This window comes from Halorubrum ezzemoulense, assembly GCF_004126515.1.
Lineage (GTDB): Archaea > Halobacteriota > Halobacteria > Halobacteriales > Haloferacaceae > Halorubrum > Halorubrum ezzemoulense.
This window is the reverse complement of the sequence record NZ_CP034940.1, coordinates 1,846,340-1,958,734: the sequence shown is the minus strand read 5'-3', so window position 1 is coordinate 1,958,734 and position 112,395 is coordinate 1,846,340. Positions and strand designations below refer to the sequence as shown.

At 67.6% G+C, this 112,395-nt stretch carries 109 protein-coding genes, 4 tRNA genes and 3 pseudogenes (1 of these 116 running past the window's edge); 55 read left to right on the top strand and 61 right to left on the bottom strand.

Annotation, left to right across the window (positions count from 1 at the left end):
• Nucleotides 1–183: 183 nt before the first annotated feature.
• Nucleotides 184–1,425, top strand: coding sequence for a chemotaxis protein CheC (locus EO776_RS09755; protein WP_094520668.1), 1,242 nt, complete (start codon nt 184–186; stop codon nt 1,423–1,425).
• 442 nt (nt 1,426–1,867) lie between these two features.
• Here EO776_RS09755 and EO776_RS19900 read toward each other — a convergent pair whose 3' ends face one another.
• Nucleotides 1,868–2,020 carry a DUF7837 family putative zinc-binding protein gene (locus EO776_RS19900; RefSeq protein WP_176450708.1) on the bottom strand — a complete coding sequence of 51 codons (153 nt, stop codon included), beginning with the start codon at nt 2,018–2,020 and terminating at the stop codon, nt 1,868–1,870.
• A gap of 511 nt (nt 2,021–2,531) precedes the next feature.
• Between EO776_RS19900 and EO776_RS09750 the strand changes: the two genes are divergently transcribed.
• The 3 genes from EO776_RS09750 to EO776_RS09740 are packed head-to-tail and all read left to right on the top strand — an operon-like array spanning nt 2,532 to nt 4,921.
• Entirely contained in the window at nt 2,532–2,828 is a 297-nt protein-coding gene (locus tag EO776_RS09750) for a hypothetical protein (RefSeq protein ID WP_129452406.1), read from the top strand.
• Between the two features lie 27 nt (nt 2,829–2,855).
• Entirely contained in the window at nt 2,856–3,446 is a 591-nt protein-coding gene (locus EO776_RS09745) for a TetR/AcrR family transcriptional regulator (protein ID WP_086216523.1), read from the top strand.
• Nucleotides 3,443–4,921, top strand: a complete 1,479-nt coding sequence (locus EO776_RS09740; RefSeq protein WP_094520667.1) for an MATE family efflux transporter — start codon at nt 3,443–3,445, stop codon at nt 4,919–4,921. Before EO776_RS09745 ends, EO776_RS09740 begins: the two co-directional genes overlap by 4 nt.
• Before the next feature lie 186 nt (nt 4,922–5,107).
• On the opposite strand, the gene EO776_RS09735 is transcribed toward EO776_RS09740, so the two are convergent.
• On the bottom strand, nt 5,108–5,965 hold the full coding sequence (locus EO776_RS09735; RefSeq protein WP_094520666.1) for a metallophosphoesterase: 858 nt from the start codon (nt 5,963–5,965) through the stop codon (nt 5,108–5,110).
• A gap of 141 nt (nt 5,966–6,106) precedes the next feature.
• Here EO776_RS09735 and EO776_RS09730 point away from each other — a divergent pair, with 141 nt between their 5' ends.
• The 5 genes from EO776_RS09730 to EO776_RS09710 all read left to right on the top strand — a co-directional run bounded on the left by EO776_RS09730 (nt 6,107) and on the right by EO776_RS09710 (nt 11,150).
• Nucleotides 6,107–7,423, top strand: a complete 1,317-nt coding sequence (locus EO776_RS09730; RefSeq protein WP_099288615.1) for a protein kinase domain-containing protein — start codon at nt 6,107–6,109, stop codon at nt 7,421–7,423.
• Nucleotides 7,424–7,429: 6 nt separating this feature from the next.
• Nucleotides 7,430–8,248 (top strand): hypothetical protein, encoded by an 819-nt coding sequence (locus EO776_RS09725; RefSeq protein ID WP_094494678.1) that lies wholly within the window; start codon nt 7,430–7,432, stop codon nt 8,246–8,248.
• Between the two features lie 116 nt (nt 8,249–8,364).
• Nucleotides 8,365–10,041: a hypothetical protein gene (locus tag EO776_RS09720; protein ID WP_094519733.1), complete on the top strand. Its 1,677-nt coding sequence runs from the start codon at nt 8,365–8,367 to the stop codon at nt 10,039–10,041.
• Between the two features lie 143 nt (nt 10,042–10,184).
• On the top strand, nt 10,185–10,631 hold the full coding sequence (locus tag EO776_RS09715; protein ID WP_049931060.1) for an FKBP-type peptidyl-prolyl cis-trans isomerase: 447 nt from the start codon (nt 10,185–10,187) through the stop codon (nt 10,629–10,631).
• A gap of 93 nt (nt 10,632–10,724) precedes the next feature.
• A complete protein-coding gene (locus EO776_RS09710) occupies nt 10,725–11,150 on the top strand; it encodes a universal stress protein (RefSeq protein ID WP_049931046.1) in 426 nt (141 codons plus the stop codon).
• Nucleotides 11,151–11,207: 57 nt separating this feature from the next.
• Here the strand turns inward: EO776_RS09710 and EO776_RS09705 are convergent, their stop codons facing one another.
• The 3 genes and pseudogenes from EO776_RS09705 to EO776_RS09695 form a co-directional block, all read right to left on the bottom strand.
• The gene (locus tag EO776_RS09705) at nt 11,208–13,868 is read right to left on the bottom strand and encodes a PAS domain S-box protein (RefSeq protein WP_094519734.1); all 2,661 of its coding nucleotides are present in this window, start codon (nt 13,866–13,868) and stop codon (nt 11,208–11,210) included.
• 701 nt (nt 13,869–14,569) lie between these two features.
• Nucleotides 14,570–15,619, bottom strand: a complete 1,050-nt coding sequence (locus EO776_RS09700) for an ABC transporter permease (RefSeq protein ID WP_100050378.1) — start codon at nt 15,617–15,619, stop codon at nt 14,570–14,572.
• A pseudogene (locus EO776_RS09695) lies at nt 15,616–16,245 on the bottom strand (ABC transporter permease); the annotation flags it as partial. The gene EO776_RS09700 and the pseudogene EO776_RS09695, both read right to left, overlap by 4 nt.
• Nucleotides 16,246–16,305: 60 nt before the next feature.
• Here EO776_RS09695 and EO776_RS09690 point away from each other — a divergent pair.
• Nucleotides 16,306–17,217, top strand: a complete 912-nt coding sequence (locus tag EO776_RS09690) for an SDR family NAD(P)-dependent oxidoreductase (RefSeq protein ID WP_094494682.1) — start codon at nt 16,306–16,308, stop codon at nt 17,215–17,217.
• Between the two features lie 275 nt (nt 17,218–17,492).
• Here EO776_RS09690 and EO776_RS09685 read toward each other — a convergent pair.
• Nucleotides 17,493–17,567 (bottom strand) — tRNA-Val (locus tag EO776_RS09685).
• An 83-nt stretch (nt 17,568–17,650) separates the two neighbouring features.
• Between EO776_RS09685 and EO776_RS09680 the strand changes: the two genes are divergently transcribed.
• Nucleotides 17,651–18,178 (top strand): hypothetical protein, encoded by a 528-nt coding sequence (locus EO776_RS09680; protein WP_089308729.1) that lies wholly within the window; start codon nt 17,651–17,653, stop codon nt 18,176–18,178.
• Between the two features lie 12 nt (nt 18,179–18,190).
• Here EO776_RS09680 and EO776_RS09675 read toward each other — a convergent pair whose 3' ends face one another.
• Both EO776_RS09675 and EO776_RS09670 read right to left on the bottom strand, forming a co-directional pair.
• Nucleotides 18,191–18,469 carry a DUF7553 family protein gene (locus EO776_RS09675; RefSeq protein WP_049932917.1) on the bottom strand — a complete coding sequence of 93 codons (279 nt, stop codon included), beginning with the start codon at nt 18,467–18,469 and terminating at the stop codon, nt 18,191–18,193.
• A gap of 73 nt (nt 18,470–18,542) precedes the next feature.
• Nucleotides 18,543–19,499, bottom strand: a complete 957-nt coding sequence (locus EO776_RS09670) for an alpha/beta fold hydrolase (RefSeq protein WP_094494683.1) — start codon at nt 19,497–19,499, stop codon at nt 18,543–18,545.
• A gap of 193 nt (nt 19,500–19,692) precedes the next feature.
• On the opposite strand from EO776_RS09670, the gene EO776_RS09665 reads away from it, so the two are divergent.
• Together EO776_RS09665 and EO776_RS09660 are read left to right on the top strand one after the other, a co-directional pair.
• On the top strand, nt 19,693–21,291 hold the full coding sequence (locus tag EO776_RS09665) for a sulfatase-like hydrolase/transferase (protein WP_094521403.1): 1,599 nt from the start codon (nt 19,693–19,695) through the stop codon (nt 21,289–21,291).
• A complete protein-coding gene (locus tag EO776_RS09660) occupies nt 21,291–21,713 on the top strand; it encodes a GtrA family protein (RefSeq protein ID WP_089308733.1) in 423 nt (140 codons plus the stop codon). Before EO776_RS09665 ends, EO776_RS09660 begins: the two co-directional genes overlap by 1 nt.
• Nucleotides 21,714–21,738: 25 nt before the next feature.
• On the opposite strand, the gene EO776_RS09655 is transcribed toward EO776_RS09660, so the two are convergent.
• The 6 genes from EO776_RS09655 to trmY form a co-directional block, all read right to left on the bottom strand.
• Nucleotides 21,739–22,440, bottom strand: a complete 702-nt coding sequence (locus tag EO776_RS09655) for a TVP38/TMEM64 family protein (RefSeq protein ID WP_049932921.1) — start codon at nt 22,438–22,440, stop codon at nt 21,739–21,741.
• Between the two features lie 52 nt (nt 22,441–22,492).
• Nucleotides 22,493–23,266: a DUF429 domain-containing protein gene (locus tag EO776_RS09650; protein WP_094521404.1), complete on the bottom strand. Its 774-nt coding sequence runs from the start codon at nt 23,264–23,266 to the stop codon at nt 22,493–22,495.
• Between the two features lie 105 nt (nt 23,267–23,371).
• Nucleotides 23,372–24,820 (bottom strand): sensor histidine kinase, encoded by a 1,449-nt coding sequence (locus EO776_RS09645; protein ID WP_089308735.1) that lies wholly within the window; start codon nt 24,818–24,820, stop codon nt 23,372–23,374.
• A 278-nt stretch (nt 24,821–25,098) separates the two neighbouring features.
• Nucleotides 25,099–25,171, bottom strand: a tRNA-Pro gene (locus tag EO776_RS09640).
• A gap of 395 nt (nt 25,172–25,566) precedes the next feature.
• A complete protein-coding gene (locus EO776_RS09635) occupies nt 25,567–26,001 on the bottom strand; it encodes a CHY zinc finger protein (protein ID WP_086215989.1) in 435 nt (144 codons plus the stop codon).
• An 11-nt stretch (nt 26,002–26,012) separates the two neighbouring features.
• Nucleotides 26,013–26,627, bottom strand: coding sequence for a tRNA (pseudouridine(54)-N(1))-methyltransferase TrmY (gene trmY / locus EO776_RS09630; RefSeq protein WP_094494685.1), 615 nt, complete (start codon nt 26,625–26,627; stop codon nt 26,013–26,015).
• 50 nt (nt 26,628–26,677) lie between these two features.
• On the opposite strand from trmY, the gene EO776_RS18975 reads away from it, so the two are divergent.
• The gene (locus EO776_RS18975) at nt 26,678–26,818 is read left to right on the top strand and encodes a hypothetical protein (protein WP_176455142.1); all 141 of its coding nucleotides are present in this window, start codon (nt 26,678–26,680) and stop codon (nt 26,816–26,818) included.
• 19 nt (nt 26,819–26,837) lie between these two features.
• On the opposite strand, the gene pyrF is transcribed toward EO776_RS18975, so the two are convergent.
• Nucleotides 26,838–27,668 (bottom strand): orotidine-5'-phosphate decarboxylase, encoded by an 831-nt coding sequence (gene pyrF, locus EO776_RS09625; protein WP_094521405.1) that lies wholly within the window; start codon nt 27,666–27,668, stop codon nt 26,838–26,840.
• Nucleotides 27,669–27,742: 74 nt separating this feature from the next.
• Nucleotides 27,743–29,047: a carboxylate--amine ligase gene (locus tag EO776_RS09620; protein ID WP_094521406.1), complete on the bottom strand. Its 1,305-nt coding sequence runs from the start codon at nt 29,045–29,047 to the stop codon at nt 27,743–27,745.
• Between the two features lie 157 nt (nt 29,048–29,204).
• Here EO776_RS09620 and EO776_RS09615 point away from each other — a divergent pair, with 157 nt between their 5' ends.
• Complete coding sequence (locus tag EO776_RS09615) at nt 29,205–29,732, top strand: DUF5813 family protein (RefSeq protein ID WP_049932928.1); 528 nt, start codon at nt 29,205–29,207, stop codon at nt 29,730–29,732.
• 39 nt (nt 29,733–29,771) lie between these two features.
• Nucleotides 29,772–30,095: a hypothetical protein gene (locus tag EO776_RS09610; protein WP_049932929.1), complete on the top strand. Its 324-nt coding sequence runs from the start codon at nt 29,772–29,774 to the stop codon at nt 30,093–30,095.
• Nucleotides 30,096–30,116: 21 nt separating this feature from the next.
• On the opposite strand, the gene tmk is transcribed toward EO776_RS09610, so the two are convergent.
• The gene (tmk, locus tag EO776_RS09605) at nt 30,117–30,710 is read right to left on the bottom strand and encodes a dTMP kinase (RefSeq protein ID WP_094521407.1); all 594 of its coding nucleotides are present in this window, start codon (nt 30,708–30,710) and stop codon (nt 30,117–30,119) included.
• Nucleotides 30,711–30,889: 179 nt separating this feature from the next.
• On the opposite strand from tmk, the gene EO776_RS09600 reads away from it, so the two are divergent.
• From EO776_RS09600 to EO776_RS09570, 7 genes are all read left to right on the top strand, one after another.
• A complete protein-coding gene (locus EO776_RS09600; protein ID WP_049932931.1) occupies nt 30,890–32,254 on the top strand; it encodes a hemolysin family protein in 1,365 nt (454 codons plus the stop codon).
• Between the two features lie 108 nt (nt 32,255–32,362).
• The gene (locus EO776_RS09595) at nt 32,363–33,220 is read left to right on the top strand and encodes a universal stress protein (RefSeq protein WP_094521408.1); all 858 of its coding nucleotides are present in this window, start codon (nt 32,363–32,365) and stop codon (nt 33,218–33,220) included.
• Nucleotides 33,221–33,320: 100 nt separating this feature from the next.
• Nucleotides 33,321–34,217 carry a complex I NDUFA9 subunit family protein gene (locus EO776_RS09590; RefSeq protein ID WP_049932933.1) on the top strand — a complete coding sequence of 299 codons (897 nt, stop codon included), beginning with the start codon at nt 33,321–33,323 and terminating at the stop codon, nt 34,215–34,217.
• A 109-nt stretch (nt 34,218–34,326) separates the two neighbouring features.
• A complete protein-coding gene (locus EO776_RS09585; RefSeq protein WP_176450647.1) occupies nt 34,327–35,505 on the top strand; it encodes a tubulin/FtsZ family protein in 1,179 nt (392 codons plus the stop codon).
• 18 nt (nt 35,506–35,523) lie between these two features.
• Nucleotides 35,524–36,171: a 2-phospho-L-lactate guanylyltransferase gene (cofC, locus tag EO776_RS09580; protein ID WP_094521409.1), complete on the top strand. Its 648-nt coding sequence runs from the start codon at nt 35,524–35,526 to the stop codon at nt 36,169–36,171.
• A 113-nt stretch (nt 36,172–36,284) separates the two neighbouring features.
• Complete coding sequence (cofG, locus tag EO776_RS09575; protein ID WP_049932936.1) at nt 36,285–37,448, top strand: 7,8-didemethyl-8-hydroxy-5-deazariboflavin synthase subunit CofG; 1,164 nt, start codon at nt 36,285–36,287, stop codon at nt 37,446–37,448.
• A 127-nt stretch (nt 37,449–37,575) separates the two neighbouring features.
• The gene (locus EO776_RS09570) at nt 37,576–38,433 is read left to right on the top strand and encodes a mechanosensitive ion channel family protein (RefSeq protein ID WP_049932937.1); all 858 of its coding nucleotides are present in this window, start codon (nt 37,576–37,578) and stop codon (nt 38,431–38,433) included.
• A gap of 21 nt (nt 38,434–38,454) precedes the next feature.
• Here EO776_RS09570 and EO776_RS09565 read toward each other — a convergent pair whose 3' ends face one another.
• The gene (locus EO776_RS09565) at nt 38,455–39,906 is read right to left on the bottom strand and encodes an MATE family efflux transporter (RefSeq protein WP_049932938.1); all 1,452 of its coding nucleotides are present in this window, start codon (nt 39,904–39,906) and stop codon (nt 38,455–38,457) included.
• Between the two features lie 101 nt (nt 39,907–40,007).
• Here EO776_RS09565 and thiE point away from each other — a divergent pair, with 101 nt between their 5' ends.
• Nucleotides 40,008–40,640: a thiamine phosphate synthase gene (gene thiE / locus EO776_RS09560; protein WP_129452405.1), complete on the top strand. Its 633-nt coding sequence runs from the start codon at nt 40,008–40,010 to the stop codon at nt 40,638–40,640.
• A 10-nt stretch (nt 40,641–40,650) separates the two neighbouring features.
• Here the strand turns inward: thiE and EO776_RS09555 are convergent, their stop codons facing one another.
• Both EO776_RS09555 and EO776_RS09550 read right to left on the bottom strand, forming a co-directional pair.
• Nucleotides 40,651–41,502 carry an SDR family oxidoreductase gene (locus EO776_RS09555; protein WP_049932940.1) on the bottom strand — a complete coding sequence of 284 codons (852 nt, stop codon included), beginning with the start codon at nt 41,500–41,502 and terminating at the stop codon, nt 40,651–40,653.
• A gap of 117 nt (nt 41,503–41,619) precedes the next feature.
• On the bottom strand, nt 41,620–43,518 hold the full coding sequence (locus tag EO776_RS09550; protein WP_129452404.1) for a S9 family peptidase: 1,899 nt from the start codon (nt 43,516–43,518) through the stop codon (nt 41,620–41,622).
• A gap of 113 nt (nt 43,519–43,631) precedes the next feature.
• Here EO776_RS09550 and EO776_RS09545 point away from each other — a divergent pair, with 113 nt between their 5' ends.
• The 4 genes from EO776_RS09545 to EO776_RS09530 all read left to right on the top strand — a co-directional run bounded on the left by EO776_RS09545 (nt 43,632) and on the right by EO776_RS09530 (nt 47,455).
• Nucleotides 43,632–45,254: a cryptochrome/deoxyribodipyrimidine photo-lyase family protein gene (locus EO776_RS09545; RefSeq protein ID WP_100050308.1), complete on the top strand. Its 1,623-nt coding sequence runs from the start codon at nt 43,632–43,634 to the stop codon at nt 45,252–45,254.
• 59 nt (nt 45,255–45,313) lie between these two features.
• A complete protein-coding gene (locus EO776_RS09540; RefSeq protein WP_049932943.1) occupies nt 45,314–45,547 on the top strand; it encodes a YgaP-like transmembrane domain in 234 nt (77 codons plus the stop codon).
• 181 nt (nt 45,548–45,728) lie between these two features.
• Nucleotides 45,729–46,961 (top strand): FAD-dependent oxidoreductase, encoded by a 1,233-nt coding sequence (locus EO776_RS09535; protein ID WP_100050307.1) that lies wholly within the window; start codon nt 45,729–45,731, stop codon nt 46,959–46,961.
• 83 nt (nt 46,962–47,044) lie between these two features.
• Nucleotides 47,045–47,455 carry a MaoC family dehydratase gene (locus EO776_RS09530; protein ID WP_089308749.1) on the top strand — a complete coding sequence of 137 codons (411 nt, stop codon included), beginning with the start codon at nt 47,045–47,047 and terminating at the stop codon, nt 47,453–47,455.
• Nucleotides 47,456–47,768: 313 nt separating this feature from the next.
• Here EO776_RS09530 and EO776_RS09525 read toward each other — a convergent pair whose 3' ends face one another.
• The 10 genes from EO776_RS09525 to EO776_RS09480 form a co-directional block, all read right to left on the bottom strand.
• Nucleotides 47,769–48,821: a 3-oxoacyl-ACP synthase gene (locus EO776_RS09525; protein ID WP_094494694.1), complete on the bottom strand. Its 1,053-nt coding sequence runs from the start codon at nt 48,819–48,821 to the stop codon at nt 47,769–47,771.
• 151 nt (nt 48,822–48,972) lie between these two features.
• Nucleotides 48,973–50,157, bottom strand: coding sequence for a branched-chain amino acid ABC transporter permease (locus EO776_RS09520; protein WP_080508617.1), 1,185 nt, complete (start codon nt 50,155–50,157; stop codon nt 48,973–48,975).
• 199 nt (nt 50,158–50,356) lie between these two features.
• Nucleotides 50,357–51,409, bottom strand: a complete 1,053-nt coding sequence (locus EO776_RS09515; RefSeq protein WP_100050306.1) for a branched-chain amino acid ABC transporter permease — start codon at nt 51,407–51,409, stop codon at nt 50,357–50,359.
• Nucleotides 51,406–52,104: an ABC transporter ATP-binding protein gene (locus tag EO776_RS09510; protein WP_049932949.1), complete on the bottom strand. Its 699-nt coding sequence runs from the start codon at nt 52,102–52,104 to the stop codon at nt 51,406–51,408. Before EO776_RS09510 ends, EO776_RS09515 begins: the two co-directional genes overlap by 4 nt.
• Nucleotides 52,101–53,012, bottom strand: a complete 912-nt coding sequence (locus EO776_RS09505) for an ABC transporter ATP-binding protein (protein ID WP_049932950.1) — start codon at nt 53,010–53,012, stop codon at nt 52,101–52,103. Before EO776_RS09505 ends, EO776_RS09510 begins: the two co-directional genes overlap by 4 nt.
• Nucleotides 53,012–54,364, bottom strand: a complete 1,353-nt coding sequence (locus tag EO776_RS09500; RefSeq protein ID WP_129452403.1) for an ABC transporter substrate-binding protein — start codon at nt 54,362–54,364, stop codon at nt 53,012–53,014. Before EO776_RS09500 ends, EO776_RS09505 begins: the two co-directional genes overlap by 1 nt.
• Nucleotides 54,365–54,531: 167 nt before the next feature.
• Nucleotides 54,532–55,233 (bottom strand): helix-turn-helix domain-containing protein, encoded by a 702-nt coding sequence (locus tag EO776_RS09495; protein ID WP_129452402.1) that lies wholly within the window; start codon nt 55,231–55,233, stop codon nt 54,532–54,534.
• A gap of 441 nt (nt 55,234–55,674) precedes the next feature.
• On the bottom strand, nt 55,675–56,649 hold the full coding sequence (locus tag EO776_RS09490) for a hypothetical protein (RefSeq protein ID WP_099288621.1): 975 nt from the start codon (nt 56,647–56,649) through the stop codon (nt 55,675–55,677).
• A 105-nt stretch (nt 56,650–56,754) separates the two neighbouring features.
• Entirely contained in the window at nt 56,755–58,359 is a 1,605-nt protein-coding gene (locus EO776_RS09485; protein ID WP_100050304.1) for a class I adenylate-forming enzyme family protein, read from the bottom strand.
• A 1-nt stretch (nt 58,360) separates the two neighbouring features.
• Nucleotides 58,361–59,167 carry an alpha/beta fold hydrolase gene (locus EO776_RS09480; protein WP_049932954.1) on the bottom strand — a complete coding sequence of 269 codons (807 nt, stop codon included), beginning with the start codon at nt 59,165–59,167 and terminating at the stop codon, nt 58,361–58,363.
• Nucleotides 59,168–59,286: 119 nt separating this feature from the next.
• On the opposite strand from EO776_RS09480, the pseudogene EO776_RS19345 reads away from it, so the two are divergent.
• The 3 genes and pseudogenes from EO776_RS19345 (at nt 59,287) to EO776_RS09465 (ending at nt 62,486) form a co-directional block, all read left to right on the top strand.
• Nucleotides 59,287–60,596 (top strand): annotated as a pseudogene (locus tag EO776_RS19345) (phosphoribosylamine--glycine ligase).
• Nucleotides 60,597–60,679: 83 nt separating this feature from the next.
• On the top strand, nt 60,680–61,234 hold the full coding sequence (locus tag EO776_RS09470; RefSeq protein ID WP_049933122.1) for a helix-turn-helix domain-containing protein: 555 nt from the start codon (nt 60,680–60,682) through the stop codon (nt 61,232–61,234).
• A 19-nt stretch (nt 61,235–61,253) separates the two neighbouring features.
• Nucleotides 61,254–62,486 (top strand): HD domain-containing protein, encoded by a 1,233-nt coding sequence (locus tag EO776_RS09465; protein WP_100050303.1) that lies wholly within the window; start codon nt 61,254–61,256, stop codon nt 62,484–62,486.
• Nucleotides 62,487–62,590: 104 nt separating this feature from the next.
• Here EO776_RS09465 and EO776_RS09460 read toward each other — a convergent pair whose 3' ends face one another.
• The gene (locus EO776_RS09460; protein ID WP_049933119.1) at nt 62,591–62,995 is read right to left on the bottom strand and encodes a universal stress protein; all 405 of its coding nucleotides are present in this window, start codon (nt 62,993–62,995) and stop codon (nt 62,591–62,593) included.
• Between the two features lie 137 nt (nt 62,996–63,132).
• Here EO776_RS09460 and EO776_RS09455 point away from each other — a divergent pair, with 137 nt between their 5' ends.
• The 5 genes from EO776_RS09455 (at nt 63,133) to EO776_RS09435 (ending at nt 67,650) form a co-directional block, all read left to right on the top strand.
• Nucleotides 63,133–64,419 carry an HD domain-containing protein gene (locus EO776_RS09455; protein ID WP_100050302.1) on the top strand — a complete coding sequence of 429 codons (1,287 nt, stop codon included), beginning with the start codon at nt 63,133–63,135 and terminating at the stop codon, nt 64,417–64,419.
• 31 nt (nt 64,420–64,450) lie between these two features.
• Nucleotides 64,451–65,230 carry a class I SAM-dependent methyltransferase gene (locus EO776_RS09450; RefSeq protein WP_049933116.1) on the top strand — a complete coding sequence of 260 codons (780 nt, stop codon included), beginning with the start codon at nt 64,451–64,453 and terminating at the stop codon, nt 65,228–65,230.
• 74 nt (nt 65,231–65,304) lie between these two features.
• Nucleotides 65,305–66,369 carry an amidohydrolase family protein gene (locus EO776_RS09445; protein WP_100050301.1) on the top strand — a complete coding sequence of 355 codons (1,065 nt, stop codon included), beginning with the start codon at nt 65,305–65,307 and terminating at the stop codon, nt 66,367–66,369.
• A gap of 104 nt (nt 66,370–66,473) precedes the next feature.
• Nucleotides 66,474–66,929 carry a hypothetical protein gene (locus tag EO776_RS09440; RefSeq protein WP_100050300.1) on the top strand — a complete coding sequence of 152 codons (456 nt, stop codon included), beginning with the start codon at nt 66,474–66,476 and terminating at the stop codon, nt 66,927–66,929.
• Nucleotides 66,930–67,008: 79 nt separating this feature from the next.
• Nucleotides 67,009–67,650, top strand: a complete 642-nt coding sequence (locus tag EO776_RS09435) for a thymidine kinase (protein ID WP_049933112.1) — start codon at nt 67,009–67,011, stop codon at nt 67,648–67,650.
• Between the two features lie 46 nt (nt 67,651–67,696).
• Here the strand turns inward: EO776_RS09435 and EO776_RS09430 are convergent, their stop codons facing one another.
• The 4 genes from EO776_RS09430 to EO776_RS09415 all read right to left on the bottom strand — a co-directional run bounded on the left by EO776_RS09430 (nt 67,697) and on the right by EO776_RS09415 (nt 70,593).
• Nucleotides 67,697–68,878, bottom strand: coding sequence for a PAS domain-containing response regulator (locus EO776_RS09430; RefSeq protein WP_100050299.1), 1,182 nt, complete (start codon nt 68,876–68,878; stop codon nt 67,697–67,699).
• Between the two features lie 72 nt (nt 68,879–68,950).
• Complete coding sequence (locus EO776_RS09425; protein WP_094495383.1) at nt 68,951–69,259, bottom strand: hypothetical protein; 309 nt, start codon at nt 69,257–69,259, stop codon at nt 68,951–68,953.
• Nucleotides 69,260–69,325: 66 nt separating this feature from the next.
• Nucleotides 69,326–69,925 carry a transcriptional regulator FilR1 domain-containing protein gene (locus EO776_RS09420; protein WP_100050309.1) on the bottom strand — a complete coding sequence of 200 codons (600 nt, stop codon included), beginning with the start codon at nt 69,923–69,925 and terminating at the stop codon, nt 69,326–69,328.
• Complete coding sequence (locus EO776_RS09415; protein WP_049933107.1) at nt 69,922–70,593, bottom strand: class I SAM-dependent methyltransferase; 672 nt, start codon at nt 70,591–70,593, stop codon at nt 69,922–69,924. The genes EO776_RS09420 and EO776_RS09415 overlap by 4 nt, the downstream gene beginning before the upstream one ends.
• A 59-nt stretch (nt 70,594–70,652) precedes the next feature.
• Here EO776_RS09415 and EO776_RS09410 point away from each other — a divergent pair, with 59 nt between their 5' ends.
• The gene (locus EO776_RS09410; protein WP_100050298.1) at nt 70,653–71,165 is read left to right on the top strand and encodes a CinA family protein; all 513 of its coding nucleotides are present in this window, start codon (nt 70,653–70,655) and stop codon (nt 71,163–71,165) included.
• Nucleotides 71,166–71,280: 115 nt separating this feature from the next.
• Here the strand turns inward: EO776_RS09410 and EO776_RS09405 are convergent, their stop codons facing one another.
• The 7 genes from EO776_RS09405 to EO776_RS09375 form a co-directional block, all read right to left on the bottom strand.
• Entirely contained in the window at nt 71,281–71,484 is a 204-nt protein-coding gene (locus EO776_RS09405) for a hypothetical protein (protein WP_086216023.1), read from the bottom strand.
• Nucleotides 71,485–71,593: 109 nt separating this feature from the next.
• The gene (locus EO776_RS09400; protein WP_049933103.1) at nt 71,594–71,983 is read right to left on the bottom strand and encodes a hypothetical protein; all 390 of its coding nucleotides are present in this window, start codon (nt 71,981–71,983) and stop codon (nt 71,594–71,596) included.
• Between the two features lie 31 nt (nt 71,984–72,014).
• A complete protein-coding gene (locus EO776_RS09395; protein ID WP_100050297.1) occupies nt 72,015–74,171 on the bottom strand; it encodes a pentapeptide repeat-containing protein in 2,157 nt (718 codons plus the stop codon).
• A gap of 72 nt (nt 74,172–74,243) precedes the next feature.
• The gene (locus EO776_RS09390; RefSeq protein WP_100050296.1) at nt 74,244–75,011 is read right to left on the bottom strand and encodes a metallophosphoesterase family protein; all 768 of its coding nucleotides are present in this window, start codon (nt 75,009–75,011) and stop codon (nt 74,244–74,246) included.
• Between the two features lie 141 nt (nt 75,012–75,152).
• A tRNA-Thr gene (locus EO776_RS09385) sits at nt 75,153–75,226 on the bottom strand.
• A 61-nt stretch (nt 75,227–75,287) separates the two neighbouring features.
• A complete protein-coding gene (locus EO776_RS09380) occupies nt 75,288–75,830 on the bottom strand; it encodes a GNAT family N-acetyltransferase (protein WP_129452401.1) in 543 nt (180 codons plus the stop codon).
• Between the two features lie 86 nt (nt 75,831–75,916).
• On the bottom strand, nt 75,917–76,639 hold the full coding sequence (locus EO776_RS09375) for a CBS domain-containing protein (protein WP_094582504.1): 723 nt from the start codon (nt 76,637–76,639) through the stop codon (nt 75,917–75,919).
• Between the two features lie 177 nt (nt 76,640–76,816).
• On the opposite strand from EO776_RS09375, the gene udk reads away from it, so the two are divergent.
• Nucleotides 76,817–77,515: a uridine kinase gene (udk, locus tag EO776_RS09370; protein WP_086216020.1), complete on the top strand. Its 699-nt coding sequence runs from the start codon at nt 76,817–76,819 to the stop codon at nt 77,513–77,515.
• A 421-nt stretch (nt 77,516–77,936) separates the two neighbouring features.
• Here udk and EO776_RS09365 read toward each other — a convergent pair whose 3' ends face one another.
• The gene (locus tag EO776_RS09365; RefSeq protein ID WP_094519716.1) at nt 77,937–79,319 is read right to left on the bottom strand and encodes a DEAD/DEAH box helicase family protein; all 1,383 of its coding nucleotides are present in this window, start codon (nt 79,317–79,319) and stop codon (nt 77,937–77,939) included.
• Nucleotides 79,320–79,368: 49 nt separating this feature from the next.
• Between EO776_RS09365 and EO776_RS09360 the strand changes: the two genes are divergently transcribed.
• Nucleotides 79,369–80,331, top strand: coding sequence for an alpha/beta hydrolase (locus EO776_RS09360; RefSeq protein ID WP_094519717.1), 963 nt, complete (start codon nt 79,369–79,371; stop codon nt 80,329–80,331).
• 106 nt (nt 80,332–80,437) lie between these two features.
• On the top strand, nt 80,438–80,893 hold the full coding sequence (locus EO776_RS09355; RefSeq protein WP_094495392.1) for a cupin domain-containing protein: 456 nt from the start codon (nt 80,438–80,440) through the stop codon (nt 80,891–80,893).
• 57 nt (nt 80,894–80,950) lie between these two features.
• Here the strand turns inward: EO776_RS09355 and EO776_RS09350 are convergent, their stop codons facing one another.
• Entirely contained in the window at nt 80,951–81,400 is a 450-nt protein-coding gene (locus EO776_RS09350; RefSeq protein WP_086216017.1) for a universal stress protein, read from the bottom strand.
• 81 nt (nt 81,401–81,481) lie between these two features.
• Here EO776_RS09350 and EO776_RS09345 point away from each other — a divergent pair, with 81 nt between their 5' ends.
• Nucleotides 81,482–83,080: an amidohydrolase gene (locus EO776_RS09345; RefSeq protein WP_094519718.1), complete on the top strand. Its 1,599-nt coding sequence runs from the start codon at nt 81,482–81,484 to the stop codon at nt 83,078–83,080.
• A 97-nt stretch (nt 83,081–83,177) separates the two neighbouring features.
• Complete coding sequence (locus tag EO776_RS09340; protein WP_049932517.1) at nt 83,178–83,429, top strand: hypothetical protein; 252 nt, start codon at nt 83,178–83,180, stop codon at nt 83,427–83,429.
• Nucleotides 83,430–83,447: 18 nt separating this feature from the next.
• Here EO776_RS09340 and speB read toward each other — a convergent pair whose 3' ends face one another.
• The 5 genes from speB to EO776_RS09320 all read right to left on the bottom strand — a co-directional run bounded on the left by speB (nt 83,448) and on the right by EO776_RS09320 (nt 86,518).
• Entirely contained in the window at nt 83,448–84,278 is an 831-nt protein-coding gene (gene speB, locus EO776_RS09335) for an agmatinase (protein ID WP_094519719.1), read from the bottom strand.
• Nucleotides 84,279–84,284: 6 nt separating this feature from the next.
• Nucleotides 84,285–84,662 (bottom strand): translation initiation factor IF-5A, encoded by a 378-nt coding sequence (locus EO776_RS09330; protein ID WP_049932521.1) that lies wholly within the window; start codon nt 84,660–84,662, stop codon nt 84,285–84,287.
• A 48-nt stretch (nt 84,663–84,710) separates the two neighbouring features.
• A complete protein-coding gene (locus tag EO776_RS18960; protein WP_158228657.1) occupies nt 84,711–84,878 on the bottom strand; it encodes a hypothetical protein in 168 nt (55 codons plus the stop codon).
• 186 nt (nt 84,879–85,064) lie between these two features.
• Entirely contained in the window at nt 85,065–85,349 is a 285-nt protein-coding gene (locus EO776_RS09325) for a hypothetical protein (protein ID WP_049932525.1), read from the bottom strand.
• Entirely contained in the window at nt 85,349–86,518 is a 1,170-nt protein-coding gene (locus EO776_RS09320) for an aminotransferase class I/II-fold pyridoxal phosphate-dependent enzyme (protein WP_094519721.1), read from the bottom strand. Before EO776_RS09320 ends, EO776_RS09325 begins: the two co-directional genes overlap by 1 nt.
• A 138-nt stretch (nt 86,519–86,656) precedes the next feature.
• On the opposite strand from EO776_RS09320, the gene EO776_RS09315 reads away from it, so the two are divergent.
• Complete coding sequence (locus EO776_RS09315) at nt 86,657–87,676, top strand: AI-2E family transporter (RefSeq protein ID WP_094495396.1); 1,020 nt, start codon at nt 86,657–86,659, stop codon at nt 87,674–87,676.
• 87 nt (nt 87,677–87,763) lie between these two features.
• A complete protein-coding gene (locus EO776_RS09310; RefSeq protein ID WP_086219765.1) occupies nt 87,764–89,398 on the top strand; it encodes a succinic semialdehyde dehydrogenase in 1,635 nt (544 codons plus the stop codon).
• A 50-nt stretch (nt 89,399–89,448) separates the two neighbouring features.
• Here EO776_RS09310 and EO776_RS09305 read toward each other — a convergent pair whose 3' ends face one another.
• The gene (locus EO776_RS09305) at nt 89,449–89,979 is read right to left on the bottom strand and encodes an FAD-dependent oxidoreductase (protein ID WP_394346130.1); all 531 of its coding nucleotides are present in this window, start codon (nt 89,977–89,979) and stop codon (nt 89,449–89,451) included.
• On the opposite strand from EO776_RS09305, the gene EO776_RS09300 reads away from it, so the two are divergent.
• On the top strand, nt 89,971–91,227 hold the full coding sequence (locus tag EO776_RS09300; protein WP_129452399.1) for a tyrosine-type recombinase/integrase: 1,257 nt from the start codon (nt 89,971–89,973) through the stop codon (nt 91,225–91,227). The two genes, EO776_RS09305 and EO776_RS09300, sit on opposite strands and share 9 nt — an antisense overlap.
• On the opposite strand, the gene EO776_RS09295 is transcribed toward EO776_RS09300, so the two are convergent.
• The 7 genes and pseudogenes from EO776_RS09295 to EO776_RS09265 all read right to left on the bottom strand — a co-directional run bounded on the left by EO776_RS09295 (nt 91,221) and on the right by EO776_RS09265 (nt 98,962).
• Nucleotides 91,221–91,427, bottom strand: a complete 207-nt coding sequence (locus EO776_RS09295; protein WP_129452398.1) for a hypothetical protein — start codon at nt 91,425–91,427, stop codon at nt 91,221–91,223. The two genes, EO776_RS09300 and EO776_RS09295, sit on opposite strands and share 7 nt — an antisense overlap.
• 699 nt (nt 91,428–92,126) lie before the next feature.
• Nucleotides 92,127–92,993 carry a DUF4352 domain-containing protein gene (locus EO776_RS09290; protein ID WP_186279029.1) on the bottom strand — a complete coding sequence of 289 codons (867 nt, stop codon included), beginning with the start codon at nt 92,991–92,993 and terminating at the stop codon, nt 92,127–92,129.
• A gap of 237 nt (nt 92,994–93,230) precedes the next feature.
• Nucleotides 93,231–93,413, bottom strand: a complete 183-nt coding sequence (locus tag EO776_RS09285; RefSeq protein ID WP_129452397.1) for a hypothetical protein — start codon at nt 93,411–93,413, stop codon at nt 93,231–93,233.
• 116 nt (nt 93,414–93,529) lie between these two features.
• A complete protein-coding gene (locus tag EO776_RS09280; RefSeq protein WP_129452396.1) occupies nt 93,530–95,080 on the bottom strand; it encodes a hypothetical protein in 1,551 nt (516 codons plus the stop codon).
• Nucleotides 95,081–95,809: 729 nt separating this feature from the next.
• Entirely contained in the window at nt 95,810–96,706 is an 897-nt protein-coding gene (locus EO776_RS09275) for a hypothetical protein (protein WP_129452395.1), read from the bottom strand.
• A 1,147-nt stretch (nt 96,707–97,853) separates the two neighbouring features.
• Nucleotides 97,854–97,976: pseudogene (locus EO776_RS09270) on the bottom strand (FAD-dependent oxidoreductase); the annotation flags it as partial.
• Between the two features lie 95 nt (nt 97,977–98,071).
• A complete protein-coding gene (locus EO776_RS09265) occupies nt 98,072–98,962 on the bottom strand; it encodes a hypothetical protein (RefSeq protein ID WP_094519722.1) in 891 nt (296 codons plus the stop codon).
• Between the two features lie 153 nt (nt 98,963–99,115).
• Here EO776_RS09265 and EO776_RS09260 point away from each other — a divergent pair.
• The 4 genes from EO776_RS09260 (at nt 99,116) to EO776_RS09245 (ending at nt 103,083) form a co-directional block, all read left to right on the top strand.
• A tRNA-Tyr gene (locus EO776_RS09260) sits at nt 99,116–99,189 on the top strand.
• 138 nt (nt 99,190–99,327) lie between these two features.
• The gene (locus EO776_RS09255; RefSeq protein ID WP_089308771.1) at nt 99,328–99,993 is read left to right on the top strand and encodes a thermonuclease family protein; all 666 of its coding nucleotides are present in this window, start codon (nt 99,328–99,330) and stop codon (nt 99,991–99,993) included.
• A 33-nt stretch (nt 99,994–100,026) separates the two neighbouring features.
• On the top strand, nt 100,027–100,782 hold the full coding sequence (locus EO776_RS09250) for a hypothetical protein (RefSeq protein ID WP_049932537.1): 756 nt from the start codon (nt 100,027–100,029) through the stop codon (nt 100,780–100,782).
• Between the two features lie 402 nt (nt 100,783–101,184).
• Nucleotides 101,185–103,083, top strand: a complete 1,899-nt coding sequence (locus EO776_RS09245; protein WP_049932539.1) for a DEAD/DEAH box helicase — start codon at nt 101,185–101,187, stop codon at nt 103,081–103,083.
• Between the two features lie 51 nt (nt 103,084–103,134).
• Here the strand turns inward: EO776_RS09245 and EO776_RS09240 are convergent, their stop codons facing one another.
• On the bottom strand, nt 103,135–103,689 hold the full coding sequence (locus EO776_RS09240; RefSeq protein ID WP_049932541.1) for an adenylate kinase: 555 nt from the start codon (nt 103,687–103,689) through the stop codon (nt 103,135–103,137).
• A complete protein-coding gene (locus EO776_RS09235; RefSeq protein ID WP_049932543.1) occupies nt 103,689–103,973 on the bottom strand; it encodes a DUF5789 family protein in 285 nt (94 codons plus the stop codon). The genes EO776_RS09240 and EO776_RS09235 overlap by 1 nt, the downstream gene beginning before the upstream one ends.
• Nucleotides 103,974–104,179: 206 nt before the next feature.
• On the opposite strand from EO776_RS09235, the gene EO776_RS09230 reads away from it, so the two are divergent.
• The 5 genes from EO776_RS09230 (at nt 104,180) to EO776_RS09210 (ending at nt 109,261) form a co-directional block, all read left to right on the top strand.
• Complete coding sequence (locus EO776_RS09230) at nt 104,180–105,934, top strand: thiamine pyrophosphate-binding protein (protein WP_094579982.1); 1,755 nt, start codon at nt 104,180–104,182, stop codon at nt 105,932–105,934.
• A 72-nt stretch (nt 105,935–106,006) separates the two neighbouring features.
• On the top strand, nt 106,007–106,519 hold the full coding sequence (locus EO776_RS09225) for a hypothetical protein (protein WP_089308773.1): 513 nt from the start codon (nt 106,007–106,009) through the stop codon (nt 106,517–106,519).
• A 103-nt stretch (nt 106,520–106,622) separates the two neighbouring features.
• On the top strand, nt 106,623–107,687 hold the full coding sequence (locus EO776_RS09220; RefSeq protein WP_094520484.1) for a Gfo/Idh/MocA family protein: 1,065 nt from the start codon (nt 106,623–106,625) through the stop codon (nt 107,685–107,687).
• Between the two features lie 78 nt (nt 107,688–107,765).
• Nucleotides 107,766–108,968: a DUF418 domain-containing protein gene (locus EO776_RS09215; protein WP_089308775.1), complete on the top strand. Its 1,203-nt coding sequence runs from the start codon at nt 107,766–107,768 to the stop codon at nt 108,966–108,968.
• Between the two features lie 65 nt (nt 108,969–109,033).
• The gene (locus EO776_RS09210; protein WP_049932552.1) at nt 109,034–109,261 is read left to right on the top strand and encodes a DUF7385 family protein; all 228 of its coding nucleotides are present in this window, start codon (nt 109,034–109,036) and stop codon (nt 109,259–109,261) included.
• Nucleotides 109,262–109,276: 15 nt separating this feature from the next.
• On the opposite strand, the gene EO776_RS09205 is transcribed toward EO776_RS09210, so the two are convergent.
• Together EO776_RS09205 and EO776_RS09200 are read right to left on the bottom strand one after the other, a co-directional pair.
• Nucleotides 109,277–110,944 carry an MATE family efflux transporter gene (locus EO776_RS09205; RefSeq protein WP_089308776.1) on the bottom strand — a complete coding sequence of 556 codons (1,668 nt, stop codon included), beginning with the start codon at nt 110,942–110,944 and terminating at the stop codon, nt 109,277–109,279.
• A gap of 44 nt (nt 110,945–110,988) precedes the next feature.
• Nucleotides 110,989–112,047 carry a mechanosensitive ion channel family protein gene (locus EO776_RS09200; RefSeq protein ID WP_094520485.1) on the bottom strand — a complete coding sequence of 353 codons (1,059 nt, stop codon included), beginning with the start codon at nt 112,045–112,047 and terminating at the stop codon, nt 110,989–110,991.
• A gap of 309 nt (nt 112,048–112,356) precedes the next feature.
• Here EO776_RS09200 and EO776_RS19770 point away from each other — a divergent pair, with 309 nt between their 5' ends.
• Nucleotides 112,357–112,395, top strand: the 5' portion of a protein-coding gene (locus tag EO776_RS19770) for a hypothetical protein (protein ID WP_246041419.1). The gene runs 111 nt beyond the window's last position; the window shows 39 of its 150 coding nt (coding positions 1–39); its start codon is at nt 112,357–112,359; the stop codon falls past the right edge of the window.

Sequence of the window (112,395 nt, the reverse complement as noted above, 5' to 3'; positions counted from 1 at the left end):
TCACTCCGAACGAACTGCCGAGGGTGGCCGCTTCGCGTTCATCGATGCTGCGGTTGCCGATGCTGCCTTCACTCGGCGCCCGTATAACGCGTCACCGTTCGAGGAGCTCTCAGGGTTCGCTTCCGCGGTGCGGAACGCCGGGGTAAGTGTTAAAATGCTGCCTTGTCAATTAACATACCATATATGAAGATTGAGGTTAACGCCCTCGGAGAGTTTAATCGCCTCGCTCATGACGGGTCGAAACAGGCCGCGAACTCACTCGGACAGTTGACCGGTGTCCGGCCGACGGTCGAAGCGACGAGCATCGATCTCCTCCGGCGTCGAGATATCATCGCTGACCTTCACAATCAGGATCTCATCGGTATTTCGAGCGAATTCTCCGGGGGTATCGCTGGGACAGCACTGCTCGTCTTCAACGAGGCGGGCGCGAGGACGCTCGCGAAGAGCCTTCCCGGTGACTGCGCCGAGGCGATCGGTCTCGAATCGCGGCTCACGGAACTCGGAAACATCATGCTTAGCGGGTTCATCGACGGGTGGGCGGACTATCTGAACCAGGCTATCGATCAGCGCCCACCGACGTACCTGACGGGAGGCGGGACGGACATCATCCCGGACGCGACGCCGATCGATCAGGCGTCGAATCAGGTGCTGACGGTGAACACTACGTTCGAAACGTCGAGCGCAGTCGTCGAAACGACGACGTACGTATTCCTCGAGGAGGCGTCGTTCAGGCATATTCTCGATACCCGGCTCACCAGCGAGTCGACGCCGATACCGCTGGACAAGCTCCAGGTGTTCAGCCGAATGGCCGCGAAGGGCGGCGACACCGCAGGCGACAGCATAACGATGATGACCGGGATCGACACGTCGGTTACGGTCAGCCGCATGAGCTTCCTTCAGGTCGAACAGATCGGACCGCGACTCGGTGACGAGCAGCAGGTGGGCGTCGTTGCGAAGCTAACCGGCCTCCCCACCGGCTACGTCCTTGTCCTGTTCGACGAGCCCTCCGCCGAAACAATCGCAGAGGCGATGGGTACCGGAGCGGTCACCGACGGATTCGACGGAATTCACGAGAGCGCGATCGAAGAGATCAGCAATATCATGATCAGCGGATTCGTCGACGGGTGGGCGAACGTGCTCGGCACGTCGAACCAGCATACCCCTCCGGAGTTCGTCCACGACTTCGCGTCGGCTATCGTCGATCCGATAATGCTGGATCTCGCGACGACGCAGGAGTACGTGTTCGGGTTCGACACCCTCATTAAAACGGCTGGGGACGCCGTGAGTTGCAAAATACTCGCCCTCCCACGGGCCGAGGAGCTCAAGGAGGCGCTCGACGAACTCTCGGTCGGCGAACTGTCCGCTGACGTCGAGGCAGAAATGGAGGCCGACCCCGAGTCCCTGTTCCAAGAGCACGTCGAGTAGCGCTTTGGGTGCGGTGATGTCGTCCGAAGTCATCGCGTCGCCCAGCGGCTAACGGTCGACCCGGAAGTCACGAATCCGCCGGTGCGCTGGAACGGAGGGCGACTGGAACCACCGGCTTGAACAGGCCCGCTCATCCCGTGCGCCGGCGACTCTTCTCGTCGTTGGCGAGATTCGTCTCCGTCACGGCGAGGTCCCGCGGCGTCGATCGTCGCACGGTGAGGTCATCTCTGCCGGTCGTCTCGCCGGCGTCGAGACTGTATTGTGCGAATTGTACATAAGCTAACGGGACCAGTTATGAACGACGTGCCGATTTTTATCGTTCACGCACACACGGGCGAGGGGGCCACTCCATTTCTCTGAGACGCGTCTGTGAGGTCGCGATCTGAGACCAAGCCGTCTCCGAGACCGGAACTCCCCGACTACGTCGAGGGAGCGGACCGGCCTACCGTGGTTTCACGACCGCATCGCAGTCCGGACACTCCGCGAAGACACCCGTATTCCCGTCCCCGTGGTCGTACTCAATGATCTTCCACGCCGCGGGGATCTCGCGGTCGCAGCTCGGGCACTGTCCGAGCGGCGCCGAGCTGTCGGTCATTAGGGGGGAAAGGGAGCGTGGGACTCTCTTTCCGTCCACCAGTTCGCGGTTAGCTGGATTAAACATTCGGCAGAAATGTGTCGTAGACACACAAGCACTCGTTCGGTTCTCGCTTCGATCTATTGCCCGACAACTCCGAGGGCCCACGCGACCGTCGGCCGAGACTTCACCGGTGGGTCCCCGCTGAACAGTGAGTCACTTCGCCGTTAGGGGCGTTCGCCGGGTGCGTAGTCCGTCCGCTCTCGACACATACCTCCCGACGACCGGGCGGCCCGTCTCACGCCGGTCCAGAGACGACCGGCGGGACTCACCGATCGGGGCCGAGACTGAGTCGTATCCCGGCGAGGCCGGCAAAGAGGAGCGCCCGTCCCACCGGCCCCAGCGGGGTGGTCGGGGGCCTCGGCCCGGAGAGGCTCAGGTCCCCACCGGCGCGACGCCGACGAGACTCAGTGCGACCCCCACCCCCATCAGCTCCGGATTCATGTCGAGCGAACGATTGCGGCGACACGACGTGAAGTTTGACACGGTTTCTGTCACGCCGCCGGTGAGTAGCCTGGGTGACGCGCGGAACGCGATCGACGGGAAACGCGTACGACGCGGTCCGGTCTGTCGAGCGCCGTCGGAGTTCAACGGCGACAGCGTACCGGACGCGCTTCTAGCCGCTCCGCCGGTCGGCGCCGGGTCCTGGATCACACCGAAGGTCGGCCTCGGCGATGTGATACCGCACACGACACCGATCCACTCGACTCTCGCAGTCGCAGCGACCGACTCCTCGGCTCCGCCGTCGCATCAGAAGGCCCTTAACTAATCAGTTAGTAAGCTGAGACAGAACGAAATGGGATCGGAGACAAAATCCGAGATCATCGACGCGACGAATTCGGTGCTGTGTGAGCACGGGTACGCCGGCCTCACGGTACAGAAAATCGCCGACGAGGCGTCGATGACCACCGCCGCGATCCACTACCACTTCGACACGAAAGCGGAGTTGCTGAACGCGTTCCTCGACGACCTGATCGAGCGGTTCAAGACGAAACTCACGTTCGAGGCGACCGACCCGCGCGACCGGCTCACAGCGTTCCTCGACCACGCCTTCACACCGTCGGATCCCGCCGCCGACGGCTTCCCCGTGGCGATGATGGAGCTGAAAGCCCAAGCACCCTTCCAGGAACTGTACCGGGAACGGTTCCTCGAACTCGACGACATCGTGTGCGAGGTCGTCAGGGAGATCGTCGCCGACGGTGTCGACGGCGGACACTTCGCCGAGACTGACCCGGACGAAGTCGCCAGGCTCGTCACGACGACGATCAACGGCGCACACGCCCGACACGTGGCGCTCGGTGAGCCGCTTGACGACACGCGTCGGATGCTCGAAAACACGCTGGAACTCCACCTCGGCTGGCAGCCCCGATCGGAGGTGGTCGCGTGAGCTTCTTCAAAGGCCAAGAGGAGCTCAACCTGACGGAGGGCGGCATCGTCAAACCGCTGTTTTTCCTCTCGCTTCCCATCGTCATTACGAACCTGATGCAGACCGCCTACAACCTGGCGGACACGTTCTGGCTCGGCCAGTACTCGACGGAGGCGCTGGCGGCCATCTCCTTCGCGTTCCCGATGGTGTTCCTGCTCATCTCGCTCGGGATGGGGCTCTCGGTCGCCGGGAGCGTCCTCGTCGCCCAGCACACTGGCGCCGAGGAGACGGAAAAAGCCGAGTATGCGGCCTCGCAGACGGTCTCGTTCGCGTTCATCGCCTCGGTCATCTTCGGAGCGATCGGGTATCCGTTCGTCGAGGAGTTCCTCGCGTTCCTCGGCGCCTCGCCCGAAGTCCTCCCCGGCGCGACGGCGTACATGCAGGTGGTCGCGCTGGGCTTGCCGTTCATGTTCGGATTCTTCGTGTTCATCTCGCTGATGCGCGGCGCGGGCGACACGATCACGCCGATGCTCGTCATGTTCGGGACGGTCGTCATCAACGTGATCCTCGACCCGTTCCTGATCAACGGTTGGGCGGTTGGCCCGATCGCGTTCCCGGAACTCGGGATTCAGGGCGCCGCTATCGCCACAATCTTCTCGCGGGCGCTGGCGATGCTCGTCGGCCTCTACATCATGCTGTCGGGAACGCGGGGGATTCAGATCAACGTCGCCGATATGAAGCCCGACCTCCAGTATCTCCGGAAGATCCTCCGAATCGGCGTCCCGGCGTCGATCGAGGGGACCGGTCGGGCGCTCTCGATCAACGCCCTGCTGATTGTCGTGGGGCTGTTCTCGACCTCGGTCGTCGCCGCGTTCGGTATCGGAACGCGGGTGTTCTCCGTCATCTTTCTCCCCGCGATCGCCGTCGCGCGCGGCGTCGAGACGATGACCGGGCAGAACGTCGGGGCCGGCAAGTACGACCGCGCACAGGAGGCCAACTACGTGGCCGCGAAGGGACTGTTCGGGATCCTCGGCGTCGTCGGCGTCGCCATCTTCTTCGTCCCGACACCAATCGTCTCGGTGTTCACCGACGACCCGGCCGTGCTCGATGTCGGTGCGCAGTTCCTCCGGTACGTCGCGCTCTCGTTCGGGTTCATCGGGATCCAGCGGGCGTTCACGGGCGGCTTCCGCGGCGCCGGGAAGACCCTGATCGCCGCCGCCATCTCTATCACGGCGCTCGCCGTCATCCGGCTGCCCGTTTCCTACGTGGCCTCGCAGGGCATACTCCCGACCGACCTGTGGTTCCTCGGCCAGCCCGACGTCCGGGGCATCTGGATCGCGTTCTTCGCCTCGAACGTCGCCGGGGCGGTCATCGCGTGGCTGTGGTTCCGACGCGGGACGTGGCGTGCGGGCGACGTTCGCGGGACGCCGGACCCCGGCGGCTCCGAACCGGGACCTGAACCGGACGACGCTGAGGCCACCATCGGGGACGACTGATCACTTCAGCCGTATCCGAAACGCACCGTCGACGCTTTCGGCCCCGTGGACGGTCTCGGGGCCGCGCGTCGCGGCGCTCGCCCCGTACACCGGTAGAACTGGGCAGTCGCCGCAGCGGGCGTTGTCACGCACAGACGCAGCGGGTCCACCTGCGCCGATCGCTCGCTACAGCGCGGCGCGCGCCGGTCAGACCGATGAGACGGAGACGGACCCGTCGGGTTTTCGGCGGACGACCTCCAGCGAATCAGCGCTCTCGATCAGGACGCCCTCGCCCCCTGCCGAGCGGTGGTTCATCCGGATGATGTTCCCGCAGACCACGTTGCCGTTCCGAACGGGGTCAACTCGCTTCGTGTGGCCGACGATCTGTGGTGGGGCCGACGGGTCCAGGTGCGTGAAGTCCAGCCAGCAGAGCCCGGCATCGGGGCCGCGGCCGCCGTCGCTGCCGAGGGCGAACACGCGGCCGTGTCGTCGTTCGAGCCGCTTCTGTACCGTTCTGTCGTCGCCGTCGACGGCCAACAGCTCGCTCGCGGCGTTCCGGACTACGTCGTTTACCCTCGTCACGTCGAACGGCTCGTTCTGTCCGGCGTGACTGTAGCGATACTGATATCCCTCGAAGGCGGCCGTGACAGTTCCCTCGCTGGCTCGCCGGAGAAACTCGCGCCGGTCCGCCGCGTCGAGGCCGGTGGAATACGCACCCGGCCACCGGACGAACGACGGGAGCAGAATAGCCAACTCGTGATTCCCTAACTGGTATCGGACCCGCCCGGGCGGGGCTTCCTCTTGGAGTCGCCAGACCATCTCGAGACACTCCTCGTTCGCCGGCCCCCGGTCGATCACGTCGCCGTTGACCACGAGTACGTAATCGTTGTCCGCCCAGTGGAGCCGGTCAGACTCATCGGCCCGTACGAGGTCCGGATACTGCCCGGAGTCACCGACGGCGAGCAGCGCGCTTCGAGTGTCCGTGAGGTAGCCGTGGATATCACTGACGTGTACGATCAACGGGTCGCCGGAGGTTCGTTCGACAGTAGCGGGCGGAACACTCATCTCGGTACACCTTGGTCTTCGACCCCCGAAGTCGTTTGGTGGAGATCGAGCGGACCGTGGGTGATGTAGCGTGATTTATTAGCGTGACTCTCTCAGGTTGAGCAGACCACGTGACGACGTGCTGTTGGGTAGAGTATCATCATGGACCGAACGGACTTGACGCCGGACCCGAACGAGCTGCTCGAGGCGGCGCTCACAGATCCCGAATCGTTCGACGCCGCGCGGACCGCGCGGGTCGTGGCGCAGCTCGAGCACGACGACGAGGAAGTTCAACGAGCCGCGTCGTGGGCACTTCGATTCGTGTCCGCGGAGACGCCCGAACTCGTCAACGCCTGTGCCGGACGGTTCCGACGAGCGCTTCGCGATCCAGCGGCCCGGTCGGTCGCGCTTCGAACTCTCGCGGTGCTCGATGACCACAACCAGGAGGCGGTCGCCGAGATCATCGACGGGGCGGTCGAAGCCGGGTTGATTGACGAGTCACTTGCCATCCGGACTGTCGCCGGCTATCAACCCCCCGAGTTCGAATCCGGCGGGTCAGTGATCGCGGACGAAGGGGACGAAGCGATCTCACCGACCGAACCCGCCGTCGCGGCGGGCCGGGAGGAGTCGACCGGCTCCGCGGACGGCGAGGACGCGTCGCCGACGCCCGGACATCCCCCAAACGAGCCCCCTGCGAAGCCACCCCGACTCGACCGATCGCTGACCGAACACAGGTCAAGAGAGGCTGCTGAAGCAGCCGGCGATTCAGACGCCGAGCGCATCCAATTCGCGACGAGCGGGCGCGAATTCACAGCGACGTGCCGCCGGGGTGTGATCGCCAGCGGTATGCATGACGACGCCTTTCGGGACGCGATCGAGCGGTGGCGTCGGATCGACGATCATGACGCTGTCGCACGCGTCGTCGACGCTGGAACGCGCCCCGTACCGTGGCTCGTCTCTGAGCGGGGCGCACTGGGGCTCCTCACCGAGAGAGAGACGCCGGTCTCACCGGCTGAAGCCAGGTGGATTCTGTTACAGATCGCCGACGCGGTTCAGTACGCACACGCTGCGGGCGTGCTTCACGGTGCGATGTGGCCGGGCGTGATTACTGCGGTCAACGCCGTCGAAGACCCTGACGCGTGGGCCTTTCCGCGGGTCAGCGACTGGGGACTGCGGGAAGTGTTCGGGCCGGAGACTACGTTCTCCGAGATACCCGACTCGTACGCGGCACCGGAACACGTCGCTCCCGACCGATTCGGCGGGGTCGACACTGCGACCGACATCTACGGGCTCGGTATGATCGGGCACGAGCTACTGACGGGCGCCGCGCCGACCCGCGACGACGGGACCGTTCACACGCGAGACGTCGTGACCGGTATCCCCGAAGGACTGTCCACAGTCCTGCTGAAGTCGCTGAGAACAGCAAAGATGGAGCGATACGCCTCTGTGGCAGCGTTCAAACGAGACTTGTTATCGTGACCAGCAATGCGTGACCGCGTCGTCGAACGTGGCGGGAACGAACTGATGACGGCGACTCTCGGGTCGAGCGCGTTAGAGCCGGGACCAGCGGTCGTTAGTACCTCGTCACCGGTACTCGGGGTCGGCGTCACTCGGTTCGTCGCCCTCGTCCTCGTGCTGGCCGCGTGCCTCGGAACGGCGCGGTACGCGCTGGTAACAGCGCGACACGAACCGCATGACACGCTCGTGTGGCGGTACGTCGCGTTGTCGACGGCCGTCGGAGGGGTGTTCTCGGCGCTGTTGCTGGCCGAGACGACTCGCCCGGCAGTTGGAACGGTTCTCGTCGCGTTCAGACTCCTTTCACAGTTGTTCTTTGCCGTCTTCCTCGCCTTGTCACTCCGAGAACTGTACTACGCTCAGCCCGCGACATCGACCGAGGGAACCCGGATCTCGCTGTCGACGGCCCGACGGATCGAGACTGGATTCATGCTGCTCGCCTTAATCCAGTTCCCGCTCGTTGTCTGGCTCGGGCCGACGGTGGTCGCGGAGGTGATCGTCGCGACCGCGGCCGGTGCGTTCACCGTTTACGGGGTCTCGTTCGGACAGGCGATTCGGGCGCGTCGGCTGACGCACGGGACCGTCCTCGATGCCACCGTCACCTACGTGATCGCCGTGCTGATCTGTGTGGGGACGGTGAGCGTTATACAGGGCGCCACCGTCACCTCGCTCCCGGCGCCGGCAATCCGAGGGGCCGTCAACGTGCTCTTGGTGATGATAGGGACCTTCCTGATTAGTCTCATTATCAGGCTCAAGCGGAGCGCCGACGCAGCCAGCGCTAGTGCCTGACGACCGGAAACTGCTCGGCAGCACGGAGCGGGACGCGCGGGGAAAACGACAGCAGGTGACGCCACGCTCGAAGGCGAGCGTTTACGTCGGAAGACGCCAAGGGTAAGTCAACACATATGGTAGCCAGCGACACACGGTCTGTCGACGAGCTAGAGCGACGCGTCGAGGCGATCGCCGCGACGGAACCGGCCGAGAGGAGCCCGGACGATCACGCGCGATTGACCGACGCCCTCGTCGCGCTCGCCGACGCCTACGGCGAACGCGGAGCGTTCGACGCTGAGGCCGAGACGATCGCGCGGCTGGACCGGCTCCGCGGCCACGGCGGAGCCAACGACACGGCGGTCCACCTCGCGAACGCCCTCGCGAACGCGACGAGCGTGCGTGACCGTGACGACCTCTACGAGACCGCGATCGACCCCGGCCGCATCGAGGCGTACCGAGACCGAATCCAAACGCTGTACGACCGCCGCCCCGAGCCGGCGATCGCGGCGCCGCTGGCTCGGGCGACCGCCGAGACGATCCACGCGAACGGGAAGGGGGATCGCCGCGATCGGATCGAACCCCTGGTTGACCGTCTCGAAACGCTGTACGACGCGCATCCCGAGCCGGACGTCGCGGCCGCGCTGTTGCGGGCGTACGCTCACGCGGAACTGTACCTCGGCGAGGAACCCGAGAGCGAGGAGACCGCTGACGTGCCGCTGGGCCGCAACGCCGGTGCCGACACGGGCGACGACCATCCCGATTCGGCGGTCGAAGGTGACCGCGTCGCCCGCGCGGAGGAGCTGTTTCGAACTCACCCGGACGGCGACGTCGCCGCCGGCCTGGCCGGCGTCCTCGCCGGCCGAACAAACGCCGACGCCAAGCGGACGGACGTCGAAGCGATCGAGGACCGGATCGGTCGGATCGAAGCGCTCGCCGACCGGTACCCGGCCCGGGAGGAGTCGATCACCCGCTGGCTCCCGGTCGCGACGGCGAACGCCGCGCGCGCCGGCTTCGAGGCGGCCGACATCAGTCGGGTCGAACACTGGGCGAGCGAGACGGCCGCGCACCACGAGCGACTCTCGACGCCGTCGAGTGCGACGTGGGCGGCGGTGGCGGCGTTCTTCTCCGCGCGGGCGTCGTTCTTCGACGGCGACATCGACGCGGGCGAGACGAAGCTCGAACGCCTCGAAGCGCTCGAAGACCGGTACGAGAACCCGGTGTTCGCACACTGGCTCGGCCGGGCAATGTTCGACGCCGCCCGGAGTTACGTCGAGAACGACCGATCCGAGCGCGCCCGCGAGATGGTCGATGAGCTGTCCGAGTTCGCGGTGGGCCACCAGGACCGTGAAGAGATCGAGGCTGGGCTGGAGGCGCTCCGCTCGCACGCGCCGCACCTGTTCGACGAGCCCGACGACTCGGGTGGCGAGGCCACGGACTCGGTCGAAGTGACCGCCGGGCCGGTCGCCACGGACGACGGCCCGGACGAAACGCCGAGCGAGACGCGGCCGGACGGCGTCTCTCGCGAACCGGACGAGACGAGTGCCACCCCCGACGCAGACGAGGCCACCGCGGCCGACCGGGGCGGATCGACGGCCGACTCGGCGGACGACGACTCGACGGACGCGCCGGGGTGTGGGAACTGCGGCGACGACGGCTGCGGAAACTGCGGCACGGGCGACGACCTGAAGGAGCCGGCGTCCGGTCCGGTGCTCGCTGCCGTCGGTGCGGCGGTAGTCTTCGTCGGGGTCTCCGTTGCGTACACGCTGTACCGCGCACAGCGCGCGCTCCGGCGGTCGGTCGGATCGCAGTGACGAAGCGAGCCACCCGTCGGCGCCCGCCCTGATCGCCGACACGACGACGCCGCACTGTGCCGCACCGGCTCCTGTCGCGCAATGCCACAGACTTTCCGTGCGGCGCTGTTCGAACGCGTATGACGATCGATACCGGCGATTCCGTGACGATCGAGTATACGGGCCGACTCGACGACGAAACAGTGTTCGACACCACCCGGCAGTCCGTCGCCGAGGAGGCGGGGCTCGCCGAAGCGCAACCCGACAGAGAGTACACGCCGTTGACGGTCGAAATCGGGGCCGAGCAGGTCATCGAGGGGATGGAGGAGGGACTGATCGGCTTAGAGGCGGGAGACACGGAGACGCTGACGATCCCGCCGGAGAAGGCCTACGGCGAACCCAGCGAGGAACACGTCCAGGAGTTCGAGACCGCGGAGCTCAGAGAGATGCTCGGCGGACAGACGCCGGAGGAGGGCTCGTATCTCGAGGCTCAGAACGGGAGTCAGGGAGAGGTCGTTCACGTCGACGAGGAGATCGTTCGGGTGGACTTCAACCCCCGCCTCGCCGGCGAAACGCTGACGTTCGACGTGGAGATCATCGAGGTCAACTGAGTCTGACTGAGGTGTCGGTGGCCGCCGCACACGGAGAGCCGCACCTCGGGAACGTCCCCCACGAGTTATGTTCGTCTGGGAGACAGTTCCGTTGTGAACGACGAGCTCTTCGAACGCATTCTCGTCCCGATTGCGAGTCCCGAAGACGCGGAGGCGACGGCGCGTGCGATCCGGCCGCATCTCGACGCGGGGACCACGCTCATCGTGACACACGTCACGCGGGGGACCGACGCCGAGACGACGATCAAGACCGGTCGAGACCAGTTCGCCGGGGCGACCTACGAAACGTTCTCGGACATCCTCTATCGCCGCGACCTCGAGTTCGAGTGGGTGACGCTCGAAGCGCGCGAGGTCACGGAGGCGCTCGTCGACGCGGTCGAGATGACCGCGGCGACGGTGGTCGCCTTCACGCCGCGCGACATGGACACGTGGAAGCAGACGCTGGCGGGCGACCCCGGGAACCGACTCATCCGGGAGGCGGCCGTACCGGTGATGGTCTTCCCCAACCAGCAGTCCTGAGAGGCCGTGCCGCTCCGCGTCGCGGGGCGACGCCTCGGGAGCTGAACCCGTGACAGGTCACTCCGAACTGAACTCGACGCCCGTGACTTCGAACCGGGCGCCGTCCCGAGCTCCGGTAGTCACCCGGATGTCCCATCCGTGTGCTTTCACCACCTGATTCACGATGTGTAGTCCGAAGCCGGTCCCGTTTCGCGTGGTGGAGTAGCCCGGTTCGAACACGCTGTCACGGTTCTCTTCCGGAATCCCCACACCGGTGTCTTCGACGTAGAACCCGTCGTCCAGTTCCCCGACGGTAACCGTCACGTCCTCGCCTCCGTGCTCGATCGCGTTACTGATGAGATTTTCGAACAACTGGCGAAACCGACTTTCATCGGCACGAACACTCCGGCTGATAGCCGTTCTGAGCGTCGCCTCAGTGGTAGCGACCGTCCGCCAGCAATCGCTGGCTACATCCGCCGGGTTCACTCGCTCTAACTCGCCCATCTGTTCTCCGACGCGAGCGAGCGCAAGCAGATCGTCGATCAAGTCCTGCATCCGCTCGTGAGACCGGCGCACCGCGTCGATATGCTCACCGTCGTACTCCTCTCGTACCAACTCCAGTCGGCCCTTCGCGACGTTCAGGGGGTTCCGTAGGTCGTGCGAAACTATCGACGCGAACTGGCTCAACTGCTCGTTCTGATCTCGGAGCTGTTCCGTCGTCCGCTTTCGCTGGAGTTCCACCGTCACCCAGTTGCTCATCAGGTCAACCAGCGTCTCCTCCCAGTCCGTGAACCGATCGGCCCGGGCCGCAGTGTCGTAGAAACAGAACGTCCCGTACACGTCACCGGTGTCGAACACTGGGGCTCCGATGTACGACGAAATCCCCCACTCGGTGAATCCCGCCCGGCCGGTCTCCTCGGGCGCATCCCGTTCGACGTCGCCGATCACGACCGTCTGTCTGGTGCTCGCTACTAGTTCACAGTTCGTCGCCGAGACCGGAACTACGTCGCCGGGCTGGATCGTCTCACGGTCCGTGTCGACGAACTCGAAGACGTATTCGTCGTCGTGAATGCTCGAGAGGGTCCCGTACTCGGTTCCTAACTCCCTCCGACCGAGCCGCAGAAGCGCTTGTACCTTCTCGTCAAACGACAGATCCGGGTCCGAAGTGACGTCGTACAGTTCGTGAAGCGCCCGCTCTCGTTGCTTCCGCTCAGTAATGTCGTGAACGGCCCCTCGGAGCGTCGTGACTTCACCGTTTTCGACGTGAGGGTCGCCGCGGATCTCCATCCACCGATCCTCGCCGTTAGACCGCTGGAGGCGGGCCTCTATCGCGAACGATTCCCCGTGAGTAAGTGCGTTTTCGACCGCGGCTTCAACCCTCGGCCGGTCTTCCTCGACGTAGCTGTCGACGACGTCCTCCAGTGAGGGCGTTCGGTCGCCCTCCCAGCCGATGAGCTCGAACAGGTGGTCGGACCAGAACGCGTCTCCCGTCTTCGGGTCGACCTCCCAGCCGCCGACATCGGCGACCCGTTCCGTGTGATCGAGGAGTTCGACGACGCGATCAAACTCACGCTCGCGTTCTCGCCGCTCAGTTATATCCGAGGCGATACCGACGGTCCGATACACTTCTCCGGCCTCGTTTTTCACCGGAACGGCCCGGTCGTACACCCATCGCGTCTCTCCGTTCGGCCGGACGATGCGGTACTCCTCCTCGTAGGAGCCAGTCGACTGCGGATCGAGGATCTCTTCGACTCGGTCTCGGTCCTCCGGATGGATGGCGTCCGCAAATGACTGCGGGTCCTCGTATAGCGCGTCGGGCGATCGGCCCCAAATCTCCTCGTACGCGGGGTTGACGTAGAGTACTTCACCCTTCGTCGGGTCGGTCATCCAGACCATTTCCTGGATGTTCTCGGCCATCTGCCGGAACCGCCGTTCTCGCTCTCGGAGTTCGTCTTCCATCCGAACACGCTCCGAGATGTCTCGGAGAACGCCGACGAACTTGCGTTCGCCGCCCTCGTTGAACGTGCTGAACGATATCGAGACCGGCACCTCGTGTCCCTCTCGATGCTGGGCGGAGAATTCGATCGCCGTCCAGTCCAGCGACCGGTCGTTCGTCTCCAGGAACCGCTCCATTCCCTGCCGGTGGCCGTCTCGATACCGCTCCGGTATCAAGGTGAACAGCGAGTCGCCTCTGAGGGTCTCCGGGTCGTACCCGAACAGGTCTTCGGTCGCTTGGTTTACGAACTGGATCGTGTTCGTGGAGTCGACGGTGAGGATGGCGTCGCTTGAGTTTTCGGCGATCGCCTCGAGGCGCCGCTTGGTCCGTTCGGCCTCCCGCTCGGCCCGCCACTTGTCGACGACGTTTCGGACCCGATTGGCCAGAACGGCGTACTGATCGGTGCCGACTCCCTTCTGTAAATAATCCGTAACGCCCGCCGAAATCGCATCGCTCGCGATGTCCTCGCTTCCTTTCGCCGTGAACAGTATAAATGGAAGATCGGCGTCCCGCTCGCGAACGGCTTCGAGAAGTTCGATCCCGTTCCGCTCCGGCATGTCGTAGTCGGAAACAACGCAGTCGATGTCCGTTTCAGCGAGTGTGTCGAGTCCGTCACTCGCGCTCCCCGCGGATACGACCTCGAAATGACTGTCCTCTCTTCGGAGATAGGTACTGACCAATTCCGCAAGGTCGGGATCATCGTCGACATGTAAAATGCGGATTGAGTTCACTTTCTCGCTCATGTGACGCCTTACTGTTAGATATATAATTACATAGTAATAAGTCCCCTATAGAAATGTAACTGAACGTGAACCAAGACGCAGCACTCGGGTAGTGTTTATGAGCGAATGTCGGCCTCGCGCCTCCGGTCTCGACCGTGGTATTGACATCCTCCTCCGCGTAAACGCGGAGGAATCCCGAGCGGTGGGAGTTTCAGGTTTCCAGTCCGATCACCGGACTACCACACCTTTCGGGCACGGGTAGTCCCACAGCGTCGATGTGGTGGACTGCTGGCGGTGCCAAGCCGCCGTTACCCCTATCCTCGACCATGTATGGCGTCCCAATGTTGTTTTTGCCACGGGGGCGCCAGCAGGCGTCAGCGGAGTTGGGGATATCGTGTCGCGTGCTTTGAGCGGTCGGCACAGACACACCCTTCGAGGATGTAGCGTTCACCGACTAGCCTTTCAGATACTGTCTCGTTACGCGGGCGGACAGGCCGCCTCTGAAGGACGGTCCGGAATCCGCTCCGTTCCGACCGATTCCTACCTTCAGATAGAGCGGCCTGTCAGTTAAATCTCCGTCTGTGAAACTCTGTACAGACGTTCGGCTAGTGGATAGCTTCCCACCATGTCGGCTTCATCACCCGCCTAAAGGCGGGTGTATTCGCCTTGCCGTCTCTATAACCGTGATCAGACACCGAGAACGGGCACTCGCCCGTCGGTGCTCACTCCTCGCTCTCGTACGTCTCGCCGACGGCGGAGGGGGTCCGCGTGGAGCCCCAGATCGTCAGGACGAGGATCACGCCGGCGTACGGGAACAGATTAACCAGCCTGTTCGGGACGTTGATGCCGACCGTCTGTAGCTGGATCTGTAACATGTCCAAGCCCCCGAACACGAGCGCTGCGGCGGCCGCTCCGAGCGGGTTGTAGTTCCCGAACAGGTAGGCGACGATGCCGATCCAGCCGCGGCCGCTGACCATCGTGTCACCGGTGCCGGTGAACGACCCCGCCTGTGCGAGCAGTACCGCGCCGCCGAGGCCGGCCATGACGCCGGAGAAGATCACTGCCGCGTATCGAACACGCGTCAGGTCGACGCCGGCCGTGTCGAGCGCTTCCGGGTTCTCCCCGGCCGCTTGGATCCAGTATCCGTACCTCGTGTCGTTGAGGAACTTCCACGCGGCCACGGCCACGACGGCCGTGATCATCACGAGCGGTGACGCGTCGAAGAGGATCCGACCGAGCACGGGGACGTCTGCGAGCACGGGGATAGCCAGGTTGTCGATGCTCTCGAGGCTCGGGCTGTTTCGGCTGTCCCAGACGAGCACCGCCATGAACGGCCCGAAGCCGAGCCCGACGAACCAGAGCGCCAACCCGGCGACGATCTGGTCCGCCTCGTATCTGATCAACAGGATCGCGAACAGCACTGCGAACGCGAGACTGACCAGCACCGAGGCGAGGATCGCGAGCCAGATATCGCTCTGCCCCGGATCGCCCCCGCTGATGATCCACATCGTCGTCGCCGCGGTCGCCGCCCCGAAGATCATGAACCCCTCGACGCCGATGTTGAAGACGCCGCTCTTCTCGGCGTAGAGACCGCCGATGGCCGTCAGCGCGATCGGTGTCGCGGATTGATGCGAGCGCTCCACGAACCCGATCGTGACGATCTCGACGATCGGTAGATCCAGCGCGACGGCCACCGCGACGGCCGCGGCGACGAGGGCGGCACCGTCCCCGATCCGGAGTCGGTTGCCGTCTGCGTAGCCCGCGAGACTCATCGGCGGTCACCCCCTACCCCGGTCCGCACGGCGGCCGTCCGGAACAGTTCCGGCACGGCGACGAAGAGGATGACGAGCCCGATGACCCCGTCGATGAGCTGTACCGGAAGGTCGGTGTAGATCCCGATGTGGGACCCGGCGGACTCGAGGCCGCCGAAAAGTAGTCCCGCCGGGACGATGCCGATCGGGTTGTTCGCGGCGAGCAGGCTCACGGCGATCGCGTCGAACCCGTACGTCCCGATGCCGCTCAGGTCGGTGTAGCAGCCTTGGATCATAATTGCGAACACCGCGCCGGCGATTCCCGCCACCACCTCCGAGAGGGTCATCGTCGAGACGACGGTCCGTTCGGCGTCGACGCCCGAGTACGTCGCCGCCGACTCCTGGTGGCCGCTCGTCACCATGTCGTATCCGAATCGGCTGCGCTCCACCACGACGGAGATCACGACGACGGTCGCGAGCGCGATTCCGGGCCCGACGATCGAGAAGCCGGAACTGTCGAACACGACGCCGGGTAGGGAGACGTACTCCGGAATTCGCTCCGTGTTCGGGGCCGCGTTGCCTTCGCCGCGGAACGGGTTCTGGACCAGCCACCCCACCACCCCGACCGCGATGAAGTTCAACATGATTGGACGTGTCGCCAGCCCCCGGGCAGACGGCCTCAAGTGCCTATAGGACGAATGGTTCGTATGACTACGCAGCCCGAAGCTATCGCGGGCGTTGCGGACATGGACTGTTCCGAAACGCGAGCGCTCGTGACCGGTTCGACGAGCGGCATCGGCCGCGCTGCGGCGCTCGCGTTGGGGCGTCTCGGTGCCGATGTCATCGTCCACGGTCGCGATCAGGAGGCCGGGGCGGCGGTCGTGAACGAACTCGACGCGCTCGGGTCAGACGGTCAGTTCGTTCGGGCCGATTTCGCTGACCCCGACGCCGTCCGAGAACTGGCCGCGACCGTCCGCCGGACGACTGACGGCCTTGACCTCCTCATCAACAACGCGGGCGGCTTCTTCCGAAGCGGGCGGCTCACCGACCTCGGCGTCGAGTACACGTTCCACGTCAACCACCTCAGCCCGTATCTGTTGACCGCGGAGCTGCTCGACCATCTCACCGCCGGCAGTCGAATCGTCACGACGGCCTCGGCCGCGCACCAGGGGACGTCACTGGACCTCTCGCGGGTTCAGACGCTCGACGAGTACTCCGGCATGTGGGCGTACAGCCACTCGAAGCTCGCGAATATTCTCTTCTCGAGTGAACTCGCTAGACGGCTCGACGCCGCCGACCGAGACGTAGTCTCGAATAGCATCCATCCCGGTGCGATCCCGGGAAGCGGGTTCAGTCGGTTCCTCCCTGGACCGATCCCCCGCGTCCTCGAAGCGCTCGATGGTCTGCCGATCGTCACGAGCGTTGCCGAGGGGGCGGCCGAGATTCTGGTGCCCGCCCTCTCGCCGCGGACAGCGACGATCTCTGGACGATACTTCAGCGATCAACGGCCGACACAGCCGTCCGCTCCGGCACAGGGCACCTATGCGGCGCAGCGTCTCTGGAATGCGAGCGCGGATCTGCTCGGGATAGCTACGCCCCTCGCAGAGGGTGCCGAATGAACTGGGCGTTTGCGACAGTACGATATCCACTTCGTCTTTAGAAGCATTCAACAGAGCCACGTTTGCTAGCTGATAGAGGACCTTGGCGGCTGTGACCGATCATTGGTTGTTACTGTCGGTTTGTGATTTTGTGCTGACAAGAATTACAGACTTATTTTGATCGAAGGGCCTGACCGACCCAGTACACTGAACACAGATAGCTGGAAAGAGAGCTATCTCCCCAGACTGAATGACACAGCGAAGGCTGTCTACTTCAGAAACCGCAGGAAGACGCATGGGTTGGGGCGGATTCGAACCGCCGGCCTGCTCCGTGTGAAGGAGCCGTCATAACCTAGCTAGACCACCAACCCGCTCACTTCGAGGTATCCGACCTCCGGACTTAAGAGTTACCTTACGCGGAAAGTACATCCCGGACCCGCTCGGATCCCCCGCCGTGACCCACGAACTCCGGTTCCTCGAACGGGTCCGACAGAGCGTCGCGAGCCTCCTCCACGCGCCCCTGTCGCTCGTCGGGCTCTACGCCGAGCGCGAGACGCCGCGCGAGCAGTACGCGTTCACGCTCCGCGAGCCGTTTCCCCTCGTCGAAGCGCAGCTCCACCGGCTCGGGTTCGTCCGCAACCTCGTCTCCTCGCTGAAGTACCGCGACTACGAGACGCCGCCCGAGACGACCGTCGCGAGCTGGGCGTGGTACCCCGAGGGGGCGCTCGCCAGCGACGACCAGCTCCACCTCGCGCTGTACGTCGGCCCCGACCGCTCGACCACGGACGTGTACGCCCACTGGGAGCCGTCGTGGATCCGCCACCCGGTCCGGCACTACCGCGCGACGGAGGTCGACGCACAGCGGGGCATCGAACGGGTGCGGTCGCTGTTCGAAGAAGCGGGCATCGAGTACGCGGTGGTTCCCGCTGACGAACGGATCGGTGGGGACGAAACCGCCGGAGCGGAGCCGCCGATCCGATAGGACGCGGCGCGACTACTCGGCGGCGGTGTCCTTGCCGCGGTACTCCGCGACGCGCTTCCGGGCGGACGCGACCGCCTCGCGGGCCTCGCCCTCGGCGCGCTCTTCGAGGTCCTCCAGGTCCGCTTGGAGCTTGTCCAGCCGCGACGGCTCCGGCTCTGGTTCCTCGTCTTCCCGGCCGACGAGCTCCTTCACGCGGGCTTCGACCGGCTCTAACTCTTCTACCACGCCCGCCTTCGCGTGTTCGGTCGCCCGACCCAGGTAGTACCGCGCGTCTTCGAAGTGTTTGCTCATATCTGTCCCTTGGCCGAGGGCAGATATAACCTTTGTGGCGACTCGGCGGGGACAGTATTCGAAACGGCCGGTCTCACTCGCGCGCGCCCGGCGGGAGAGGGTCGGCGTGGTCCGCGATCGCCTCGGCGACGCGGTGCGGGTGTTCGTGGACGACCCAGTGGCTCGCCTCCTCTATCGCGAGCAGGCGACCGTCGGCGCAGCGGTCGACGCTCTCGTTGGCCAGTCGGCGCGCGAGGAACTGGTCCTGCGCGCCCCAGATCACGAGCGTCGGGACGGCCACCTCCCTCTTGATCGGCTCGGGGCGGTCGCGCACGATCGCGCGGTACCAGTTCACCATCGCCTCGAACGCGCCGTCGCGGTTCCACGCCCGGCGATACCGGCGCAGGTCCTCGTCGGTGAAGGTGCCGGGTGCGCTCGTGTCCCGCAGCGCGTTCGTCGCGAGCCGCCAGTTCCCCGCGCTGGCGACCGCCTCGGGCAGTTTCGGGAGCTGGAACGCGAGCATGTACCAGCTCTTGAGCCGCTGGTCCCACGACCCCCGGAGCGCCTCCTCGAACACCGTCGGATGCGGGACGTTGACCGCGACCAGCTCCGAGAGACGGTCCTCGTGGTGGAGAGCGAGCCACCACGCCACCGCGGCCCCCCAGTCGTGCCCCGCGACGGCGGCCGTCTCGCGGTCGTATGCGTCGATCAGGTCGACGACATCGCGCGAGAGTTCGCCGATCCGATAATCGCGCACCGCCGACGGCTTCGCCGAGAGGTTGTAGCCGCGCTGGTCGGGGACCACGACGCGGTAGCCGGCGTTCGCGAGCGGGACGACCGCCTCGTGCCAACCGTACCAGAACTCGGGGAACCCGTGGAGCAGCACGAGGAGCTTCCCGTCCTCCGGACCGGCCTCGACGGCGTGAAGTGTCGCACCGCTGGTCTCGATCGCCCTGGACTCGGCGGGGATCGACTCGGGAATCTCGTCGTCGGGGACCGACTCCGGCAGCGCCGCGGCGTCGACCGGTCCGCTCTGTGGCGTCTCGCACATGGTCGGGTCGAGGAGCGGGACGGGCAAATAGCTACGCTCGACGCGGGCGCACACGCACCAACGGACTGCCGCGCTCCGGGAGATGGGAGGGATCGAAATCCTCAAACCGCTGGCAAACCGCATTTAAGTATACTCGTGACGCTCCGCGCGCCGCCGCCCGAGGCGCGGCCGCGGGGGGTCCGCCGCGTACTCTATGACATCCGATTCGTCGACCCGGACGGCCGCAGACCCCGGTACGCCGAGCGACGACGCGGCCGTCTCGAACGTCGTCCTCGTGACGGTTGACTCGCTGCGGGCGGACGCGGTCTCCCCGTACGACCCGGAGCGACGCTCGCCGGTGATCGACGGGCTCGCCGACGGGGGAACCGTGTTCGACCGCGCGTTCGCGACCGGCAACTGGACGCCGTTCTCGTTCCCGTCGATCCTCGCCTCGGAACCGGTGTTCACTCGGGCCGGTGACATCGGCGTCGACGAGTCGGTGACACTCGCGGAGGTGCTCTCCGACGCCGGGATCGCGACCGGCGGCTTCAACGCCGCGAACGGATTCCTCACCGACCACTGGGGGTATCCCGACGGCTTCGACGAGTTCGAGCCGTTCGTCACCAGCGTCGGATCCAGCGTCTACAGCCGGTACCTCGCGGCCCACCCGACCGTCGAGGCGTGGATCCAGCTCGCGACCTCACCCGTCCGTCGGCTCGGCTCGAAGTTCCGCGGCGACAGCGACGACCGCCCGTTCCTCGACGCCTCGCGCATGTTCGACGTCGAGGACGCCGCGACCGGGTTCGTCGACGACACCGACGAGCCGTTCTTCCTTTGGGTCCACTACATGGACACGCACACGCCGTACGTCCCCGCGCCGCGCTACATCCGCGAGGTGTCCGACGGTATCGTCGGCACGCACCAGATGCTCCACGCGCACGCTCGGACGAGCCTCGGCCTCGAAGTCGGCGAGCGGACGCTCAGCGAACTGCGGACGCTGTACCAGGCGACGGTGCGGCAGGTCGACGCCAGCGTCGGGCGACTGCTCGACGCCTTGGACGCCGCGGGCGTCCGCGACGACACCGCGGTGCTGCTCGCGGGGGACCACGGCGAGGAGTTCCAGGAACACGGCCACCTCGCCCACTACCCGAAGCTGTACGACGAGCTGATCCACGTTCCGTTCGTGGCCGACGTGCCCGGGCTCGACGGCGGCCACGTCGACGGCCACGTGGGCCTCGATGCGATCCCCCCAACGGTCGCGGACCTCCTCGGCGTCGATCCGGTGCCCGAGTGGCACGGCGAGTCGCTCCTGCCGGCGCTCCGCGGCGAGGAGAGGCGCTCCGGCGGCGGCGAGGAGACGCTCTCTGCCGCCGGAGAGGAGACGCCCTCCGACACCGTCGGCGATGCGCCGTCCGAGTCCGGCGGCGACGGTGACCGCGACGCTGCCGACCCCGTCGTCTCGGTGACCGTCCGGGGCGAGGACGTGACCCAGCAGCCGATCCCCCGGTCACTGTCCGACGGCGACCTGTTCGTCAGCGCGCGCGACGACGACTGGACGTACATCGAGAACGTCGACGCCGGCGACCGCGAGCTGTACCACCGTCCCACGGATCCAACCCAACAAGAGAACCTCGCGGTCGACCCCGACGCGGAGGGACAGGCAGTCATCGACCGGCTCGCCCCGGTCGTCGATTCCCACGCGAAACTGCTCCGCGAGCGCGGCGCCGCGGCGGAGGCGGCCGCCGCCGAGCGCGGCGACGACGAGGTCGACGAAGACCTCGAAGCTCGCCTCGAAGCGCTCGGGTATAAGTGATGCTTCGAGCGGTCCTCCGCGACCTCGCCAGCGGACCGATCGCGGTCCAGATGCGCCGGTTCGTCGTCGTCGGTGCGCTCACCGCAGGGCTCCAGCTCGCCCTGCTTTGGCTGTTCGTCGACACCGCGGGACTGAACTACATCGTCGGCGCGACGATCGCGATCGAGATCACGATCGTCTGCTCGTACGTCCTCAACAACGCGTGGACGTTCCGGGCGAGCCGGAACACGGGCGCCTCCGAGTACCTCGCCGGACTGCTGAAGACGAACCTGGTCCGCGGCACGGCGATCCCGATCCAGCTCGGCGTGCTCGCCGCGCTCGTCGAGTGGGCCGGGGTGATGTACCTGATCGCGAACGTGGCCGCGATCCTCGTCAGCGGACTCTACCGGTTCGTCCTCGACGCGCACTGGACGTGGGGCTGACCCCGGATCGCTCGTCTCGGGCCCCTCAGAAGGGGAGCCGCGGCTCGACGCGTTCGACGAGGTCGCGGACCGCCTCCTGCTTGTAGTACCCGACCGCGGACGCGGCGACGACGAGCGCGACGAGCGCCATCGCCGAGAGGAACCGGCCGCTCGCGAGTTGGCCCCCCGCGTACACGGTGAGGACGTACGCCGGAAGGCGACCGACCGCGATGACGGCCATGAACGTCGGTAGCGACCACTTGGTGAGGCCGCTCAGGAAGCAGATCGCGTCGTCGGGGAGGCCGGGAATGATGACGAACGCGAACAGCCCGGGAACGCCGACTGTGTCGACGAACCCGTCGAAGCGGGCGATCACGTCCTCGTGGATGACCCGCTCCACGAAGGTGCGCCCGTACCGCTTCGAGAGCGAGAAGGCTACCGCGCTCCCGATCAGCACGCCGGTGAGGCTGTACACCGTGCCCGCGAGCGGGCCGAAGAGGAACCCCGCGACCAGCGCGACGACCTGCCCCGGGATCGGGGCGACGATGACTTGGAGGGCCTGAAGGCCGATGAAGACGATGGGGGCGAAGATACCGAACTGGTCGAGCCACGTCCGGAGGGCCTCCGCGTTGGTGAGGAACCCTGCGTAGCGGCTCACGAGGACGTAGAGCCCGACCGCGAGGACCGCGACGCCGACCGCGGCCGCGATCCCTCGCCGGCGGTCCGCCCGCGAGGAGAAGAGTTTCATTCGTGTCGTAGCGGGTGACAGAGGGACTTCAACCTTACCACCCGGCGGATCCTCACGCCAACGGGTCCGCGCTCCAGTAGGCCATCCGCATCGGGACCCCCTCGTCGTCCCGGAGATCCGCGTCACCCGGCAGGAACCGTAGCTCGTCGACCGGGCGGCGGGCGACGACCGCCAGCCCGAGCGCGTCCACGGCGTCGTCGGCGGTGGGGTCCGCCTCCCTCACGGCGTCGATGGGCTCGTCTGCGAGCCGTCGACAGACCCGACCGAGCGCGGCGCCCGGGTCGTCGAGGTGCCCGTCGAGCGCGCCGAGCCGCTCGCCGACGCCCGGGGCCGTGGTCTTCGAGTGGTCGAGCCGCCGGCCGTTGAGCCCGCGGAAGCACACCTCCGGGTGCGCCTCCATGACCGCCTCGCGCGCCGCCTCGTCCCGCCGGAGGAACGCGTCGACCTCGCCGACCGCCGGCGCGATGTGGTACGACTGTCGGCTGAGCCCCTTGCCGAGGTCGGCCCGGTTCCGCTCGCTCACCGCCTCGTAGTCAGCGCCGTCTCTGGCCGCTTCGCACGCGCCCCGCGAGGGGACGGGGAACACGCTGCTCGGACGCTCGGCGGCCGACCGCGCGGCCGAGTCGACGGCCTCGCGCTTCGCCAGCGTCTCGGCGTCGTGGGGGAGACCGATCGGCACGTCGACCAGCAGCCGATCAACGCCGTCGTTCCACAGCGCTTCGAGGTCGCGTTCGAGGCGCGCGTCCGGCCCGCCGGTCCCGTCGAACACGACCGCGAGCCACGCGCCGCCCGCCCAGTCGACGCCCGCAACTGTGTCGGGTGTCATCGATCGATCGCTCGTTCCCGTGCCTATTCAATCGGCCCGGTCCGCGGACCGATCGCTCGGGGCACAGGGCCCTGCGCGGTGCGGTCGAAGCCGCGGCGTGGCCCGCTACGGCGAGACGGGTACGTCGTCTGTCACGGGAACCGCCGGGTCGACGGTCACGTCGAACCGGACGCCGCCGCTCGCGCTGTCGCCGACCGAGATGTCCCACCCGTGGGCGTCGGCGATTCGCTCGACGATAGTCAGCCCGAACCCGGTCCCGTCCGTGGCGGTCGTGTACCCCGCTTCGAACACGCTCTCGCAGTCCGTCTCGTCGAGCCCCGGCCCGTCGTCGGCGACGTAGAACCCGTCGGCGGACGCACCGATCGTCACGGTCACGGGCGACCCGCAGTGGTCGTCGACGTTGCGGAAGAGATTCTCGAGGAGCCGCCGGATCCGGGAGCGGTCGCCGGAGACGGTGATCTCGTCGTCCACCACGTCGAGCGTGTCGGCCGGACAGCCGAACGGTTTCCACGCCTCCGCGGCGAGCGCGCCGACGTCGACCGGCTCCGGCTCGGACACCGACTCGCCCTCCTTCGCGAGCGTGAGCAGCTCGCCGATCATCTGCTCCATCCGCTCGTGTTCCCGTTCGAGGGCCTCGAAGTGCGTCGCCTCGCTCTCGGCGCGAGCCATCTCCGCCGCCGTCTTCGCGTTCTGGAGCGGCGTCCGGAGGTCGTGCGACACGATCGACGTGAACTCGTCGAGCCGCTTGTTCTGTCTGATCAGCTCCTCGCGCTGCCGCTGTTCGCGCGTCGCGTCACGGAGGATCCCCACGGACCCGCGGAACTCGTCGTCGAACGGGAGCGCGGCCATGTGGTCGTAACACGGCACCGTCTCGCCGTCTTTCGTGTGGATGTCCACCCGGAACTGCTGCGTCTCCGGCCCCGCGCTGGAGACGATCGTCGCGAGCATGTCGTTCGCCCGCTGGACACCCTCGTCGGTCTTGATCTTGCCCGGCGGGCTGCCGATGATCGCCTCCCTGTCGTAGCCGACGAGGTCGAGGAACGCCTCGTTGACGTACTCGAACTCCGCCTCGGCGTTCACGACGTAGATCGGATAGTCGAGCGCCCGGAGGACCGTCGAGTACCGCTCCGACTCGATCTGGGCGCGGTACTCCGTCGCGGCGTGCTTGACCCGGTTGGCCAGGCGGCGGTGCTGGTCGGGGCCGCCCTTCTGGAGGTACCCGGTCACGCCGGCGTTGATCGCCTGCGCCGCGATCTCTTCGCTGCCCTTCCCCGTGTAGAGGATGAAGGGGAGGTCGGCGTAGTGATCGCGGACGGCGTCGAGCAGTTCGAGTCCGTCCGTCCCGGGCATCTCGTAGTCGCTCACGACGCAGTGGACGGACCGCTCGTCGAGCGTGTCGAGCACCGCGTCCGGACTGGCCACCGTGGTTATTTCGACGTCGCCGAGCTCCCGCTCGATGAAGGATTTGGTCAGGTCGAGAAACGCGGGATCGTCGTCGACATGTAAGACTTCGATCGACGCAGTGGCGGCTTCATTCGGGTTATCGATCGACATTCCAACTACCGATCAAGAGGGGTTCTAAACGGAAAAATATCTGGCTGTAGTGTCTCGTTTCGAGAAGCCGATCGGGGAGCTGTTCGACCGATCGTCCCGGATACCTTATACTTCAGGTCACCGGCGACGGGACCGCGATTTCCGCCGTTTCGGCCTCCCCGCTGCGCCCGGGAAACACACGTCTCGGAACGCGGTGGTCGGGTGACATCCGCGGCGGAACACCGCGGCTTCACCGAAGGTAGGTACGCGTCAGTAGTCGGCGGAGAATGCGGGAGAAGTGGGCCGGCACGAATTTGAATCGTGGTTACGGCCACCCGAAGGCCGAAGGATACCAAGCTACCCCACCGGCCCGCACTCGACAGAAAGCCGTTCGTTCTTTTAATCCTTCCGAAAGGGGGGCGATCAAGACGGACCGGAGGGGGGAGGAGTCGATAGAATATCCAGTTCATCGACGCCAGACGCGGGTACCACGAAGCCCCAGTCGCGAGGACTCGATGCGCTCGTTGCGGTCCTCAGTCGCTCGTTTCACTCGCTCCCTGCGGTCCTTACGTCGCGCGTCTTCGTCCTCGCGACTGCCCCTTCGAGTCCCGTCCCGCACCGCAACCGCACCTCACGCCTCCCCAGCCTCGTCAGGCGCGTCCTGCGGGCTCCCTTCAGTCGCCCTCGTCGCGCCTGACTCCCTCGCGCGTCCTGACTCGCGCCCGTCGGGCGCTCGCAGGCACACGCCACCGCTGCCGCGCCATCAGTTATAAACCGTCGTCACCGTCCTCGTCCCCCGAGCCCGCCACCTCGAAGTACCGGCCCCGATGCTTCCGACAACCGGGATTGAACGCGGCGCCGCACGCCGGGCACGTATCGTCGCAGTCGAGGTACTCGCTCGCGGTTATCGTCGTCTCGCAGACGCCACACAGGACCGCCGGATCGTCGAAGCGGTCGCGGGGCCACGGGACCGCCTCGTGGTCGGTCGCGGCGTCGTGGCAGGCGTCGCAGGGGTAGTACGCCTCGCAGCAGCCGAACCGGAGCGCGACCACGTCGACGGGGTCGTCCCAGTGGGCGCAGCGCGTCTCGGGGTCGACGGCCACCCCGCGGAGTGGAACCGCGAATCGGGAGTCCGCGTCGGGCGCGGTCGTGGTCTCTCGGTCGGGCGGCGACGGGTCGCTGCCGGGGGGTGGTGCGGTCATCCGTCGCGCAGTCAGTAGCTGGCGTACCCGTCGGTGTCGAGCCAGTTGTGGACCACCGTGATCGCGTGGTCCGCGTGGAGCAGTTCGGGGCCGACCCGGAGCCGGCGGTCGGCGCGCTCGTCGACCGCAGCCGCCTCGTCCGGCGCGAAGTCGTGGTGGTCCGAGAGCACGAACACCGGATCTTCCGGCGGTTCGGCGTCGATGAGCGGGGCGCCGTCCTCGTGGAGCTGAACGAGCGTCCCGTCCGGGCCGCGGCCGTCCGCGCCGACGAGCCGGTCGAGCGTCGCGTCGAGCCCCATCCGGCGGAGTTCGACGCCCGGAGAGACGTCTGCGGGCATGTGGCCGATCGCCTCGTCTCGCGCGTCGAGCGCGTCGCGGACCCGCGCGGCGACGTTGCGCTCGTCGGGGTGGAGGTGCCGGAGCGCGTCGGAGTCGAAGGAGACGGTGAACTCGTCGCCGATCGCGAGGTGGACCCGGACGGACTCGCGGATGCCGTGCGAGAGGAAGACGCCGGCGCTCACGCACCGGCAGAGGAGGTCGAGCCGGCCGGCCCCGGGGATGTCGGACAGCGATATCGCGTCCGGATCGGTTGGCACGTCGCGGCCGATGACGACGAACTGGCGCATACCGGGCGGTCGCCCCCGATCGTCATAAGCCGTCCGACCCAACCGCCGCCGTGAGCCGCACTGGACTGTGCCAGATCTGCGAGGCGGCTACCGCGAGCCGCGCCTGCGACCGCTGCGGCCGCGCCGTCTGCGACGACCACTGGGACGAGACGGCCCGAGCCTGTACCGCCTGCGTCACCGGGCGGCGCTAATGCGTCGCGACGCGACGGCTCAGCGGTGCTGGTTCAGCCGCTTCTTGAGTCGCTTCGCCGCGTCGCCCGCGGCACCGAAGTACGTCGCCTCGTCGCCGGGCCGGCTCGACTCCTCGCCTGCGAAGATGATCCCGCGCGAGGAGTTCACGAGCCCGACGTCGACCGGGAGGTCCGGGCGCTCGGCGAGCCCGTGTTCGACCGCGGCCTCGGCGTCGCCCCCCTGCGCGCCGACGCCGGGAACGAGGAACGGGATCTCGGGGACGATCTCGCGGACCGTCTCCAGCTCCTCGGGCGTCGTCGCCCCCACGACGAGTCCGACGTTGTCGTTCGCGTTCCACACGTCCGCGAGCGCCGCGACGCGCTCGTACAGCGGCTCGCCGGAGGCGAGTTCGAGATCCTGGAGGTCCGCGCCGCCGGGGTTCGAGGTGCGACAGAGCGCGAACACGCCCTTGTCAGCGCGGTCGAGGAACGGCTGGAGCGAGTCGCGCCCGAGGTAGGGGTTCACCGTGATCGCGTCGACGTGGTCGAGCACCTCGGCGTACCGCCGCGCCGTGTTGCCGATGTCGCCGCGCTTCGCGTCGAGCAGGACGGGGACGCCCTTCCCCTCGGCGTACGCCGCGGTCTCGCGCAGCGCGCGCCAGCCGTCCGGATCCTCGTAGAACGCGGCGTTCGGCTTGTAGCAGGCGGCGTGCTCGTGGGTGGCGTCGATGATCCGGCGGTTGAACGCCCACCGCGGTAGATCGGCGTCGGCCACGGCGTCGGGGAGCCGGCTCGGGTCGGGGTCGAGCCCGACCGAGACGACGCTGTCGACGGCCTCGATCCGGTCCGCGAGCGCCTCGAAGAAGTCCATACGCGCCCTGTGTCGGCGGGCGAACTAATCGTTGCGTTCCGCGGTCGCTCACGCGTCTCCCGGTCGGGGGCGCCTCAACAGGAGCAGTAGTACTCGCGGTCGACGAACTCGGTCTCTAGCAGCTTCGCGGCCGGATCGGGGTCCGAGGGGCGGTAGACGCCCGCCGTCAGGTCGCCCTCGCGCTCGAACGCGCCGGAGACGAGCCGCCGCCAGTCGGCGGCCGACAGCTGGTCCCAGAACGCGTCGTCGCCCGCGAGCAGCGAGAGGTAGTCGCGGAGGTACACCCACCGCATCGGCTCGATTCCGGACGACTCGTAGGTCGCGTCGGTGACCGCCGCGTAGGCGGCCATCGGGAGGTTCGCGCCCGCGGCGACGGGCATCCCGATCCACTTCCACGGCCGGGTGTTCACGTCGAGCAGCAGGAACTCCTCGCGCTCGGCGTCGTAGACGAACTCCGCCTCGCTGATCCCGTGGTACCCCGCGTCATCGAGGACGGCGAGCGCGTGCTCCCGGATCGCCGGCTCGTTCGCGGTCTCGACGAGACAGGAGGTGCCGAAGTTTCGCGGGTACCGGACCGCCGCGTTGCCGACCACCGCGAGCGCGTCGTCGCTCCCGGACGGGGGGACGTAGGAGGCCAGCGAGTGGTCCCGTCCCGTCGCGATGTCGACGCGCTTCTGGGCCATCACCGCGATGCCCTCGTCGGCCGCGGCCGCGACGACGTCCGCGAACTCCTCGCGGTCCGCGACCTCGATCACGTTGGTGCCGAACGCCTCCTCGAAGTCGCGCTTGAGTTCGGGTTTCACCACCAGCGGGAAGCCGAGCGCCGCCGCGGCCTCGTCGACGGTGGCGTCCGCCTCGCGGGTCCCGCTCGCCGCGGTCGCTTCGAGCCGGTACGTCTCCGGGTAGGGCACGCCGAGTTCCTCGCAGGTCGCGTACAGCTCGGACTTGTTCAGCACGTCGTCGAGCGTCTCGCTCCCGGCGAACGGGAGCCGGACGCCATCGGGGTCTGCCTCGGCGTACGACAGCGCCCACTCGTCCATGCAGCCGAACGCGACGGCCTCGGTGCCCGCCGCGTCGACGATCGCCTCCACGTCCTCGCGGAACCCGTCGAGGTCGTCGAGCGGGTACGTCACCGCCCCCGCGTAGTCGACCGCGCCAGAGGGGGGCGCGAGGCCGTCGTGTGCGACGGTCTCGGCCTCGGTGTCGGCGCCGTCGCCCGCGCGGTCGAGCGCGATGACGGGCACGTCGTGGGCGTCGAGGGCGCGCGCGACCCCGAGCCCGGTGATGTGCGCGTTGCTCACGAGCGCCGGCGGTCGGTCGAACTCGGCGGTCGCGAGCGCGTCGATCAGTCCCTCCGTGGACCGGAACCGGTCAGCCATACCTCGTCTCGTCGGTCGACGCATAAAAGCGCCCGACGTACCGGCTCGGTGTGCCCGTATCGGTGACGGGTGCGACGGGGCCGTCGGCGGCGGGGCGATGCCCGGCTCGCGCGGGCGACGCGAGCGGCTTTTCAGGCCGCGTCACCTCCGGATAGGTATGACCGAAACCGAGGACGACGACGCCGACGCGGCCGACGAACTCCCCGGCCGAGTCCGGCGCGCGTTCGGCGACCACGGCTCGTTCGAGCGCGACGGCGACGGCTGGGTGTCGACGACGACCGCGTTCGACGGGCGCGTCCGGGCCGAGCCGGCCGGCGAGGGGCGCATCCGGTTCACCGTTACCGTTCGCGTGCCAATGCTTTCCGCCGCCACCGCCGACGAGGTCGCGGACGTGGTCGAGGACGGCTGGGTCGACACGTTCGAGCGCCGCGCCGTCGATGTCGGCGGCGTCACCCGCAAGGATCGGGATTTCGATCCGGCCGTCGAGCGCGACGACGACGAGATCGCCATCACCTACGCGCTCTCGGACATCAACGAGCGGCGGGGCGTCGACGACGCGGGCGCCCTGATCGACTTCGTCGAGGGCACGTACGTCCAAGGCGTGATCCCGGGCTACGAGTACACGGCACCCGTCTCGGACCTGCTCTCGGCCGCGCGACAGCAGGGCGGCGGCGGGCCCGTCTGAGGTCGATAGGGGGAAGTGTCGGGGGATCGTACGGCGACTATGCTCGCGCTGTTCGGGTTCGGCAGCCTCCTCGCGTTGGTCGCGTTCCACACGTTCCTCGCCGGGGTCGCGACCCGGTTCTTCCGGATTCAGCTTTCGACGTCGTGGGGGTCGATCCTGTACACGCTCGTGTTGACACCGATCCTGCTGCTCGTCTCGACGCTCGTCTTCACCGGCGCGCTCGGCGTCGGGACCGGGATCAACGTCGGGAGCTCGACGATCCTGCTGGCGCTTCTGATCGCGCTCCCGATGGCGCTCGGCGCCGCCATCGACTACCTCTACCTCACGCCGCCCGACGAGTACGAACTCCCGGACACGCGCTGAGAGGGCTCGACCGCGACGCCGTCAGCGGTCGACGAGCCCGGCCACGACCTCCTCGACCCGAGCGACCACGTCCTCGGGCGCCCGCGTCGCGTCGACCCGGTGGAACCGCCCGGGCTCGGCGTCGATCAGGCGCTCGTAGTTGTCGCGCACGACCGCGAGGTAGCCGTCGCGCTCGAACTTGTCGGTTCGCCCGGCGCGCTCGGCCGCCGTCTCGGGGTCCAAGTCGAGGTAGATCGTCGCGTCCGGCGGGTGCGAGAACGCGGCGTGGATCCCGCGGACGTACTCCAGCGGCCGCTTGATATCCGCGTCGGTCCGTGCGAGCGTCGCCCCCTGATAGGCGAACCGCGAGTCCGAGTACCGGTCGGAGACGACCAGGTCGCCGTCCGCGAGCGCCGGTCGAACTGTCTCCGAGAGGTGGTTCGCGTGGTCGGCGGTGTAGAGGAACAGCTCCGCGAGCGGGTCGGCCTCCGAGTCGCCCATCGATCGGGCCACCGCCTCTCCGTACCAGCTGTCGGTCGGTTCTCGGGTGAACGTCGCGTCGGGGTACACGTCTTGGAGCGCCTCCCAGACCGTCGTCTTGCCGCTCCCGTCGAGCCCCTCCAGCGTGATCAGCATGGTGGCGTTCCGCCGCGGCGAGGAATAAACGGCGCGGGTCCGGTCCAGGGACCGGCCCTTCTCCCTCGCGTGCGGCGTTCGCATGCCTTTTTAGTGACCCCTCCGCGAACGGCCGCCATGAACGTGGACTCACGCACCGCCGTCGGCTCACCGGCTCGCCGCGGGCCCGGGAGGCGCGAATGGTAGCCGTCGCCGTCTCACTCTCGCGGGTCGCGGCCGCGCTGTTTCTGGTCGTCCTGAACGGCTTCTTCGTCGCCTCGGAGTTCGCGTTCGTCAGGATCCGTGCCACCTCGGTCGAACAGCTGGTCGAGGAGGGGCAGGCGGGCGCGGAGACGCTCGGGGAGGTGATGACGAACCTCGACGACTACCTCGCGGCGACCCAGCTCGGGATCACGCTCGCGTCGCTCGGTCTCGGGTGGATCGGCGAGCCGGCGGTCGCGGCGCTCATCGAGCCGGTCCTCGGCCCGCTCCTGCCGGAGGGGTTGGTCCACCTCGTCGCGTTCGCGGTCGGGTTCTCGTTCATCACCTTCCTCCACGTCGTCTTCGGCGAACTGGCGCCGAAGACGATCGCGATCGCGCAGGCGGAGCGGATCTCGCTGTTGCTCGCGCCGCCGATGAAGCTGGCGTACCTGATCTTCTCGCCCGGCATCGCGGTGTTCAACGGCACCGCGAACGCCTTCACGAGCCTGATCGGGGTCCCGCCCGCCTCCGAGAGCGACGAGACCCTCGAAGAGCGCGAGATCCGTCGCGTGCTGGCCCGCGCCGGCGAGGCCGGGCACGTCGACGAGTCCGAGGTGGCGATGATCGAGGGCGTCTTCGAGCTCGACGACACCGCGGCCCGCGAGCTGATGGTTCCGCGTCCCGACGTGGTCTCGCTGCCGGCGGACGCGTCGCTGGCGGCGATTCGCGAGACGATCTTCGAGGCCGGCCACACGCGGTATCCCGTCGTCGATCGCGACGACGCCGACCGCGTCGTCGGCTTCGTGGACGCGAAGGACGTGCTGCGCGCGACCGCCGAGGGCGACGACGGCGCCACCGCGGGCGGCCTCGCCCGAGAGATCCTCGTCGTCCCGGAGACGACGAGCGCGAGCGACCTCCTCGTCCAGTTCCGCGACGAGCGCCGACAGGTGGCGGCGGTGATCGACGAGTGGGGCGCCTTCGAGGGGATCGCGACGGTCGAGGACGTCGCCGAGGCGCTCGTCGGCGATCTCCGCGACGAGTTCGACGTGGCCGACGACCGCCACACGATCCGGCGGACCGGTGACGGGGCGCACGAGGCCGACGGGTCGGTCGCCCTCTCCGACGTCAACGACGCGCTGGGGACCGACCTCAGCGGCGACGGCTACGAGACGCTCGGCGGGTTCGTCCTCGATCGGATCGGGCGCTCGCCCGAAATCGGCGACGTCGCCGCAGCGGCGGGATTCTCCTTCGAAGTCACCGCCGTCGACGGCGCGCGCATCTCGACGGTCCGGGTGGAGCGACGCGACGATGAGGAGGATGCGGACGCCGCGACCGGCGCGGACCCGGACGACGACGCCGCGTAACGACGTGACGCACGCCGCAGGGCGACGCGACACACGCCGCGAGACGGCGTTCCGGGAACGGCCGCGACGACGCGAGCGTTTTTCACGCGCGGCCGCGACGATGGCCGTATGTTCGAACGGATCTGCGTGCCCACCGACGGCAGCGACGCGGCCGCGGCGGCCTTCGACCACATCCTCGCGATCGCCGCCGACCACGGCGCGACGGTCCAAGTGCTCCACGTCGCGGACACCACCCGCGACAGCGTGACGCGGATCGGCGGCGACGTGGTCGACGTGTTAGAGCGTGAGGGGGAATCGATTGTCGAGGAGGCGGCCGCCCGCGCCGCCGACCGCGGCGTCGACGCGGAGACGGCGGTCCGGCAGGGTGGGGTCCCGGAGACGGTCACCGCGTACGCCGAGGAGGTCGACGCCGACCTCGTCGCGATGTCGACGCGGGGGCGGCAGGGGGTCGAACACCTTGTCGGGAGCACCACCGAGCGCGCCGTCCGCCAGTCGCCGGTACCGGTGTTGGCCCTCCGTCCGGGCGACGAAACGGTCCCGTACCCGTACGAGGACATCCTGGTGCCGACCGACGGGAGCCCCGCAGCGACCGCCGCGCTCGACCGAGCCCTGCCGGTCGCGGAGCGAGCGGGCGCGACCGTCCACGTCCTCTCGGTCGTCGACACCGGCGACGTGGGCATCGGAGACCACGTCGACACCCTCTCCGAGTACGCCGACGACGCGGTCGCCGAGGGCGTCGAGCGCGTCGAGGCCGCCGGACTGGACGCGGTCGGCGCGATCGAGGTCGCCACCTCCGCCGCCCGCGGGATCCGGGCGTACGTCGACGACCCCGGGGTCGACCTCGTGGCGATGGGGACCCACGGCCGGACCGGCGTGGGGCAATACCTGCTGGGGAGCGTCGCCGAACGGACCCTGCGGAGCGCGCCCGTTCCGGTGTTGACGGTCCCGGTTCCCGACGAGGAGTGATCCGGGCGCTCGGGTCCGTTTCGGTCGCCTCTGCGCCGGATTTCGGGGGCGCGTCTGACGCCGCGGTAGGTTTACGGGCCTTCCACGCGATACGGATCGCATGAAAGTGTTGGTAGCCGGGGGGACCGGCTTTATCGGCTCGCACCTCTGTCGCGCGCTCGCGGACGACGGTCACGCGGTGACCGCGCTCTCTCGCTCGCCCGACGGGACGGCGGACGGGGTGACGGGCGCCAGCGGAGACGTGACCGACTACGACTCGATCGCGTCGACCGTCGACGGCCACGACGCGGTCGTGAACTTGGTCGCGCTCTCGCCCCTGTTCGAACCCGAGGGCGGCAACCGTATGCACGACCGGATCCACCGCGGCGGCACGGAGAACCTCGTCCGCGCCGCCGAGGACGGCGGCGTCGACGGGTTCGTCCAGCTGAGCGCGCTCGGCGCGGACCCGAACGGCGATACGGCCTACATCCGCGCCAAGGGCGAGGCGGAGGAAATCGTCCGCGACAGCGACCTCGACTGGACAATCTTCCGCCCCTCCGTCGTCTTCGGCGAGGGCGGCGAGTTCGTCTCGTTCACCAAGCGCCTGAAGGGGATGTTCGCGCCGGGCGTCCCGCTGTACCCCCTCCCGGGCGGCGGGAAGACCCGGTTCCAGCCGATCCACGTGGAGGACCTCGTCCCGATGATCGCCGCCGCGGTGACCGACGACGAGCACGTCGGCGAGACCTACGAGATCGGCGGCCCGGAGGTGCTCACGCTCCGGCAGGTCACGGACCTCGTCTACGACGCCGAAAAGAAGGGCGTCACGATCGTCCCGCTCCCCATGCCGCTCGCGAAGGTCGGGCTCTCCGTGTTGGGCGCGGTCCCCGGGTTCCCGATGGGGCCGGACCAGTATCGGTCGCTGAAGTTCGACAACACGACCGCCGACAGCGACGTCGGCGCGTTCGGCGTCGACGCCGCGGACCTGACCACGCTCGGGGAGCACCTCGGGGTCAGATGACGCGGAGCGCGAACATGTCAACTGTCATAATCTCAACGCTGGTAACGCCAACCGAAGGCTTATATACGAGATCACGCTCTGTTCAGTTCAAACGCGGAGGGAGCACACGATGAAACTCGCAATGATCGGATTCGGCCAGGCGGGGGGTAAAGTAGTTGACAAGTTCTTGGAGTACGACAAGCGGACGGGCTCCGAGATCGTTCGAGCGGCCGCCGCCGTCAACACGGCGAAGGCGGACCTCATGGGGCTCGAACACATCTCCGAGGACCAGCGCGTCCTCATCGGCCAGTCGCGCGTGAAGGGCCACGGCGTCGGCGCGGACAACGAGCTCGGCGCGGAGATCGCGGAGGAGGACATCGACGAGGTTCAGGGCGCGATCGACTCGATCCCGGTCCACGAGGTCGACGCGTTCCTCGTCGTCGCCGGTCTCGGCGGCGGGACGGGCTCCGGCGGCGCACCGGTGCTCGCGAAGCACCTCAAGCGGATCTACACCGAGCCCGTCTACGGGCTCGGCATCCTGCCGGGCAGCGACGAGGGTGGTATCTACACCCTCAACGCGGCCCGGTCGTTCCAGACGTTCGTCCGCGAGGTGGACAACCTCATGGTGTTCGACAACGACGCCTGGCGGAAGACGGGCGAGTCCGTTCAGGGCGGCTACGAGGAGATCAACGAGGAGATCGTCCGTCGGTTCGGCATCCTCTTCGGCGCCGGCGAGATCCAGCAGGGCCAAGAGGTCGCCGAGAGCGTCGTCGACTCCTCCGAGATCATTAACACGCTCTCGGGCGGCGGCGTCTCCACGGTCGGCTACGCGGAGGAGGAGGTCGAGGAGCGCTCCTCGGGCGGCCTGCTCTCGCGGCTGCGCGACGACGGCGACGACGACGAGCTCGACAGCGCGCACACCACGAACCGGATCACCAGCCTCGTCCGCAAGGCGGCGCTCGGCCGGCTCACGCTCCCCTGCGAGATCGAGGGCGCGGAGCGCGCGCTGCTCGTGCTCGCGGGTCCGCCCGAGTACCTCAACCGGAAGGGCATCGAGCGCGGGCGGAAGTGGCTCGAAGAGCAGACCGGTTCGATGGAGGTCCGCGGCGGGGACTACCCGTACCGCGGCGCCGGCTTCGTCGCGACCGTCATCCTGCTCGCGGGGGTCACGAACGTCCCGCGGATCAAGGAGCTCCAGCAGGTCGCCATCGAGGCGCAGGACAACTTAGACGAGATCCGCGAGGAGAGCGACGACAACCTCGACGAGCTCGTCAGCGACGACAGCGACGAGCTGGAATCCCTGTTCTGAGGCGCGCCGCTCCCCGCGATGGAGGTCATCGTTCCCTTTTCGACCGACCGCCCGAAGTCGCGGCTCTCTAGCGTTCTTGCCCCCGAGGAGCGCGTGGCATTTGCGCGGGCGATGCTCGACGACGTGCTCGACGCCGTCGCCGGCGCCGGCGGTGAGCCGCGCGTGCTGGCGACCGACGCGGTCGACCTCGACCGGCCGGTCACCGTCGACGACCGCCCGCTGACGGACGCGGTCAACGGGGCGCTCGACACGCGACTGGGAGCCGACGACGAGTCCGACAGCCCGCCCGAGCCGACCGCCGTCGTGATGGCGGACCTCGCGCTCGCCACGCCGGCGACGCTCGACCGGCTCTTCGCGGCCGGCCGCGACGCCGACGTGGCCGTCGCCCCGGGTCGCGGCGGCGGCACGAACGCGTTCGTCGCCTCCCACCCCGAGTTCCGCGTGGACTACCACGGCGCGTCGTACCTCGACCACCGCGAGATCGCGGCCGCGGTCGGCGCGGCGTTCGAGACGGTCGATTCGCACCGGCTCGGCACCGACGTCGACGAGCCGGCCGATCTCGCGGAGGTCCTGATCCACGGCGAGGGGCGCGCGGCGACGTGGCTCCGCGAGGCCGGCTTCGCGCTCGACGCGTCCGAGGGTCGCGTGAGCGTCGTCCGAGAGTGAGCGCCGTCGAAATTGGTCGTGCGACCGAAGGGGGCGCCAACGTAACCACTCGCGGTGTCGCCGGGGGATCCGCAACCGCGATCCTTTTTAAACATCGACCGCGAGTGACGCCCGTGTTCGCCGGGGCCGACGAGTACGGAGTCGACGTCGCGGTCGACGAGCGGGCGGTCGAGCGACTGCTCTCCGTCAGCCCGGGCGACGTCGACGCGGCCGACCGGCTCACCTTCGCGCGCAACGTCTTCATTCCCCTCACCACCGCGTGTCGGTACACCTGTACGTACTGTACCTACTACGACGCGCCCGGGGAGGCGTCGCTGCTGTCGCCCGAGGAGGTGCGCGAGCAGTGCCGCGTCGGCGCCGACGCGGGCTGTACGGAGGCGCTGTTTACCTTCGGCGACGAGCCGGACGACCGGTACACCGAGGTCCACGAGACGCTCGCCGAGTGGGGGTTCGACTCGATCCACGAGTACCTCCACCGGGCCTGCGAGATCGCCTTGGAGGAGGGGCTGCTCCCGCACTCGAACCCCGGCGACCTGACGGAGTCGCAGTTCGCCGCCCTCCGCGAGGTGAACGCGTCCATGGGCGTCATGCTGGAGACGACCGCCGACGTGGACGCGCACAGCGGCGGGCGACGGAAGACGCCCGGCCAGCGGCTCAACACGATCCGCGCTGCGGGTCGACAGAGGGTTCCGTTCACGACCGGCATCTTGGTCGGGATCGGCGAGGACTGGCGCGACCGTGCCGAGAGCCTGCTCGCGATCCGTAAGCTCCACGAGCGACACGGCCACGTCCAGGAGGTGATAGTACAGAACGTCGTCCCCAACGAGCGTTCGGACTTCCCGAAGCCCGACCTCGCGACGATGCGCCGCGTCGTCGCGATGGCGCGCGCGGCGCTCCCGCCGGAGGTGTCCGTTCAGGTACCGCCGAACCTCTCGCCGGCGGCGGACCTCGTCGACTGCGGGATCGACGACCTCGGCGGCGTCTCGCCGGTGACGGACGACTACATCAACCCGGCGTACGAGTGGCCCGACCTCCGCGGGCTCGAGGCGGTCGCCGACGCCGGCGGCGTCCCGCTCCGCGAGCGGCTCCCGACGTACGCCCGCTACCTCCCGGACGACGTTCGCCCCGCGGGCGTCGAGCCGGCGCCCGAACCGGACGGTCGCGAGGCGTGGATCCCGCCCGCGGTCCGCGAGCGGATCGCGGCGGACGACGTCCACGGTCGACGGCTGCGCGCGGTCGCCCGTGGCGACGGACCGCTCGCGGTACGGAGCGACTGACGCGGTCTCCCGCCGGCGACCGCTGCCCCGTGCGAGCGACCGGTTTCCCACGCGGCCGTCCGTCCACCGGACGTAAACAACCGCGCCGCCAGTAGCTTCTTTATATATCCTCGTGAAAGGGCGGGTGATGCTTCTCTTACAGCTCGACGCGGTCACAACCGCGGTCGACGTCGCGGCGATAGCGACCTCGGTGGTCGGGTTCGTCGCCGGGTTCCTGGCCGTGCTGCTGCTCGGCAAGTACGTCGTCATTCCGGGGCTCCGACGGATCGTCAGGTCGCGCGGCTTCGACGAGGCGGTTGTGAGCCTCGGGACGAACGTGCTCAACGCCGTGGTCTGGGTGGCGGCGATCGCCATCGGATTCGCCGTCGCCGGCTACGGCGGCTTCCTCTCGGCGTTCGCGGTGTTCGGCGGCGCCATCGCGCTCGCGGTCGGCTTCGCGGCGCAGGACCTCCTCGGCAACTTCGTCGCCGGCGTGTTCATCCTGAAGGACAAGCCGTTCGAGGTCGGCGACTGGATACAGTGGGGCGACATGTCCGGCCGCGTCGAGGAGATCGATCTCCGCGTCTCGCGGGTCCGGACCTTCGACAACGAACTGGTCACCGTCCCGAACGGTGATCTCGCGAACAGCGCGGTGACGAACCCCGTCGCCTACGACACGCTCCGCCAGAAGTTCGTCTTCGGGATCGGCTACGACGACGACATCGAGACGGCGACCGACATCATCATCGAGAAGGCCGAGGCCCACGAGGAGATCCTCGACGACCCGGGCGTCTCGGTCCGGCTCGTCGAGCTCGGCGACTCCGCCGTCGGGCTCCAGTCGCGCTGGTGGATCGCGGACCCCGACCGCGGCGACTTCGTCCGCGTGCGCTCCGAGTACGTCACCGCGGTGAAGGAGGCGTTCGACGACGCCGGGATTGACATGCCGTACGTCCACCGGCAGCTCACCGGCAGCGTCGAAGTGATCGAGGACGTCGCCGACGAGTAGGCTCCCGATCCGCCCGCGGCCCTATCCGACCTCTTCCTCCACCTCGCCCGCGTCGGGGCGGTACTGCCGGCTGACGGCCTGCCACCGGTTCGACCGGAACCGGTAGCCGTTCAGTCCGGCGGGGACGAGCTTCTCCGCGACCAGCGCCGCGTAGAGGCCGCCGACGCCGAGCGGCGTGACGAGCCCGACCAGCGCGACGGGAAGCGCGAAGACGTACAGTCCCACCATCGACGCGAGGAAGGGCCAGCGCGTGTCGCCCGCGCCGCGGAGCGACCCCGTGATCGAGCCGTCGACGCCGAGTGGCACCGCGCTCACCGCGGCGGCGACGACGAACGCCGCGGTCGCGCTCACCGCGGCCGGATCGTCGACGAACACGCCGGCGATCGGGCCGGCGGCGGCGATCACCGCGGCCGACGCGAGGACGTAGACGACCGCCGACAGCGCGATCACGTCGCGGCCGTACGCGGTCGCGAGCGACTCCTCGCCCGCGCCGAGCCGCTGGCCGACGAGCGTGCTCGCGGCGATCGAGAACCCCCAGCTGAAGCTGCCGAGCAGCGCTCTGACCCGGCGGCCGACCTCCAGGGCGGCGACCGTCGCGGAGCCGAACGACGACGCGATCCACAGGAGCGGGAAGACCACGATCCCCTCGGCGACGCGCCGCGCGATGAGCGGCGCGGAGACGCGGAGCAGCTGCCGGGTCAGTCCGCGGTCGAACCACGGCCCGGAGCGCCCGACCGGGACCGGCGAGGCGCCGCGGCCGAAGTACGACCGCCCGGACATCCCCCACGCGAGGACGAGCCCGACGGCGGCGATGGAGACCGCGGTACCGAGCCCGGCGCCGAACACGCCCATGCCGGCCCCGAGGACGAGCCACGTCGTGAGGAGGACGTTCAACAGCGCGCCGCCGGCTCGCGCGACCATCGGAGTGACCGTGTCGCCGACGCCGGCGTACGTCCGGCTCGCGATCATGTTGAAGAACTCGAAGGCGAGCGCGGGCGCCGTGACGACGAGGTAGGTCGTCCCGGCGGACAGCGCCGCGCCGTCGCCGCCCACGAGCGCGACCAGTCGCTCCGCGCCGAGGACGTACCCCGCGACGATCGGCGCGACGAGCAGCGCGGCCACGATCAGCGACTGCTTGACGACGAGCCCCGCCCGCCCGCGCTCGTCGCCGCCGTAGTTCTGCGAGACGAGCGAGACGGTGCCGCCGGCGAGCCCGATGGAGACGAACTTCGCGAGCTGCCAGAACGCGAACGCGTACCCGAGCCCGGCGACCGCGGAGACGCCGACCGCGTAGCCGATCACCGCGAGGTCGACGGTGTTCTTCGACATGATCGCGAACCCAGTCACGATCCGGGGCCACGCGAGCCCCATCGTCTCGTCGAGCCGCGACCGGTCGATGACGCCGGCCCGGTCGAGCGCGCCCGCCACCGCCTCCGCGACGCGAGCGACGATCCGCCGGAGCCGGGGGAACATGGAACTATCGTAGGGGCCGGGCGGGCTTGTGTCTGTCCGTCGCGGGTGGGGACGCGGTCGGAGCGCAACCGTTTTCACCGACTCGCGGCCGATAATTACGCATGAATATCACTAAGTGGCGAATATACCTCGTCACCGCGGTGAGCCGGTCCGCGGGGCGGTCGACCCCCGAGGTCGTCGCGGCCGCGCTCGCCGGCGGCGTCGATGTCGTCCAGCTCAGAGACAAGGCGGCCACCGACCGCGAGCGGTACGAGACGGGGCTCCGGCTCCGGGAGCTGACCGCGGCGGCCGGCGTCCCCCTGCTCGTGAACGACCGGATCGACCTCGCCGCCGCGATAGACGCGGACGGGGTTCACCTCGGGCAGACGGACCTCCCGGTGTCGGTCGCCCGCAAGCGGCTGGGAGAAGGCGCCGTCGTCGGCGTGTCGGCCTCGACGGTGGAGCAGGCGCGCGAGGCCGAGGCCGCTGGGGCCGACTACCTTGGCGTCGGCGCCGTCTACGGCACCGACTCGAAGGACGTCTCCGGCGACCGCGACGGGATCGGGACGGAGCGGATCGCCGCGGTCGCCGACGCGGTCGACCTCCCGGTGATCGGGATCGGCGGCGTCGACGCGGGGAACGCCGCGCCGGTGGTCGAGGCGGGGGCGACCGGCGTGGCGGCGCTGTCGGCTATCACGGCCGCCGAGGACCCGGAAGCGGCAACCGCGGCGCTGCGGGCGGCGGTCGCGGAGTGAGTCGACCCGCTCAGTCCTCGCGCTCGAACTCGGGCGCGAACAGCCGCGCGGACATGGGGGCGGGGTCGCCCTCGGTGACGTTGTACGCGGAGAAGTCTGTCACGCCCGCCTCGCGGAGCAGGTCCTCGTCGTAGAAGCTGTTGCCCGTACACTCAGCGGGGTCGCGCGCGAGGATCTCGAGGACGGCGTCGGAGACGACCTCGGGGGTGCGCCAGTCGTCCTCCGTCCCGAGCCCGAAGTAGCGCGTCGCGCGGGTGTCGATCGTCGTCACCGGCCAGAAGGTGTTACAGCCCACGTCGTCGCTCGCCAGCTCCTCGGCGAGCGAGAGCGTGATGAACGACATGCCGAGCTTCGACCACGCGTACGGCGCCTTCCCCGGTGAGCGGTCGGTCACGATCGGCGGCGAGTTCGACAGCAGCCACGCCTCGTCGAGCCCCGCGAGGTGGTCGGCGAACGCGTGCGCGACGAGGTGGGTCCCGCGGACGTTCACGTCGGTCAGGAGGTCGAACCGGTCGGCCGGGAGGTCCGCGACGTTCGCCAGCTGGATCGCGCTCGCGTTGTTGATGACGATGTCGACCTCGCCGAAGCGGTCGATCGCCTCCTCGACGACCGCCTCGACGCGGTCCTCGTCGCGGAGGTCGAGTTCGAGCGCGAGCGCCTCCGGCCCGCGCTCGCGCACCTCCCGGGCCGTCTGCTCGATCGACCCCGCCAGCTCGGAGTCGTCGTCGTCCGTCGTCTTGCCGGTCGAGACGACGTTACAGCCGCGGTCAGCGAGCGCGAGCGCGATCTGTTTGCCGATGCCGCGCGTCGTTCCGGTGATGAACGCCGTCGAGTCCGAGAGATCGGGGTCCGCGAGTGCCATACCCCCCGTTCGACCGACCGCGTGTTAAACCACGGCGTAATCGGTCCCACCCGCCGACACCAGCCGACCGCCGGCGTCAGTCGAACGCCGCGTCGCTAATCGCCGAACCGCGCCTCGCTAGTCGTCCAGCGAGGCGACGGCGGTGCGCTCCGCGCCGATCCGACGGTCGAGGAAGTCGTCGAGCAGTTCCAGCGAGCGGATCTTCTGGTCGATGTCGCCCGAGCCGTGGCCCTCCTCGCCGAGCTCCTCGTACTCGTAGTCGTCGCCCTCCTCGAAGCCGGCCTCGTCGAGCGCGTCGCGGAGGATCCGCGCCTGCGAGACGGGCACCCGCGGGTCGTTGACACCGTGGACGATTAGGAGGGGCGCGCCGACGTTCTCGACGTAGTTCACCGGGCTGCGCTCCCGGTAGGTCGCCTCGTTCTCGTCCGGCTCGCCGAGGTTCTTCACCATGAGCTCCGTCCGGAAGTGGGGCATGGTGTTCTCGTACATGTCGAACAGGTCGCTCACGCCGACCCACGCGATCCCGGCGGCGTACAGGTCCGGGTACTGGACCATCTGCCAGTTGGCGGAGTAGCCGCCGTAGGAGCCGCCGTAGACGGCGACGCGGTCCTCGTCGAGCCAATCGTACTCGTCGAGGACGTGCTCGGCGCCCGTCGCCACGTCGCCCTGCTCGGCGCCGCCCCAGTCGTCGTACAGCTCCTCGACGAACTCGCGGCCGCGACCCGTGGAGCCGCGGTAGTTCACCTGAAGCACGGAGTAGCCGCGCGAGAGCAGGAACTGGACGCGGTAGCTGAACCGCCGCATGTCGTGGTGTCGCGGCCCCCCGTGCGGATTGACGACCAGTGGCGAGGGTCGGCGACCGGAGTCGAACAGCAGCCCCTCGATCTCGAACTCCTCGTAGGGGTCGTGGTCGACCGCCCGCGCCGGCGTCTCGGGGACCCCGTCGGAGACGAACGAGACCGTCTCGGGCTCGACGAAGTCGTCGGGGTCGAACGGGCCGTACTCCGCGTCGAACACCGTCTCGGCGTCGTCGGTGGCGAGATCGTACGCCACCAGCTCCGGCCGCCGGCTCGACGTGGTCCGGTACGCGAGGAGGCGGTCGTCGGCCAGCCGGCCCTCAGTGACGCTCGCGACGCCCGCGGGGAAGTCGAGTTCTTCGCTCTCGCCCGTGTCGGCATCGTAGACGACGGGCACCGTCACCGCCCCGCGCGTCCGGCTCACGACGAACCGGTCGCCGCCCTCGAGGAAGTGGCTCGGCGACTCCTCGAACTCGCCCTCGCCGAACCACGTCACCGTCGCGTCCTCGACGCCGTCGGCGAGGTCGACGATCCCGGCCCGCCCGAGGTCGGTGGTGTTGTCGACGACGAGCAGGCGGTCACCGTCAGGACCCCAGTCCGCCGGCGCGGCCTCGGCGCCGACATCGCCGATCTCCAGGTTCACGGCGTTCGACCCGTCGCCGTCGGCGACGTACACGTCGCTGTTCTCGTAGGCGTCGGTCTCGTTCGTGGTGTACGCGATCCGGTCGCCGTCGGGGGAGAGTTCGCCGGCTGCGACCGCGCGCTCGTAGTCGGTGAGCTTCGTCGTCTCGGCGGTCGACACGTCGTGGCGGTAGAGGTTCATCTGCCCGTCGCGGCTGGAGCCGAGCAGGAGCGTCTCGCCGTCCTCGCCCACGTCGTGGAGCCGGATCTGGCCGTCCATCTCGACGACGGGCTCGCTCTCGCCGTCAAGCAACATCGCCCACACGTCGTGCTGCTCGTCGCCGCCCTCGTCGCGGTGGTAGAAGAGCCGGTCGCCGCTCGGGTCCCACTCGAAGCCGGCGCGGACGGAGCGCGGCACGTCGCCGTCGCTGAGCCGCTCCAACGAGCCGTCGGCGGGGTTGAGAAGGTGAAGCTCGTTGCGGCCGGTGACGTCGTAGTAGAGGGCGACCGTCTCGCCGTCCGGGGACACGCGCGGGCTCGCGATCGTCGGCAGCGAGGCGAGTTCGCGCAGTACGTCGGTCTCGTCTGTGTCAGACATCCGTGAAGTAACGGTGGCGGAACCCTATTCAACGTTTCCCGTCCCCGAGCCCGCGCCGCGTCCGAGCCCGGCCGACAGGCCCATGCGACGGGAACTCGTAACAGAGCTAACCCATGGCTCCCGGCGAGGACGCGCCGCTTCCGAGGGCTCCCAGCCCGGATGCGGTTCGGTCGATCTCTCGGTCCGACGACGCTCCCGACGAGCCGGGCACCGTCGTCTGGCACCGAGACGATCTGCGGATCGCGGACAACCCCGCGCTCGCGGCAGCCGCGGCGGACGCCGACCGGATCCTCCCGCTGTTCGTCTTCGACCCCGGCTTCTACGACGAGCGCGGCGCAGCCTGCGACGCCCGGATCGAGTTCCTTCACGACTGCCTGCGGGACCTCGACCGCCAGTACCGCGACGTGGGCGGGGCGGGGCTGACGTACGGCCACGGCGACCCGCTGGACGTGCTCGCCCGGTTCGTCGACGCCGGCTGGGAGGTCGTCGCGAGCGCGACGGCGAGCGGGCGGTACGGCCGCCGGCGCGACGAGCGCGCCCGCGAGCGGCTCGGCGTCCGCTTTGTCGCGGGCGACGGGCTCGTCCGCGACGCGGACCGACCCCGCGAGGACTGGAGCGACCGCGTCGAGTCCTGGTTCGCCGCCGACCCGTTCGACTGGGACCCCCGGTCGGTCGCGGTTGAGCGCGTCGAGACGGGCGTCGACCCGGACCGGGTGAGCGACGCCTACGGAGTCGCCCCGACGAAGACGCGCGTCCCGACGGGCGGACGCGGTCCGGCGAAAGATCGACTCCGCGCGTTCGCGGAGCGGATCGCCGAGTATCCGGGGTCGATATCCTCGCCGGTCGACGCCCGCGAGGGGACGAGCGGCCTCTCGGCGTACCTCCGGTTCGGCTGCCTGTCGGTCCGCGAGGTCCACCGCCACGTCGACGAGCGCGCGCCGGACGGGCGCGGGAAGTCGATGTACGTCTCGCGGCTGTTCTGGAACCGCCACTACACGCAGAAGCTGCTCGACTGGCCGGGGTGGCTCGACCGCGCAGTGAACCCGGTGTACGAGGGGTTCAACGGCCACCGCCACGATCCGGACCTCGTCGCGGTGTGGAAGCGCGGCGAGACGGGGTTCCCCATGGTCGACGCGAGCATGCGCTGCCTGCGCGAGACGGGGTGGCTGAACTTCCGGATGCGGGCGCTGTGCGCGTCGTTCTACTTTCACATCCTCCAACAGCCGTGGCGGATCGGCGCCGACCACTTCTACGAGCACCTGATCGACGGCGACCCCGCGATCAACTACACCCAGTGGCAGTCGCAGTGCGGGCTGGTCGGCCGCCCGGGACTGCGCTTGTACGATCCCCGCAAGCAGGTCCGCGATCAGGACCCCGACGGCGAGTTCGTCGGGCGGTGGGTCCCCGAGCTCGACCCGCTCCCCGCCGCGCACCTCGACGCCCCCGAGAAGACGCCGCTCGCGGTCCAGCGCGAGGTCGGGATCGAGATCGGCGAGGCGTACCCGTACCCCGTCGTCGACTACGAGGCGGCCCGGGAGGAGTTCCGCGAGCGCTACGGCGCGGTCCACGGCGCGGCCGCGGCCCGCCTCGGCGACGAAGAGATCGCGCGACGCGCGTCACTGTCGGGGGGTGTCGGGGCCGCGCGGTCGATCGCGGCCGACCACGGCGAGCCGGCCGAGCCGAACGGGGACGACGCCGACGCGACCTCGCAGACCGGCCTCGACGAGTTCGGGTGAACGCGAGAGGCGAGTCGGCGGTGGAAAGGTTCATACGGCCGTGAGCCGTATTGTGACGCATGAACCAAAACGTCGGTGCGATGGACAAGCGCGTCAGGACTGCGGTCGGTGCCGTCGCCGGTGCCGCCTCGTTAGCCACCCTCGCGGGCTCCGGGCCCCTCCCCGCGGTCGCGGCCCCGGTGCTCGGCGTCGTCGCCCTCGCGATGCTCGCGACCGCCGCGACCGGGACCTGCGGCCTCTACTCCGTGCTCGGCGTCGACACCTGCCCCGCCGACGCCGGCGGACCGCGCTGAGCCGCCGTCGCGGCCGGATCCGGAATTCGGCCGGTAACACCCTTTCGAAACCGGTTTTCCCCCTCGTTCGACGGCAGTCTCAAGTGCGCGGAATGCGTATATATGGCATGATCGACAGTGACCGGAATCGACGGCGTCTCGCGGCGGAGCACGCTCCCGCGCCAACCCGGGTGACCGTCGCGTGAGCGACGACTCGACGGTCTTGGTGATCGGCGGCGGCGCGACGGGAACGGGCATCGCTCGGGACCTCGCCATGCGCGGCGTCGACGCGACGCTCGTCGACCGCGGCGGCCTGGGTAGCGGCACCTCCGGTCGGTCGCACGGCCTCCTCCACAGCGGGGCCCGCTACGCGGAAGCCGACGCCGAGGGGGCCGAGGAGTGTATCGTCGAGAACCGGACGCTCCGCGATATCGCCGGGGCGTGCGTCCGCGAAACGGGCGGCCTGTTCGTCCGACTCGACGGCGACGACCCCGACTACTTCGAGGAGAAGATCGCGGCCTGCGAGGCGATCGGCATCGAGACCGAACGGCTCGACGGCGACGCCGCCAGCGAGGCGGTGCCGGGCCTCGCCGACGAGGTCCAAGAGGCGTTCCGCGTGCCCGACGGCGTCATCTACCCGTCCCGGTTGGTTGCCGCCAACGCCGCCGACGCCGAGCGCCGCGGCGCGACCGTCCACCCGCACGCGCCGGTCGAGGACGTGACGGTCCGCGACGGCGCGGTCGAGTCCGTCCGCGTCGGCGGCGCGGTCGATGCGACCCTGACCCCGGACATCGTCGTCAACGCCACCGGTGCGTGGGCCGACTCGATCGCCGAGATGGCCGGCGTCGAGGTCGGAATGGCCCCGAGCCGGGGCGTGATGGTCTCGGTGGAGTACGACGGAGCGCCGCCCGTGCTGAACCGGTGTCGCGACCCCGACGACGGTGACATCGTCGTGCCCCACGACGGCGAGGTCGTGCTGGGGACGACGAGCGTGCCGGTCTCTGACCCCGACGACTACGAGACGGAAGACTGGGAGATCGAGCGCTCCGTCGAGGAGTGCGCCGCGATGCTCCCCGCGGTCGCCGACGCGACGACGGTCCGGACGTGGTGGGGCGTCCGCCCCCTCTACTCGCCCGACGAGGCGGGGTCGGACCGCCGCGGGATCTCGCGCGGGTTCACGCTGCTCGACCACGACCGCGACGGCGCGGCCGGGCTGTACAGCGTCGTGGGCGGCAAGCTGACCACCTACCGCCAGATGGCCGAGACGACCGTCGACGAGGTCTGCGACCGCCTCGGCGTCGACGCCGCCTGCGAGACGGCGACGGAGCCGCTGGCCCACGCCGACGATCCGGAGCGACTGGACGAGCTGGTCGAGGCGTACGGCGGCGCGAACCCCACCGACGCGGACGTGGTCGACGCGCCGGCGGACGACTGATCCACGCCGGAGGTAGTCCCCGACGCCGCACGGGTTCGAGGCTGAACCGCGGGATTGAGGCGGCGGGCGCGCGTCCGATCGGTATGCCAGTCGCGACGGTCGGCGAGACGGCGACGCACGAAGTAACGATCACCGAGGAGACGATCGAGGCGTTCGCGGCCCTCTCGGGCGACGAGAACCCAATCCACCTCGACGACGAGTACGCCGCCGACACGATGTTCGGCGGCCGCGTCGCGCACGGAATCATCTCGGCCGCGGTCGTCTCCGCGGCGCTCGCGCGGCTCTCCGGCGACATCGTCTACCTCTCGCAGGAACTGTCGTTCGAGAAGCCGGTGTACCCGGGGGAGACGGTCGAAGCGAGCGTCAGCGTCATCGACGACATCGGCGGCGACCGGGTCGCGGTCGAGACGACCGCGACCGTCCCCGAGCGCGACGAGCGCGTCCTCTCCGGCGAGGCGACGGTGCTGTCCGTCCCGCACGGAGACAGCGACTGACCGACGGAGGCGGACGCTCGGCCGAGCCATTTTGTAAATGACGACGCGTCGAAGCGGTGGCGCGTGCCTCCGAGCGGGCGCCGGAGGCGACCGCGAGGAGTGCGCGAGGGAGTCGCGAACGCCCGGAGGGCGTGAGCGACGAGGCTGGGGAGGCGTGAGGTGCTGTGCGGGGCGGGAACTCAAAGGGGCAGCCGCGACGTAACAGTGTAAGTAATCGAATCGCCCGTCTCGGACGGAACCGCACAGAGATCAGTCGAGCCCCCTGTCTTGCGAGTTCTGGAGAACCGTGAGACGCTCCGCTGTTTACAAGCGGTCAGCCTCGCCACCGGATCACTGTCGCGGACCACGTGTACCCCGTCCCGGCCGCGAGCAGGCAGCCGAGGTCGCCCGGTTCGAGGCGCTCGGTCTCGACGCCACGCTCCAGCGCGAGCGCCTGGTCGACGCTCTGGACGTGGCCGAACTCGTCGAGGTAGTAGCCGTCGCTCCCCGGATCGAGGCCGAGCTCGTCGAGGACCCGCTCGTGGAACGACCGCTTCATATGGGTGAGCGCGACGAAGTCGAGGTCGTCGCGGTCGAACCCGGACCGTTCGAGGGCCGTGTCGGCGACCGAGAGGTACGCGGGCAGCGAGACGGGCCCGAGCCGCTCTTTCATCCCGTCCGGGTCGGGCACGTCGAGGGTGTGAAGCCCCTCGCGCACGGTCTCCTCGCTCGGCGGGCGCTTCGACCCGCCCGCCGGCATCACCACGTCGCCGGCGAACGAGCCGTCGGTCTGGGCCGCGCTGGCGCGGACGGTCGCCCGCGCTCGACCGTCGAAGCGATCGGCCTCGTTGTTGACCGATCCGCCGTCGGTCGCCTCGACGACGAACGCGCTCGCGCCGCTGCCGAAGTTGAACATGAAGGAGCTGTCCTCGTTGCCGTAGTCGACGAGGTCCTCCTCGCGGCTCGCGGCGACGAGCAGCGCGGTGTCGATCGGCTCGGTCTCCAGCTGGGCGGTCACCTGTCGGAGCGCGATCGGCGCGCCCGCACACAGCGTGTAGCTCTCGGTCGCGTACGCGTTCGTCGCCCCGAGTCGGTCGGTGATCGCCGCCGCGGCCGACCAGACGACGTGGTCCTTGTACTCGGATCCGTGGTAGACGACCACGTCGAGGTCGGTCGGATCGACGTCGGCGTCCGCGAGCGCGCGCTCGGCGGCCGTCACCGACATGTCGGTCGCGTGGTCGTCGTCCGGCGGACAGACGTGCTTCTCACGGACGCCCATCTTCTCGACGACGACCTCCTCCGGGATGCCGCTCTCGGCCGCGATGGCCTCGCCGGTGATCGTCTCGTCCGGGACGTACGTCCCCAGTCCGGTGATCGAGACGGTCATCCGTCTCCTCCGCGCCGCGTTCGGTCCGGTTCGCCGCGCCGCGTTCGGTTCGCTCCGTCGTATCGCGTGATATCGGTCATGTGTCGTGTGTCTACGTCGCGGTCCGTCGCGGGACGTGCGACGGAGGCCGCGGAGCCGCGGGCCCGCGACGCTACCGGAGGTAGCGCCGCAGGTGGTCCGGGAGCCGCTTCCCGACGGTGCCGCCGAGCCGGTCGCGTAGCGTCCCGAGGATGCCGTTCGGGACGAACAGCACGAACAGCACGAAGATGATCCCGAGGTACAGCGGGGCGCGCCCGTCGACCGCGGTGTTGACGAACAGCTCCACGCTGATCCCGAACAGATCCGCTTCGAGGACGCTCGCCGGGAGCTCCTCGCGCAGCAGCGTCGCGATCCCGCCGCTCTCGGTCGAGAGCACGTCCTCTAACCCCTGCGTGAACAGGGTCCCGTACACCGGTCCCGCGAGGGTGCCGAACCCGCCGACGATCGTCGTGATCAGCGCGTCGGCGGTGACGAGGAAGTAGAACGTCCCGTCGGGCGCGACGGAGCGCGAGTAGGCGGCGAAGATCCCGCCGGCGACCGCGCCGAAGAAGCCGCTGATGGCGAACGCGGCCAGCTTGAACCGGTAGGTCGCGTAGCCGACGGCCCGGGCGCGCTCCTCGTTCTCGCGGATCGCGATCATCACGCGCCCGAACGGCGAGTGGATGATCCGCTGCATCGCGAAGTAGCAGACGACCACTACGATCCCGAGCGCGTAGTACGAGACCACGGTCGCCGACAGGTCGATCCCGAGGCCGAGCAGGTTCTCGACGCTCTCGCCCGTGAGCCGCCCCACGTCGAGGCTCAGCGCGTCGACGAAGGGGACGCCGATGGCGAGCGCGTCGCCGCTCACCGTCGCGCCCTCGGTCGGGTTCGTCGAGACGTACCCCCACGAGCGGATCAGCTCGTAGATCACCTGCGCGAACCCGAGCGTGATCATCGCGAAGTAGACGCCCGTGAGCCGGAACGACACCGACCCGATGACGAGCGCGAGCAGGCCGGCCACCACCGCGCCGAGCAGGAGTGTGATCATGAACGGCGTCCCGCCCGGGATCCCCGGCACCTGCCCGTTCGCGGCGAGGACGACGAAGTAGCCGCCGGTCCCGAAGAAGGCGGCGTGCCCGAACGAGAGGTAGCCGGTGTAGCCGCTGACGAAGTCGAAGCTCATCGCGAACAGCCCCATGTACAGCACCACGACCATGAACGTGATCGCGGGGAGGAACGTCTCCGCGAGCGGCGCCGCCGGCGTCGCGAGCAGCGCCTCGTAGCCGAGCGGATACAGCAGGAACCCGACGATCACGGCCGCGTGAACCGCGTGGTCTCGCAGGTACTCGCGGAGGCCGCCGGTTGCCTTCGACGGCGGAACCGGATCCGTCTCGTCGACGGGAGCGTCCGATTCGTCGACGTGAGCGCCGGAACCGTCGACCGGTGCGCCCGCGTCGCCGACCGACCCGTCGGAGTCCGCCGGGGCGTCCGCGTCCACACCGGAGTCGGGGTCGCTAATGGCCTCCCACCTCCTCGACGCCGTAGAGCCCCTGCGGGCGGAGTATCAGCATCACCACGAGCAGGAGGAAGATGGTCACCTCGGAGAGGCTGGGGAAAGTGACAATCCCGGTGGTGAACAACCACGTCGTCACCGAGTCGGCGATCCCGACGATGCCCGCCGCGACGAGCGTCCCGGTGAAGCTCCCGAGCCCGCCGATGATCACGACGACGAACGCGTACAGCAGCACGTCGATGCTCAGGAGGACGCTGGGGCCCCAGATCGGGTCCCACATCAGCAGGACGCCGCCGACGGCGGCGAGGCCGGTCCCGACGCCGAAGACGACGGTGAACGCCTGCCGCACGTCGACGCCGAGCGCCTGGACCATCTCGGTGTCCTCGCTGCCGGCCCGGATGTAGAGGCCGTACAGCGTCTTCGTCAGGAACGCCCAGACGGCGACGGCGACGACCGCGCCGATAGCGACCTCGAAGAGGTACAGCCGCCTGACGCCGACGCCGAGCAGCTCGGTCCGCCCGAGCAGCACGTCGGGCGCGGTGCCCATCGGTGCCTGCCACTGCGGGTTCGGCTGGATCCCCCGGAGCGTCAAGACGATCCGGGCGACCTCCTCGATGATGAGCGAGACGCCGAAGGTCAACAGGATCTGGTAGGTAGGCGTCCGGTCGTAGATCGGCCGGATGAGCGTCACCTCCATCGCGCTGCCGGCCGCGGTGGTGACCGCGAACACGAGCGCCAGCGCGACGAAGAAGACGAGGATCGTCGCGACCGTCCCGGTGTTCGCCCCGACGAGCAGGACGAGCACCAAGCCGCCGAGGTACGCGCCGACCATCGCGATCGCGCCGTGCGCGAAGTTGAGCACGCCCATCAGCCCGAAGACAAGCGTCAGGCCGACCGCGATGGTGAAGTACACCGCGCCCTTGCCGATCCCCTCGGCGAGCACGCGAGTGGCCGTCTGGAGGCCGTCGACCGCGCCGCCGGTCGCGAGCAGCGTGCCCGGGTCGACGAGCGGGGCGACCTGCGCGGCGGCCCCCGCGAGCGGTCCGAGGCTCATGCGGTCAGGTACCTCCGGATCCGTTCGTCCTCGCTCGTGACGCCGGCGGTCTCTCCCTCCTCGACCACGACGCCGTGGTCGATGAGGTAGAAGCGGTCGGCCAGATCCATCGCCAGCCGGAAGTTCTGCTCGACGAGGACCATCGTCGTGTCCGCGGAGGCCGCGCGCAGCGCCTCCACCACGTCCTCGACGATCTGTGGCGCGAGCCCCTCGCTCGGCTCGTCGACGAGCAGCAGGTCGTTGTCGCCGAGCATCCCTCGGGCGATCGCGAGCATCTGCTGTTGCCCGCCGCTCAGGTCGCCCGCCTCCTTGTCGGCGAAGCGGTCGAGCGCCGGGAACAGCTCGTACGCCCCCGCGATCCGAGCGCCGGGATCGGCGGCCGAGTGGGCGGCGACGCGGAGGTTCTCCTCGACCGTGAGATGCGAGAATACGCGTCGTTCCTCCGGCACCCACCCCATGCCGCGGGCGGCGATCTCGTGGGGCTCCATCCCCGTCACGTCCGTCCCGTCGAACCGGACCGTCCCCTCGCGGGGCGGCGTGAGCCCGAGCGCGGTGCGGAGCGTGGTCGTCTTCCCGACGCCGTTCCGGCCGACGAGGGCGACGATCTCGCCCGCCTCGACTGACAGCGACAACCCCTGAAGGATGTGGCTCTCGCCGTAGTAGGTGTGGACGCCGTCGAGTTCGAGCGTCGTCACCGCGACTCACCCCCGGCGCGCACGCGTCGGCCGCCGTCGGCGGCCGCGTCGCCGTCCGAGCGCCCTCCCTCGTCGGCGGAGCGCTCTCGTCCGTCGGCGGATCCCTCGCGGCCGTACCCGCCGAGGTACGCCTCCTGAACGTCCTCGTCGCCGCGAACGTCCTCGGGCGGCCCGTCGGCGATCAGCTCACCGCGGTGGAGGACGGCGATACGGTCGGAGATGTCCATCACCACCTCCATGTTGTGTTCGATGAGCATCACCGAGTGATCCTCGGCCACGTCCTCGATCAGCGCGACGACCTCGTCGACGCCCTCGCTCGACACGCCGGCGGTCGGCTCGTCGAGCAGGAGCAGATCCGGGTCGCCGGCGAGCGCGACCCCGATCTCGAGGCTACGCTTCTCGCCGTGACTCAGGTTCTGCGTGACGGTCTCGGCCTCCTCGGCCAGCCCGATCCGTTCGAGGATCGCGGTCGCCTCCGCGTAGTGGTCCTCGAAGTCGGTCACGTTGCGCCACAGCTTCCACGAGTCGTTCCCGCGGCTCGCCTGCGCGGCGACGCGGACGTTCTCCAGCACCGACAGCGTCGGGAAGAGGTTCGTGATCTGGTACGACCGGTGGATCCCCGCGAGCGCCGTCTCGTCCGGCGAGGCCGTCGTGATGTCGATCGCGGAGCCGGTCCCGTCGGCACCGGCGGAGGCCGCCCCCGCGTCTCTGCCGCCCGATGGGGCGAACCGGATGCTCCCGTCGGAGGGCTCCAACACGCCCGTGAGCAGGTTGAAGAACGTCGTCTTCCCCGCGCCGTTTGGGCCGATGATCGAGCAGAGCTCGCCGGTCTCCAACGCGAAGTCGACGCCGTCGACGGCGGTGATGCCGCCGAAGCGCTTCGTGAGCCCCTCGGTCTCCAGCAGCATTACAGCGAGCAGCTCGCGTCCTCTTCGGGGACCATCACGTCCTCGGCGTCGAGCCGTTCGAGGGGCTGGCCGGGCATGATCGGCGCGCCCCAGGTGTCGGCGTACTCGTCGCTGGTCGGGACCGGCCACGCGACCGTCATCTGCGAGGCGGCCTGGTTGTTGTGCTCCTGGAAGGTGTACCCGTCCGCGCCCTTCGGCGTTTCAGCGACGGTCATGCCGCGCAGCGCCTCGGCGATGTCGGCGCCGTCCGTGGAGCCGGTCTCCGAGACGGCCTGCGAGAGCGCCGAGGCGGCGGTGAACGTCCCGGCGCTGAACAGGTCCGGCACGATGCCGTACGCGTCGATGTGTAGCTGCCGGAACTCCTCGTTGATCGAGTTCTCGTACTGGTTCCAGTGGTACCGGCTGGTGAACGGTCCGAGCCCGGCGTCCTTGATATCCTGCTCGGTGAAGCCCTCGCCCAGCGCCGACTCGATGGTCCCGCCGATGAGTTGCGTCGTCAGCAGGGCGGCGAACCCGCCGAACACCTGGACGTCGTAGGAGATCGCGGAGGTGAGGAACTGCGGCAGCGTGGACGCGGTGAAGCCGCCGACGACGCCCGTCGCGCCGTCCGACATCGCCTGTTCGAAGAGCCCGTCGAACTCGGAGTACCCGACCTCGACGAAGCGGGGTTCCAAGACCTCCACCCCGTTGTTCTCCAATACCTGAGTGTAGTTTTCCGCGACGCTCTGCCCGAACGCGTTGTCGGACGCGAACACCGCGACCGTGTCGATGTCGAAGTTCTCGGCGACGTACGTGCCGCCCGCCCGCGCGTCCATCGCGGTGTGCTCGCTCGCGCGGAACGCCATCGGGTGACAGAACTCGTCGCTCACCGTGATGCCGGCGTCGGCTGCCGGCCCGATCAGGTAGGGGATGTCCGTCTCGTCGACGACGGTGTTGATGAGCCGGCGCGCGCTGTCGGAGGAGGTCCCGCCGAACAGGATGTCGACCTCCTCTTCCAAGACGAGGTCGGTCGCGACGCTCTGGGCCGTATCCGGACTGAAGCCGGTGTCCTCGACGATGATCTCGTAGGTCGGGCCGCCATCGGGCTCGACCGTGTACGTGCCCGGCGTCGCCTCCTCGATGGGGTCGAGGTCGTGCTTGTACGCCAACCCGGAGTAGAACCCGCGGAGGCTGATCTGCCCGTAGTACTTGAGGTCGCCGGAGGTCGGCTGGAGCGCCCCGATCCGGACCGTCTCGCCGGAGAGGTCGCTGCCGTCTCCGCCGGAACAGCCGGCCAGCCCGGTGATTCCGGCCGCGCCGACCGCGGCGCCGGTTCGTCGCAGATACGCTCGCCGTGTGTGTTCGTCTCGCATACAGTGTTCGACACCGGACACCACCATGAAGGGCCGAGTTAAGATGTTAACAGACCGCGGGGTGTCGAGGGAATACGCCGAAAACGGGCGCCGAAACCGCGGTTTCCGAACGACGAGCCGTCGGTCCGACGACCGCGGCGCCTCGGTCGTGTCGCCGCGTCCCCGGTCTACTCCAGCCCGTCGAGCGCGGCGACGACGCTGCGGAGCAACTTCTTCTCGCCGCGGCGCATGTTCTTCGAGACGGCCGCGGTCGAGACGTCGAACTCGTCCGCGAGCGTCGACAGCGTCGCCTCGCGGGGCGACTCGAAGTAGCCCGCGTCGGCGGCCGTCTCGATGGTCTCGCGCTCGACGTCGGTCAGGTCGCGGCACGCGTCCAGCATCGTCGAGGCCGCGTTCGCGTTCCGCATCGTGTCGAACAGCGCCTCCATCGAGAGCTCGGACCGGTCCTCGACAACGAACTCGTTGCCCTTCTCTAAGTCGTGGAGCGCCGCTTCCGTCGTCGCCTCGTCGTCGAACCCGACCTGCCAGCGCTCGGACCCGTCCTCGATCAGGAACGGGCCCGTGATGTAGCCGCCGTGGTCGGTTATCGTCGACATCGCGTTCGTCTCCTCGATGACGGTCCGGATGATCGCCGTCCCGTCCTGCTTCGAGAACAGCCGGTACTCGGCCATGTTCTCGTGGTCGCGGAGGGCGGTGAGCCCCTCGCCGAGCTCGTAGCGGTTCGGCGACTCGACGAGCAGCCGCGTCTCCAGCTGCTCCGCCGCGGTGTCCAGCTGCCAGTGCATAGCGGAGAAGGAGACGTCGTGGTCCGCGGAGGTGTCGATGAACGGGCAGTCGAACTGCTCCATATCCATCGTGACGTCGAGCATGACACGACCTTATCCCCCGCGTATATAACGGTTGTTCCTGTGGAACGCTCGGTGAAGACTCAAAACCTTGTCTGGCACGTCATAACAGCCGTCGCCCCCGGTGTCTCGGTCGACCTCGTCACTGCGTACGCGCGACCCCTCGCAGACGCATATTGTGCCCGAGGAGCCTGAAACGCTGTTTGATCGCGACCCCTCTGTCACCGATCGGGTCGCCGACCGACCGATCGTCTTCGGGACACGTCGGGCGAACACGGACAGTCGGGGCCCCACGGCCGATGCGCGAGGGTGTGAACGCCTTCCTTGAGGCGCTTGGCATCAGCTTCCGACGGGACGCACGAAGCCGCGGTCCACGGATCAACAAGCTCGACGGTCAACTTGATCGCGAGCAGAAGCCCCGCGGCGAGTACTACGATGATTCCTGAACGACCGGGTGGGTCGTGATCAGGGGGTACTGACAGTGTAGCTCGCCCGATACAGTGTCCCGTCGTAGACGACCATTGCCTCACTACCCGACAGGTCAACGAGATCAACCGATTCGGGGTCGCTATCAGAGGCGAACAGGCGCACAACGAGCGTCCGGTACGCCGATGACGCGTCGTCGATCGGCTGATCGTGGCCGTACTCTTGATCGATTGCCGCCTGAAGAATATCGTGTTGGCGGTCGGTGAGCGTCGACGCTTCGAGTTTTACGGCGTCCGTCCGAGACCGCGTAAGGACATCGGATACATAGGCCTCTTCTGAGGTGGCGACCGTCGAGCCTTCGAGTCTGTAGCTGTGTAAGCGCGTCTCGGTCGCCTCGCCGGTAACTGAGAGCCGGAGCTGTCCGTCTCCGTAGCGGACGGTATCATACTCGGGAGTCGGAACGACCAGCGACTCCGTTGGTCCGCTTGGTGTCGCCGGATAGACCAGTCCCCCATCGCCGGAGACGCGTCCCTCGGTCCGGGAGAGTCTCCGCCAGAGTTCGTTTATGAGACCGGTTCGGAGGGCGCTTCGATCAACCGCCGGGAGGGCATCGAAAGAGACCGTCTCATCGTCGTCGACCGAGGTCGTCGCCGGGACTGTCGCCTCGAATTCGATCGGATAGGCCATCGCCGGCGTATGCCCCGTCGTTTCGTGAGTGAGTTCGTAGAACGCTCCGTCCTGCTGGACGATCTCTCCTTCGGCAACCAGCGTGTCGGCAGCGGTATAGGACGCCGATCCGTCGTCGAGTACACGCCGAACAAGGGTGTGTCCGTACGGGCCGAGCGCACGAACTGTCACCGGCGTGGTGGTCCGCTCGGCGACGGTCGAGGGGGTCTGGGCGCGCAATGACAGCGATCCGATCTTGTCGTGCGCGGGCCCGAATATCGGTCTCACACACCCCGCGGTCGCGATGAGTCCGCTGGTCGCAAGGAGGGCACGACGTGTGGAGGACATACACCGGTTGTCTACTCCGAGTTTCAAAAAAAATTGTTACTGCTCACTCCGAGCGAGGCGCTCTCCGCCCGCCAGCCCCGCTCCGAGCCGATCTCCTCGCCTCGCCTACTCGCCGAACCGCTCTTTCAGCGCCGCGCGGTCGATCTTCGACGGGCCGGAGGTCGGCATCTCGTCGACGAACGCCAGCGCCTTCGGGACCGCGTACCGGGCGACCCGCGAGGCGAGGTGCGACTCCACGTCGTCGAGCGAGAGCGACTCGTCGCCGACGAGTATCGCCTTCCCGACCGTCCCCCAGCGCTCGCTCGGAACGCCGATCACGACCGCCTCCTCGATCCGCGGGTGGTCGGTGAGCGCGTCCTCGACGCGGGGCGGGTAGACGTTCTCGCCGCCCGAGACGAACATGTTCTTCTTGCGCCCCTCGATGTGGTAGTAGCCGTCCTCGTCGACGCGCGCGAGGTCGCCGGTCGACACCCAGTCGCCGAACGTCTCGGCCGTCTCCTCCGGTTCGTCCCAGTATCGGTCCGCGGCGGCCGGCCCGGCGAGCTCCAGTTCGCCGACGGTGCCGTCGGGCACGGGACCGTCCTCGTCGACGACGCGCGCGTCGACCGCGAGCGCCGGGACGCCGACGCTCCCGGTCTTCTCCGGCGGGAAGCCGTCGGGCATCGCGAAGTTGTTCGGCCCGCATTCGGTGAGGCCGTACCCCTGCGATATCTCGACGCCGCGGTCCCGCCACGCGGCGATGACGCTCTCGCGGCAAGGGCCCCCGCCGCTCTTCACGAAGCGGAGCGAGGAGAGGTCTGTGGCGTCCCACTCGTCGTGGCGGGCCATCATCCGCAACACCGCCGGGACCGCGACGAGCGTCGTCGCCGACTCGCGCTCGACGTCGCGCAGGACGCGGCCGGGGTCGACCTCCGGGCTCAGGAGGATCCGCCCCCCCATCTGGAAGAAGGGGACCGTCAGCACGTTCCAGCCGCCGGTGTGGAACATCGGGAACACCATCGGCGTCACGTCGTCCTCGCGGAGCCCCCACGCGGTGATCGTGTTGAACGCGTTCCAGCGGATCGCGCCGTGACTGATGACCGTCTCTTTCGGCGTGCCCGTCGAGCCCCCGGTGTGTAAGAGGAGGTGCGGGTCCGCGAGCGACACGTCGGCGGTTTCGACGGGCGAGCCGTCCCCGGGCAGATCCCGCGTGTACGGGCGCCACGCGTCGTCGCCGTCGGTCGGGATCGAGCGGACCGCGGGCTCGACGTCCGCCCGCTCTAACGCGTCGATGACGTCGCCGCCGAACGGGGCCTCGACGAGGAGCAACTCGGGGTCGACGGTGCCCAACACCGCGGCGAGGTCGCGCTCCGCAAGGCGGTGGGAGAGCGGCGCCAGCACCGACCCGGTCTTCCCGGTCGCGAAGTACAGGTCGACGAGCTCGACGCGGTTCCGGGAGACGACGGCGACGCGGTCGCTCGCCTCGACGCCGGCGTCGCGGAGGAAGCGCGCGGTCCGGTTGGCGCGCTCGTCCAGCTCCGCGTAGGTGTACTCGGCGTTCGCGGCCGTGTCGGTGACGGCGACGCGGTCCGGCGAGAGCCGCGCGCGGCGGGCCGACAGCGAGCCGACCCAGTCGTACCCCCGGTCGCCGTGCGGGTGCGGTCGCGGGTCGGACTCGGCGCCGACCTCCTCCGTACGGTCGTCTCCCCGCGGATCGTTTCCGGTCGCCATCTCAGGCGACCCCGCCGAGGAAGGCCCGGATTCGGTCGTTGACGCGCTCGCGCTCCTCGACGAAGAAGAGGTGCGGCCCGCCGTCGAACAGGTCGACCTCCGCGTGCGGGAGACGCTCGGCGAGCAGCTCCGCGTTCTCGACCGGCAGCACGCGGTCCGCCGTCCCGTGGAGGACGAGCGCCGGGACGGACAGGTCGCCGATCCGGTCGCTCGCGTCGAACGCCGCCACCGCGGCCGCCTGCGCCTCGCGGCCGGTCGGGGTCGCGTCGCCCGTCAGCCGCCAGTCGACGATCCGGTCGACGAGTTCGGGCTCGCGGTCGTAGAAGCCGTCGGAGACCGCCGGCTCCATCAGGTAGCGGATCCGTTCGCGGGCGTCGGCGTCCTCGGGCGCGGAGAAGATGTGCTCTTGCACCTCGGGCGGGGTCGGTGCCGCGTCGTCGCCCCCGGGAGAGGTACACAGCAGCGTCAGCGAGGCGACTCGGTCGTCGGAGAGGGCCAACTCCTGCGCGATCATCCCGCCCATCGACGCGCCGCAGACGTGGGCCGCCTCTACGCCGCGGTCGTCGAGGACCGCGGCCGCGTCGGCCGCCATCTCGGCGACGGTGTACGGCCCGTCCGGCACGTCCGAGTCTCCGGTCCCGCGGTTGTCCGGCCGGAGCACCTCGTAGTCGTCGGCCAGCGCCTCGGCGAGCCACCGCCACATCCACCGGCCGTACCCGAGCCCTTCGAGCAGCAGCACGGTCGGTTCCCCGGGATCCCCGTCGACGGCGTAGTCTATCGTCACGCCGTCCCGTGTCACGGTTGGCATACTCGGATCGACCACGCCGTCCCTCATCAACCCGGGCGTTAACGTTTCAACCGTCTCCCGGTCGGACCGGCGCGAGCGACGCGGTACACACTCAAGTCCCTCCCGGGCGACCGCCCCGCATGGACGACGCCGCCTTCCTCTTCGTCTCGGCCGACGCCGCGCTGATCGCCGATCTGGCGTGGCAGGTTCACCGCGAGGGCCACGACGTGAAGTACTACGTCGAGGCCGAAAGCGACCAGTAGATCGGCGACGGGTTCGTCCCGAAGACTGACGACTGGCGCGCCGAGGTCGACTGGGCCGACGTGACCGTCTTCGACGACATCTGGGTCGGTTCCGGCGTCGGTACGTGCGAACCCGCCTAGGAACGACGCGAACAGGGGGAGGCCGTCGTCGGCGGGACGCCGAACACCGACCGCCTCGAAGAGGACCGCGGCTACGCGACGGAGGTGCTCGAAGACCACGGCGTCAACACGGTCGAACACCACGTGTTCCGCGAGTTCGACGCCGGTATCTAGCAGGTCCAACGGAACCCCGGACCTTACGCGATCAAACCGCTCGGCGAGGTACAAAACGTCAAGCGCCTGCTGTACGTCGGCGACGAGGACGACGGGGGCGACGTGGTCGACGTCCTCCGCGCGTACAAGGAGGCGTGGGGGCACCGGATGTAGGGGTTCTAGCTCCAGCGGAAGGTCGAGGGCGTCGAGGTGGCGATCTGCGGCTTCTTCGACGGGAACGAGTTTGTCGACCGCGTCAACTTCAACTTCGAGCACAAGAAGCTGTTCCCGGGGAACATCGGGCCCTCGACCGACGAGATGGGGGCCTCGATGTTCTGGGCGGGACGGAACAGGCTCTTTCGAGAGACGTTCGGGAAGCTCGAAGGGTGGCTCGCCGACGAGGGGTACGTCGGGAGCATCGACATCAACTGTATCGTCAACGAGACGGGGATCTACCCGCTGGAGTTCACGCCGCGGTTCGGATACCCGACGATCGCCCTTCAGGAGGAGTCGATCGAGTCGTCGACGGCCGAGTTCTTCCACGACCTCGCGCACGGCGACAAGCCCGAGCCCGACCTCCACGACGGCTACCAGATCGCCGTGCGAGTCGTGCTGCCGCCGTTCCCGTTCGACGACGAGCAGACGTACGACGAGAACTCGCGGAACGCCGCCGTCGTCTTCGACGCCGCGGACAGAGCGGGGATCCACATCGAGGACACGAAGCGGGTCGACGGCCAGTGGCGTGTCGCCGGCGAGAGCGGGATGCCGATCGTCGTCACCGGGAAGGGAGAGACGATGGGGGCGGCGCGCAAACGGGCGTACGGGCGCATCGACGACGTCGTGATGCCGAAATGTACTACCGCGACGACATCGGCGAGCGCTGGATCGACGGCGACGGCGACCGGCTTCAGGCGTGGGGGTACCTCGGCCCGTGACGCGCGGGTCGGTCCGACCGGCGCCCGAGACGGGGCCGCGAGGCTCCACGAGTTTTTAACGGTCCGGCGCAACTACACGTGGTATGCCGAAGTACTCGACGGGCGGCGGCGGCGGCGGCGACGACGGCGACGCGTGCGAGCTCTGCGGGCGCGAGACCGCGGACCTCCGCAAGGCGACGGTCGCCGGCGCCAAGCTGCTCGTGTGTTCGAACTGCCGCCCCCACGACGACGCCGGCAACGCCCCCAGCGACCGCGGCGGTCCGAGCGGCGGGTCGCGGGGCGGGAGCCCCGGCGGCGCCGGCTCCGAGTCGCAGCCGACGGAGAGCCGGAACAAGGAGCTCGCCCGGAAACAGGCGAAGATGTACGACTCCGCGACCGGCGACTCGAAGCGCTGGGAGGAGGAGGGGACGAGCTACGAGTCGGACCGGCTGCCGTACCTCGTCTCCGGCTACGGGGACGTCGTCACCGAGGCGCGGCAGGACGCCGGGCTGACGGTCGAGGAGGTCGCGGCCGAGTTGGAAGTCGACGAGGACGACCTCCTCGCGGTCGAGGACGGCCGGGCCGCGACCGCCAACGTCGGCGGCTCTGTCGTGCGCGCGCTCGAAGAGCGATTCGGGATCGACGTCGTCGACGAGTGACTCTGACCGAGACGCGCGGATGAAGGCGATCAAAGACAGCGTCCACGGGCACGTCCGGCTCGGCGACCTCGCCGCCGAGCTGGTCGACACCCCCGCGTTCCAGCGGCTGCGACACATCAAGCAGCTCTCCACGGTCCGGCTCGTCTACCCCTCCGCGAACCACACGCGGTTCGAACACAGCCTCGGCGTCTACCACCTCGCGGGCCGCGCGGTCGATGGACTCGGCGTCGACGGCGACACCGCCGCGCACGTCCGCGCCGCGGCGATGCTCCACGACGTGGGACACGGCCCGTACGGGCACCAGACCGAGGGGATCATCCGGCGCGCGACCGGCCGCGACCACGACGACGTGGGGTGGCTGCTCACCGACGCCGACCGCGAGGTCTGTCAGGTCCTCGAACGCAACGGGCTCGACCCTGAGCGCGTCGCCGGCCTCATCGACGGCGCGGGCGCGCTCGGCCCCCTCGTCTCGGGCGAGCTCGACGTGGACCGCATGGACTACCTCGTGCGCGACGCCCACCACACGGGCGTCCCGTACGGCACCGTCGACACCGGCCGGCTCGTCACGGAGCTCCGGCTGGTCGGCGGGGACGGGGCCGGCGGGTCGGCCGACCTCGTCTCGGACCCGGGCCACGCTGTCGACCTCGTCTTGGACGAGGGGAACGTTGCGACCGCGGAGAGTTTGCTCGTCGCGCGCTCGCTGATGAACGCCGTCGTCTACCGCCACCACGTCTCCCGCGTGGCGGGCGCGATGCTGGAGCGCGCCTGCGAGCGCTACCTCGACCGGACCGACACCGACGCGGCGGCGTTCCGCCGGATGGCGGACCACGACCTCCTCGTCGAACTCCGCGAGCGCGTGCCGGCGCTCGGCGAGCGCATCGAGCGGCGCGACCTCTACAAGCGGGCGGTGTGGGCGGGGATCGACGAAGTGCCGGCTGGCACGGTCGACGCGGGGCGCGCCGAGGAGCGGACCGCCGAACGCGAGATCGCGGACGCCGCGGGGGTCGACCGCGACGCGGTGATCGTGGACATTCCCTCGCGACCGACGCTTAAGGAGTCCGGCTCCGCCGTCGTCGTCGACGGCGTCCCGCAGCGGTTGGAGGACGCCTCCGAACTCGTCACCGGGCTCCGCGCCGCCGAGCGCCGCCGCTGGACGCTCGGCGTCTACTGTCCCGCGGAACGCGTCGACCCGGTCGCGACCGCGGCGCGGGAAGTCCTGGGACTGCGCGCGACGGAGCGGCCCGCTCCCTGACCCTCGCGGACAGCGACGCCCGGGGTTCGGGCGCCGCGGCGTGCTCTCGCTTCCGCTGCGACCGCGCGCTCAGTTTTGCCACCCCTGATCGCTCACCGCCGGCGTCACTCCTCGTTCGGCCCCGGAACCGCCAACACGGGTCGGTCGGCGTTCAACACGAGCGCCTGCGTCGTGCTGCCGAAGACCACCTTGCCGGCCGGACTCCGCTTGCGCCCGGACACGCAGATGAGGTCTGCGTCGATGTCGGTCGCGGCCGCGAGGATCTCCTCGCCCGGATCGCCGCTGGCCTCGTAGTGGACGCAGTTCACGCCGGCGTCCTCCAGAATCTCCCGGGCGCGCCGCACGGTCCCGATCTGGTGGACCGACGCGCCTTCCGGGTTGTCTCGGAACACGTGACAGAGGTGCGCGGTCACCTCGTCGGGATCGCCCGGGAGGTCGATCACCGCCTCGGCCTGTGCGATCGCTCGCGGCTCGTCGTCGAGTCCGATGCCGAGCAACACGTCGTACATACGCGGCACTTCGCACGGTCGCCTCATAAACCGTGCCACGGATTCGCGGCTGACGGGAGCCGACCGGCGGCTTCCGGCGCCGCCGCGGCGGGAGCGACACTCACAGCCTTTTACCGGTTGCCGCCGAAGCCGGACGCATGATCACGGTCAAGGACACCGTCCACGACCACATCGAGATCGACGGTGTCGCCGCGGACCTCGTCGACACCCCCGCCCTCCAGCGGCTCCGCCACGTCAAACAGCTCGGCACGGTCCAGCTCGTCTACCCCTCCGCGAACCACACGCGGTTCGAACACAGCCTCGGCGTCTACCACCTCGCGAGCCGCGCGCTCGACCACCTCGGGATCGAGGGGAAGCGCGCCGACCGCATCGAGGCGGCGGCGATGCTCCACGACGTGGGGCACGGCCCGTTCAGCCACAACCTCGAATCGCTCACCCACCGCCGGACCGGGAAGTACCACGACGACGTCGACGAGCTGCTCGCGACCGGCGCGGTCGGCGAGGTGCTGCGCGACCACGGCCTCGACCCGGACCGGATCGCCGACATCGTCGCCGGCGAGGGGCCCTACGCCGGGCTCGTCTCGGGCGAGCTCGACGTGGACCGCATGGACTACCTCGTGCGCGACGCCTACCACACCGGCGTCCCGTACGGCACGATCGACACCGAGCGGTTCGTCCGTGAGCTGACGTTCGTCGAGCGCGGCGAGGTCGCGGACGGCGGGGAGAGCGCCGCCACCGACGGCGACACCCCGGACCGCCGCGCCCCGGAGCTCGTCTTGGACGAGGGGAACGTCCAGACCGCCGAGAGCCTGCTCCTCGCCCGCGCGCTGATGAACCCGGTCGTCTACACCCATCACGTCGCGCGGATATCGAAGGCGATGCTGCGTCGGGCTGCGAGCGAACTCCTCGACGCGACCGCGACGACGGCGGCCGAGCTGCGCCGGATGGACGACCACGACTTCCTCGCCGCGATCCGCGACTGCCCGGGGACCGCGGAGCTCTCCCGGCGGTACGACGAGCGCGACCTGTACAAGCTGGCGGTGTGGGCCGAGTACGACGACGTGCCGGAGCGGGTCCACGAGGCGGACAGCGCGGCCGAGACGGCGCTCGAACGCGAGATCGCCGCGGAGGCGGGCGTCGCCCGCGACCACGTGATCCTCGACGTGCCCCCCGAGCCGACAATGCGGGAGTCGACCGCTCGCGTCACCGTCAACGGCGAGATCCGGCGGCTGGAGCGCCAGTCGCCGCTCGTCTCCGCGCTCCGGACCGCCCAGCGCAACCAGTGGCGCCTCGGGGTGTACGCCCCGGCACCGGCCACCGACCGCGTCGGCCGCGCGGCCGCGGACGTGCTCGGCCTCGACCCGGACGGGCTCGTGACCGAGGTGCGCGGCGCGATGCCGACGACGCTCGACGAGTTCGAGTGAGGTTTATGTCGTCGCCGACCGATCCGCCGGCGTGACCGACGACCACCGCGAGAACCGCCGGCTCTGGAACGAGTGGAGCGACGCGTTCCAGGCGCTGTGGAACGCCGACACGGACGAGTCCGGAGTTCCGCCGGTCCCGACGCCCTTCGACCCGGACAGCCACGCGGCGGCCGGCTCGGAGTTCCCGCCGCCGATAGCGGGCGCGGACGTCGTCGAACTCGGCTGCGGCGGCGGCCAGGGGAGCGTGGGGACGGCGCTGGCGGGCGCCGACCGCGTGGTCGGCGTCGACATCGCCGAGGGGCAGCTCGATCACGCGCGCCGGCTCCGCGACTACTACGGCGTCGACGCCCGGTTCCTCCAGGGTGACGTGACCCGGATCCCGCTCGCAGACGACGCGTTCGACGCGGCGTTCTCCGAGGCGGCGTTCCAACTCGTCGCGGACCTCGACGCCGCGGTGCGCGAGGCGCGTCGCGTCCTCCGGCCGGGCGGCGCGTTCTACCTGTCGGTGATGCACCCGTTCCGGGAGCTGATCGACCCGGAAACCGGAACGATCGACAGGGGGTATCACGCGCCGCCGCGGCGGGAGATCGAGATCGACGAGTCGTACGATGCCGACCTCGTCGCCTTCGACCGGTCGGTCTCCGAGCTCCACCGCGCCCTCGTTGACGCGGGGTTCGACGTCGAGCGCGTCGTGGAGCCGGAGCCCGCGGGCGGCGAGACGACGAGCGAGGGCGACGCCGCGTCGGCCGCCGAGCCACGGGCGCTCCTCCCGGACACGCTCGGGTTCTGGGCGCGGCTCGACGCGCCCTGACGCCCCTCCTCGGAGGTGCCGCCGCTCGGTGCCGCTCCCACGACGTTTTCCCCGCGGCGCGACGAGCCTCCGGTATGTATCTTGAAGGGACGATCCTCGTCGGCCCCAACTTCGAGCCGGTCGAGGGCCGGGTCGTCGTCGCGGACGGCGAGGTCGTCCGGGTCGAGGAGGCGACCGTCGAGAGCGACGACGTGATCCTCCCGGCGTTCGTCAACGCGCACACCCACATCGGCGACTCGATCGCCAAGGAGGCGGGCGAGGGCCTCTCGCTCGACGAGCTGGTCGTGCCGCCGGACAGGCTGAAACATCGGCTCCTCCGGGCGGCCGACCGCGGGCAGAAGGTGGCCGCGATGGCGCGCACGCTGCGGTACATGGAGTCGACCGGCACGGGGACGTTCCTCGAGTTCCGCGAGGGGGGCGTCGACGGCGTCGCCGCGCTCCGCGACGCGGTCGCCGGAGCAGGCGTTCCGTTCGGCGAGCGGGCGATCGACCCGGTGGTCTTCGGGCGCGACGACCCCGACGTGCTCTCCGTCGCGGACGGGTACGGCGCCTCCGGCGCCCGCGACGCGGACTTCGACGCGGTCCGGACGGCGACGCGGGACGCAGGCAAGCCCTTCGGGATCCACGCCGGGGAGCGCGACGCCGACGACATCAACGCCGCGATGGACTTAGCGCCCGACTTCCTCGTCCACATGGTCCACGCCGAGCTGATCCACCTCGAACGGCTCGACGACCGCGGGACGCCGGTCGTCGTCTGCCCCCGGTCGAACCTCGTCACCAACGTCGGCGTGCCGCCGATCCGCGAGCTGAGCGAGCGAACGACCGTCGCCCTCGGCACGGACAACGTGATGACCGACTCGCCCTCGATGTTCCGCGAGATGGAGTTCGCGGCGAAGCTGTCCGACCTCCCGGCCCGAGCGATACTGCGCATGGCGACGGCCAACGGCGCGGAGATAGCCGGGGTGGACCGCGGCGTGATAGAGCCCGGTGCCGACGCCGATCTGCTCGTCCTCGACGGCGACTCCGACAACCTCAGCGGCGCTCGCGACCTCGTCCGCGCGGTCGTCAGGCGGGCCGGACAGGCAGACGTCTCGCGGGTCGTCATCGGCGGCAGGCAGGTCGTCCCCCGCGACGACTGAATCGCGCTCTCGCCTTCCGCCGCGACTCCTCGCTCGCTCCGCTCCCGGTCCGATTCCGCACCGCGCCGACGGGATGAAATGGCTTCCGAGCGTACGACCGCGCGATGACGACGCTCTCGTTGCTCGCCGGACTCGCGCTTGGACCGATCGTCGGTCTCGTCGCGACGCTCGCGATGGATCAGGTGATGCCTCGGCTCCCCGAGGGGACGACGGCCCCGAAGGTCGCCGCCGGCGTGCTCACGGACACGCCGGTCGACGACGCGCCCGAGCGGCTGGCGACGTGGGTCCACTACGTCGCCGGCGGCGGCTCCGGCCTGCTGTTCGTCGGGCTGGCGGCCGCGACCGGGTCGCTGCTCGGTCTCGGTCCCCTCGTGTCCGTCGCGGTCGCCGGGGTCGTCCAGCTCGCGCTGATGGTCGGCTTCTTCGCGCTCGTCCCGCTGCCGCGCGCGTCGGGGCTCCCGCGTCAGCGGCTCGGTCGGGTCCGGCGCGACTGGGTCGTCTCCGCGGCGGCGTACGTCGTCGTCGCCGCCGCGATCGTCGGGGTCGCGACCGGGATCTGAGCGGCGGTCGCCGGCGGTGACGCGGCGGCCGCGTCCCGGGAGAGAAACGGTTTAGTCGCTGGCTCCGGCCGGATCGGGTATGCACGCAATCACTCGATCCGGGTGGATCGAGGTCATCTCGGGGTCGATGTTCTCGGGCAAGACGGAGGAGCTGCTCCGCCGGCTCCGGCGGTCCGAGATCGCCGGCCAGTCGGTCGCCGTCTACACGCCCGCGATCGACGACCGCTACGGCGAGGCGACGATCGGGAGCCACACGGGCCGGCAGTGGGAGGCGACCGTCGTCGACAACGAGGGGGACGGGCCGCTCGACATCCTCGACGACGACCCCGCCGAGGTCGTCGCGATCGACGAGGCGAACTTCTTCTCGGACGCGCTCGTCGAGGTCTGTAACGCCCTCGCGGACCGCGGCAGCCGCGTGATCGTCTCGGGCACCGACCAGACGTTCCGCGGCGAGCCGTTCGAGCCGCTCCCGCAGCTCATGGCGACCGCCGAGTACGTCGACAAGCTCCAGGCCATCTGCTCGGTCTGCGGCGAGCCCGCCTCTCGGAACCAGCGGCTCATCGAGGGGGAGCCCGCCCACGTCGACGACCCGACGATACTCGTCGGCGCCGAGGAGTCCTACGAGGCGCGGTGCCGCGACTGTCACGTCCTCCTGACCGGCGACCGCCCCGACGCGGAGCGACCGTTCGACAGCCCGGAGGCGGACTCCGCGAACGACTGAGCCGGTCCCGCGACGCCGCCCCTCGACGGTGGAGACGAACCGCGGCTCAGTCGGGCCCGTTCGCCAGCCGATAGGCCCAGAGGTGGCCGCCGCCGTCCGGCAGATCGATCGGTCGGTACGTCCGAATCAGCGCGGTTCCGTCGGCGAGCGCCAGCCGCTCGTCGTCGACCGGCTGCCGGGCGTCGACGATCCGCTCGATCCCGTCGACGAACCCCTCCGGATCGGCGAACCGCCTGCTCAGTTGGACGGCGAGTTCCCGGCAGTCGCGCCCGGCGGCGGCCTCCGGGTCGCCGTCGATGTCAAACAGCTCGTACACCCGCTCGTTCGCGCGTATCACGCGCCTGTCCCCGTCCTCGACGAGCATACCGACGGGGAGCGCGTCCAGCGCGGTCGACAGGACGGCGTTCGTCCGCTCGATCTCGCGCTTCCGGGCCTCCGCCTCGGTGACGTCCTCGAACTGTGAGAAGACGCCGATCACCGCTCCGTCCTCGTCGGTCACCACCTGGTTGTGCCACGCGCAGCGGATCCGCTCCCCGTCGCTGCGGACGTTCTCGTTGACGCTCTGGTACCCGCCCTTATTCGCGAGCAGGTCGCGTTCGAGCACCGCGACGTGTCGGCGTTCCGTCTCGGGAACGAACGGGAGCCACGTCCCGCCGAGGAGTTCGGACTCCTCGTAGCCGAGGATCTCCTCGGCGGCGGGGTTCACCCGAACGATCCGGAACTCGTCGTCGTACTCGATCGTTCCCAGCGGTGACTGGCCGATGAACCGCGACAGCCGCTCTTGGCTCGCGGCGAGCGCGGCCCGCGACCGGTGTTGGTCGACGGCGTTGCGGACGCGGTTGGCCAACACCTCGTACTGGTCGTTTCCCCCGCGCTTCTGGATGTAATCGGTCGCGCCGACGGAGATGGCCTCGCTCGCTATCTCCTCGCTCCCCTTCCCGGTGAACAGGACGAACGGGGTGTCGACGCCGTTGTCGCGGGCGCGCTGGAGGAAGGCCAACCCGTCGGTCTCGGGCATGTCGTAGTCGGAGACGACGCAGTCGATCGGCGCCGACCCCAGCGCGTCGAGGGCGTCCTCGACGCTCGTCTCGGAGCTGACCTCGAACGTCTCGTCGATCCGTTCGAGATACGTCGCGGTCAGATCGAGGAAGGCCGGGTCGTCGTCGACGTGGAGGACGCGGACCGTCGACGGGTCGTCCGACTTGGGGTCCGCTGGAGGCCCCGTCATGCGCACCCATACCGCGACCTGCGCAATATACGTTCGGATCCGTTTATCAAACGGTTCGGGCGGGCGGTCGGCTCACTCCGCGGCCGCTTGGTCGTCCCCGTGCCTGCCTGCGATCGCCGGGTCGGATTCGGGCTCGTCCGCCGCCGTCGAGTCGTCGACCGGGAAATCCCCGTCCGCGGTCGCGAGCCGGAACAACCCCACGAGCGCGCCGGCCGCGATCAGCGTTCCCTCGACCTTCGCGGCCGCGTACACCCACTCGCGCGGCTCCGCCTCGCCGGCGTTCCGGTAGAGCGCGCGGGTCCAGAGCGCGACGACGCGGCGCGGCGCGACGGCCTCGATCAGTCCGCCGAGTCCGGCCACCAACAGCAGTAGCGCTTTCATACGCCCCCTTCGTCGGGGGCCCTCAAAAGCGGCCCGGGGACTGCGGCGTCGTTCGGCGTCGGTCCCTCAGCCGTCCGCTACCGGCTCAGCGGCGTCGAGATACCGCCGACAGGTCGCGGCCGCCCACTCCCGCACCGCGGCGTCCCTCGTCCACAGCAGGGCGGCGACCCCCGCTCCGTCGATCAGCCCGACGGCCGCGCGGTCGTCGGTGAGGACGACCGCGATCGGGGACTCGCCCTCGTGGCGGTACGCGTCGACGCCGCGGTCGGCGAGCGCGCGGCGGACGACCGCCCCCGTCGTTCCGGTGAGGCGGTCGGCCGCGGAACCGGTGAACACGACGCGGCCCTCGCTCGGCGCGGTCGCGTCGTCGGCGGCGCCGGATTCGTGCGCCTCGTCTCCCGCCGATAGCGACGCGTTCAGTCGTCCGGCGAGGTCGGCGTCGAACCGCGGCACGACCGCGACGACGCTGTCGGACCCACCGATCAGCTCGGCGAGTCGGCCCACGGGCGTCGGCGAACCTTCCGGCTCGTCGGCGCCGTTCGCCGAGCCGCTCGCGCGTTCGACGATCGCGGTCCGATCGCCGAGGCCCGCGGGGTCGCAGTCGACTGCGCGCGCTACGATCGACCGGAGGACCGCCGCGGGCGACGCGGAGCCGTCGTCGCTCACGCGTCTCGCTCGTCCGCGGCGGTCGCGTCGCTCTCGCCGCCCGGCCACCTGTCCGGCGCGTCCGGGCGCGTCGGGTACGACTGCCGGCCGCCGCTCGCCTTCCGCGCGAGCAGCCGCGCGGTGGCGCGCCGGCGGTCGTCCGGGCGCTCCGCCGTGGTCTCGTCGTAGTAGCGCACGCTCAAGGCCAGTCCGGCGCGGAGCAGCTCGTTGGCCGCGAACCGGTATCGGTCGTCGCTCGGTCCCGACGGCGACGGGTCCGCCGACCGGAGGTGCCCCTCCACGAAGAGGTAGCCGCCCGGCGCGAGCGCCTCGACGAGGTCCGCGAACCGACCGAGCGCGTGGAAGAAGCTCATCGTGATCACGTCGTACGCCTCCGTCGGGAAGCCGTACGTCGAGACGTCGGCGCGGACCGCCTCGATCCGCCCGCCGATCCCGCGCTCGGCGGCGCGGTCGCGGACGACGCGGAGCCCCTCCGCCGACGCGTCGAGCGCGTCCACCTCGCGTCCGCGGTCCGCGAGGAACACGGCGTTGCGGCCGGTCCCCGCAGCCACGTCGAGCGCGCGACCGTCGGGGAGCGACGGCTCGTAGGCGCGAAGCACGGGGGACGGCTCCGGCGCGCGCGGGTACTCGCCCGACGCGAATCGCTCGTCCCAGTCGGTGTCGGTCACGGGCGCCCTTCGCCGCGCCGCGGCGTAAACCTCAGGGGCGTCTCGCCCGGACTGCGGGTATGAACGAGACCGAGGCCCCCGCCGAGCGACTGAACGCGCTCCTCGGCGACCGCGACGAGACGCTCGCGACCGCGGAGTCGCTCACCGGCGGGCTGGTCGGATCGCGGGTGACGGACGTGCCGGGCGCGAGCGCCTACTTCGACCGCGGCTTCGTGACGTACACCTACGACGCGAAATGCGAGCTGCTCGGCGTTTCCCGCGAGTCGCTCGACGCCCACGGCGCCGTGAGCGACCCCGTCGTCCGCGAGATGGCGGCGGGCGCCCGAGACCGGGCGAACGCGGACTGGGCGGTCGCGACGACCGGTATCGCCGGCCCGACGGGCGGCACCGACGAGAAGCCGGTGGGTCTCGTCCACTTCGGCGTCGCGCACGCCGCCCCGTGGGGAACCGGGGAGTCGTTCGTCCGGACCGTGCGGGCCGTCATCGACGGCGACCGCGACGCGGTGAAGCGGGGCGCCGCCGAGCGCGCGCTCGACGCGCTCGTCCGTGCGATCGAGGACGCCGACGGCTGAGCGACTGGGGACGCCGACGGCTGAGCGACCGAGGACGCCGCTCTCCTCGTCGTCGAGACGGTGTCCCGGCGATCGTCGGTGCCGGTGGCCGTCGTCCGGTGAAGCGTTCGCGCCGTCAGTCGATGTAGGCGTTCCCGACGACGGCGACGAGCAGCGCCGCGATCACGATCCACGTGAGCGGTTCGACCGCGAGGAGGCGGAGCGGCCGCGCGGCCGACTCGCCGAAGCCGAAGAGGGCGCCGCCGGCGAGCGCTACCGCCAGCACGAGCGCGCCGACGATTCCGGCCACGCCGAGCAGCGCCCGGTCCGACGAGTCCATGGCGGCGATCCGCGCGGGACGTATATAAACGGATCCCGAACGCGAGACAGCGGTCGACGCGCCGTCGGGAAGGCGGCGGGCGTGAAAACCCGCGCCGCCGCGTCCGGTGTCAGTGGAGGTACTGGAAGGCGATCTCGGTGTCGTCCGACAGCTCTCGCTCCGTCCGCCACTCCCCGAGTTCGGTCGCGACGCGGCGCCACTCGACCGACTCCGACGGGATGGCCCCGACGAACCGGTCGAGTATCTGCCCGGCGTCGGCGTCGAGTTCGGCCGGCGTTATCACGAGGGTCTCGTCGCGGATCCCCCGCCCGACGCGGAGCCGGATCGCGTCCCCTTCTCGGATCTCGTGGTAGAGGTCCCTCGCGACCTTCCGGTCCGGGTGGTCGTACCTGAGGTCCTCGACCGCGTGGTGGAGCAGCCGCTGGACGGCGTCTCGGTCTCGGTTGTCGAACAGCGGGAGGGTCCGCCGGAACTCCCCGTCGCCCGTCGACTCGCTCATGGCGCCTCGTGGGACCCGTCGTCGCATAACGTCACCGGTGGACACTGCGGGTGAGCGCGAAGATGAACAGGCCGATCATGAACGCGCCGACGAATCCTTCGGTGGCGGCGAGGAAACTGCCCGCGAAGTTCGGAACGGTCGCCGTGGGGCCGAATATCAGCGACGTGAACGACTGAACGCTCAACAGCCCGTATCCGAGCGGCGACGCGAACGGCGGGTCTGTGACGACCGCGGCGAAGAGCGCCGCGTAGACGACGACGGTGACGAGCGAGAATCCGATGGTGCGGCGCGGCTTCTCGCCGTACCCGCACGTGGCCGAGAGCGTGAGGTTCACCGCGACTAAGAACAGCAGTTTGAGCCGGCTGCGAAGCGACTCCTTGTGGGCGAACGCCCGGTCGACGTGCGTCCGGCGCCGGTAGTACATCTCCTTGATGAAAAACCGGGAGGCGGACTGGCTGTCGCCGACGCGCTCGGCCCCGTTCTTCGCCTTCAGGTACGTCACTTCGAGGTCCGACGCCTCGCCGTCGGCGAGCCAGCCCCCGAGCCGGCTTCGAACGCCGCCTCCGTCGGCCGGCTCTCCCGGACCCCCGCCCGATTCGTCGGCGGCGCCGCCGTCCGCGCCGGGCGCCTCGTCGGCGTCGTCCTCGATGGCGAACCGGTCCGCTTCGAGGCTGTACGTGTCGTCGACCGTCCCGCGGAACGTGTGTAACACCCACTCCGGAGCCAGCACGTACCGGTAGTTGGAGAAGTCGAAGCCGTCGAACTCGGTCCGGTAGAAGAGGAACCGCTCGAAGACGCCCTCCGAGTCGGCCATCTCGATATCCACGTCGCCGACCCTGCTCCGTCGGAGGTTGTAGTACACGGCGGCCCCGTTCTCCTGGACGAACCGGCCGCCGTCGACCGTCGTGCGCTCCAGGTTGATGGTGACGTCGCCGCCGGCCGTTCGCACGTTCTCGAACCGCGCCCGCTCGAACGTCGACTCCCGAAGCGTCGCGCTCGATCTGAACGTCGTCTCGACGAAGTGGACCGTCCCCCGGAACGCGGCGCTCCGGAAGTCGCCGTCGCCGACGAACGTCGCCCGCCCGAAGAAGGCCTCGTCCGTGAACTCGGCCTTCAGGAACCGCGCCGTGTCGGCGAACGTGGCATTCCGGAAGTCGCCCAGCCGGTCGAACGTCGACTTGTAAAACGACGCGTAGCTGTTGAAATCGACCGCCTTGAAGTACGTCGCGCCGCCGAACCAGATGTACGACAGCACCGCCTCGCCGTCGAACGTCGCGAACTGGAACTTCGCCTTGTCGCCGAACTCGGTCTCGGTGAACGACGCCTCGGAGTCGAAGTCGGCGTTCTGGTAGTGCGCGGGCTGCGCGAAGCTCGCCTTTTTAAACAACGCCTCGGCCGCGAACGCGCAGTTCATGAACACCGCGGCGTCCTCGAACTCGCACCGGTTGACCCGGCTCGTCCCGCCGAACTGGACGGTGCGGAAGTCGGTCCTCGCGTGGAACCGGCTGGCGGTGAAGGTCACGTCCGACCGGAACGCCGCGCGCTGGAACAGACACGCGCCCCGCCACGCCGACTCCTCGAACGAACAGGGGGCGCGGAACCGGGCCCGGTAGAAGTCGGCCACGTCGCCGAACCTGACGCGGTCGAAGCTCGCCGGCCGGGCGAACGTCGAGCCGCCGAACCGCGCGCTGTCCTCGAAGTCCGTCCCGTCGAAGACGGCGTCGCCGCGGAACGTCGCCCGCTCCGCCGACACGTCTTCGCCGAACTCAGCGTCGGTGAAGTCGGCGGCACCCTCGACCCGTATCTCGTCCATCAGGAGCGGCTGTCGGAGGACGGTCTGCTCCGCGAGGAACTCCCCATAGACGGTGACGTGCCGGAGGTCGATCGGGTGGTTGGTCACCCGGTCGAGGACTCGGTGTGAGACGTCGATCGTTCCGAACTCGGCCCCGACGAACCCGAGCGACGACGCCTCGCCGGTCGCCAGCTCCGACACCAGCGATTCGCACACCGACTCGTCGTCGATGCCGAGCTCCGCGCGCCGAGCGGGAGAGAGGTGGAACCGACAGCGGTCCGTCTCTCCCTCCGCCTCTCGGGGACAGGACCACCTCTCGTCGAGCGCGGCCGAACGACCGTGTTCCTCCTCCCACGCCACCGGGTCGAAGCTGTACGCACACGTTCCGACGGACACGACGTACCGGGCCGACGACAGCGCGGATAGTAAAACTACCTCACAGCACCGCCCGACGCAACCGCCGTCCGGCTAGAGGATGGTGTACGACGTCACGGTGTCGCCCCCGACGGTCACGTCGACGGTGATCCGATCGCCGACGGTCACGTCGGCGCAGGTCCCGGTCAGAGGTTTGCCGGGCACCTCCTTGCTGAACGCGTTGACCGAGACGTGGGCCATGTTGCGGAAGTTCGCGAACCCGGACTGGTGGATGTGCCCGCTTATCGTGCCGCGTCCGGACCCGAGCCCCTCGATGACGCGAAGCGTCTCCTTTCGGTCGGAGAGGAACGCGCGCTCCGGGTAGTGTCTGAACCAGTCGTTGTCCGAGATGTCGAAGGTCCCGAGCGGGTGATGGCTCAGGAAGAGCGGGTCGTCGTACTCCGCGCAGACGCCCGCCAGCCACTCGCGCTGGTCGGACCCGAGCTCGCCGCGGGCGCCCGGCGTCGCCTCCTTCGTCGAGTCGAGGTAGACAATCGGCACGTCGTCGGTCTCGATCACGCCGTGGAAACGGTCCTGGCCGAGCAGCGACGTGAGCTCCGCGCGCGTCAGCGTCTCGACGTCGTGGTTCCCCAGCAGATACGTGACCGGGACCGGCGCGTCCGCGAATATCTCGCGGACCCGTTCGACGTTCGCCTCGTCGACATCGGCCGAGCCGTCGTCTTCGATCAGGTCGCCCAACACGAAGATCCGGTCGAACGCGTCGGCGGAGACGGCCTCGAGCGCGTCGCGTAGCTCCCGCTCGATCTTGGCCGCGTGGCCGCTCCGCATGTGGACATCGGGAAACAGCGCGAATCGACCCATCGGTTACCAATGAGTCGACGCACCGCGGTCAAATAACTACGGATCGGCGCTCGCCGCGGGGAAAACGCCTCGTCGTCTCGGCGCCAGATCGCGTCGGGGAGTCGCCGCCCGGCTCCTCAGAGAGTCGACGGCGTCCAGCAGAGCCAGGGCAGGGATTTGAACCCCGGAAGTCTCGATTACAAGTCGAGTGCATGAACCACCCATGCTCCCCTGGCGCGTGCGGCCGTACTCGGTCCTCCTATGAGTGCGTGTCGCTTTCCGCGAACCCGGCCGGAGTCATCGGCTTTCCTGATCGCCGCCGCGCTCGTCCTCGTCTTGGGGGTCCAGTGACTTCGTCAATTCCACGCGGTGGAGGCCGTAGCCGCGGTCCGCGTAGAACGCACGGGCGCGGTCGTTGTCTGCCAGCGCCTCTAGCGCCGCGCGCTCGGCGCCCGCCTCGACGAGCGCGCGCTCGGCCGCGTCGAGCAGCGCCGCACCGATCCCCTCGCCGCGCCGGTCCGGTCGCACGAAGAGGTTGCTGACGGTTCCGCGGACGGCGTCGCGGTCGTAGTCACCGCGTTCGAGCGAGAAGCCGACGAACCCGACGGGGTCCGGATCGCCGGTGTCCGCTTCGGCCGCGGCTTCAGGGTCGCGAGCGACCAGCAGGTCGCCGGTAACCACCGACTGCGCGACCCACTCGCGGACGGTCGCGCGGTTCGCCTCGCCGCGGAGCGTGGCGCCGTACTCGCGCTGCCCCGCGGCGAGCGTCACCCACATGTCGGTGACCGGGTCGACGTCGTCGGCGGTCGCCGGCTCGATCCGGGCGTCCGTCTCGGCCATACGTTCGCGTTCGGCTCGCGACGTATTGAGACTGCCGGCCGATGACTCGGCCTCGCCGTTGGCGCATCGAACGGCGGGCCAGCGACTCAGACCTCGCGGCAGTTCGGGCAGACGGCCTGCCCGTTCGCGGTGACGAGGTCGGGGACGAGCGCGCCGCAGCTCTCGCAGACCCCCTGCGTCGAGCCCTCGCTCGGCGCACCCGTCACCGGGTCGACGCCGTCTTCGCTTCCGGAGGGGCCGTCTCCCGAGGCGGCCGCGGCGGGCTCCGATGCCGTGGCCGGGTCCATCGTCGCCGCGGCGCTCCGCTCCGCGTCGGAGTCCGCCGCGGCCGCGGTTGACAGCACGGTCTCCTCCGGGTGGGGGTCGCCCGTCGCGGGTTCGTCACCGAAGCCGTCGGCGCCGGCGCCCGTCCGCGGCGCCCCCGCGGCGAGCGCGTCGCCGTCCGTGACGACGCCGACCGCCTCCCCGTCGTCGACGGCGACGACTCGGTCCGTCCCCTCGGCGACGAGCCGCTCTTCGAGCGCGGCGAGCGAGTCGTCCGGCGAGACCGTCGGCAGCGGCGGACTCATGGCCGCGCCGACCGTGGACGGCGGCCCCTCGGGCGACTCCCCGCCGTCGCCCGCCTCCAGCAGCACCTCAAGCGCGTCGCGGGCCTCCAGCCGTCCCACCGGCTCGCCGCCGCGCACGACCACCAGACAGTTGGTCTCCTCTTCAACCAAGAGCGCGGCCGCCTCCGGCAGCGCGTCCGACTCGCTGACGCCGAGGAACTCGCGGTGCATCACGTCATAAACCGTGGTGTCTGTTCGCATACGTTCCGGATCCGCTCCGACCGGCTAAAAGGTGCCCCCGGTAGCGTTTTATCCGTGCCCGGCCTACGCTTGCGATCGGTTCGCATATCCGGCGGAGCGAGTCGCGTCCGGACGCCCTGCGGGCGCGCCCCGCCGACGAAAGGGAGCGTTCAAACCCTCCGACGTTCGAACTGGGACATGGCCATTCCCTCGTTCGTGATCGGGATCGCGGGGGGGACGGGCGCCGGGAAGACGACGGTCTCCCGGCTCGTCACCCGCGACCTCGGCGACAGCGTCACCCGGATCCCGTTGGACAACTACTACGAGGACCTCTCGCACCTCGAGTTCGAGGAGCGCAAGGAGGTCAACTACGACCACCCCTCGGCGTTCGAGTGGGAACTCCTCAGGGAGCACCTCGAAGCCCTCCTGGAGGGCCAGTCCGTCGAGATGCCGCAGTACGACTTCGAGATTCACAATCGGAAAGACGAGCGGATCACTGTCGAACCCACCGACGTCATCGTGCTGGAGGGCATCCTGGCGCTGTACGACGAGGACATAAACGACATGATGGACCTGCGGCTCTTCGTCGAGACCGACGCCGACGTGCGGATCCTGCGCCGGATCCGCCGGGACGTGATCGACCGCGGCCGCGACCTGGAGGGCGTCATCGACCAGTACCTCTCGACGGTGAAGCCCATGCACGAGCAGTTCATCGAGCCCTCGAAGAAACACGCCGACGTGATCATCCCGGAGGGCGCCAACAGCGTCGCGGTGAACCTCTTAGAGGAGAAACTGCGCGCCGAGGTCGAGGGCGACGCGGTCAGGAGTTGGGAGCGCGGCAGCCTCGAATCGGAGCTGGGCGAGAAGCGCTCGCTCGACATGGACGGCGACGATTAATCAGTTCGAAACGGTGGGTCTCTGGGCGTGGACGCCGGAGCGACGGTATCTGTCGCCGAAGCCCGTTCGTTTGCTTATAAACCGCTGCTCGTAGATCGACGCTGAACACTTCCTAAGCCCCAGCCGCGAGGACGCCGTACGCTCGCTGCGGTCCTCGTCGCTCGTGTTGCTCGCTCCTGCGGTCCTTACGTCGCCTACGGCGTCCTCGCGGCTGCCCCTTTGAGTCCCGTCCCGCGACCGCACCTCACGCCTCCCCAGCCTCGCCGCTCGCTCCCTCCGGTCGCTCGCGGCGTCCCTCGCGCGTGCTCCTCGCGGCCGCCTCCGGCGGCCACTCGGAGGCACGCGCCACCGCACTGTCATTTACAAGCGATCGTCGTAGCCGCTCACAGGCATTTAATCATCGTATCTCGACCGTTCCGGCTCATCGCCGCCGGCTCGCCACCCGCTCCTCGGCGGTCTCGGCGCTGACGAGCTCGTACAGCGTCGCGCGGCCGCCGTCCTCCTTCGGGCGGAGCACGCGGCCGAGCCGCTGGGTGAACTCCCGCTCGCTGCCCGACCCGGAGAGCAGGACCGCCACGTTGGCGTCCGGCACGTCGACCCCCTCGTCGAGGACGTTCGCGGCGACGACCCGGCCGTAGGTGCCGTCGCGGAAGCGCTCCAAGATTTCGCGGCGCTCCTTCGCGCCCGTCTCGGCCGTGATCGCGGGCAGCAGGAAGCGCTCGGAGAGGCGGTAGACGAGGTCGGTGTGGGCCGTGAACACGATCACGCGGTCGTCGCGGTGGCGGTCGAGGATCTCCGCGAGCCGCTCGACCTTGCGGTCGGCGTTCATCATGACCTCGCGGGCGTCCTGCTTCGCGAGGAGCGCCTCGCGGGCCGCCGGGTCGTTTCCCGAGCGCTTGACCAGCTCCTGGTAGTCGCTCCCGCTCGAAAACGTGATCCCCGCGTCGCGGACGTACTCGACGAAGGTGCCCTGTTTCTCGTCGTAGCGCTCGCGCTCCGCCTCGGTGAGCTCCACCTCGATCCGCCGGATGTCGTAGGGGGCGAGGTGGTCGCCCGCGAGGTCGTCGACGTCGAGCGCGTAGACGCGGTCGCCGACCAGCTCCGCGACCGCCTCGTGGGCGCCGTCCGGGCGCTCGAAGGTGGCCGTGAGCCCGAGTCGCGCGGGCGCGGCGAGGAGGCGCGCGGCGTCCCGGTACCCCTCGCCGCCGAGGTGGTGGACCTCGTCGAAGACGACGAACTCGAAGGCGTCGCCGACGCCGTCCGCCTTCAGGTACGCGGAGTCGTACGTCGACACCGTGATCGCCTCCCGACGCTGCTCGCCGCCGCCGAACCGGCCGATCGGGGCGTCGAACTCGCGCTCCAACTCTCGTTGCCACTGGTCGAGCAGGTCGACCGTGGGGACGACCACGAGCGTCGGAACGCCGAGTTCGACCATCGCGCGGATCGCGATCACGGTCTTGCCGGCCCCGGTCGGCAGCTCGAGGACGCCGCGGTTGCCGGCGTCGCGCCACGCGTCCAACGCCTCGCGCTGGTACTCGCGGAGGTCGTAGTCGGTGGCGAGCGCGTCCGGGAGCCCGGCCTCGCTCGCGGCGCGCACGCTCGCGTCGAGGACCCGGTCGTCGACTGCGACGCCGGCCACCCGGAGCGCCCGCCGGAGTTCGGCGTAGCGGTGGGCGGGCGCCCGGCCGGTCCCGGTTCGGGGGTCCGTCTCGACCCCGGGCAGCGGCGGCAGCGCGTCGGGCGCGAGGTCGCCGTCCGCGTCGACCCGGATCGTGCCGTCCTCGTAGGTCAACCGGACGTCCATCGTCCCGAGTTCCCGTCCGACTTACAAAGGCCCACCGCCTCGGTCCGCCATGCGCGCGGACGAACTCGACCCCGACCTCGCCGCGGCGATCGCCGAGATCGAGTCGCTGGGCCTGCCCGCGTGGAGCCATCTCTCGGTCGATGCCGCCCGCCGCCTCGAAGACGACCTGTTCTCGGGACCGCCCGAACCGCCGGTGGCCGACGTCCGCGACCTCGCGTTCGACGGCCCGCACGGCGAGGTGCCGGTCCGGGTGTACCGCCCGGCGGGGGCGCCCGACCCGATGGGCGCAGGGGGCGACCCGCCGGCCCGCGCCCTCGTCCACTTCCACGGCGGCGGCTGGACGCTTGGGACGCTCGATTCGGTCGACGGGATCTGCCGCGAGCTCGCGGTCCGCGCCGACGCGGTCGTCGTCTCCGTCGACTACCGGCTCGCGCCAGAGCACCCGTTCCCCGTCGCGGTCGACGAGGCGACCGCGGCGCTGGAGTGGGTCACCGAGACGGCGGACGCGCTGGGCGTCGATCCCGACCGGACCGGCGTCTCGGGCACCAGCGCCGGCGGCGCGCTCGCGGTCGCGGCGTCGCTCCGCGCGCGGGACGTCAGAGACGCGCCGACGCCCGCCGGGCAGTTCCTGCTGTACCCGATCGCCGGCCGCGACTTCCAGACGGACTCGTACCGGGAGAACGCGGACGGCCCGCTGCTCACGCGCGAGGACATGCGGTGGTTCTACGAGCAGTACCTGCGGAGCCCGATCGACGCCGCGAACCCGTACGCGGTCCCGCTGGAGGCGGCGGACTTGGGGGACCTCGCGCCCGCGACGGTCGTCACCGCCGGGTTCGACCCCCTGCGCGACGACGGCGTCGCGCTCGCGGACCGGTTCGAGCGCGAGGGAACGCCGGTCGAGCACCGTCACTACCCGGCGATGGCGCACGGGTTCTGTAGCCTCGCGGACAGGGTGGCCACCGCGGAGACCGCCCTGTCCGCGGTCGCGAGCGACGCGCGATCCCGGCTGTGATCGGTCGCCCGAAGCGTCGTCCGCCGACGGGTCCCGTCGGACGGCGGCGAGCGGAAACCGCGGCGCGAGGTCAAAGCATAACTCTCGCGAGGCCGTGTCCGTGAGTATGGAACGAGTCTCTATCGACGAGGTCGAGCCGAGCGCCCTCGGAAGCGACGTGGACCGCCGGGGGCTGTCGGAGCCGCTCGGGGCGACCGACGTGGCGCTCAACCGCTACCGCCTCGATCCTGGGGAGCGGTTCTCCGGCGGGCTTCACGCTCACATGGACCAGGAAGAGATCTTCGTCGTCGTCGAGGGGGAGGCGACGTTCGAGACGATGGACGGGGACGTGAGCGTCGGCGCGGGCGAGGCGGTCCGGTTCGCGCCCGGCGAGTTCCAGTCGGGCAAGAACGACGGCGACGAGCCGGTCGTCGCGTTCGCACTGGGCGCGCCCCGCGACAGCGAGGACGTGCGGATCCCGCAGGAGTGTCCGGAGTGCGGACACGAGAACATGCGGGCCGTTCCGAGCGACGACGGGTTCGATCTCCGGTGTCCGGAGTGCGGCGCCGAACTGGAGGGCTGACGCCGTCGAGGCGAGCGCGGGAGACGGGAGAAAACGGAGTCGGAGCGGCGTCGGGACTCAGGCGTCGACGGTCGTCTTCACGATGCTCACGGGCGCGGTCGACTGCCGGGAGACGCGCTCAGTGACGGAGCCGAGCATCCGGCGGTAGTCGCCGGAGCGCGTCTTCGACCCCATCACCGTGAGGTCGACGTCCTCCTCGTCGGCGTAGCGGAGGATCTCCTCGTGCGGGACGCCGTAGCGGAGGGCGGTGACCGCCTCCACGTCGGCGTCGCGGGCGAGCGAGGCCACCGCGTCAAGCGACTCGCGGCCGGTCTCTTCGAGCGTCTCCTCGGCGCCCTCGGCGCCGTCGACGAACTCGTCGCCGGAGTAGGCGTTCACCACGCCGCTGTCGACGACGTAGAGGACGTGGAGCGTCGCATCGTAGCGGTCGGCGGCGTCGATCGCGTGGTCGATCGCGCGGTCGACGCCGACGCTGCCGTCGGTCGGGAGGAGCACGTTGTCGTACATACGCGGCGGTTCGTCGAGCGACCGAATAAATCGGTCGCCGTTTCCCGAACGGTTAACACGCTGTGTGCCCCCCGGAGTTCCATGACCGAGGCCGCGGACCGGATCTTCGTGAACGGGGAGGTACACACGCTCGCGGACCCGGATTCGGGCGGCGACGCGGTCTGCGAGGCCGTCGCCGTGCGCGACGGCGAGATCGTCCGGACCGGGCGGACGCACGACGTGGAACTGCTCGCCGGCGTCGACACGGACGTGGTCGACCTCGACGGGCGCGTCATCCTCCCCGGGTTCGTCGACGCGCACACCCACCTGACCACCGTTGGCCGCTACCTCCTCCACGCCGACCTCTCGGCGGCCGACTCCCCGGACGGGGCCGTCGACCTGCTGGCCGAGCGCGCGGCGGAAGTGGAACGCGAAGCGAGCGAGGTGGAGGACCCCGAAAGCGACGACTGGGTCCTCGGCTACGGTTACGACGAGTCGACGTGGGACGACTCGCGCTACCTGACCCGCGCGGACCTCGACCGCGTCTCGACCGAGCGCCCGGTGGCGGCGTTCCGCGAGGACATGCACGTCGCGGCGGTCAACGGCGTCGCGCTCGGCCGCTTCGCCGACGCGCTCGCCGACGCTCCCGACGAGACGGTGCCCACGGACGACGACGGCGATCCGACCGGCGTCCTGCTCGAAGCCGCCATCGACCCGATCTACCGAGCGGTCGAGCCCGGCCCGGCCGAGACGCGCGCGGTCGTCGAGGCCGCGCTCGACGGCTGCGCCGCCCGCGGTATCACGGGCTTCCACGACATGGTCCGCGACTCGCACGCGCCCCGGGTCTACCGCGACCTCGACGAGTCCGGGTCGCTCACCGCCCGCGTCCGGATCAACTACTGGAGCGACCACCTCGACGCGGTCCGGGAGGTCGGCCTCGCGACGAACGCCGGGAGCGATATGGTACGGACCGGAGCGATCAAGTCGTACACGGACGGGAGCTTCGGCGGCCGGACCGCGCGCCTCTCCGAGCCGTACGCGGACGCGCCAGACGAGACCGGGCAGTGGGTCGTCGATCCCGACGAGCTGGACGAGGCCGTCGCAACCGCGACCGAGGCGGGCCTCCAGTTCACCGCCCACGCGATCGGAGACGAGGCCGTCGACGCCGTCTTGGACGCATACGAGCACGCCTCCCGGACCGACGCCGGGGAAGCCCGTCACCGCGTCGAACACGCCGAACTGGCCGACGACGACGCGATCGAGTGGCTCGCGGAGACCGGCGTCGTCGCGAGCGTCCAGCCGAACTTCCTGAAGTGGGCGCAACCCGGCGGTCTCTACGAGGAGCGACTGGGATCCGAGCGCACCGCCGAGACGAACCGCTACCGGGACATGCTCGACGCGGGGGTCCGGCTCGCGTTCGGCTCGGACGGGATGCCGATGGACCCGCTGTTCGGGGTTCACCATGCGGTCAACGCGCCGGCCGAATCTCAGCGCCTCACCGTCACCGAGGCGCTGCGGGCGTACACCCGCGGCGCCGCGTACGCCGGCTTCGACGAGGACCGGCTCGGGACGATCGAGGTGGGGAAGCGGGCCGACCTCGTCGCGCTCGACGCGTCGCCGTGGGAGTGCGACGACGCGATCGACGATATCGACGTGGCGCTGACCGTCGTCGACGGCGACATCGTGTTCGACGGTCGGTGAATCGGCGGCCGAGGCGCGACCCTGCCGGGACGCCGAGAAAGCCGCAATCGCTGCCAGAAAACAGCAGTTATTAATCATGTAGTTCTAATCTGGGAGCATGACAGAGATAGCCGTCGAGTACGCCGCGGGAAACCGTCTCCGCTCCGAGGCCGAGACCGCCCGACGACTCATCGACGCGTACCTCGGTGACCGGCCCGACGTCGACCGCGTCACCCTCTCGCCCTCCGGCGAGTCCGTCTTCTGCGTCAGCGTCGAGGGCGACCGCATCTGGTGTACCGACACCCGCGAGTGGATCGACTCGATGGAGGCGGTGACCGCCGCGCGGCGCCGCCTCTCCGAACTGTCGTAACTCGCCTCGAAAACCCGGTTACTCGGTCGTTGCGGCCGCGTGCGAGTACGCGAACTCCCGCAGGAGCTTCGCGGCCAGCGCCGCCGCCTGCCCGTCGTCCCGGTCGTTCACCTCGACCGCGTCGAACCCGTCGGCGCGCGGCGCGACCGCGCGGACGAGGTCACGGACGGTCCGCGGCGCTACCCCGAACGGTTCCATCGTCCCCGTACCGGGAGCGTAAGCGGGGTCGAGCCCGTCGATGTCGACGGAGCAGTAGACCGTCTCCCCGGCGAACGCGTCGCCGTCGAGACCGTCGACCCACTCGCGGGCGTCCTCCGGCGCGACGACCTCCACGTCGGCGTCGGCCGCCCGTTCCCACTCGGCCTCGGACCCGGTCCGCGCGCCGACGATAACGGTGCGGTCGACGCCGAGGTCGTCGAGACACCGGCGCGTGACGCAGGCGTGGTTCAGCGGGTTCCCGTCGTATGCGTCCCGGAGGTCGAGGTGCGCGTCGCAGATGACGAGCGCGTCGGGGTCGACGGCCTCGACCCCCGCGTGCGTGACCGTGTGTTCGCCGCCGACGAGGAGCGGGACCGACTCGTCGTAGACGACGCTCCGCAGTTCGGCGGCGAGGTGGTCGAGGTACGCCGGCACGTCGTCCCACGGGCGCACGTCGCCCGCGTCGTGGACGCCAAGCGCGGAGAAGCGACTGTCGGTGCGGCGGTCGTAGTCGTCGTACGTCTCGGCGAATCGCCGGACTCGGTCCGGCCCGAACCGGGTGCCCGGCTGAAACGTGGTCGTGGCGTCGAGCGGAGCGCCGACGACCACGTAGGAAGCAGCTTCGCGGTCGGTCGTCGCCCCGGGGAACATCGCCGATTACCCGATGATCTTCCGTTGGCCCTCGTAGTCGAGGTACTCGATGTTGTCGTCCGAGGAGAAGTCCTCGCCCTCGGGGATGCGCATCGTGAACGTGTCGTAGGTGTCTAAGTCCATCACCTGAACCTCGTCGCCGCTGACGTTGACGACCTGTCCCTGCTTGCGCTGAATGATCGGGACCCACACCTTCGCGTCGACGGGCTGCGAGAGCGAGCGCTTCTTGTCGTCGAAGACGCCCTTCCCTTCGACGCGGGCCTTCGCGCTGCCGTGTTTACCGGGTTTGGCGGTGCTGTAGTGGTTGATCTTACAGGGCGCGTCGTCCATCATCACGTAGCTGCCCTCCTGGAGTTCGCGAACCTGCTTCTGCTCTCGCGGCATGTCCGCCAATTTCCCCGGCGCGGGTATAAACGGTTTGGAATGCCGCCGCTACCCGGCCCGAGACGGCGTCCAACCGCCCCGACGGCCCGCGGCGTGGTCGTGTACGTCCTCCGCTCGTCGGACGACCGAGTCGATCGCGTCGCCGACGCCCTCTCCGGCAACGCCGGCGCGCCGATACGCGATGACGCCGACGTTCCGGCGGCCGCGTGCCTCCACGAGATCGCGACGCACGCAGACGGCGACCTCGGCGTTCCCCCGGTCGACTGGGGCGACGCGGTGACTCCGCGAGCGGCGGCGGGTCCTCCGGGGTGGCGGGCACCGCCGCGGCGACGTAGCGACCATGACGGCGGCGACGTGGCAGCCGCGACGACCGCGGCGACCGAACTCGTCCCGAAAGCGAGCCTACGGGTCGAGCTCGTCCACGTACTCCTCCGGCTCCTCGTCGTCGTCGACGTTCCCGTCCGGCGGGACGAGTTGGCCCGTGTACAGGTAGCTGACGACGAACATGACGATGAAGCCGACGCCGACGGCCGCGGTCGTCCGCACGACGAACGGGATGTCGTTATAATAGAAGTACCGGTCCGAGACCGCCATGGAGACGAACGCCACCAACAAGATCTTCTGCTCGTCGGTGGGGTTGCGGACGAAGCCGACTACGTCGTTTTTGAGGTCGCCGAACACGCCCATCAGGCGTCACCCCCGTTCGTCGCGGCCGAGTCGACCGTCGGCGCGTGCTCCTCGATCACGCCGCTCACCCGATCGAGGCCCTCTGTCAACTCCTCGGTCGGGAGTCCGAACCCGATCCGGAATCGGTCCGGGAAGCCGAACAGATGCCCCGGTGCGAGGACGACGCTCGCCTCCTCGACGACCGTCCGGCAGAACGCCTCCGCGTCCGCGAAGCCGTCGGGGACCGTCACGAACGCGTTGACCCCGACCGGGTCGAGCCAGTCGAGGCCGTGGTCGTCGACCCACGCCGCGACCGTCTCGCGGTGGGCGGCGGCCAGTTCGCGGTTCTCTGTCAGGATCTCCTCCTCGGATCGCCCCAGCACCTGCTTAGCGACGTGCTGGCCGAACAGGCTCGGCGAGATGGTCGTGTAGTCCTTCCAGCGCCACGCGCGCTCGACGACCGGCTCGGGACCGGCGATCCAGCCGAACCGGAGGCCAGCGAGCCCGTACGCCTTCGTGAGGCTGGTCGTGGAGATGCCGTGCGCGCCGTAGCTCGCGACCGGCGGCTGCGGGTCCTCCGCGAGCAGGCGGTACACCTCGTCGCAGAGCAGGTATGCGTCGCGCTCGACCGCGACGTCGTACACCGCCCGCATCGCGGCCTCGTCGTGGTACTGCCCGGTCGGGTTGTTCGGGTTGTTCACGACGATCACGGCCGTGTCGTCGCGGGCCGCGTCGGCGACGGCCCCCGGGTCTAACTCCCACTCGGGCGGCTCCAGTTCGACGCGGGTCACGTCGCCGAACGCGTCCGGGACGGCGTGGAGCGCCTGGTACGTCGGCGTGACGACGACCGCGTGCGTGCCGGAGCCGACGCCCGACGCGTCGGGGTCCGAGGCGCCGCCCGCCCCGTCGACGGGGGCGTCGTCGCCGAGCAGCGAGAGGAACGTCAGGAAGTTCGCCTCCTGGGTGCCGCAGGTGAACAGCACCTCGTCGGCGGATCGGTCGTAGCGGTCGCCGACGGACGCCCGGAACTCCGGGTCGCCGTTCGTCGGGATGACGTAGCCGAGCTCCCCCGGATCGAGGTCGAACCGGCTCGCGTCGAGCGACCGGATGCCGCTTTCGGCCAGCATGATGTCGGCCTCGTGTTCGTACTCCGCGAACCAGCGTTCGAGGCCGAACGGGTCGATGCGCATACCCCTCTTCGGGCGGGCGCGAGGTTAGGTGCTGTGGTTGGCGACGTCGTCGCGGACCGCTCCCGCGGCCGCCCGCGAATCGGAGGCACTGCGGGCCGCCATCGCAACGCATTTCGCCGGGGGTTGCGACACGACGGCATGGTTCTCAACCGGCAGCGGCTGTTGGGCGTGCTGTTCGTCGCCATGGCGACGCTCACGGCGGTCGCGCTGGCGGAGGTGCTGCGGACCGTCGTGTTCGCGGTCACCGTCGCGTACGTCCTGTATCCGCTCCGGCAGCGCCTCGTCGGCCGCGGCCTCTCGCGTCGGATCGCGTGCGTGGTCTCGACCGGCGTCGCGTTCGTCGGCGCGACCCTCCTCGTGGCGCCGCTGCTGTACACGCTGTACCGGCGGCGGTCGGAGCTGATAGCCCTCCTCGAAGGGGTCCCCGACCTCGTCCCGATCACCGTCGGCGGGTTCCAGACGGTGGTCGAGATCGCGCCGTACGTCGCGGCCGCGGAGACGTGGATCCGCGGGGTCGCGATCGCGGTCGCGGGCGCGGCGCCGGTCCTCGTCTTGGAGGTCGTCGTGTTCACCTTCCTCGTGTACGGCATCCTCTACCGGCCGCGTGCGGTCGAGGCGGCCGTCTTCGGCGTCGTCCCGCCCGAGTACCACGACATCCCCACACGGCTCCACGAGCGGACGCGGCAGACCCTCTACTCGATATACGTCCTCCAGGCCGCGACCGCCGCCGCGACGTTCGTTCTCGCGGTCGCGGTGTTCCGGACGCTGGGCTACGGCTCTCCCGTCCTGCTCGCGGTCATCGCCGGCGTCCTCCAGTTCATTCCCGTCGTCGGTCCGAGCATCCTCATCGTCGCGCTCGGCGCCCTGGACTTCCTCGTCGGCGCGACCGGGCGGGCGGCCGCCGTGCTGGTACTCGGGCTCGTCGTCGTCGCCTTCGTGCCGGACGCGGTGATCCGCACTCGGCTCGCCGGCTGGACCGGGAAGATATCGCCCGGTCTCTACTTCGTCGGATTCGTCGGCGGCATCCTCACCCTCGGGGCCGTCGGCGTCATCGTCGGTCCCCTCGCCGTGTCGCTGCTGCTCGAAGCGATCGACATGCTCTCCGAGCACGTCGACCCGACGGACTCGGTCGGTGGCGACGCGGGCTCGACGCAGTGACCGGCGACGCGGGCCCGACGCAGTGACCGCCGACGCAGGGCACCACCGGCACGGCTTTCCATGGCCCGACCCTCTGTCCGACACCTGATGTCCTCGACGGATCCCCCAACCGCGGTCGGCGCCGCGCCGACCCTCACGGCGCGGCGTCTCGACGGACTCGCCGATCGCGTCTTCAGCTCGCCGGACGGAAGCGGCGACGACGGCGACGGCGCGATCGACGTCTCCGCCCCGGCGACTGACGAGCGGATCGGGCGCGTGCCGGCCTGCGACGCCGACGACGTGTCCGCCGCGGTCGAACGCGCCCGCGACGCGCAGACGGCGTGGGCCGAGGTGTCGGCGACCGAGCGCGCCCGTATCGTCGACCGGTTCGGCGACCTCGTCGCGGACCGCCGCGAGGAGCTGCTCGACGTGCTCCAGCTGGAGACCGGGAAGTCTCGGCGCACCGCGGTCGAGGAGCTGTTCGACGTGCCGACCGGCTGCTCGTACGTCGCGAGCGAGGCTCCGGGCGCGCTCGCCGAGGAGCGTCGCCGCGGGGTCGCGCCCGGCGTCGCGACCGCGACGGTCACCCGCGAACCGGTCGGCGTCGTCGGCGTCATCTCGCCGTGGAACTACCCGCTGACGCTGTCGATGGCCGACGCGATCCCCGCGCTCGCCGCGGGCAACGCGGTCGTGCTCAAGCCGGACGAGAAGACGCCGTACGGGGCGCTGCTCCTCGCGGAGCTGCTGGAAGTCGCCGGGCTCCCCGACGGCCTCTTTCAGGTCGTCACCGGCGAGGGGCCTCAGGTCGGGCCGCCGCTGATCGACGCGGTCGACTACGTCGCGTTCACCGGTAGCACCGCGACCGGCCGGACCATCGCGGAGCGCGCGGGCCGGAACCTGATCGGCTGTTCGCTGGAGCTCGGCGGCAACAACCCGCTCGTCGTGCTCGGGGACGCCGACGTCGACGAGGCCGCCCGCGGCGCGGTCCAGGCCTGCTTCTCGAACGCCGGGCAGCTCTGTCTCTCCGCGGAGCGGATCTACGTCGTCGAGTCCGCCTGCGACGAGTTCCTCGACGCGTTCGTCCGCGAGACGGAGGCGCTCACGCTCGGGACGGGGTACGACTACGACGCCGACCTCGGCTCGCTCGTCGACGCCGACCAGTTGGCCCGCGTCGAGTCGCACGTCGAGGACGCCCGCGAGCGCGGGGCGACGGTCGAGACCGGGGGCCGAGCGCGGACGGATGTCGCGCCGTACTGCTACGAGCCGACCGTCCTCACCGGGGTCGAGCCGGACGCCGCGGTCGCCTGCGAGGAGACGTTCGGTCCGGTCGCCGCGGTGACGGCGGTTCCGGACGCGGACGCGGCGGTCGCCGCCGCGAACGACTCCCCGTACGGCCTCAACGCGAGCGTCTGGACCGGGGACCGCGAGCGAGGCGCCGAACTCGCCCGCGAGATCGACTGCGGGACCGTGAACGTCAACGACGCGTTCCTCGCGACCTGGGGCGCGGTCGACGCACCGATGGGCGGGTTCGGCGACTCCGGCCTCGGTCGCCGACACGGGCCCGAGGGGATCCGACGGTACACGGAGACGCGGACCGTCGGCGTCTCGCGGGTCGGCCCGCTGACGTTCCCAGACCGGATCCCGACCGACTGGTTCGTCCGGGGCGCGTTCGCCGCGACCCGGCTCGGTCGACGGATGCGTCGCGGCGTCGACGAGGTCCGTCGTCGCCTGTCGCGCCGCTGACTGACCATGCGGAATCGACGGCGCGCGACCGACGACGGCGAAAAGCGGGGTTACTCCGCGTCGTCGATCAGGTCGCCGAACACCGACGCCGCGGTGTCTGGCACGTCGAAGTCGTGGTAGTGCTCGCCCTTCTCGTTCGAGAGGATGTTGAGCGCGGCGGCGGCGCCGTCGCCGGCGGAGATGACCGCCTGCCACTCCTCGGCACGGGCCATTGCGCCGGTCGCGTAGGCGCCCTCGACGCTGGTCTCCATCGACACGCCGACGCTGACGGTGTCGTCGTCGTCGAACTCGCAGCCGAGCGCCTCCGCGAGGTCGCGGTTCGCGCCCGTCGCGAGGACGACGTAGTCGGCCTCGTACTCGCCGTCCTCGGTCGTCACGGTGAACCCGCCGCCTCCGTCCTCGACGCCGGTGACCTCCTCGCCCTGGCGGCGGTCGACGCCGAAGTCGTCGGCCTGCTGGCGCGCGGTCGCCATGAACTCGCTGCCGCCGACCGAGCCCACGCCGAGATAGTTGAACAGGTGCGCCTTTGATACTCCCGAACATTGAATAAGTTGAACCACGGTTCTTATGCTATGGGTAATGACCCACAAGCAGAGTATGATCGAACCGTTCGGAGAATCAAAGAAGCTTCAAACCTATCCGAAGCAGAAAGAAGTAATCTCTTAGAGTATCTGAAAGCCAAGAACCCGGATAAAATCAGTATCACGGATCATGAGAATGGTACACTCAAGAAGCAGTCTCTGGCTACCTATGGGGACCATATCAGGATTTGTGCCAAGAGATTAGATACTGATTTGATGGATTGTACCACAAAAGACATTAATGAGTTTATGGATACCCAACTTGAGAACCTATCTAAATCAACCGTTCAATTATATCAATGCGCCTTAGTTAGTTTTTACAGATACCATTCGGTTGAACCGGTCGAACCTGATAAGATAGTGATTCTCAAAGACGAACCGACTCAAGTTGATGAAAACGATATTTTCACTAAAGAGGATATTCAGAAAATGCGCGACGTTATCCCGAACGATAGGGACCGTGCGATCTTCGAATTACTGCTTAACACCGGACAAAGAATCAGAGCGTTACAATCGCTTAGGGTGAAAGATGTAAAGCCTCAAGAGGGAGTATTCTACCTTAACTCCGAAGCAGAGGGATTGAAAGGGGCCGACAAACAAAGCCGAAAGCGTCCGCTCTTAGGCGCTAGAAAAGCCTCTTTAGACTGGTTACAAAAACACCCTACTAGGGACGAACCCGACTCTGCTTTCATTACTCATTTGCCAGCGTATGAAGAGAGATACGGTGATTCTTTCGGAGAATCATTATCGGGAGCGCATATCAATAGGAGACTCAAATCAATTGGTGACAAAGCAGGCATCAATAAACCAACCAACGCACATAATTTTAGACATACGTTCGTTACTATCGCTAAAAGAGATTATGGCTTAGATGATTCTACTATTAAATTTATTATCGGGTATTCTAAAGACAGTTCTGTTATGGAATCGACTTACTCTCACTTAACGGCGGACGATCACATTTCCAAGGCAGAGGTAGGGGCGGGTATCAAGGAAAAAGAAGAAGCAGAGACTCTTACTCCCGATATTTGCCCTACCTGTTACAAAAACTTAGATCCGGGAGACAAAGCCTGTAGTTCATGTGGGGAGATATTCGCCCCGGACGCTAAGGCTGCTAAGGACAAGATCGATGACGACGTATATGAAGATAAAGGAGAGGCTGAAAATGAAGAAGAAAGCGCACTAGACCAATTTAAGAGTTTGATTGAAGAGAACCCAGAGCTTCTTGAAGAGCTAACGGATCAATAGGCAAAGATACTACCTTCTTCTTGTGTCTCTGCCGGTTCAGTAAGACTCTCTGCCGGTTCTTGTGTGTTGGTAGTGGTTTTGGTCGTATCAATATCAAACGACTCACAGAGCTTACTAGCATACTTTGCTGAACGTAGCTCCGAATTTGCTAATGTCCGAAGAGCCTCAATATCCTCTTGAGTTAGATCGTCTTTATCCATGTCTATTTCCGGCTTGTAGCATGGCTAATAAAGGACTTGTGTGTGAAGCGTTACCAAAGGGTTGTTTTCACGAGCGGCAGAGCCTGAAGCTCTGTAGAAATCACCCTTCTACAATGAGAAAACCACCCTTCAAAGTGGTAGGTGTATATCCCCCACCTACAGGGTTATGAAGAGGGGAAGTTCTATCTTTATCGCCCGAGTGTTCGGACGAAAGGACATTGTGGTGCCCCGTTTAAATACAGAGACTACAGACTTAAGTATTTGTCTATTTATCTTTGCTATTTTTGGTCATTTGTCTATTTCTAACCCCCTCATTTCGTTTTGAGATTCTGATATGTCTGAAAATTGGGATTTAATTAAAAACCCATATTAGACCCTAGGGGATATGGCCGATTTCCGTCGCTTAAGAGAATTTAACCCCCCTATGGTATTCAAACCCCTGAAAATGGCTAATACAGAGAATCTTACCCCTCTTTTTACAGATTATTATCTATTAATATTGACTAATAATAACAATAACAGATGTTTGAATCCCCCTATACTGTCGATCTACAATTCAAACTAAGAAAATGGCAGATAGAAAGCAAAATAGAAAACAGTAAGAAGAGGCTTTGAGAGTATGGAAATCAGTAACCTAGTACATAACAACCCCCCAATGTACTAGGAGGCTCACGTCGGGCGATTTGAGAAGTATTTGTATTATTCTTCTAGTTGTTCTAACTCTAATTCTACGTAGTGTTCATCAGCATTTGAGAAAGGCCCAGTTGGTTCTACCTTGAATTGAATCTCAGATGCCCCTTCTGGTACTTGGAATACAACAGCTCCCTCTGTAGTAATTCCGGGTTGTAGTTGCTCAAAAGAAACACCCTCTACTTGGATTCTAGGATCACTCTCTACCCAGAGAGTTTGTTCAGAACTAGCGTCAAATGTCCTATCTTGTGAGTCAACCATTGTAAAGTGATTAGTTGTAATATCCACCGACTCATCACCGACGTTTTCCATTGAGAGTGTAAGTATTATGTATTGTCCATCCGCTTCTTGCCTTTCTATTGGACCACTAATATAACTTGTAGAATAAGCGTCTTGAACATTATATTCAATCGACTGTCCCTCATCGCCAACAGTAAATGATTCTCCCATTTGGTGAGTTCTCACATTATTATCCCCACTAGTTCCGTCTGAAGTACCACTAGTTCCGTCTGAAGTACCACTAGTTCCGTCTGAAGTACCACTAGTTCCGTCTGAAGTACCACTAGTTCCGGGATCTCCCATATCACCACTTCCACCTGCTCCTATGACAACACCGCCAGCAATTACTAAAATAAAAACAAGTCCGACTGTTGCCCATCGGTTGATTGATACTCCTTGTGATTTTTTCAGTTTTGATCTGACAATTGGTAAAGCGATTACCCCTGATAGTAAAATCAATACACCTGCAACTACATTTGTTATTAATGAACCTAATCCCGACAGAATCAACAAGACACCAATTGGATATGCTATTATTTTGCCTAGGGTGATGTTTATTCCACTACTTTCGTCGCTATCGGAGGGATTGTCTCCCATATCTTTACCTCATCAAGTAGTGTTTAAAAGTGTTGGGAAGAAATGATATTCTATTCTATACAACTATCTGATAAAGAAGAGCTAATCCTGTAGCCAAGAATCCAAATGAAAGACCCATAGGCACCAGAGAATTACGATAATCTCTGTCGGTGAAAAACACACTATGGTATAACGTCGCTCCAAAGAGTATCAGAGCGATACCGATACCGAAACCAATAGCAGATAATGCTGATACAATCATAGATAACCCTCTTCTTCAAGGAATTTGCCAAGTGCTACTTCAATCAGCATTTTTTCATTGTAATTTTTATCATAAGTGTATTGTTCAAAAGATTCTATTAATTCCTCGTCAGAAATCGCACATCTGATTAGTTTTAAATCGTTACTCCCGCCGTCGTTGTTATTTACAGTTACAGCCATATATTACTCTTAGTTATTAAAGTTGGTTTAATTATTATACGGAACGAAAAAGTTGCTTAATAGTCTATAAGAAGATGTTTCGTTTGCTATAATATTCTTAGTCATTTTTATTACTCTTAGTTATTAGTAGTGTAGATCGGAGAGTCGGCAAATGTATGTTTCTCAATTTTTCCTTTATTCTCAAGCTTATTTACGATTATTTGGATATTTCTTTTACTCATATCCGTATTATCTTCTATTTCTTTGGTGTTTGCTCCTACATTACCACAACTAGAGAGATATTCAATCACATTTCTCTCACTACTGGATTGAGTATCCAATTCCTCCCGATCCACCGGAACCCAATTCGGTAAACCAGAGGTATTCACATACACCGTAGTTGGTTTCTTGTTTCGTCCGAACCTGAAAACATCCTGTAGGGTCAAATTCCTGTAAAGAGGGAAGACATTGAAATTCTCATTTCCGAATTGATATTCAGTTTCGTCCCCAGAGCGATCTACTGATACCGACTTATTGAGGTATGAACCCCATTTGAAAACATACTCATCACCGTAATTCCTCATACCCGTGACAAATCCAAGTTGCTTATTTTCAAATTGATTAGAAGATAACATCGTTCCAAAGTGGAGATAATTTCCATTTTCATCTTTGTGAATATTGGCATACTCTTCTATTTCCTCATCGTATTCCTGTATGGCTTTTTTCGACGTGATAACCCCCGGTTTCTCTCCCTCCTTTTGCTGAATAGAATATGCTAGGGAGGTATCTTGATTGACTGCTATATTATTGGAGTTTTGATAATACCTTTTGTAATCTGTTACCTGAATAATCTCCAAGTTCAGGATGTCCGTGATATATCGCTCCTTTTGCTCTTCGGAAAGAACCTGTATATGCTCAAGCTCTAAGCCTGTAGCACAATCCCACATTTCCGGGATGGGGGTTCCGTCTAATCCGATAAATCCATTAGCAGAATCAAAGTCGGGAGGATTGAGTAAATACATACTCTCACGATCCTCATCAAAGACGACTTTCGCATTATCCCCGATATGGGTTTCAACACCTACAAGATCGGCAAATTGAGTATCAGTCTTTTCCCAACCGTCGTTTACCTCAATTCCTCTTAGCAGAGCATAGGTAAGCAAAGGCGCATGGACGTGATACTCTTCAGGGTTCAGAGCCGTTTCGGTATCCCGATATACGTCGTATTCTTGGAACCAATTAACGACTTTAGCAGTCTCTTTTTGGGTAGCTTCCCTAATTTCAGTAAACGAATTGAGGGGGAAAGAATCAACACTATATATAAACCTGTTTACTAATTCTCTCGGCTTATGATATTCAATCTCATACTCATTTTCGCTAAACTCATCTTTTACTGCTATTCTATTTTTCAGATAATTGGGATTATATGCGTGTTTTGGATTACCGATTAATACGTCAATATCGGATAAATCCTGATTAAGAGACTGTATGTAAGGACATGAGCCGTTACAGGGAAGCTCAAGCCTATCATGTAACTCCTTTGCTGATATTCCCCTATTGTATAGTTCTTTCAAGCCGTGTTTGTCGTTCTGAAAGGAGGGACATTCATCATGAGGGACCGGGATTTTATGATACGATAAACTAAACTCCTTACACTTCTTAACAGAATCCTTCTTGAGCCGATTCAATGAAGTGAGATACAAGATCGGTGTATCAGTCTCCTTTGCTTGTTCAAACGTCGAATGGCTCTTACCTGTGATCGGGAGAGATTCAATTAACACGTTCTTTTGATTCTCATACGATTCTGCCATTTGATTAGCTAAGTTGCCTCTAATCGCCGCCAAATCAATACATTTATTATCTTTGGGATGTAAATTAACCATGTAGAAGAAAACACCATCTTCACTTCGGTTGTGTTGGTACCACAACCGGATTCTTACAAAACTTCGCTAGAAGCTTCGACCGAATTTCAACATTCGTTTAGAGCTTGTATACATTATTTTGTATCTTAAAGTTAATAAATCTTATTAAAGACGATAATACAATATTGTATAGGTATTAACTTTATTGTACAAATGTGTACATTAATGGATATAATCCAAGTCGATGTTTAACTCCAAGTTATTAAGATTCAGGATTAAATCTACAGTTTTATCCGAATTGTTTACAGAATATGCGACTATTTCTGTAGACTCATCTTGAAGATCCTCCTTGATTTGTTCCATATTCTCTTCATTTTTATCCACCGTGGAAATGAAGAATCCATTAGCAGTTTTCATGATTAATCGTGCGGATAATACCCACAATTTGAGCATTCGGAAGCGAAAGAAAACGTAACTAGACCCTCATCGATACGCTCCTTTTCTTGGCTGGTGGAGTATGAATCTGAACCACACCGGGGACAAGTATCAGACATTCTAATTCTCCTTAGAAACTACTGCTATTACAGTATCGCCCGTATCCTTTTCTAGTTCTACTGAACCGTTCCAATTGGGTTCATCCTCCGGGTTCCGAAGAGCCTTCTTGATTTCCGGATCCTTGGTCGTTACCCTTCGGGAGTTTTCCCCTACACTCTCATACAGAGTGTTTTCGTCGCTCTTAGCAAGATCCTCTGCTATATCCTGAAAAGCACTATTCTCATAATCTTCCCAAGAGTTTGCCGCTAGTTCTTCTACCTGTGAATCAGGGGTATTAATTTCAGTATCAGAATCCTCTTCTAGAAAACCTGAATACTTATCTTCAATGTGTTCAATAGCGGCTTGTAGCTCTTCGGATTCTGGTTCAGAGTTACCTTCTTGATTCGCTTCTGCGATTATCTCCTTGAATTCTTCACCGGATAAATCAGAGACTGAACGATCAGGATCGTACTTTGTCCCCTTCTTTAGCTCTTCTTTTGCGCGTCTAATCTCCATTTGCTTTCGGGATTTTGCTACCTCTCGGTTATGCCGTTTTACGTCCTTACGGATCCCATCCCAAACAGAATCAATATCTTCGGGGGTATCCTCTCCCTGAACCGTATCCTCCTTGGATTGTAGCTCTTCAATTTCAGAGTCGGTAAAGAACTTAGAAAGACGGGAGTTTGCCAGAGAATCCGGTTCAATCTTTACAACGTGTTCTCCCTCTTGTCTCTCCCGAATTGTAGAACCCGACTCTCCAAGCTCTTCTACTACAATATCCTTTTCAGGGTTCAGGTTTCGCTCTTCAATATCTCCCCGTGAAAGCTCTTCTACAGTAGATCCTCTGTTACTCCCTTCAGCATAAATCTGGTTTCCTTGTCGATCCGCCTTAACAAATCCCGCGCCTTTGCTTGTCATAATTTAATCCTCTAAAACTTCATCTACAATCATATCTTCAAAAGTGCCATACTCCTTTTCGATCTTCCGGTAAGCTAACTCCTTATGGACCGAGGGACTTACTGCGATTGTTTTTTGCGTCATGCTTGTACTATAAAATTAGAGATATACACTTAAATATCTGTCGTTTTATACTCGTTATATTTGAAGAAACTAAGGATTCCAACCCCTATAGTTTAGGGATACAGGATTTCTATACAGTTTTATTAGACAAAGCCGGGGAATTGTGTTGAGAGAGAATAATTCTGTAAATTCGATCCGTAACGTTACTAAGTCTATTTTGGATTTGGCTTATACAGAGTCTCTAAAGGGTGATTTGAGAGGAATACGATTTGATATTTTACTCATACGCTTTTACAGACTGAATATAAGAGCAAATACATACGGATTATTGCTCCTAAGCTGACATGAAATAAAGATGAGAGCAAAAGATCAATCAATTAATTGAACAAACTTACAGAAACTTTAGAGAAACTTTGAGAAACTTAATCAAAAGACAATTCTCTTGTTTATTCTTTCATTTCTAAGCTTAGTCTTTTGCTATTCTCTAATCCAAACTCTCTTTAGCGATCCTCTCACTTTGAGTCTATCAAACTGAATGACTCTCTAAGCGTCTTTTACCTGTATGAGTAGGATAGGACCTAAAACCCTCAAAGTCCATTGAGAGGGTATTCTATTAGCACTATATCCATGTGAGAGGTAAGAGAGTGTATCAGCCTAGTTCAGAATGAGAAATGAGACTGAATCGCTCTGGTTAGTGATCTACCTCCGAACCCCCCTACCCTTCAATTCGACAAACCCACTTCTACAGGGATACTCTGATTTTGCCTATCTTGTGTTATACACATCAACATAATGGCTTTATTTAGTAGATATTACTATCCAAACAAACTATCGGCTTTAGTTGTAGGCTATTTTTTGCGTTAGAAAGTGCGTATATATCCAAAACCCCCATACGGCGAAGGGGCGAGAGAAAAATAGGATCTAGTACCATAGGTTCAGATTAAATCCCTTATCCTGTAGTGTGGTACTAGACGGTATTTGTCCTTTGAGATACAACGTAATCAGATAGGGGCTATTCACTTATTGAACGTTAAGCCATACCAAAGTGCGCCTTGTGCATCCACGTCTCGTCCGTGTCGAAGAGGACGGTGTCGAGGCCGTTCTTGCTCGCGAACAGCCCGGCGCTCAGTCCGGCCGGTCCACCGCCGACGATTGCGACATCTGTCATGGTCGCTACAACGCAGTCCCGAACATAAGGCTTGGCGGAAGCGGGGATCGGTCACGGCGGACCTCGCGGCGACCCCTGTCGCCGCGGCCGACACCTCACTCCGCGAAGTCAGAGAGGGACCCGGTCCCGTCGCCCGCGCCACCCCCCTCGTCGCCCGTGTCCGGCTCGGCATCGCTCCGGTGCGTCTCGCCGTCGCCCGTGTCCGGCTCGGTGTCGCCGGAGGCCGATCCGCCCCACGGGTCGTCGGGATCGACCGGTGCGACGGCGCGGGCGAGCTCCGCCTCGTCGTACTCGACCTCCTCGTCGAGCACCATCGCGAGCCGCTGCCACCGCGCGCTCTGTTCGTCTTCGCCCTCCGGGCCGACGCGCGCGCCGTGCGTCTTGAAGAACCGGGTGCCGCGCCCGCGCTTGGATCCCTCGCCGGTGTGCCCGTCGAAGACCGCGTCGAACTCCCCGTCCGGTTCGAGGTCACCGACGGGGAAGTCGTGCGCCGGCTCCTCCCCGCGGGCGCGCGCCTCGGCCCGGAGATCGGCGACCGCGCCGAAGTAGGCGTCCGCGTTCGACGCCTCGCGTGTCGAGCGAGCGCGGGCGGCCGCGAGCGCGGCGTGGATCCCGCAGAGCCGGCCCTTCCACGCGTCGGGCTCCCAGCGCTCCGTCGCGAGTTCTTCGTAGCGCTCGATCGTGAGCGCGACCTCGTCGCCCGCGCGCAGGTCCTCGACGACGTAGAGGTTGAGTCGGTCCCAGAGGTTCCAGGCGTACCCGGAGCGCGCCAGCTCCCACGCCGCCCACGCCGCGATCTCCTCGTCGGAGCGCCGGACCGCCTTCTGGAGCAGGCTGGAGACGACGTACCGGCTGTACCCGCCGTCGGTCTCGTTCGGCTCTTTCTCCTCGCCGAAGTCGTTCTCGCCCGTCGCGTCCGGCGTCCGATCGGTTTCGAGGCTCCCGTCGGACCCGAACGTCGCCTGTCTGTCGTCGCCGTCGGCCATGTCCCCGCTCCCGCCGCGAGAGACTTAACAGCCCCGCGGCGAGCGTGGGTCGCGAGCGGGGTTCGAGTCCGGCGATCCACCCCGCGGTACGGCGGATCACACCTGCTCTGAAAGGGAACTCTTAAGTCGAATCCGGCGGCTATGTTTCGGTAACCGCCCTTAGCTCAGCCTGGTAGAGCAGTCGACTGTAGATCGACTTGTCCCCCGTTCAATTCGGGGAGGGCGGACTGAATTTCTGACTCGTGAGCGACAGCGAGCGGGTGAGGCTTTTCTTTTTCAGCGAGAGAGTTGGTTAGTAGTAGCACGCGAGTAAGCTGAACGACTTTCCTGCCTATTTATACTGAAACCAGCGCAACACGGGATCGATGCGCGTTCGACCGAGGCTGGTCGCGGTCATCGGAGTCGTCGCGGTCGTCGCACTGTCCGGCTGCGCCGGGGGTCCGGGCCCCGCCACCGACGGGGATTCACCGACCGGCGACCTCAACTCGCCGCCGACCGATCCGGCGGGAGTCGACCCCGGCGACCCGGACGACACGACCTGGACCGGCACCGTCGTGCGCGTCGTCGACGGCGACACGGTGGAGGTCGAGTTCCCGAACGGCGAGGTCGACACCGTCAGGCTCCTCGGCGTCGACACGCCCGAGACGAGCGCCGACGTGACTTCGCCGGGTGAGTTCGAGGGGATCCCCAACACCGACGCCGGCCGCGCGCACCTCCGAGCGTGGGGCGGTGAGGCGGCCGCATTCGCCGAGTCCGAACTCGCCGGCGAGGAGGTCACGGTCGTCGCCGGCGGGGACCGACGCGGCGGCTACGGGCGGCTGCTGGCGGTGCTGTACGTCGACGGTGAAGATTTCAACGAGCGCCTGCTGACCGAGGGGTACGCGCGGCTGTACGACACCGAGTTCGCGCTACGCGACGCGTACGCGGCGGCCGAAGCCGACGCGAGGGAACGCGGGGTCGGACTCTGGGCGTTCGACGAGTCCGACTCCCCCGCCGATGCGGGCGCGGTCGACGCCCCTGTGCCGGCGTAACACACTTAAGAGCGCGCTCGGTACGATGTCGTAGTGGCATCCCGACAGGGCGGGTCGGGGGACGCGGAGCCCCTCGGGCCCGGATCGACGGAGCGTCGGACCGTTTCCACGACCGCCGCCGGCCGGCAGGCAGACGCCCGGCCTCGGTCGCCGCCGGAGTCGCCCGCGCGCCGCCGCGCTCGGGCCGGCCGATCCGGCTCGACCGGCCGAACCGGCGAGTATCGGTCGGTTGATCCCCCGCACGGTGGCGAGGCCGCCGCCCGGACGCCGGAGGATCCTCCCGTGCGCGACCCGGGCCGCTACGCGCTGACCGATCACTTCCGCGAGCGGCTCGAACAGCCCGGTCGGTACGTCTCGACGCGCACCGTGAGCGACGCGATCCGCGAGGGGCAGCTCCGGTGGAACAGCACCGACGGGTGGCGGTTCGCCCTCGTGGAGGGCGGCGTCCGGTTCGTCGTGGTCGTGAGCGACACGGAGACGAACTCCCCGGTCGTCGTCACCGGCTGGACCGAGGTCGCGGACCGCGAAGATGCGCTGGAGGCCTCGCGGTGGGACGGGGTCGACGTCGACACCATCGCCGTGCGGGCCGCGCTGAGCGAGTCGGCGTCGACGCCGATCCCGGACCGGATCCGCCCCCGGACCGTGACCCGCCCGTTCGAGGTGGGCGAACACCGCCTCGAAACCGAGCCGGGCGAGCCATTCGTGCGCTGTACCGACTGCGGCTGCCGGTTCCGCTCGAAGGAGGGGATCACCTCGCGGCGGTGTGGGCAGCGGTCGCCGGGCCGCTAGTCGGCGATACTCATTTCTACTCAACTCCATTCTGTTCGCTCGGTTCACGAGTGGCCAAGTCGCTGCGCTGGCGCGCGCCTCCGAGCGCCCGCGGGGCGCGAGGAGTCCGTGCGAGGGAGTCGCAACCGTCGGGAGCGACGAGGCCGGGGAGGCGTGAGGCGGCGGTGCGGGGTGGGGCGGGACTCGAAGGGGCAGTCGTGCGGCCGCAGTAGGCGACGTTAGCACCGCGGCGGGCGACGCGAGCGAGGAGCGCAACGAAGCGTACTGCGGCCGCACGACTGGGGCTTTGGAGATGTTGTCGGTCGCTCCTCAGAGAGCAACCCCGTACGACATGTGTAAGACCTCCGTTCCGTCTCGTCCGCTGACGCTATCCATTTCCGCGTCGCGACCGAAGCGGCGGTGATGACCGACGACACCGGCGACGACGCCGGCGACGATTCCAGCGAGGACGACGCTGAAGACCTCTCCTTAGATCGCTTCCACGAGGCGCTCGAGGCCGAGGAGCGACCGGTCGCAACGGCGAGCGAGGTCGCCCGCCGGCTCGGAACGTCGCAGGCGGCAGCGCGCGACGCGCTCGCTGCGCTCGTTGACCGCGGCGACGTGGACCGACTCGACGTCGAGGCCGACCCCGTCGTATTCTACCCCCGCGACTGGGGCGCGTTGGCGAGCCGCGAGCGCGTCGTGACCTTCCCGAAGCGCCGCGAGATCGTCGTCGACCGCCCCACGCAGTACACCCGCGCGCGGCTCTCGCAGTTCGCGAACCTCGTCGACACCACCGGCACCGAGCCCGGAACCCGCGGGTATCTCTATCGGATCCGCCAGGAGGACGTGTGGGCAGCACCGTTCGACGACGCCGACGCGCTCGTGGGCGCGCTCCGGTCGGTGCTGCCGCGGCGGTACGAACACCTCGAAGCGTGGGTGCGCGACCAGTGGCGTCGGGCGCACCGCTTCCGGCTGTACACCCACGCGGACGGGTACGTCGTCCTCGAGGCCGCCTCCGAGAACCTGATGGGGAACGTCGCCGACCAGCACCTCGATGATGACCACCTCCGCGCGCCAATCTCGGACACCGAGGCGTGGGTGAACGAGGCGGCGGTCGCCGCGGTCAAGCGCACGCTCTACGACGCCGGCTACCCGGTCGAGGACGACCGCGACCTCGAGACCGGCGACCCGGTCGAGATCGACCTCGCGACCGACCTCCGCGATTACCAGGAGACGTGGGTCGAGACGTTCCTCGACCGCAAGTCCGGCGTGTACGTCGGGCCGCCGGGCTCCGGCAAGACTGTCGCCGGGATCGCGACGATCGCCGCGGTCGGCGGCGAAACGCTGATTTTGGTCCCCTCACGCGAGCTCGCCGACCAGTGGCGCGAGGAGCTGCTGGAGCACTCCACGGTCGACCCCGCCGACATCGGACTCTACCACGGGGGGACCAAGGAGATCCGCCCCGTCACGATCGCGACCTACCAGATCGCCGGGATGGACCGCCACCGGAGCCTCTTCGACTCCCGCGAATGGGGGCTGATCTGCTTCGACGAATGCCATCACGTCACCGCCCCGGTGTACTCGCGGACCGCCGAGCTCCAGAGCAAACACCGGCTCGGACTCTCGGCGACGCCCGTCAGCGAGACTGGCAGCGAGGAAGAGATCTACACCCTCATCGGCCAGCCCATCGGGGCGGACTGGGACGCGCTGTTCGAGGCCGGCTTCGTTCAGGAGCCCGAGGTCGAGATCCGCTACGTCCCGTGGCGCGACGAGACGGCGCGCAACGAGTACGCCGCCGCGGACGGCCGGGACCGCAGACGGCTCGCGGCCGAGAACCCCGCGAAGGTCGAGGAGATCCGGTACCTGCTCGCGGCCCACCGCGACAAGAAGACGCTCGTCTTCGTCGAGTACCTCGACCAGGGCGCCGCGATCGCCGACGCGCTCGGCGTCCCCTTCATCAGCGGCGAGACGCCGCACCACGAGCGCGCGGAGCTGTTCCGCCGGTTCCGGGCGGACGGCGAAGCGGAGGGTTCGGGCGGCGGGGCGGCCGACGACGACCTCGACGTCCTCGTCGTCTCGCGGGTGGGCGACGAGGGGATCGACCTCCCGAACGCCGAACTCGCCGTCGTCGCGAGCGGGCTCGGCGGCTCTCGACGACAGGGCTCACAGCGGGCGGGACGGACGATGCGGCCGACCGGCTCCGCGTTGGTCTACGTCCTCGCGACGCGCGGGTCGAGCGAGGAGGAGTTCGCCCAGCGACAGATGCGGCACCTCGGGCGGAAGGGCGTCCGCGTCCGCGAGACGAACGTCGCGGAGTAGTCCGCGGCCCGACGCCGCCGGACCGGACGCGTGCCGAATCGCGCCGCTCGCTCAGAGCGCGTCAGCTAAGCGCTCGGCCGCCCCCTCGATCTCCCCCTCGTTCTCGACGAACCGGACGGGCGCGTTCTGGTCGCGCGCGTACTGGAGCGCCGCGGACCGGTTGAGGTCCTGCTCGAAGTCGATCTGGCGTTCGGTGACCCCGTCGAGGTCGCGGTCGCTCGCCCGCCTGCGTTCGAGGATCGTCGCCGGTTCCGCCTCCACGAGGACGAACGCGTCAGGCGAGACGTCTTCGAGCACTTCGACTGGAAGCCCTTGGACGTAGCCGGTCAGCGTCTCGACCGCGAGGTGCGTCGAGAGGATCACGTTCGTCGTCTCCGCTTCCTCGGCGACGAACTCGCCTGCGCGGCGCTGGAGCCGCCGCGTCTCGGGCTGTGAGAGCGTGCCGAGCTTGGCCCGCTCGGTCGCGAGCCCCATCGCCGCCGCCTGTTCGAGCATCACGTCGCCGAAGTTGATCAGCTTGTACCCATCTCCGAGTCCGCGCCTGACCGCCTGACAGACGCTGGAAAGGCCGACGCCGTTGACTCCCGACACGATCGTGACTGACATCAGAAGCTCACCTCGTTCTCCTCGTCGCCCGGCATCCCGCCGCGGTCGTCGTAGTACCGGCGGCCGATGAACTGCGCGCCGACGAGCATCATCAGCGTGTCGTAGAGGTCGTCGGCCGAGTCGAACGTCTCGACCTCCGACCGGTCGATGACCGCCCGGATCGTCGTGGACTCTCCGTCGGGCGGCGACAACTCCGTGTCACCGACCGTCTCCAGCACCTCGCTTCGGGGCGCCGGAAACTGTAGTTTCCTCGCGAACAGGTCACGAGTCTCTGGTAAGCGCATACATGACACATGACAGCACACGCTAGCATAAGTGTACATGTCAGTGCCCCGCGACCGAAGTCGCGGGTTACCCCCTCGTTCCGTTGTGACGCGGAGTGTCGCCGCCCCTCCGATGCGTTCCCCTCCCCGCCGCGTCGCGTCCCGCGCTCGCTCGCGGACCCGGCGGCGGACGAAGCTTTCAACATACGCTCCGCCGACTTCGCGACATGGACGCTGACGAGCCCTCGCCCGCCGCCGATAGGCACGACGACCCACCGACCGTCGCCGAGGCGGTCGTCGACGCGATGCTCGACCGCGGCGTCGACACCGTCTTCGGGATCCCCGGCAAGCAGACCCTCCCGCTGAACCGGGCGCTCGCCGATCGCGACGCGCGGTTCGTCGTCGCCCGCCACGAGACCGCCGTCCCGCACCAAGCGTGGGGGTACGCCGAGACGAGCGAGCCCGGCGCGATGGCAGCCACCTGCGTCGTCCCCGGCCCGGGCGACACGAACGCGATGAACGGGCTGAAGAACGCCCTGAACGACTGCGTCCCCCTGCTCCACCTCGCCGTCGAGACGGAACGGTCGGTCCGCGGCGGCGACGGCATCCACGAGACGCCGCCGGAGACGTACGACACCGTCGTCAAGGAGAACGTCCTTGTCGACTCGCCCGCGGGCGCGGTCCCCGCCGTCGTCGAGGCGATCCGGACCGCCCGCGAACACCCGCAGGGACCGGTCCGCGTGGGGATCCCGAAGGACTTCCTCGCCGGTCGGACCCCGCAGCCCGCGGTCGGCGAGCGCGAGCCGTCACCGCCGCCGGCACCGCCCGCGGCGGCGGTGCGCGAGGCCGCAGACCTGCTCGGCGATGCCACAGCGCCCGTCGTGCTCGCCGGCGGCGGTGTCAGGCGCGCGGACGCGAGCGACGCCCTCCGGTCGGTCGCCGAGGGGCTCGGCGCGCCGGTCGTGACGACGTACAAGGGGAAGGGGACGCTCCCCGAGACGCACCAGCTGTCGGCGGGCGTGCTCTGCGGCGGGGCCAGCGCGGAGCTCCGGGGACTCCTCGCGGACGCCGACGTCGGCCTCGTCATCGGCTCAGACCTCGACGCGGTCGCGACCGCCTCGTGGTCCGTCGCGATTCCCGAGACGCTGATCCACGTCACGCTCGACGGGGACGACGTCGGGTTCGGCTACGAAGCGGACCTCGGCGTCGTCGCTGACGCGGACCGCTTCCTCCGGGCGCTCACCGACCGCCTCGACGACGAGGGGGTGGCGCCCCGCGGCGCCGACAGCGCCGAGCGCGCCGAGTCGGTCCGCGCGGCCGACCGCGAGCGCTTCGCGGCGTTGTCCGAGCAGAGCGCCGACGGTTCAGGGAAGTCGACGGCCGACGACCGCGAGGAGCGCCCGCTCCGCTCCGTCGAGGCCCTCTCGGCGGTTCGCGACGCGGTCCCGGCGGACGCGGTCGTCGCCGCCGACGCGGGCGGGTTCCGGCTGTGGACGCTCGTCTCGTTCCCCGCTGCGGGGCCGCGGTCGTACGTCAACCCCGGTTCGTGGGCGACGATGGGTACCGGGCTCCCGTCGGCGCTCGGCGCCAAGCTGGCGAACCCGGACCGCGACGTGGTCGCGCTCACCGGCGACGGCGGGCTCATGATGTGCGTCCACGAGCTCCACACGCTGGCGAGCGAGGGGATCGACGTCACCGTCGTCGCGCTCAACAACGACGACTACGCGATCATCAGCGAGGAGGCGTCGCGGTCGTACGACTTCCCGGACCAGAGCTACGGGTGGGCGGAGACCGGCCTCGACCTCGTCGCGGTCGCGTCGGGGATGGGCCTGCCCGCGGAGCGCGTCCATGCGCGCGGCGCGGTCGGCGACGCCGTCGAGCGCGCCCGCGACCGCGACGGCCCGGCCCTCGTCGAGGTCGTCACCGATCCGGACGAACCGCAGGCGAGCGAGTGGATGACCGGCCCGCACCCCCGGTCCTAACCGGTCCGTTTCACGCCGAGCGTTTCCGAGATCTGAAGCGATCTATATACTCGTCGGGTCTGAATTTCCCGTATGCGCAACCCGTGGGTTCACGACGATGTCCCGGACGACGCCGGGAGTGGGTACGACGGTCCCGTCCGCCTGCTGGCGGCGTTCATGTGGGGGACGTTGGCCCTCGGCGTCGGGGGGTTCGTCATCCTCTCCGGCGCGGGCGTCATCGACCTCGCCGACGGCGGGTCGTTCGGCGAGGTCGTCACGGGCGTCGTCGCCGCGCTGGCGCTCGCGCTGGCGCTCCCGGTCTTGTTGAAACTGCTCACCATCTCGCGGGCGCTCGCCCTCCTCGCCTTCCTCGGCACCGGCGCCGGGGTCGGCCGGTTCGTGATCGCCCGCGAACCGGAGCGGTTCCGGGGGCTCCTCGACGCGCGCGAGAGCCTCGCCGAGAACGCCGGCTCGCTCGGCGACCTCTTCGACTTCGTCGACTCGATGGCGCCCGGCGCGATCGACGGCGTGACGGTAGTAGCCGACGCCGCGGCGGTAGCGGTCGACGGCGCGATCGCCGTCGCCGTCGGCGTCCCGATCGCGTGAGCCGACCGCCAGCGGGGTCGTGACGGCCGTCCCCACGCGCGGTCGGGTTCCGGCGCGTCCCGCGGGACGGGAGCCTTAACAACACCCGTGGTGAAGCCCGCCCATGACGCATCCGAACGACGTCGCCGTCGGCATCGTCGGCCTCGGCGGCATCGGGTCCCACCACGCGACGAAGCTGACCGAGCGCGGCGCGAACCTCGTCGGCGGGATGGACGTCGATGCCGACGCGCGGGCACGGTTCCACGAGGAGTTCGGCGTCCCCGCCTACGAGGACGAGACGGACCTCTACGAGGACTGCGACGCCGTGCTGGTCACCACCCCGAACCGCTTCCACGAAGAGTACGCGACCTCGGCGCTTTCGGCCGGCCTCGACGTGCTCTTGGAGAAGCCGCTGGCGCACACGCTCGACAGCGCCGAGCGGATCGCCGACGCCGCCAGCGACGCCGACGGGTTCTGTATGGTCGGGTTCAACAACCGGTTCGCGGAGCCGGTTCAGGTGATCAAACACTACCAAGACGAGGGGAGGTTCGGCGAGACCACCCACGTCGAGGCGAACTACGTCCGGCGGCGCGGCGTCCCCGGCCGGGGCTCGTGGTTCACGTCGGCGGACGTCGCCGGCGGCGGCGCGCTCATCGATATCGGCGTCCACGCGATCGACTTGGCGCTCTACTTCCTCGATCACCCCGAGGTCGTCGAGGTGTCCGGGGACACGCGCTCGGAGTTCGGCGGTCGCGACGACTACGCGTACGTCCACATGTGGGGCGACGACGCGGGGCCGGAGGGGTTCGACGTCGACGACTCCGCGTCCGCGTTCATCCGCGGCGCCGACGGGAGCACCGTCTCGCTGGAGGTCGCGTGGGCGACGAACCGGCCGGCGACCGACGAGTTCGTCGTCCGGGGCACCGAGGCGGGCGCGACGCTCGACCGCGGCAGCGGCGACCTCACGGTCCACGAGGCGGGCGTCGGCGGCGGCCACCACCTCACGGACGCGAGCGTGGAGACGCGCGACGGCGACGCGCACGCCGCCGAGCAGGCGACGTTCCTCGAAGCGGCCGCCGACGGCGAGGCGCCGTCGATAAACACCGTCGAGGAGGGGTTACGCGTCCAGCGCGTCATCGACGCAATCTACCGCTCCGCGGAGACCGGCGCGGCGGTGCGGCTGGACTGAGCCGCCGACCGAGCAGGCCGACCCGGGAGCCGCGATGGGAACCTATTCGGTGCTGGGGACCGTCACCGCGGACAACTCGTGACCAGCGATCCCGGCCCCACGCCGCCCTCCGAACGGATCACCAGTCTCGACGCGCTCCGCGGCTTCGCGCTGCTCGGCATCCTCGTCATCAACATCCGCGTCTTCTCGATGCCGGAGCAGACCCTGCTCAACCCCACCGTGTACGGCGACTTCACCGGGCTCAACTACTGGACCTGGTTCGTCGGCCACGTGTTCGCGCAGTCGAAGTTCATCACCGTCTTCTCGGCGCTGTTCGGCGCCGGCGTCCTGCTGTTCATCGAGAGCAAAGAGGAGAAGGGCCAAGACGCCGTCCGCCTCCACCTCCGCCGGACCGCGGTGCTGATCGCGATCGGCCTCCTTCACGCGTACCTGCTGTGGTACGGGGACATCCTCGTCACGTACGGGCTGCTCGGGCTGTTCCTCCTCTTCGTCCGCGACCTCGACGCGCGTCGGCTCGGCGGGCTCGCCGGGATATTCCTGCTCTTCGTCCCCGCGATCGAGCTGTTCGCCGCGACCTCGATCGGCGGCGAGGCGATCGCCGGCCAGTGGCTGCCCGCGGAGGCCGCGGTCCGAGACCAGGTGGCCGCCTACCGCGGCGGCTGGCTCGACCAGATGAGCCACCGCGTCTCCTCGTCGTTCCAGCGACAGACGTCCGGGTTCATCGGGTCGAGCTTCTGGCGCGTGGGCGGCGTCATGCTGCTCGGCATGGCACTGTACAGGCGCGGCGTGTTGACCGGCGAGCGCTCGACCGCGTTCTACCGCCGGCTCGTCGCGGGCGGCGTCGTCGGCGTCGGAATCGTCGTCGCCGGCGTCGCGTATATCGAGGCGAACGACTGGAGCGCCGGCGCCGCGCTGTACTGGCGGCAGTTCAACTACGTCGGGAGTCTGCTCGTCGCTGGCGGGTACGTCGGCCTCGTCACGCTGTTCGTCCGGTGGCGCGGTGAGGGGCTCGTGGCCCGCGCGCTCGCCGCGGTCGGCCGCACCGCGTTCACCAACTACCTGCTCCAGACGGTGATCGCGACGACGGTGTTCTACGGTCACGGCCTCGGGCTGTTCGGCTCCGTCAGCCGCGTCGAGGCAATGGGGATCGTCGTCGCGATCTGGGCGGTCCAAGTCCCGCTGTCCGTGATCTGGCTCCGGTACTTCCGGTTCGGTCCCGTCGAGTGGGTGTGGCGGACGCTCACCTACGGGGAGGCACAGCCGTTGCGGCTGAAAGACTGACCCCGCGTTCTCCGAACTGAGACTCGCGAGGACACGTTCAACAGTCCCCGGTCGGACTCCCGCACATGAGCGAGTTCGACGTTCACGACCACCGTCACGAACTGAAACAGCTCCGCGACTCGGGCCGAACGAGCCTCTGGGAGAACAGGGAAGGGATGGCGTGCCCGGTGTGCGACGACGCCTTTTCGCGGCTCTTCGTCACGCGACAGTCCGGGACGACGTTCCCCGAGAACGACGGCGCGCGGTTCTGCCTACTGCGTTCCGACGACGCGGTGTACCTCTTCCGACACTGAGCGACCGGGGGCTCGTCAGTCGTCTCCCACCGGGTCGACGCCGGGCTCGGGCTCGTCGATGTACCGCTCGGTCCACGTGCCGCGCGAGAACCACGCGACGCCGATGACGGCGCCGAGGACGTTTCCGAGTGCCATACCGACCCAGACTCCGGTCTCGCCCCACCCGGCGACGAACACGAGGTACCCGACGCTCGCGACCCGGCCCACCCAGAGGGTGAGGATCGAGATGACCATCGCGGTCTTCGTGTTGCCCGCGCCGCGGAACGCGCCTAAGATCACCTGCGAGACGCCGATGAAGGCGAACTCGACCGACCGGATCCGGACGTACTCCACCGCGTAGCCGATCGTCGCGGGCGCGTCCGGCACGTCGCCGAGGAACGCGCCGACGATCGGTTCGGTGAACGTCACGGCGACGACCGCGACGAGGAACATCACGCCCGCGCCGGTCGTGGCCGCGAACTTCACAGCCCTGCCGGCGCGGTCGGCGCGGTTCGCGCCGAGGTTCTGCCCGACCATCGTGTCGATAGCGCGGCCGAGCCCCATCGCGGGCAGGAAGACGAGCGAGATGAGCCGGTTGCCGAGCCCGTATGCGGCGACGACCGGCGGCGAGAACGTGACGATCATCGCGGTGAGCGTGATCATCGCGAGCGCGCTCGTCGTCTGCTCGACGCTGGAGGGGAGCCCGAGCCGGAAGATGTCCCGGATAAAATCGAGGTCGGGCGCGAGGTGGCCGAGCGTCACGTCGGGGCCGTACCCGGTGCCGAACAGTATCCAGAGGCCGATGGCGGTCGCGACGCCCCGCGAGAGGATCGTCGCGAGCGCGGCGCCCTGGATGCCGATCCCGGTGACTCCCGTCGCCGAGAGCAGCGTCGCCTCCAGCGCGACCGGGTCGAGCGCCGCGAGGCCGGGAACCGCGGCGAGCCACTCGAACAGCGGGTTCCCCTCGAACCCGAAGATGAAGAACGGGTCCAAGAGGACGTTCAGGAGGACGGAAATGAACATGACGGCCATCGGCGTCCGCGTGTCGCCGTAGCCGCGCATCAGCGCCGAGAAGACGAAGAACCCGAACATCAGGGGGATCCCGGCGAAGATCACCTCCATGTAGTCTGCCGCGAGCGGGATCACGGTCGCCGCGGTCTCCGCGTCGCTCGGCAGGATCTCGAGGGCCGGGCGCGTGTAGAAGTAGCCCCCGATCCCGATGAGCACGGACAGCACGGAGACGGTGAAGATCGTCTGTCCCGCCACGAGCCCGGCGGAGCCCTCGCCGTCGGCGCCGGTGTACTGCGCGACGAGGATCGCGCCCGCCGTCGTGAACCCGCCGGCGACCGCGATCAGGAGGAAGATCAGCGGGAACGCGAGGCTGATCGCGCCGACGGCCTCCGCCGAGAGCCGGCCGAGGTACAGGGTGTCGACGATGTTGTACGTCACCTGGAGCAGCTGGATGACGACGATCGGCCACGCCAGGCGGAACAGCGGTCGGAGGAGGCTCCCCTCGGTGATCGACTCCTCGCCGACTGGGTCGTCGGGCGCGGGCTCGGGGGCGTCGGACGCAGCTTCGGGGTCGTCGTCCCCGTCGCGGCCGTCGTCGCCGCCCATGGTATCGCCGCTCGGTCCACCGGAGGGGTCCGGCGGCTCGGAGGAATCCGACGGGTCGGAGGGGTCGGCGGCGGGCTCGTCGCTCACTGCGGTTGAAAAGCCGGGCGCGCTCTATCAGGCTTCCGATCCGGTTACCGACGCCCGTCGCTACTGTCTATGGATCCGGCGGGATTGTCCGCGTCCGAAGGCCCGCCCTCGGTCGTCTCCGTGGCGCCTGCTCCGTCGCCCGGGGTCGGATCGGCGGCGCCGTGAGCTCCGTCGGCACCGGACGTCTCGGTGGCGGCGTCGACGCGGGCGACGCCGGAGGTGTCGTCGAAGACGAGGTGGCGGTGCGGGTACGCCATCTCGACGTCCGCGTCGGCGAGGCGCTCGCGGATCTCGGTGTTCACGTCCGACTGGACCTTCGCGAGCTTGTACGGCTTCTTCACCCAGTACCGCAGCCGGAGGAGGACCCCGTCGTCGGCGAACTCGTGGAGGCGGCAGTCGGGACCCGCCATGTACCGCGCCACGCCGATCCGGATGTCGGGGCCGCCGTCGACGACGGCCTCGGAGTCGCGCGCCGCGCGCTCGATGAGCCGCCGGGCCTCGGGGATGTCGCTCTCGTAGGTGACGAGCACGTCGATCGAGCGCCGGGTCCGCTCGTCCTCGGCCGAGAAGTTCGTCACGTCGCGCTCGCGCATCGTCCCGTTCGGCACGACGAGGAAGGTGTTATCCAGAGTGAATATCTTCGTGTAGCGGATCGTGATGTCCTCGACGAACCCGGTCGTCCCGTCCTCTAACTCGATCATGTCGCCGATCTCGAACGGCTGGTCCGCGAGGATGAACACGCCGTTGATGAAGTTCCCGACGAGCGGCGCGAGGACGATACCGATGACGGCCGAGAACACTGCGGTCCCGAGGAGGAGGTCCGCGAACCGGAAGCCGACGGCGCCCAGGCCGACCAGCACCGAGGCGGCGATCGTGCCGACCCGGACCCCGCGGACGATCGTCTGCGCGACGCTCTGTCGCGACACGCGGCGGGCGACGGGGCGACCGATCAGCCGGACGAGGAAGTTCGCGAGGACGACGCCGACCGCCAGTGACGCGAGGACGGTCAACACGCCCGTTCCCGGCAGGTCCGCGAGCCGAGAGCCGATATCGGCGAGCCGTGAGACGGCCCCCGCGATCGGCGTTCCCCCCGGGAAGACCATGGGAACCCGCTGTCGGCCATCGGAAAAAGCGTTTCTCCACGCGCACGACCGGCGGCGAACGAGCCGCTTCGAACGAGAGACGGGGCAACCACTGTGACTTCGCTGAGCGAACGGGCGGTATGGGCCAACCGCCTGCGGACCCAACGAGGTTCGGCGTCGAACACGACACCAAGCCGGGAGACGCGCTGCTCGCCGGCTTCCCCCCGTTCGGGCTCGCCGGCCTGACCGCCGTCCACTACTTGGTCGACGACCTCGATCTCGAGGAGACGGGGCGCGTCCGGATCGACGGCGCCCCGTCGATCACGTCGTTTGCGAAAGGGGACGCCGCGCCACCCGCTCCGGCTGTAC

Coding starts and splice junctions, on each gene's coding strand:
- EO776_RS09320 (WP_094519721.1), bottom strand. CDS start 86,518: ATGCGCATCGACCCGTTCGGCCTCGAACGCTGGTTCGCGGAGTACGAA.
- cofC (WP_094521409.1), top strand. CDS start 35,524: ATGGAGGTCATCGTTCCCTTTTCGACCGACCGCCCGAAGTCGCGGCTC.
- EO776_RS09265 (WP_094519722.1), bottom strand. CDS start 98,962: ATGGCCGACGGCGACGACAGACAGGCGACGTTCGGGTCCGACGGGAGC.
- EO776_RS09610 (WP_049932929.1), top strand. CDS start 29,772: ATGCTCGCGCTGTTCGGGTTCGGCAGCCTCCTCGCGTTGGTCGCGTTC.
- EO776_RS09530 (WP_089308749.1), top strand. CDS start 47,045: ATGCCAGTCGCGACGGTCGGCGAGACGGCGACGCACGAAGTAACGATC.
- EO776_RS09590 (WP_049932933.1), top strand. CDS start 33,321: ATGAAAGTGTTGGTAGCCGGGGGGACCGGCTTTATCGGCTCGCACCTC.
- EO776_RS09600 (WP_049932931.1), top strand. CDS start 30,890: ATGGTAGCCGTCGCCGTCTCACTCTCGCGGGTCGCGGCCGCGCTGTTT.
- EO776_RS09660 (WP_089308733.1), top strand. CDS start 21,291: ATGCTTCGAGCGGTCCTCCGCGACCTCGCCAGCGGACCGATCGCGGTC.
- EO776_RS09550 (WP_129452404.1), bottom strand. CDS start 43,518: ATGTCTGACACAGACGAGACCGACGTACTGCGCGAACTCGCCTCGCTG.
- EO776_RS09460 (WP_049933119.1), bottom strand. CDS start 62,995: ATGTACGACGTGTTGCTCGGCATCGGACTCGACGACGAGCCGCGAGCG.
- EO776_RS09595 (WP_094521408.1), top strand. CDS start 32,363: ATGTTCGAACGGATCTGCGTGCCCACCGACGGCAGCGACGCGGCCGCG.
- EO776_RS09445 (WP_100050301.1), top strand. CDS start 65,305: ATGTATCTTGAAGGGACGATCCTCGTCGGCCCCAACTTCGAGCCGGTC.
- EO776_RS09645 (WP_089308735.1), bottom strand. CDS start 24,820: ATGTCGATCGATAACCCGAATGAAGCCGCCACTGCGTCGATCGAAGTC.
- EO776_RS09365 (WP_094519716.1), bottom strand. CDS start 79,319: ATGGACGTCCGGTTGACCTACGAGGACGGCACGATCCGGGTCGACGCG.
- EO776_RS09355 (WP_094495392.1), top strand. CDS start 80,438: ATGGAACGAGTCTCTATCGACGAGGTCGAGCCGAGCGCCCTCGGAAGC.
- EO776_RS09340 (WP_049932517.1), top strand. CDS start 83,178: ATGACAGAGATAGCCGTCGAGTACGCCGCGGGAAACCGTCTCCGCTCC.
- tmk (WP_094521407.1), bottom strand. CDS start 30,710: ATGCTGATCACGCTGGAGGGGCTCGACGGGAGCGGCAAGACGACGGTC.
- EO776_RS09505 (WP_049932950.1), bottom strand. CDS start 53,012: ATGCTGCTGGAGACCGAGGGGCTCACGAAGCGCTTCGGCGGCATCACC.
- EO776_RS09350 (WP_086216017.1), bottom strand. CDS start 81,400: ATGTACGACAACGTGCTCCTCCCGACCGACGGCAGCGTCGGCGTCGAC.
- udk (WP_086216020.1), top strand. CDS start 76,817: ATGGCCATTCCCTCGTTCGTGATCGGGATCGCGGGGGGGACGGGCGCC.
- EO776_RS09375 (WP_094582504.1), bottom strand. CDS start 76,639: ATGCGAACAGACACCACGGTTTATGACGTGATGCACCGCGAGTTCCTC.
- EO776_RS09455 (WP_100050302.1), top strand. CDS start 63,133: ATGATCACGGTCAAGGACACCGTCCACGACCACATCGAGATCGACGGT.
- EO776_RS19900 (WP_176450708.1), bottom strand. CDS start 2,020: ATGACCGACAGCTCGGCGCCGCTCGGACAGTGCCCGAGCTGCGACCGC.
- EO776_RS09465 (WP_100050303.1), top strand. CDS start 61,254: ATGAAGGCGATCAAAGACAGCGTCCACGGGCACGTCCGGCTCGGCGAC.
- EO776_RS09690 (WP_094494682.1), top strand. CDS start 16,306: ATGACTACGCAGCCCGAAGCTATCGCGGGCGTTGCGGACATGGACTGT.
- EO776_RS09495 (WP_129452402.1), bottom strand. CDS start 55,233: ATGCTCGACGTCACGATGGATATGGAGCAGTTCGACTGCCCGTTCATC.
- EO776_RS09470 (WP_049933122.1), top strand. CDS start 60,680: ATGCCGAAGTACTCGACGGGCGGCGGCGGCGGCGGCGACGACGGCGAC.
- EO776_RS09620 (WP_094521406.1), bottom strand. CDS start 29,047: ATGGCTGACCGGTTCCGGTCCACGGAGGGACTGATCGACGCGCTCGCG.
- EO776_RS09425 (WP_094495383.1), bottom strand. CDS start 69,259: ATGAAAGCGCTACTGCTGTTGGTGGCCGGACTCGGCGGACTGATCGAG.
- EO776_RS09700 (WP_100050378.1), bottom strand. CDS start 15,619: ATGAGTCTCGCGGGCTACGCAGACGGCAACCGACTCCGGATCGGGGAC.
- EO776_RS09485 (WP_100050304.1), bottom strand. CDS start 58,359: ATGGCGACCGGAAACGATCCGCGGGGAGACGACCGTACGGAGGAGGTC.
- EO776_RS09615 (WP_049932928.1), top strand. CDS start 29,205: ATGACCGAAACCGAGGACGACGACGCCGACGCGGCCGACGAACTCCCC.
- EO776_RS09255 (WP_089308771.1), top strand. CDS start 99,328: ATGCGCGTTCGACCGAGGCTGGTCGCGGTCATCGGAGTCGTCGCGGTC.
- EO776_RS09295 (WP_129452398.1), bottom strand. CDS start 91,427: ATGGATAAAGACGATCTAACTCAAGAGGATATTGAGGCTCTTCGGACA.
- EO776_RS09705 (WP_094519734.1), bottom strand. CDS start 13,868: ATGAGCGAGAAAGTGAACTCAATCCGCATTTTACATGTCGACGATGAT.
- EO776_RS09285 (WP_129452397.1), bottom strand. CDS start 93,413: ATGGCTGTAACTGTAAATAACAACGACGGCGGGAGTAACGATTTAAAA.
- EO776_RS09570 (WP_049932937.1), top strand. CDS start 37,576: ATGCTTCTCTTACAGCTCGACGCGGTCACAACCGCGGTCGACGTCGCG.
- EO776_RS09300 (WP_129452399.1), top strand. CDS start 89,971: ATGGGTAATGACCCACAAGCAGAGTATGATCGAACCGTTCGGAGAATC.
- EO776_RS09655 (WP_049932921.1), bottom strand. CDS start 22,440: ATGAAACTCTTCTCCTCGCGGGCGGACCGCCGGCGAGGGATCGCGGCC.
- EO776_RS09290 (WP_186279029.1), bottom strand. CDS start 92,993: ATGGGAGACAATCCCTCCGATAGCGACGAAAGTAGTGGAATAAACATC.
- EO776_RS09735 (WP_094520666.1), bottom strand. CDS start 5,965: ATGAGTGTTCCGCCCGCTACTGTCGAACGAACCTCCGGCGACCCGTTG.
- EO776_RS09440 (WP_100050300.1), top strand. CDS start 66,474: ATGACGACGCTCTCGTTGCTCGCCGGACTCGCGCTTGGACCGATCGTC.
- EO776_RS09345 (WP_094519718.1), top strand. CDS start 81,482: ATGACCGAGGCCGCGGACCGGATCTTCGTGAACGGGGAGGTACACACG.
- EO776_RS09380 (WP_129452401.1), bottom strand. CDS start 75,830: ATGGCCGAGACGGACGCCCGGATCGAGCCGGCGACCGCCGACGACGTC.
- EO776_RS09515 (WP_100050306.1), bottom strand. CDS start 51,409: ATGAGCCTCGGACCGCTCGCGGGGGCCGCCGCGCAGGTCGCCCCGCTC.
- EO776_RS09235 (WP_049932543.1), bottom strand. CDS start 103,973: ATGCGCTTACCAGAGACTCGTGACCTGTTCGCGAGGAAACTACAGTTT.
- EO776_RS09730 (WP_099288615.1), top strand. CDS start 6,107: ATGGACCGAACGGACTTGACGCCGGACCCGAACGAGCTGCTCGAGGCG.
- thiE (WP_129452405.1), top strand. CDS start 40,008: ATGAATATCACTAAGTGGCGAATATACCTCGTCACCGCGGTGAGCCGG.
- EO776_RS09635 (WP_086215989.1), bottom strand. CDS start 26,001: ATGACCGCACCACCCCCCGGCAGCGACCCGTCGCCGCCCGACCGAGAG.
- EO776_RS09430 (WP_100050299.1), bottom strand. CDS start 68,878: ATGACGGGGCCTCCAGCGGACCCCAAGTCGGACGACCCGTCGACGGTC.
- EO776_RS09225 (WP_089308773.1), top strand. CDS start 106,007: ATGCGCAACCCGTGGGTTCACGACGATGTCCCGGACGACGCCGGGAGT.
- EO776_RS09500 (WP_129452403.1), bottom strand. CDS start 54,364: ATGCGAGACGAACACACACGGCGAGCGTATCTGCGACGAACCGGCGCC.
- EO776_RS09410 (WP_100050298.1), top strand. CDS start 70,653: ATGAACGAGACCGAGGCCCCCGCCGAGCGACTGAACGCGCTCCTCGGC.
- EO776_RS09665 (WP_094521403.1), top strand. CDS start 19,693: ATGACATCCGATTCGTCGACCCGGACGGCCGCAGACCCCGGTACGCCG.
- speB (WP_094519719.1), bottom strand. CDS start 84,278: ATGTTCCCCGGGGCGACGACCGACCGCGAAGCTGCTTCCTACGTGGTC.
- EO776_RS09220 (WP_094520484.1), top strand. CDS start 106,623: ATGACGCATCCGAACGACGTCGCCGTCGGCATCGTCGGCCTCGGCGGC.
- EO776_RS09230 (WP_094579982.1), top strand. CDS start 104,180: ATGGACGCTGACGAGCCCTCGCCCGCCGCCGATAGGCACGACGACCCA.
- EO776_RS09200 (WP_094520485.1), bottom strand. CDS start 112,047: ATGGTCTTCCCGGGGGGAACGCCGATCGCGGGGGCCGTCTCACGGCTC.
- EO776_RS09315 (WP_094495396.1), top strand. CDS start 86,657: ATGGTTCTCAACCGGCAGCGGCTGTTGGGCGTGCTGTTCGTCGCCATG.
- EO776_RS09745 (WP_086216523.1), top strand. CDS start 2,856: ATGGGATCGGAGACAAAATCCGAGATCATCGACGCGACGAATTCGGTG.
- EO776_RS09245 (WP_049932539.1), top strand. CDS start 101,185: ATGACCGACGACACCGGCGACGACGCCGGCGACGATTCCAGCGAGGAC.
- EO776_RS09325 (WP_049932525.1), bottom strand. CDS start 85,349: ATGGGCGTGTTCGGCGACCTCAAAAACGACGTAGTCGGCTTCGTCCGC.
- EO776_RS09490 (WP_099288621.1), bottom strand. CDS start 56,649: ATGTCCTCCACACGTCGTGCCCTCCTTGCGACCAGCGGACTCATCGCG.
- EO776_RS09675 (WP_049932917.1), bottom strand. CDS start 18,469: ATGAGCAAACACTTCGAAGACGCGCGGTACTACCTGGGTCGGGCGACC.
- EO776_RS09360 (WP_094519717.1), top strand. CDS start 79,369: ATGCGCGCGGACGAACTCGACCCCGACCTCGCCGCGGCGATCGCCGAG.
- EO776_RS09405 (WP_086216023.1), bottom strand. CDS start 71,484: ATGGACTCGTCGGACCGGGCGCTGCTCGGCGTGGCCGGAATCGTCGGC.
- EO776_RS09755 (WP_094520668.1), top strand. CDS start 184: ATGAAGATTGAGGTTAACGCCCTCGGAGAGTTTAATCGCCTCGCTCAT.
- EO776_RS09670 (WP_094494683.1), bottom strand. CDS start 19,499: ATGTGCGAGACGCCACAGAGCGGACCGGTCGACGCCGCGGCGCTGCCG.
- EO776_RS09210 (WP_049932552.1), top strand. CDS start 109,034: ATGAGCGAGTTCGACGTTCACGACCACCGTCACGAACTGAAACAGCTC.
- EO776_RS09650 (WP_094521404.1), bottom strand. CDS start 23,266: ATGACACCCGACACAGTTGCGGGCGTCGACTGGGCGGGCGGCGCGTGG.
- EO776_RS09725 (WP_094494678.1), top strand. CDS start 7,430: ATGCGTGACCGCGTCGTCGAACGTGGCGGGAACGAACTGATGACGGCG.
- EO776_RS09525 (WP_094494694.1), bottom strand. CDS start 48,821: ATGACCGTCTCGATCACCGGACTGGGGACGTACGTCCCGGACGAGACG.
- EO776_RS09555 (WP_049932940.1), bottom strand. CDS start 41,502: ATGGCACTCGCGGACCCCGATCTCTCGGACTCGACGGCGTTCATCACC.
- EO776_RS09585 (WP_176450647.1), top strand. CDS start 34,327: ATGAAACTCGCAATGATCGGATTCGGCCAGGCGGGGGGTAAAGTAGTT.
- EO776_RS09545 (WP_100050308.1), top strand. CDS start 43,632: ATGGCTCCCGGCGAGGACGCGCCGCTTCCGAGGGCTCCCAGCCCGGAT.
- EO776_RS09310 (WP_086219765.1), top strand. CDS start 87,764: ATGTCCTCGACGGATCCCCCAACCGCGGTCGGCGCCGCGCCGACCCTC.
- EO776_RS09330 (WP_049932521.1), bottom strand. CDS start 84,662: ATGCCGCGAGAGCAGAAGCAGGTTCGCGAACTCCAGGAGGGCAGCTAC.
- EO776_RS09565 (WP_049932938.1), bottom strand. CDS start 39,906: ATGTTCCCCCGGCTCCGGCGGATCGTCGCTCGCGTCGCGGAGGCGGTG.
- EO776_RS09540 (WP_049932943.1), top strand. CDS start 45,314: ATGAACCAAAACGTCGGTGCGATGGACAAGCGCGTCAGGACTGCGGTC.
- EO776_RS09275 (WP_129452395.1), bottom strand. CDS start 96,706: ATGACAAGCAAAGGCGCGGGATTTGTTAAGGCGGATCGACAAGGAAAC.
- EO776_RS09400 (WP_049933103.1), bottom strand. CDS start 71,983: ATGAGCGAGTCGACGGGCGACGGGGAGTTCCGGCGGACCCTCCCGCTG.
- trmY (WP_094494685.1), bottom strand. CDS start 26,627: ATGCGCCAGTTCGTCGTCATCGGCCGCGACGTGCCAACCGATCCGGAC.
- EO776_RS09240 (WP_049932541.1), bottom strand. CDS start 103,689: ATGTCAGTCACGATCGTGTCGGGAGTCAACGGCGTCGGCCTTTCCAGC.
- EO776_RS09390 (WP_100050296.1), bottom strand. CDS start 75,011: ATGGGTCGATTCGCGCTGTTTCCCGATGTCCACATGCGGAGCGGCCAC.
- EO776_RS09720 (WP_094519733.1), top strand. CDS start 8,365: ATGGTAGCCAGCGACACACGGTCTGTCGACGAGCTAGAGCGACGCGTC.
- pyrF (WP_094521405.1), bottom strand. CDS start 27,668: ATGGACTTCTTCGAGGCGCTCGCGGACCGGATCGAGGCCGTCGACAGC.
- EO776_RS09480 (WP_049932954.1), bottom strand. CDS start 59,167: ATGCCAACCGTGACACGGGACGGCGTGACGATAGACTACGCCGTCGAC.
- EO776_RS09435 (WP_049933112.1), top strand. CDS start 67,009: ATGCACGCAATCACTCGATCCGGGTGGATCGAGGTCATCTCGGGGTCG.